We start from the raw sequence: 115,343 nt of genomic DNA, 5'->3' as shown, positions 1-115,343 counted from the left end.
ATTCAGCTGCGCCTCTTTTTTTTACGGATGTCTCTTTCGTATGGATGGTCACGTGCTGCTTATCAGGGGATGACTGCTGTGGGATCACCCGTATTCTTTATAAGTGGAGAGGCTCACCTTGTTGTGCTTCTTTTTCCGTCTCAGGATTCTTCTTTCAGCACGCGCCTTAAGATTTTACCTGCTCCTGTCTGAGGAAGAGACGTGCGGAATTCGACAAAACCCGGAACTTTATAGCGGGCCATATGGGCTTTTGCCCATTGAATCAGCTCTTCCTCCTCCAAGGGTGATTCCTCTTTCAGAACAATGAACGCTTTGACGACCTCCCCCTTTGATTCATCCGGCACACCGATGACAGCCGCCTGGGAGATGGCAGGATGTTCCTTCAATAATGCTTCGACATCTTCAGGGAAAATGCTGAATCCTGACGATTTGATCATTTCCTTCAGACGTCCCTGAAAGTATAAATAGCCGTCTTCGTCGAAATAACCGATATCACCCGTATGCATCCACCCGTCCGCCAGCACTTCCGCTGTCGCATCAGGCCTCCCCCAGTAGCCTTTGAACACACCGGGACTTTTCACAGCGATTTCCCCGGCCTCACCGGCAGGCTGGTCTTCTTTTGTTAGGGGATCGCGGACAGCCAGGGACGATCCAGGAACAGGGAGGCCGACAGATCCGAATTTCACACCGTCACCGGGCATATAGGTGTCCACGGTATGGGTCTCGCTCAGACCGTAAGCCGCTTCATACAACGAACTATCCGGCGCAAAAGAACGCCAGCGTTCTGCCAGGTCTTCTGTCACAGGCATACCGAAGCTCGTACATAAATTGAGTCGCAGAGCATCCGCTTTTTCCCCGTCTACCACGGATAACACAGCCTCATTCATCGGGGCGATGCTGTACCACACCGACACATCGTAAGCAGTCAGTGCTGTGACCACCTGCCGGGGATCAAACCTGACAAACAGCACACAGGGGGAACCGGTAAACGCCGGGATGTTCACGCCCATCACCATACCCGCAATATGACAGAGCGGCATCACCGCTAGCCACGTCTCTTCCTCTTCCACCCCATTCGCTTCCACAGCCGCTGCTGTTTTATACAAAGCATTTTCATACGTGAGCATCGCAGCTTTCGGTCTTCCGGTCGTTCCTGACGTGAAAGCAAGCAGCGCCGTATCATCCATATCGACATTTTCAGACGCTTTTTGCGGTTCCGCTTCGTTTACAGCATCGCTCCAATGGGTTTCCTTTTCCTTTAATGTTAGATCCGGAACCCTCAAGTCACCCGGCACTTCCCATTCGGTATGCTCAGGAATATAATCTTCGTAGGAAACGACAAGAACCGCATGAAGATCGCTGTCTGTTTTCCTCACCTCACTTAACAGTTCCCCGCCGGTAAATAGTCCTTTCATGCCGACTTCCTTCATTAAATAAGTTAACTCGCTCGCTTTGTACATCGGGTTCAACGGACAGACAATCCCACCAATTGACTGGATGGCATAGTGGGCAATGATATACTGCGGGCTGTTCTGCATATAGAGCCCGACCCGGTCCCCTTTTTCAAAGCCCTTCTGTGACAAAAATCCAGTCATCTTTTCAATACCATTCAAAAGTTCCGCCCACGTCAGGGTGTATCCATAATAAAAATAAGCAGCCTCATGCGGGCGTTTCTCTGCGTGGTGCTGGACGTATACGAGAAGCGGGTGTTTTCCAAGAGGGTACATGTTCTCTATTTGATGCCGTTTCATTTCGCTTTTCATTCGATTCCTCCTTATGTGGACATCGGCCAGTCTGCCAGCCGTCTTTCACTTTTATCCGACGCCGTTCGTAAAAACCGAAGCAGAAAATCCCGGCTCTGTTCCGGCTCGATGATTTCCTGAATCAAGAACTTACCCGCGGCTTTCGCTGGTGAGCTGTCGAAGCTCCACTGTTCCAAATAAGCCCCACGGGCTTCAGAAGGATTGTCCGCCTGTTTGATCTGTCTTCCATAAACAACATTCACACCAACGTCGGGGCCGGTAAAGTTAATTTCAGCCTCCGGCCAGGCAGCCACCACGTCCGCCCCCATGCCTGGCCCACCCATGTTTCCATACGCCGCTCCAATGCTTTTACGAATGACGATGGAGTACTTCGGAACAGTGGATTTAGCAAGCGCCGTATTCCAATTCATAATCTTTGAAGGCATTTTCCGCTTTTCTGCCTGACTGCTGATCCTGAACCCGGGAGTATCGTGAAGAAAAATCAAAGGAATATGATACGAATCACAGAGGCAGATGAAATCCACCGCCTTATCACACTCCTCCGGCCCTGGAGCCCCCGCCATATGAAGCGGCTGACTCGCCACCACTCCTGTGACCCGCCCGTCCATACGCGCAAGACCTGTAAGGAGTGCTTTTCCGTAAAAAGGTCGGAAAGCCATAAAGGATTCCAGATCGACAATCTCACGAATGAGTTTATTCATGTCATACGGACGTCTCATGTTCGAAGGAACAACAGCCGCTGCGTTTTCCCCTGAAGATGAGGACGAAGGCACAGATACTTTAAAAGGAGGCGTGTCTTCATATGAAGAAGGCAGATAGCTGAAAAACCGCTTCATAGCCGTTATCGCTTCTTCCTCTGTTTCAGCGACGTGATCAATCTGCCCTGTATATGCCGCATGCATATCAGGCCCCCCAAGGTCTTCGGCTGTAATCTCTTCTCCACTCGCCATCTCCAACATCCTCGGCCCGGCAACGGCCATTCCCGTTCCGCGCACCTGTGTGACAAAACCCGATGTCACGGCCATCCACGTCGGACCGCCGAAGCTGTCCCCAAGAATGGCGGTAAGGATCGGGGTTTCTCTGGAGTGATCCAGCAGACAGTTCGGAAAAAGCTTGTCACTGATTCCGTCTGAACCCATCCCATCCGGCATCCGCAGCCCACCACCTTCACACAAATTAAAAAGCGGCAGCTTCCTCTTTTTCGCATACTGATGAAAATACTCACTCTTCCGGAGATGAACCTCCCCTTCCGTTCCAGATAACACACTCACATCCATCGCCTGAACGATCGCTTCCCGGCCATCGACACGGATCAAACCGCCGATCAGCCCATCGGCAGGCGTCCGTTCTTCCATTCCCGGGACAGATGAATGGGCAGATTTTCCGAGTTCAAAAAAGGATCCGTCATCAGCAAGCAGGTGAATTCTTTCATGAGCGGTAAGCTTAACAGGCTTTTGTTCTGTAGAGGAATCGGTTTGTTTTTCGTTTGTGTTCATAAGAACCTCCTTCAGATACTGACTGGTTGGTATGTAGTGGTCAAAAAATACAGGGTTTATTTGTTAGTATAGGTTAATTAGTCTGAAAATTCAATTCTTTTAGAGTCTGTAAATAAAAGAAGGAGCAGCTATTCACTGCTCCTTCTGCCATTACAAACCAACTTGGTTCATCTCATAGACTGCATCTTCTGTACTGAATCCTTCGTAAGTCACTTGGTCAATTAGACCCGTTCTCGAAAACAAAAGATAGTCTATAGCCATTTTGAAAATGGACTATAATCTAAGTAATCCTGGGTCATGTAAACGGCCTGTTCTTGCGAAAGACACTCGCAGCATCTGTCCAATATCGGTATAGGACATCCCACATTGGTATTCTTTCATTTTTCCTCGCTCTCCCTCCAGCTTCGTGAACTAAATCTCCTCCCGCATGGATTCAATTTAATGATGAAGCTTGTCGAAATTTAAGGCAACGATTTTGTACATTTTTAGCCGGCTATATTGTCCATTTTAAATGTGACTCTTTCATCCTTACCAACTCCAATTTAAATTCCTTACTATACTTTGCCATAAAAAAACCCCCGGAAATTAGATTGTTAACTCTACTTCCGGGGGGCACCACCCTGCTGCTGCTTTTTCTTTTTATAAAATCTATAATATAGTTATGAGAATGCTACCCTGTAAAACATAACCAATTAAATATCGATTTCTAATGAACAATCTAGAAATGGATGTTGTCGGCGTCATAAGTGTTCGAATAAAAATTATTTTTAACTAAATCAAAGCAGAATGAATAGACCCTACCTTGAGTGAGGAATGCGATGTCAAATAATTCTTTCCACTTCGTTTTAGGGTAAATTGATATGCACCACAACAATAATCTTGTTATTGTGATAGGATCAATACACTTGCAATAAACAAAACAGAACAAGCCTTAAGCAGTCCACTCTATTCATACAAGAAAAATAGAAATAATAAGGGTAACAAATGTTCCCCAAAAACTAATTTTTATAACACTTTTCGGACTGTCGTTAAATTTAGCAGCTATCGAAACTGCCAATAAATAACTGATGGAAAGAACTATCTAACATGAACTGGTATATAGACGGAAAAAGATAAAAGTTATATCAAGTTATAATGAAACTTTGGTATGGTGAAGCAGAAGTAGATGCTGCTATAAAAAAATTTAATGTCGAGCATCATAATAATAACGCTTTCGATTGTCTCCTTGAAAATCTATCCTTCACTTCTGATAATCTTAACCTAACCAAAGCTCACTCAAATAATAAAAACCAACCTCAGTTGATTTCAAAGGCAGTTGTGAATATTTCAGAGACTAAGGTCACAGATCACTATTGAATTTACGTCTCACTATGCAATAAGCTTTGATAGTAAAACTATAAACCTAGACAGTTTACATCTACTCTACCAGGATGATTTTAGAATTGTGTAAACAGATGCAAAAAGGGTTGTTGGGAATTTGTTAAAACTAGGGGCGGTTAACTCAACTTAACTGAAAAGTGCTATCCAATATTGATTTCTGTATAAAAGAAGATGAGTAATCATTTTCCTCAAGAAGGAGGATCAATTACTGAATTTCAAAGTTAGACTGATGAAAACGGAATAAGTTATATTGTGGTTGCCAGGGATGCCAGTTACAAGATCGTATTTACATAAACCCCTTCTAGCAAAGATTACTACCAGAAACATCGAAAAGACAATTAAGAAAAGTTCTGCCCTAAATGGGCTTCTACCCCACTTACACCATTTAAACTTTTGGCTCTGTTAAAGTTTGTTGTTGATATTTATAGAAAAAATAGGACTACCTTATTAGGTAGTCCTATGCAGAATTATTGTCTTGTTAAAATAGCCCGCAGAGAGCGCTGATTATGGGATTGTATAATTCCCTAAAAAACCTTTAAGCTACGATTATAATGGAATAAGCAAAAACCAGGATGTTAATTGACATTAGCATTAACCTCTTCCAACCTCTTCCTCCTATGGCGATAATAAATCCCAGTAAAGGTAACACAAAGAGCCCTATGAACATCATTTCCCCTGGTATTGTAATGAAAGACTGATTAATAAAAACGGTTAATAAAATCAATCCATAGACAATAACGAAGAAGAAAGATATTTTGTGGTTGCTGCTATATAAATCACCAACCCACTGTTTAGCCACCTGAAGGTAAAAATCATCTTCATTACGATAATGACGCAGAGATTCAAATGCAGAAACTAAACTGTCAATAATTGAATACTTGGCTGTTTCAGGTCCTTTTGACAAGTCATCGTTCAAGTATCCTTTACTAACAAAACGCTCTCGGAACTTCTCTATTACTTTAATAGGTTCTTTGTACATCTTCCTTTTTAACATTAGTCTCATTAAGAAACGAAGAAACATTAGTTGTGTGACATCAAAAATACTTCGCATTATAAAAACCTTCCTTTGCATACTATTTCACTCTTTTTCTTATTTGATTATTCTGCTCCGTTAGTTCAAAAGAGCGGTATTATCTATACCTCGAACTTAGATAACCTAAGTGTATCATAGGTTTCTATACTTGGAATTAAATTCCCTTTTATTATCATATCATTCATCGTCACTTCATTCCTCTGATGATGGATACTCTCTAATACCTGGAACCAGGTCAAGTAATGATTGAGATACTTCGTTGCCACGCCGTTGAAGCGCTGTATCCACGCTTTCAGCCTTCGGTGGTAGTTATTGACGTTCTGGATGTGGTAAAGCCCCTTGGTGCGGATTTATAGCCCTTAACTATTACTTAAAGGCATTTATATTAAGTACCAGTGGTTTGCACAATGGATTTGATCATTTCAATCCAGAGCACATTTTCCCAGCTCCTCAAAGTAAACGATTAAATCAAGTAATTGAAATATTAAGCCTTCCAAAAGATGATTTAATAGAGAAGTTCGAACAGACCTGGAGTGAATTAAATCCTTCCCTGCCTCGTCATTTTTTAAGTGAATCTGCAGGCTTCGAATTGCTGCTGGTGCATTTGGAGGATGATAGAGAGAAGTTTGAATCACTTTTAAAGCAGTCATACAAAATGAATACCCCGAAAAAAGAAGCTAAGTCTATACCACCTGTGTTATCACATAAGGAAGTTTCACACGAAAAACCTCAACCAATAAAATCTCAGCAGATAAAGACCAATAATGATAAACCTCAACCAAAGAAGGATACAGTCAGGAAATTGCTTATTGATTTGCACCCTGATTTTATTTTTGTAGTTAATGGTGGTTTATATAACTCAAATGAACCGGATCAATTCTCTGCCATTACTCAAACAGGAATCTTTGCCTACTCTTTTCAAAAAGGGAAGCTGATGGAACTTGGACAGGTGGAATGGAAATCTGTTTCTCAAGCCTCCATTGACTTTAGAGCGATGAGTACTCTTTTAACCCTGAATGGTACAATTTTTAAAATTTTAAGTGATGAGAAGAGAGTCTTAAGTACTGCACAAGAAAGATGTAATATTGAAATAAAGAAAAAGGAAAGAAAATGGCATCAAAAAATTGTAGGGTTTCGTACCGGCAAGCTATGGAAGATGGTAACAGCTGCTCTCATTTATTTGCTAATTATTAGCTCAGGAGTGGGTGCCTTTTCCGATGATAATAGCTCTACATCTGAGGAACTAGAGGCTGAAACTCCTTCCGAAGAAGTGGTTAAAAACGAAAGCACAGATAACTCCTCAGGTAGTGATTCAGGAGAACCTGAGAATAAAGAAGTTGCTAGTGATGAACCTGAGGAAAAAGAGCAAGAAGCAGAGGCTGAAGCAGCTGCTAAAGAAAAGGCAGAGAAAGAAAAAGCTGAGGCCGAAGCAGCCGCTAAAGAGAAAGCTGAGAAGGAAAAGGCTGAGGAAGAAGCCAAAGCCAGGGCAGCAGCTGAAAAGAAGAAAAATGAAACCAACGCTACCGTTACCCGCGTAGTTGATGGAGATACTCTAGAAATAAGAATGGACGGTAAAACGGAAGACGTTCGCCTATTACTAGTAGACACTCCTGAGACGGTGCACCCGAACGAACCTGTTCAACCTTATGGACCTGAAGCGTCCAAGTATGTAAAAGAAACGCTCACTGGTAAGGACGTTAGAGTGAAGGTTGGTAAAGAAGAAAGAGATAGGTACGGACGCCTACTCGCCTACGTGTTTATCGATGGAGAAACCATTCAGGAAAAACTACTAAGAAAAGGTCTTGCTCGTACTGCTTATTTATATAACGACTTAACCATGCTTGATCAATTCCATAAGGTTCAGCAGATTGCCATTGATTCTGGCAAAGGTGTATGGTCTATTCCTGGATATGCTCACAAGGACCATGACCATGGTTATCACTATGAAGATGAAAAGGAAGAACCAGCCCCTGAGCCGGAACCAGAGCCTGAAGAACCAGCTAATAGTGGTCTAATGTACGACCCATTTGGTCCTGACCGTGACTGTGGTGATTTCAATGGGAAACATGCAGCTGCACAAGCTTTCTTTGAAGCAGCTGGCGGACCAGCTAGTGATCCTCATGATTTGAACAGAGATACTGACGGAATTGCTTGCGATAGCCTTCAATAAATGATTTATTCCTTTGATATTGAGAAGTGGAAGTCAATGAGCCCAGAACAAATCAAGGAACTGGAGAGCTATTTTCAATACTTAGTACAGAAATCTATAGAAATGGATATAAAATAACACGTCTGTGGACGTGTTATTTTTTGTAGAGGAAATAGAAAATCATATTTTACTAATGAGACATGTACTAAATTTGGGTGAAGTTAACAAGAAGGTAAGAATTTTATGCAAGAGGAACTGAATACCAATAGTTGATGGCTATTAAAGAAGGAAATCAACCATTTTTATAAAAATTAGGTAATTTGCTATGTATAAAGAATTCCTTAGCGAAGCTTTTTTAACAGTTAATAAGCTTGCTAATAACCCTCAAGGTTTGAGAGAAATACTGATTGCATAGTTAGTGATAGCCTTCAGGAAACATCTATATTTGGTAAATAGATTTTGAATACTCCAATATAATATAGTAAACAAAGCGATAAAAAATGTTTTTTCAGATATTTAATCCCGACTATTATCATATGCTTACTTGTATTTAAAGGGTTTTTATTACTTTCATCCCATGATAACCTAAATTTATACAAAATTAAGAAAGGATGTAATTATGAAGAATCTATTTAAACTATTCACAGTAACAGCGTTATTATTTGCCTTCAGCTTTAACGTTAATCTTGTTGAAGCAAGCCCTTCTACAAAAGAGGATAACGTAATGAGTGATGAGCGAAAAAATCAACGCAAACAAGCAAAGCAACAATTGAAAGAAAAGCTTAATAATAGCAACCTAAAAGATTTACCTTCGAAAGCTTCTGTTTCTATACAATATAATGGTGAAGAAAAAACAATTGATAATCCTCGCGGGGTAACTGTCAAACTTACTCAAAACAATAATTCAGATAAAACTAGATATGCTTCTATAATTCCGACTACAATAACTTTTGATAAAGAAGATTTGGAAGTATCTAATAGTAGTAAAAGTATAAACATTCAAAGGGAAAAACCAGATTTAACAACATCCATCAAAAACTTTTCTAAAAAGGTTAGTGCTTCACTAGGTAATGTCTTCTTCGGTCAAACTGTCCATGCAATTAAAGGTGGTGAATCATCTGATTACAGATTTGATGGAGATGTTCAGCAAAGAGTCTACGTCGAATATGCAGAATCTGGCGGAGATGTTAGTTTGGAATATGTAGAGACAAGTTGGTCTAGAGATTCTACTGCATATGAATTTAAAGATGCAGAAAACCATGGTGAATGTGCCTGGCGTGGAGGATCTTTTGAAGATACTTATAATATTGGTACAGTATCTTGGGATTCAACATACGACTCCTACCCATATGCTCAAGTGACCTCTTGCGATTATACAGATAAAGAAAGTCAAAAATTGCCACAAGTCGGGCATGCACAGGCAGATTTCTACAAGGATGGTACTCTTTATTACAACAACGTACGATCCAAAGTTGAACTTACTGAAGCAGGACTATAAAGATTTAAACACATTTAACCCCTTATAAGGGGTTAAATGTGTTTCTAAAAAAATATTGTTTCCTAATTTCAATTCTGATAGAATGGATGATATTTAAAACATCATTTTAGGATTCGTATTGGAGTGACATCATGAAGCACTTAAAAAATTTAATTACATTTACATTTTTTATATTTGTAATTACCCTTATTGGATGTAGTCAAGAAGAAGAATCCAATTCAAGTTATCTTGCAAAAGGTGAAAATGAATCTTGGATAGTGAATGTTTACCTAACTGAAAAAGATGACTCCACTTCATTAAAGGCTACTTTTTTGCCGAAGGAAGAGAAGCTGATTAAAGATCTCAATTGGGAAATTAATGCCAGGGAGTCTCTTCGGAGCATATACACTGGAAATGCAGATAGTATTAATTTTAGTGAAGAGAAAGAATTTTCAACCCCTGAATATGTTTCAGAGATTAATGATAAACCAGCCTCATTTTATAAAGAGATTTTAAACCATGTTGAAGTAACTATGAAATGGAAAGAAAATAAGAAAACTAAAGAAGATACAATTAAACTAAATTTTAAAAAAGAATATCCTCGCAGCAAGTAATGAACAGTCCTATAGGGACTGTTCTTTTTTCTTGAAAAAGAGAATGTGTGTTCGTATAATATCCTTAAGGAAGGTGGTTGTATGAATTTCCCTAATTACACTACAACAGAATTAGAAGACTGGGTATCCAATTGGTATATTAAGCACAAGCTCCAATATCCTGTGGATTTAAAAATAAGAAAAATAGCAATGCAATATGAAATTTTCATTCACTACAAACCTATGCAAAGTAGATACGTCCGATTTGGTCGGTACAAAGAAATTGTTCTCAATAATACACTTGATAATTTAGTTCAACGTGAACACTTCTTTCATGAACTCTGCCACGCTATTCGTCATGTTGGCAAGCAGTCCATGATGCCGGAAGCTTTTAGGGAGCTGCAAGAGCGCGATGCAAAGCATTTCACTCTTTATGCTGCTCTTCCCTTACATATGATTAAAAAGTACGACATAGGCGACCCAGAACTGTTAGAACGATGGGTAAATGATTTTGGTGTCTCTTATGATTTATGCAAAGAACGATTGAACCAAATAAAGAGACGTTCTTATTGTACCAGCTCTTTTTAGATCTTTAACTAAACTAGATACAGGGGTGATCTCATGGGAAGTATTGAGAAACGTGGTAAAGGTTCATTTAGACTGTCTATAGTAACTGGTTACGATAAAAAAGGAAAACCAATTCGAGAAAGAAAAAACGTAAAGGTTAAGAACAAAACACTCGCTAAACAAGAGCTTGCAAAATTTGAAGCAGAAGTTTTGAGTGGGGATTATTCTAAACCCAACTACACAAGACTCGAAGACTTTTATCAGGAATGGGTTAAGAAGTATGCGGGAGACAAACTTTCTCCTCGGACATTAAGAGAGTATATGAGTATAATTGAAAAAAGAATTCTACCAGGTTACGGCCATCTAAAGTTGTCTGATATTAACGCTATGCATGTAGTTAACTTTCTAGATGAATTAAAGGACTCTAAAAATAGATTAGATGGTAAAGATGAAGCATTATCTCCTTCAACTATCAGAAACTGTTACAAGGCTTTTAAAAGCATGTTAACAGCTGCAGATGAGTTTGACCTAATAAAAAATAATCCTGCAAGGAATATAAAGCCGCCTACTGTTAAACAGAAGAAACCTCTCTCCTATTCAAGAGATAAGATAGATCACCTCATCAAATGCATTAACCATGAACCTTTTGAGAAACAAGTAATGTTTTGGATTGCATTTGTAACTGGATGTAGAGAGGGCGAACTCGTTGCATTAGAGGAAAAACATATACTTAATGAAAAAAGCGCTATTCTTTTTGAATAGTCTCTTTCACAACAACAGAACGGAGAATTACTTATCAAAGAAATTAAAAACGGCATGGAGGGTACAGCTTCAATTCCTGGTAAGCTGTTGGAGATGGTTACTCAAATTAAAGCCAGGCGTAAGAAAGAATTTATCCGGACCAGGGATCGGCAATACGATCCCAATAGGGTTTTCCTTTTTGCTGACGAATTAGGCAAGCCCATGCGGCCGGATAGTGTCAGTCAATGGTGGGCACGGTTTAGGAAGCGTCATAATATCGAAGGTATTAGGTTCCATGATTTGAGGGACTACTCTGTCACTTATTTAATTAAGCAGAATGTCCCTACTAAGTCCATTAGTCAGAGAGTAAGGCACCGCAAGATTGGAACTACTATGGACATCTATGGACATCACATTGAAGAAGTCGATCAATTGGCTGCTGAACATTTTAATGTATTTTTCAAGAATGATTTTACGAAGTAATTTTAGGTGCATTAAATTACAAGTCTTTATCAATTATGATCCTCTAAAAAATCCTGCCCCATTTCTGCCCCAAATGGGGTTTTTCTATGTCCTCCACCAACCCATGCTCAATCAAATAAAAACGCTGAAACCCTTGTATACCAAAGGTTTCAGCGTTTTATTAGTTAGCGTCCCAGGAGAGATTCGAACTCCCGACCCACAGCTTAGAAGGCTGTTGCTCTATCCAGCTGAGCTACTGGGACAAATAAATATGTATGGAGCGGGTGAAGGGAATCGAACCCTCATCATCAGCTTGGAAGGCTGAGGTTTTACCACTAAACTACACCCGCATATGTAAATGTGTTTCAGCCGCGTTTATCTTTCGCAGCATGCCCCTTCCTCTGAAAACTTGTCATGGAAGTAAAGTCCGTCGGGGCAACTCGCAGTGGATTCGGCAGAAGTTCAGCTCGTGGCTGAGGTTTTACTACTAAATTACTCGCGCATGTAAAGCTATGTATGTGTGTTTCAAAGATATTTTTGAACGTCCTTTTGAAGCGGACAAGAATTATTATATTAGGGATTCGCTTATATGTCAACAGATTGCAGCAAAGAATTTAATTCTTTGCTGCTACTGCTGTTTCCATGTAGAGACCGTCGATTTTCTGCCCGTTCACATGGTAATACTGCAAGCGGACGTGATCGAGATCCTCCCACTCCAGAATGGCGTAGGTCGGTTCTTCGCGGTCACGCGGAAGCCTGGCGCTTCCCGGATTGATGAAGAGGGTGTCCTTCACCTTTTCCGCTCCTGCAATATGTGAATGTCCGAAGCAGGCGATCTGGGCTCCAGCCTCTTCCGCTCTGTAGGACAAGGGCATCAGGGTGGATTTCACTTGAAACAAATGCCCGTGCGTAACGAGGAAAGTGATGTCTCCGACAGAGAAAACCTGATCGTTTTCCATTTCGGGTTCGAAGTCACAGTTTCCTTTTGCATAATGAAAGCCTTCCAGCTCCTTCGATCCGTAGGAGAGCTCGGAATCGCCACAGTGGATCATAGCATCCACGGCGCTGTGGCGATTCTTCACTTCCATTACTTCGTCGGTTAGTCCGTGTGTGTCACTGATGATGAGTACTTTCGGCATCCTTCATCCCCACTTTCAGGATTGAGTTTTCAGCCAGTCTTCGATCTGCACGATGGCATGATGACGGTGGCTGATGGCGTTCTTTTCTTCGGACGTGTGTTCAGCCATCGTCCGGCTGGAGCCTTGCGGAATGAACACAGGATCATATCCGAACCCATGCTCTCCCTGCCGCTCCTCGGCAATCCGGCCTTCACACGTGCCACGCTTCGTAAACGTCGCTTCTCCCGGTCGTGCAACGGCTACGGCGCAGACGAAACGGGCGGTCCGTTCTTCTTCGGACACTCCGTTCAGCTCGTTCAGCAGTTTAGCTGTATTTTTTTCGTCATCTTTTTCTATTCCTGCATAGCGGGCGGAATAAACCCCCGGCTCCCCGTTCAGGGCATCGACCTCTAAACCGGAATCATCGGCTACAACAGGGATATTCAATGCGTTCATCATTGCTTCTGCTTTAATGACGGCATTCTCCTCAAACGTTGTACCGGTTTCTTCAATATCGATGGAAGGGTCATGATCAAGAAGAGAAACGACGGAGATGCCGTATTTGGAAAACATCTCGCGGAACTCTTTGATCTTCCCTTCGTTTTTTGTGGCGATTAAAAGCTCATTCATGCTTTTGCGGCTCCGGCTTTCGCACGAATGACGTCCGCCCATTCCCCAATCGCTTCTTCCTGAAGCTTGATCAGCTCCTGGACACCTTCATCGGCAAGAGAAAGCATTTTCTGAAGCTGCTGCATAGAGAAGGTTGCTTCTTCTCCTGTTCCCTGCAGTTCTACGAATTCGCCTTTGCCGGTCATGATGACGTTCATGTCTACTTCGGCACGGCTGTCCTCTTCGTAACAGAGGTCAAGAATCTCTTTACCGTCCGGCAGTACACCGACGGAAATCGCCGTCAAATAGTCGGTGATCGGCAGTTCTTTGATGGATTTTTTGTTCACAAGCTTTCCAAGGGCAAGCACAACAGCCACAAAGGCACCTGTAATGGAAGCGGTCCGCGTGCCACCATCGGCCTGGATGACGTCACAGTCGACCCAGATGGTACGTTCTCCGATTTTATCAAGATCGACGACCGCGCGTAGAGAGCGGCCGATCAGGCGCTGGATTTCCATCGTCCGGCCGGATACTTTCCCTTTAGAAGATTCACGGATGTTGCGTGATTCCGTGGCTCTTGGAAGCATGGCATATTCAGCTGTAATCCAGCCTTTGCCCTGACCACGTAAAAAAGGAGGCACTCGGTCCTCAATGCTGGCATTACAGATCACTTTTGTATCTCCAAAGCTGATGAGTACAGATCCCTCCGGGTGTTTCACATAATCGGTTTCTATTGTAACGGTTCTTAATTCATTGACTTCGCGTTGATCATTTCGCATCAATGATGACCTCCTTTTTCTTCATCATTATCCTTGCCCATCTTAACACAAATTACATACGTGCGGGTAGTTATTCATGAACGTAAAAAGCGCTTCAAAAGTGATTCACTTCTGAAGCGCCGGGTTTTACATTTCTTCAGCACCACTGATGTCGGTTCTTGAAACAGGTTCGGCGAGCGGCTCACCCGCTTCATTGATGACCTGCTCCGATCCTTCGACCTGAACTTCGACCGATTCCACATCCTCAAGATCCGTCATGCTCAACACAAGGCTGGCGAGGGCAGCATCAGACAGGGCCGGCTGATCTGATCCTGTCAGGATTTTTTCATTGAAGGAAAGGGCGAGGACGCCGTTCTCCAGCCGGGAGCTGACCATTTCTGCTCCTTCATGGAAGGGGTTGGTCAATGAGCTGCCGAGCTCAGGCCCTTCAAAAAGGGCCTCCACTCTTGCCGCATATTCATCACTGTCTTCAGCGACACGTGTGGTGACAGGAACGTGGTACACCTGCTCCCCGTTCTGGGCAGGGAAGTAGACGGTAACGGCCTTGCTGTTCAGCACATCGCGCTGCACGCCGACGTTATTATTAATCCCGTCCGCCCGGGAGACGCCCAGGGAGATCGGAGTGCCGTCTACAGGCATGACTTCCTGCTCGTGTCCGTTGATCCACAGCTTAATCCGCTTCACGTTGTCAAACTGAGTGAGTGTGTAGGTCATCGCCTGAAGGATTTTCTCTTCATCCTTGGCCTCGTAATTTTTAAAGTCCTCCGACACATCGACGACAAGCGTTCCATTTTCTTCCGTATTCAACCCAAGAATTTCTGTTCCTGCCGGCAGAACGGCTTCAAACCCGTTCGGCAGCAGATTCGTGACCGGCCCATCCTTCACAAGGTATTCCAACGCCTGGGAAGCGACTTCCTGAGAAGCCGGCAGTTCCACCGTCTGCGGGGCGATCATTCCATTGGCATCCATTAAATAAAGCTCACGAGGGACGGTTGCTGTGGATTCCTGTTCTGTCGAATCCTCTGCTTTCTCACCATCCTCCTCCGGTGCTGAACCATCCTCTTCCGCTTCCGGTGATGTTGTCACAGCTTCATCCGGAGCATCCATTTTCTCCAGCGACTGTTCTCCTTCAAACAGGCATCCGGCAAGCAGCCCCGTGCACATTAGAAGCACCAGGGCCGTCAAAAAGGATTTATAGCTGTATTTTCTCATTCTTTTCCCCCCTGAGATAGATTGTACTACCATGTATACGAGCCCTCGATTGGAATAGACCAGGGTAATTTGGAGGAGAACAGCATATGAAAAAGCTCCGCCTGTTTCAGGCGGAGCTTGATACGTGTTCCAGTTCTACCGATTTCAGGATCTGAATCGGCTCTTCAAACCAGCTGTTGGCGACGAGACGGAATTTCTCCATATCGCCGGTCGTGTAAAATTCATGCCTTGGTGTATGGTCATCGGTTTCCAGTGCTTTGTGATAGGCAAGAATCAGGCTCGCTTCACGGGCTGTTTCCTCACCGGAGCTGATGACCTGGATGTGATCCCCCATCTCGTTCTGGACCAGATCCTTGATGAGCGGATAATGGGTGCAGCCGAGGATCAATGTATCAATATGATTCATGTCCTTCAATGGCTGCAGCGTTCGGGAAACGATTCCTTCCGCTTTCGGACCGGATAATATCCCCTCTTCGACCATCGGGACAAACGGGGGACAGGCCAGGTCGTTCACCCGGATATCCTGATCAATGGAAGCAAGCGCCTGCGGATAGGCTTTGCTTTCAATAGTCCCTTCTGTACCAATGACGCCGATCCGTTTGTTCTGACTCACCTTGATGGCGGCACGTGCCCCCGGATCAATGACCCCGATAACCGGGATATCCAGTTCTTCCTGCAGCTCAGCCAGCGTATAAGCCGTCGCTGTGTTACACGCGACAACGAGCATTTTAATATTTTTCCCAAGCAGATAATTGACCATCTGCCATGTGAACGCCCGCACTTCTTCCTCTGAACGCGGACCGTACGGGCACCGCTTCGTGTCCCCAAGATAGATAAAGGTTTCCTTTGGTAACTGCCTCATCAACTCTCTCGCTACGGTCAGTCCCCCGACGCCAGAATCAATGACTCCGATTGCCTGTTTCACTCTGCATCCCTCTTTTATGGCTTAATGTTCTTCTTCATCGATTTCAATCATGTTCTCATGAAGGACGTGGAGCAGGCGGTTCAGCGTTTCCACATCTTCTTCCGGAACATTTCTCAACACGTTTTCCAGGTAGTTTTGTCGTTTTTCGATCACTTCGTGAATGATCTTCTGTCCTTTGCTCAGTACATGGATCCTGACGACCCGGCGGTCCTTCGGGTCCCTGACCCGCTCAACCAGCTCGTTTTTCTCCATACGGTCGACAAGGTCCGTTGTCGTACTGCAGGCCAGGTGTATATGATTGGAGAGTTCCCCGATCGTTAAGTCCCCTTTTTCCATCAGCCACTGCAGCGCTACAAACTGCGGAGCTGTAATCGAGTAATGATTCAGGATAACTCGTCCTCTTTGTTTAATGATCCCGGATATGTAACGAAGTTCCTTCTCTACATCTGCGATCATGGATGTCTGCTGGGTTTCAGCCACATTCAGCACTCCTAACGAAATGACTTGATAAGTATTATTGTGGTCGTTTCTCTCTGAAATTTCAAGGTGAATGTATCCGGTGATACAAAAAACCCTTTCAGGTATGATCATCACCGCGTGACAGACCCTACCTGAAAGGACTCCCTCCAATCCACAGACCAAAGCCTCTGCTGCATCATGGAATTAAAGTTCCAGTTCACCCATACGCAGCAGTTCAACCACTGCCTGGGAACGGCCTTTCACTCCTAGCTTCTGCATGGCATTTGAAATGTGGTTCCGCACAGTTTTCTCCGAAATGAAGAGCTCTTTTGCGATCTCCCTTGTCGTCTTATCCTGTACTAGAAGCTCGAAGACTTCTCGCTCCCGCTTGGTAAGAATTTGTGTTGGCCGATAGCCGTCCTCCTTCACAAGCGTACCCCTCCTTGTTGTTCCTGAGCTTTTCTTGAGGGGAATTATTTAGTCTTTGTATCGTATGAGGGGATTAGCCCCCGTGTGCTACGCATTCATGATTTAGACACAAGCCCGAGTTCCTGGGCTTTGAAAAGGGCTTCGGTCCTGGATCGGACGTTCAGCTTGTTGAAAATTCCGGTGAGCGTGTACTCCACGCTCCGCTGGGACATATGGAGCGTCTGGGCGATTTCCCTGTTGGTGAAACCCGATGCCACTTCCTTCAAAATCGACTGTTCCTTCTCATTCAGGGAAATGCCTTTATTCTCAGCTGATTCGATCGTTTCGGCCGTGCAGGCCTCGGTGCGGCGCAGCTGTTTGAAAAGGTGGAGTGGAATGATCACTTCATCTCTTAGAGCCGCCTTGATCGCTGTAACAAGCTGTTCACTGGCAGCAGTTTTGCTGACAAAGCCGTTGATGTCCGCTTCCACAATCATATTGAAGTGCGTGCTCAAATCAAACCCGGTATAGATCAGCATTTTAATATCCGGGAACGTTTTTCTTAGCCGTTTGGCCAGCTCAATGCCGTTCAGGCCGGGCATATATAAATCCAAAAGCAGCACATCGTAGGCTTTCTTTTCGAGGCAGCTTTCCAGATGATCGGTTTCGTGGATGACATCCACCTGCATATCCCCCTCCTGCTCGAGCATCGCTTTGGTGCCTGCTCCAACAGCGGGGTGGTCGTCGACTATTAATACGTGAATCATACGTGCTGGACCTCCTTGTGTGACGGATAGGGGAAAGTGATGGTCGTCCTGAATCCTTCCCCTGGTGCTGTGGTGATTTCCAGACTTCCATTTAAACCGTTGACCCTCTGCTCAATTCCCGAAAGCCCGATATGGGAAAACAGGTCCCGCTTCATGGAATAATCCATTCCTTTTCCATTATCTGAATAATAGAGAACCACCTGGTCCTTCTTATTGAAAAGAGAGAGTTTGACGATTTTTGCTTCGGAATGCTTCATGGCATTCGTCAACAGTTCCTGGACAATCCGGAAAATTCCGAGAATCCTTTCTTGATCCAGCTCTGATTCAAACCGTTCATGAGAAAAGTAAACGGTGAAATTGGAACGAAGCTGATACTGATGGATCAAATTCTTCAATGACTGCACGAGTCCAAGTTCTTCGATGAAGGCCGGCCGCAGCTCGTTACACGTTTCCCTCGTGAGGTGGATACTGTCCAGAAGAGATTCCTTATACATCTTCAACTCAGCATGAAGACTCGTGGATAAATCAGTCCGGTTGCGGATCAGGTCGTCCATTTTACGGTACAGATACAGCTGCTCCTGGAGCACCGTATCGTGGATATCGATCGACAGCTGCTTCCGCTGGTTCTCCGCAATCGTAAATAAGAGCCGGGACAGCCATGCCGGATACTTCTGCGTCTGATCGTTTCTTAACGTGCGTAGCTCCTTGACCAGATCCTCAATCAAATTCATATTCTCTATCGCAATGTTGGCATGATGGGAGATGGTTTGTAAATACGTTTTTTCATCCCGGTTTAAAGTGGTAAAGTCCTTTTTCCCTCTGCACCAGAGCATCGTCATCTTCTCAAGTGACAGCCCGACGACGACACCAAATCCTTTATCCGTTTCAATGATGGAGCCGATGTCATAAGGGTGATGGAACAGGTGGTCGTCAAAATGGTCGACAATCCCCTCGGGAATTTCATTGTAGACACAGTACATCTTCCGCTTATTGTGTTTGGAGAAAATGTAGATGTCGCGTACACTCATCACGTTTTTAATTTCATCCCTCACGACCTTCATCAAATCAACCGCATTGGACTGATCCTTCATGTCGCTGGCCAGCCGGTGCATACTTTCCTGGTAGCTGTACCGTGCTGAAAAGAGAAACCGCTGCATACGGACGTCAAGCCCTTCCTTTAAGGATAAGAAAGCAATCAACGCTGTGTGCATCAATAAATACAGCTGGATATAGGACACCATCGACAAGCCGGATACAATCCACCCGATAACAGCTGTCAGTACGAAAGACGGGAGGACAGAAAGGATAAAGTAATAGCGCAGGCGGTTCATGATGAAATTGATATCAATCAGCTGTTCCCGTGTAATCAAATACATGAATGTGGCTGGAATAGCAATCAGAAACATGGCACCGAACTCCAGCGACACAATGGTCACGCCGGAAACGAGGACAGGGATCAAGTAAAGAAGAATATAAGGGAAAAACGCAACGGTCATTCCGATCGCCATATACTTAAAGACCGGTCCGACAGCGGCATGCCGGTAAATATATACCCCCCTGTAGACGATCACAAAGGTAATGATATACAACCCAAGCAGACACGTGAGCGGCACCAGTTGAAAGTAGGACGGGTTTTGAAGAGTTACTAAATAATACGTATCCAGCAGGGAAACACCTGCCATGGCAGCGTATAAGAAATAGAGAATGTTCTTAGAGAACCAGACGACCTTCAATTCCTGAAAGTAATTGTGCAGGAAATGGAGAAGGATAACAGGAGCAATCAGGAATAAACTGGTATTCAAAACAAGACTATACAAGTCATCCCTCACGGCTCCACTGTTACTCAAATAAGCCGTAGCAATTGCCAGGAAATACAAAATCAGCTGTTCGGCCGAATACCGTTTAGGCACCCGTTTATGAACCAGATAAGAGATTCCTAGAATCGCCACAAAAAACAGCGCAGGAAGCAGAATATAAAACACCCAGTGGACCCGGCTGAACTGGTCGATGTCCCTGTACATCCGTACTTGTCCGGAAGATTCCACCCTGAAGGACTGGGCATTTTCCAGTTCATTGAACATAGAAAGAGAATGGTGAAGCCCCGGGTTCCCCCCATCCACAGAGAGAATAACAGATCCCGGGGGGACGTCCTGCCTGTCCGCCCAGCCCCCACTCTCTATGTCGGTTATGACCCAGCCGCTTTCCTGCTGTTCAGCATCAATCCCAAGATAAGGCTGGGTTACGGATAAGATTATTAAATAGCACGCTGATACAATAAAAAAGGTCAAAACAATCCATTGAGACCATTTGAAGTTTTTCATACTACGGCTCACCTTCTTACTTGAGCGAATTTCAGTCACATCTATTATACTATCCTTCTCAAGTCCTACAACCCCCTTATAGTCAGAAGAACTTGTAAGTTTTCTGTCCACCTCCTGACAATGACAGTAAAAAAAGGACCCCGGTCGGCTCCGGGGTCCTTCGCAGGGATTTATACCTGTTTATCACTGCCAAAGAAGCTCTTGAAAGATTCAACGGCGGTATCACGGTTCAGTGCCGCGATGGATGTCGTCAAAGGAATGCCTTTCGGACAGGACTGTACGCAGTTTTGTGCGTTCCCGCAGCCCATCAGACCTTCGCCATCCATAATCGTCTGCAGACGCTCGCTCTTGTTCATTTCTCCTGTCGGATGGGAGTTGAACAGGCGCACCTGGGACAATGGTGCAGGTCCGATAAAGTCGGACTTGCTGTTTACGTTCGGGCAGGCTTCCAGGCAGACACCGCATGTCATACATTTGGAAAGCTCATAGGCCCACTGACGCTTGCTTTCGGCCATACGTGGTCCAGGACCAAGATCGTATGTTCCATCGATCGGGATCCAGGCTTTGACCTTCTTCAAGGAATCAAACATCCGGCTCCGGTCAACCGCAAGGTCACGGTTGATCGGGAACGTGGACATCGGCTCCAGGCGGATCGGCTGTTCCAGCTGATCCACGAGCGCTGTACAGGATTGTCGTGGTGTTCCGTTGATCACCATAGAACAGGCCCCACATACTTCTTCCAGGCAGCCCATGTCCCAATAGACAGGTGTCGTCGCCTGCCCATCAGCATTGACAGGGTTACGGCGGATTTCCATAAGCGCAGAGATGACATTCATATTTTCACGATACGGAATCTCAAACTTCTCTTCATACGGAGACTGATCAGGATCGTCCTGTCGTTTGATGATCATCGTAATCATTTTATTTTCGCTCATGATCGTTACCTCCTTTATTTACTCTTCGAGTAGTCACGTTTACGAGGCTCGATTAAGGATGTATCGACATCGTCATAACGGAAAACCGGCTTGTTATTTTCTTTGTCGTAGCTTGCTACCGTTGTCTTCAGCCATTCTTCATCGTTACGATCCGGGAATTCAGGCTTATAATGGGCACCGCGGCTTTCATTACGGTTATAGGCCCCCTGTGTGATGACACGGGCCAGCTGCAGCATATTCCAAAGTTGGCGGGTAAACATCGCTCCCTGGTTGCTCCAGCGGGATGTATCGTTGATGTTAATGCGTTCATAACGTTCCATCAGCTCAACAATCTTCTTATCCGTCTCCAGCAGCTTGTCATTATCACGGACAACGGTCACGTTATCCGTCATCCATTCCCCAAGCTCTTTATGAATCTGGTAGGCGTTTTCGTCGCCGTCCATACTCATAATGTTCTCGAATTTGTCCTGCTCTTCTTTGATGGCTTTGTCAAACAGCGCTGAACTCATATCGTCTGCAAGGGTTTCAAGACCATCCAGATATTTCACAGCATTCGGACCTGCTTCCATACCGCCGTAAATGGAGGAAAGAAGCGAGTTGGCTCCGAGACGGTTGCCTCCGTGCTGTGTATAATCACATTCACCAGCGGCAAAAATTCCAGGAATGTTGGTCATCTGATCATAGTCGACCCACATGCCGCCCATCGAATAGTGTACGGCTGGGAAAATTTTCATCGGAACCTTCTTCGGATCTTCACCGACGAACTTCTCATAAATTTCTATGATGCCGCCAAGCTTAACATCCAGTTCCTTAGGATCTTTATGGGAGAGGTCAAGGTATACCATGTTTTCTCCGTTGATTCCCAGTTTCTGGTTAACACAAACGTCGAAAATTTCCCTCGTTGCGATATCACGCGGCACAAGGTTTCCGTATGCCGGATATTTTTCTTCAAGGAAATACCAAGGCTCCCCGTCTTTGTAAGTCCAGACACGTCCACCTTCTCCACGTGCCGACTCACTCATCAGGCGCAGTTTATCATCGCCAGGAATAGCAGTCGGATGGATCTGGATGAACTCCCCGTTGGCGTAGTTCACACCCTGCTGATACAAGGCTCCGGCAGCAGAGCCCGTGTTGATGACCGAGTTGGTGGACTTGCCAAAGATAATCCCGGGACCTCCGGTTGCCATAATGACGGCATCGGAAGGGAACGCTTTAATTTCATGGGTGCTCAAATTCTGTCCGATCACTCCACGGCCGACACCATCGTCGCCGATAATCGCGGAAAGGAACTCCCAGTTTTCGTATTTCGTTACAAGACCGTTCACCTCGTGGCGGCGGACCTGTTCATCAAGGGCGTACAGCAGCTGCTGCCCTGTCGTAGCTCCCGCATAGGCTGTCCGGTGGTGCTGCGTTCCACCGAAACGTCGGAAATCGAGAAGCCCTTCCGGCGTACGGTTGAACATGACTCCCATACGGTCCAGAAGGTGAATGATGCCGGGCGCTGCATCACACATCGCTTTGACCGGCGGCTGGTTGGCGAGGAAGTCGCCGCCGTAGACCGTATCATCAAAGTGCTCCCACGGGGAATCCCCTTCCCCTTTTGTATTGACGGCCCCGTTAATTCCGCCTTGGGCACATACAGAGTGAGAACGTTTAACGGGCACAATAGATAGAAGATCTACGTGAACCCCTTGTTCTGCTGCTTTAATTGTTGCCATCAAGCCGGCCAGGCCGCCGCCGACAACAACAATATTTTTATTTGTCATGATTGAAGCTCACTCCCTTAAGTACTGAAAATCTATAAAACTGCCATTGTTATGTTCATAGTTTAAATTCCGTAGGCAAACTGAATCAACGTGCGCACTCCCACATAGGAAATGGCAACGAAAACGATGATGCTTACGTAGGTCATGATCTTCTGAGAGCGTGGTGACACGGTGATGCCCCAGCTGACAAAGAAGGACCACAGTCCATTGGAAAAGTGGAAGGTTGTGGAAATTACACCAATTACATAGAACCAGAAGAAGAACGGCTCCGTTAAAATCCCTTCCATCAACTGATAGTTAAGATCCGCCCATCCAAAACCGATGGCGATCCGTGTCTCCCAGACGTGCCACGCAATAAAGATCAGCGTAACAATCCCTGTGATTCTTTGGAAAATGAACATCCAGTTACGGAAATAACTGAAATTAGACAAGTTGCTTTTGGCTGTAAAGGCAATATACACACCGTAAATTGCGTGAAACAACAGTGGTAGGAAAATGATAAAGGTTTCCAGCACATACCGGTAAGGCAGACTCTCCATGAAGTGTGCCGCATCATTGAATGCCTGTGGACCACGTGTTGCAAAATAGTTTACAGTCAAGTGCTGAATCAAAAAGATCCCGATTGGAATAACTCCCAGTAATGAATGTAGTCTTCGATTGACGTATCCGCGCGTTCCCGCCATATTTACCCCCCTCAAGATAGTAACAGATTGAATATGGACATTTTTCAGACAGTTAAGCGCTTTAATTCCGCTTAAAAAAATTATAGGAAAAGCCCCATTCCCTAAACTTGTCTGACGAATGTACAATTTGTGACATGTTTATTGTACTTCTATCCCGAATAAGCGTCAAGAAAGCGGGATTATAAAATGTTCAAAAATACACATTTATTTCCTTTTGATAAAATGAAAGAAATCATATTGCACCACTGAAGATTTCGAGTGATAATAAAGAGAGAAAGGAATGAGCGTTTTGAAAGAATCTACGAAACTAACAACAAGCAACATTTCATCGCTTGTGGGCACCGGAGCAGGGTTCGATTTAATGCGCTACTTCACCCTCCCTGACTTTCTCGGAAAAGATGCCCCTTATCTCCTTTATTACATGGGGAAAAACATGGCCCGTCAGACCAGTCTTGAAACTTTCGATGAGCTCTTTGAATTCTTCCAGTACATGGGCTGGGGAGAGCTCGTTAAAATAAAAGAAAAGAAGACCGAATACACCTTTCACCTGAAAGGGCACATGATCGAAAAACGCCTCCACCAAAAACTGCTGGACGTGGATTTTCGTTTGGAATGCGGATTTCTTTCCGAATCCATTACACAAATGACCGATGATACATATGAGTGCTTTGAAGAAGTAAACAAAAAAGACAATGTCGTGGAAATCAAAGCGATGAAAGCATAAGAAAGAACCAGCTGTTATTCCTCAGCTGGTTCTTCTTGTTCATCAGGATCGTCATGGTTGTCATTCAAATGAATGAGGATCGTGTTGGCTACAGGTTCCGGAATTCCGAGCTTCGTAATTGACTGAATATCTGCTTCCTTGATTTCTGTCACGGATTTAAAATGACGAAGCAGGAGGCGTCTCCGCTTTTGACCGACACCAGGAATTTCATCCAGCTCGGACTGGATGGCTCCTTTTCCGCGCAGCTGCCTGTGGAAGGAGATGGCGAATCGGTGGACTTCGTCCTGAATCCGCTGGACGAGGTAAAATTCCTGCGATTTTCTATCCAGATCCACCGGCGAAGGAGGATCTCCATACAGGAGTTCGCTCGTCTTGTGCTTATCGTCCTTGGCAAGGCCGCAGAGCGGAACATCTACCCCAAGCTCGTTCTCCAACACATCAAGGGCGGCGGACATCTGCCCTTTCCCTCCATCTACCACAATCAGATCCGGCAGCGGGAGGTCTTCTTTTAAGACACGCTGGTACCGCCTGCGAATCACTTCACGCATCGTTTCATAGTCATCCGGGCCTTTAACATCCCGGACTTTGTATTTTCTGTACTCTTTTTTATCGGCACGGCCGTCCGTAAAGACGACCATCGCTGAAACCGGATCCGCGCCCTGGATATTGGAGTTATCAAACGCCTCAATCCGGTGCGGGGTTTCGATATGAAGTTTTTCTCCCAGCGATTCCACGGCTTTGATCGTCCGCTCTTCATCACGCTCAATCAAGGCGAACTTCTCTTCAAGGGAAATCTTGGCGTTTTTCATGGCCAGTTCCACTAGTTCCTTCTTGCGCCCCCGCATCGGAATCATCACCTTCGTATCAATGGCGCCTTCCAGAACATCAACGTTCGTCGCCACAGGCACGAGCACCTGCTTTGGATACGGGTGGTTTTGATGCAGGTAAAACCTGGCGATGAAGCTGAGGAAGGTCTCTTCCGGATCATCAAAGAACGGGAACAGCGAGACGTCGCGTTCGATCAGCTTGCCCTGGCGGATGAAAAAGACCTGCACGCACATCCACCCTTTATCATAGCTGTATCCAAAAATATCCCGGTCCACTTGATCGTTCATGGTCATCTTCTGCTGCTCCATGACCGATTCAATGTGTTCAATCTGGTCTCTGAGCTCCTTGGCCCGCTCAAAATCCAGCTCCTCTGAGGCATCGAGCATCTTCTGCTTTAAGTCTTTTTTGATTTCCTTATGACCACCGTTCAGGAAGGATGTAATCTGCTGGACGATTTCATCATTCGTCTGTTTTGTAACCTTGAACTCACAGGGGCCGAGGCACTGGTGCATATGATAGTACAGGCACACACGGTCCGGCATCGTGTTGCACTTTCTCAGAGGGTACAGCCGGTCGAGCAGCTTCTTCGTCTCCCTTGCCGCAATGACGTTCGGATAGGGACCGAAGTATTTCCCCTTATCTTTCTTCACATTCCTCGTTACGATCAGCCGGGGATGACGTTCACCGGTCACTTTCAAATAAGGATAAGTCTTATCATCTTTCAATAGAACATTGTATTTCGGATCATACTTTTTGATCAGGTTCATCTCAAGAATCAGCGCCTCTATTTCAGAGGTGGTGACAATGTATTCAAAATCGACGATCTCCCGCACAAGACGCTGGGTCTTTCCGTCATGGGCTCCGGTAAAGTAGGAGCGCACGCGGTTTTTCAATACTTTGGATTTCCCCACATAAATAATTGTCCCGTGCTTATCTTTCATTAAATAACAGCCGGGCTGGTCTGGTAAAACGGCCAGTTTCTCCTTAATCGTTGAATTCATTGTTTTCACTCCATACTGTCAGAAGGATATATAATGAAAATACCACACGACCGGTACATTTATGCATGATAAAAGCCGCGCTGCATACAGCGCGGCTTTCTACGATCACCTTTTTACTCAGGCATGTTTCGTAATGATTTCAGTTAGCGCTTCTTTAGGCTGGAAGCCGATAACCTGGTCAACAACCTGGCCGTCTTTGAAAAGAAGCAGTGTCGGGATACTCATAACGCCGAATTTACCAGCTGTTTCCTGGTTTTCATCAACATCGAGTTTCACGATTTTTACTTGGTCGCTCATTTCCGCATCGATTTCTTCCAATACAGGAGCGATCATTTTACAAGGTCCGCACCAAGGTGCCCAGAAATCTGCAAGGACAAGTCCCTGGCCTGTTTCTTCTGTAAATGTTTGATCAGTCGCTTTTACAATTGCCATACTATAATTCCTCCTCGACCTTTTAGTCTGTAAAGAGTATATCACTATCTATTGTTAGTGACTAATATTTTGTTTATACCCTATTTAAACATGGAATAAAGCCGAAGCCAAATGATCGGCTCCGGCTTTTTCCTATGCGTTTACTTTCATCTGCTTGATTTCTTCGGTCAGTTTCGGGATGACATCGAACAAGTCACCGACGATGCCGTAATCAGCTACATTGAAAATATTCGCTTCCGGATCTTTATTGACGGCTACAATGACTTTGGAATTGGACATTCCCGCTAAGTGCTGAATCGCACCGGAAATCCCGCAGGCAATGTAGAGGTCCGGTGTAACGACCTTCCCTGTCTGACCGATCTGCAGGGAGTAGTCGCAGTAACCGGCATCACACGCACCACGGGAGGCCCCTACGGTTCCGCCGAGCGCTTCGGCCAGCTGTTCAAGCGGCTCGAATCCTTCTGCACTTTTCACCCCGCGTCCTCCGGCTACAATGACTTTGGCTTCGGATAAATCCACGCCATCGGAGGATTTTTTCAGGACCTCTTTGATGATTGTGCGGATGTTGGAGATTTGGACCTCTTTCTCTGATACCGCACCGGTCAAGGAATCATCACGATTCAGGGACGGGATGTTATTTGGACGAATGGTAGCAAAAATCAGTCCGTCTGTAATCTTTTTCTTTTCAAAAGCTTTACCAGAATAAATGGGACGGGTGAAGACGATATCTCCGCCTTCGACTACAACTTCCGTTGCATCTGAAATCAGCCCGGACTCCAGCCTGCTGGCAAGCTTCGGCGTCAAGTCCTTCCCGATGGCGGTATGCCCCATGATGATCCCTTCCGGAGACTCATCGTCAATCACCTGATGGACTGCCTGGGCATATCCATCGGATGTATACGTTTTCAATTCCGGGTTTGAAACAGTGATGACACGTGCGGCGCCGTAATACACCATTTCCTGTGCCATTTCCTTCAAATCCCCGTCTCCGCAGAGGACACCGACCACTTCGCCGCCATCACTGACGAGATTCGCTGCAGCAATTGCTTCAAAAGTGACGTTACGGAGAGATCCCTCTCTCGCTTCTCCAATGACCAATACTTTTTTGCTCATAACCCATTCTCCTTTCCCTTTGTCTATTTACAGGACTTTCGCTTCAGTTTTTAGTAAGGAAACCAGTTCTTTCACCTGATCGTCGACTTCCCCTTCAAGAACCTTGCCGGCTTCTTTCGCAGGTGGAAGGAAAATCTCCATGGTGGTTGTTTTCGCTTCTACATCATCTTCCTCTAAGTCCAGATCATCTATCTCCAGCTCTTCCAGCGGCTTTTTCTTCGCTTTCATGATTCCAGGAAGAGATGGATAGCGCGGCTCGTTCAACCCTTGCTGGCACGTAACGATCAAGGGCAGGGAAGTTTCCACCTTCTCTACATCCCCTTCCACGTCCCGCTCGATATTCACGGTGCTGCCATCGACTTCGATCTTCGTAATCGTCGTCACACAGGCCATATCCAGCCGTTCTGCCAGGCGTGGGCCGACCTGACCGCTGGCCTCGTCAATCGCGACATTACCAGCTAATATGATGTCGGCTTCCTTATCCTCGAAAAAGGCTTCCAAAATCTTGACGGTTGTAAACTGGTCACCTTCTTCAAGGTCATCCTCTGTATTAACCAAGACGGCTTTGTCCGCCCCCATCGCCAGGGCTGTACGAAGCTGTTTCTCAGCGTCCTCTTCGCCGATCGTCACGACCGTAACCTCACCGCCGTGGGCGTCACGGAGATTGATCGCTTCCTCCACGGCATATTCATCATAAGGGTTGATGATGTATTCAGCTCCGTCATCAGCAATCGCTCCACCATTGACCGCGATCTTTTCCTCTGTATCAAACGTTCTTTTAAGCAGTACATAAATGTTCATTGTCTATGACCTCCTAAAGCATTAATGTTTGAAATCAGGTTTCCTCTTCTCAATAAACGCCTGAATGCCTTCTTTGGCATCCTCTTTCCCAAAGACATCGCCGAAGGCTTCCGCCTCAGCGCGGTTCCCTTCCTCGAACTGAGGATTATGTGTCAGAGGAACGAGATTCATCACATGATGAATCGTCGGACCGCTCTTCTCCGCAATAGCAGCGGCCAGTTTTGCCGCCTCTCCATGCACTTCCTCAGCAGAAAAGCTCTTGTTGACCAGCCCGCTGGCCGCCGCTTCCTGCCCGGTGATTGGAACACCCGTCAAAATCATTTCATAAGCTCTAGCTGCTCCGACGTACCTTGGAAGCCGCTGGGTCCCTGCAAAGCCTGGTATAATTCCAAGGTTGATTTCCGGAAGTCCGAGTTTGGCATCTTCTGCGGCGTAGCGGATGTGACACGCCATCGCCAGTTCCAGGCCGCCTCCAAGGGCAGCTCCGTGTATGGATGCAATCACTGGGATATGGAAGTTTTCGATCCGCTGAAAAAGCTTCTGTCCCTTGGAGGACAGGGACTTGTAATCATCCGCGCCCTGCAGGGTCGTGAATTCCTTAATATCTGCCCCGGCCGAGAAAAATCTTCCTTCGCCTTTCAGAAGGATGGCCTTGACGGATGCGTCCTGCTCCACCTTATCCAGTTCTGCAGAGAGGTCCTTTAGAATATGGCTCGACAAAGCATTGGCCGGAGGACTCTGCAGGGTGATCTCTGCAACATGGTTTTGGATTTCCATCGTTAATGTTGACAACATTACCTCTCCTCTTCTTCACGATTCCGGGCTAATCCATAGATAATTAAGCTATGGACTTCACTTGCCTGGTCTACTATGTTATAACGCTGATCCTTCATGACCCAGTTGGTTACCGTCTCATCCATCATCCCGAAAATCATCTGACGTACGAGACGGCGGTCCAAGCCATATCGGAACAGCCCTTCCTCCACACCTTCCTCGACGATTTGGTCGATGACATTCAAATAGCGCTTTAAGACATTGTTGATTTTCTGTCTTAAGTCCTTGTTTGATTGTCTCAGCTCCAACTGGGTGACAATAGCCAGATGGTGATCGGCAGCCAGCTGCTCAAAGTGCGTATGGATCAGCGTATGGAGCTTTTCATCCGCTGACTGCCTGGAGGTGGTTTCCTGCTCAATCTTTTCTATGAACTGCCCCATTTTCTCCTGAAACAGTGAAACGAGGATATCTTCCTTGTTTTTGAAGTATAAATAAATCGTGCCGTCCGCCACTCCTGCTTTTTTAGCAATCTTTGATACCTGTGAGGAATGGTACCCATTTTCAGCAATGACCTCGACCGCTGCATCTATAATCTGTTTGAATTTCGGTTTGTTTTTTTTCATGTGGATATCTCCTTGATCTGTATACTGAAAATGAATGAATCATCATTCACTTATTATATTACATTCAAGGAAATATTCTGTCAACTTTCTTTTTTATGTTTATTGAATACTTTCGGATTCTTCATATTTCGCCTTCTCCTCCTCGACGAGCTGACGACGCAGAATCTTACCAACAGCCGTCTTCGGAAGCTCATCTCTGAATTCATATAACCTCGGTACTTTAAAGGCCGCCATATGCTTCCTGCAGAATTCATTCAGTTCGTCTTCCGTAATATCGCTGTCCTGCTTTCTAACGATGAAAGCTTTGACGGTTTCCCCGCGATACGGATCCGGTACTCCGACTACAACCGCTTCCTGCACTTCGGAGTGTTCATACAGCACTTCCTCCACTTCACGCGGGTAAATGTTGTACCCACCGGCGATGATCATATCCTTTTTACGGTCCACGATATAGAAATATCCATCTTCGTTCATATAGCCCATATCCCCGGTCCGGAACCAGCCATCTTCACTCAACACCTGAGCCGTTTCCTCCGGACGGTTCCAATATCCCTTCATGACTTGAGGTCCTTTGACGACAATCTCCCCGATTTCTCCATAATCCGCTTCCTCATCCGCATCCATCTTGAAAATTTTCGAGTCTGTGTCCGGCCATGGAATACCGATGCTTCCGCTGACCCGATGGCCCCAGATAAGGTTGGAATGCGTGGTCGGTGACGTTTCAGTCAAACCGTAGCCTTCCACGAGACGGCCCCCGGTGATTTTCTCAAACTGTTCCTGCACTTCAACCGGAAGAGGCGCAGAACCACTGATGCAGGCTTCAATCGAGGATAGATCATACTTCTTCAAGTTCGGATGGTTCAACAGCGCAATGTAAATGGTAGGTGCTCCAGGGAAAAGCGTCGGACGCTGTTTCTCGATGACTTTCAATACAGCTTCCGCATCGAATTTCGGCATAAGGATCATTTTGTTGCCCATCATAACCGACAAGTTCATCACCGAAGTCATGCCGTACACGTGGAAAAATGGCAGGATGGCAAGCACCCGCTCTTCTCCGTCCCTGCATTTATACAGCCATTTCTTCGCCATCTGTGTATTGACGATCAAATTGTAATGGGTCAGCATTACCCCTTTTGGAAATCCAGTCGTGCCGCCGGTATACTGCAGCAGCGCTAAATCCTCCAAAGGATCCACATCAACCGGCTTTACTTCCCGTGTGCTCTCCTTTAAGAGATGGGTCCAGAGGTGGGTGTCCGTCGATTGCTCGGGCTTAACGAGCACTTGATATTGACGCTTCTGTATAAAAGGATAAATCTTATTCTTAGGAAATGGAAGGTAATCCTTAATTCCCGTCACTATAATATGTTCCAGATCTGTTTCCGGCTTCACATTCGCCGCCTTCGGATACAGGATATCGAGACAAATGATGACCTTGGCCCCAGAGTCCTTCATCTGATACTCCAGTTCCCTCTCCATATACAGCGGGTTCGTCTGAACAACAATCCCACCGGCAAGAAGCACACCGTAATACGCAACGACCGACTGCGGACAGTTGGGAAGCATGATCGAAACACGATCCCCCTTCTCCACACCCAGCTGCTGCAGGTAACTGGCTGCAGCCAGGGATTGATCGTACACTTCCTTATAGGAAAGCTCCTTCCCCATGAAATAAAGCGCTTTCTTTTCTCCGTAAGCTTGAGCGGTATCGCGCAGGTAATCCTGCAGTGGACGTTGGTCGTACTCCATTTCCACCGGTACTTCCGGCGGGTAGTACTTGTGCCATGGACGCTGAAAGTCTGTCATACTCACATGCCCCCTTTTTTATCTTCTCTTCTATTATAACGACACTTCCCCAACATTTGAAATACAATTTAAAATTTTGAGAATATTTGACAAAAATCTACAGAAAATAAAAAAATTCACCGGAGTCCGTCTCCGATGAATTCAATCGTTCTCTTCTAGTACACGATACAGCTAAATGATGAAATACAAAATACCGACTATGAGAAATAGAGCGGCAACGACCATGAGGACTTTCGCTAAGGTTTCCAAACGACTCGCTCCCTAAATAATATTCGCCCCGATCACATAGGAAAGACCGACGGATATGATAAGGGAAATAAAACCGACAGCCCTGTTGTCCGCAGCAATTTCCTCGTCTATCTTGAACGAAGGCGTTAAAAATTCAAAGATGAAATACCCGCCAATCAGAAGACAGAAGCCGTAAAGGCCCCATCCCATCGTCTGGGTGAGGGCATCATTATGTTCAATGGAGAAGCGGAATATGTTAGCGATCCCGAATAATTTCCCGCCCGTAGCCATAGCTACGGCGAGATTGCCTTTTTTTATTTCCTCCCAGTTGTTATAGGAAGTCACAATTTCAAAAATCGCCATGAATACGACCAGACACAGGACGACAACACTGTAACTGGCGGCTGTTTCCACTAATGGATGTTCCCAAAAATCAGTCATACTCGCTCCCGCTCCCCTTTTCGTTGAACATTAGCGGAGTTCCAGTACGGTGACTCCACTTCCACCTTCATTCATACCCCCTGCACGGTGGGAGGCTATGCTCCGGTGGTTTTTCGCATAGTTCTGAACCGCTGTCCGCAGCGCTCCTGTACCTTTTCCGTGAATGATGGACACTTGCGGATATGCGGCAAGCAGTGCATCATCCACATACTTCTCCAACCGGTTCAGGGCATCTTCGTAACGCTCCCCGCGCAGGTCCAGTTCTGGTTTTACATGAAAACTTTTCCCTTTGACCGTCGCCATCGGCTTTTCTTTATAAGGCTCCTTAGCTTTTACGAATTCCAGTTCTTTTCGTTTCGCTTTTACTTTCATAACTCCAACTTGGACCTGATATTCGTTCTTTCCCGTCTGATCCACGATGGTGCCCTGCTGGTTCAGTGTAAGCAGCTTCACTTCGTCACCCGGCTTCAGTTCTTTTGTTTCTTTCTTTTTAGGTGTCGGAGCTTCCTTGGCTTTTTTCTTCGCCAGTTCTGGCTGCGCCTCGTCGAACATCTTCCGGGCTTCAATCCACTCGTGCTCTTTCATCTGCGACTGGGTTTTCATATTCCGGATTTCGCCGACAATGGTTTCTGCCTCTTCACGGGCCTGCTGGATCGCTTTTTCCGCTTTCTGCTCCGCTTTTTCATACAGCTTTTCCCGCTGATTCTCGAACTGGTTCCATTTTTCCTCCAGTTCACGCTTCAGCTTCTCTGCCTCGGCGAGCATCTCTTCGGCTTCTTCATAATCGCGTTCGGCTTCACGTTTAGATTCTTCGAGAGAGGCAATCATATTTTCCACACTCTGTGAATCGACACCGATATGGCTTTTCGCAGATTCAATCACGTTTTCCTTCAGACCAAGACGTCTGGATATCTCAAAAGCGTTACTGCGTCCCGGGACGCCGATCAACAGCCGGTATGTCGGCTTCAATGTCTGGATATCAAACTCCACAGACGCATTAATGACCCCGTCCCGGTTATATCCGTAGGCTTTCAGCTCAGGATAGTGAGTCGTTGCGATGACGCGGGCATCCCGTTGAACGACCTCATCCAGGATTGACATCGCAAGAGCAGCCCCCTCCTGCGGGTCTGTTCCTGCTCCCAACTCATCGAATAAGACGAGGGATTGATGGTCGACCTTATCTAAAATATCCACGATATTGGTCATATGGGAAGAGAACGTAGATAAGCTCTGTTCGATGGACTGCTCATCCCCTATATCCGCATAAACTTCTTTGAATACCGCAAGCTCACATCCATCAAGCGCGGGGACCTGCAGGCCGGACTGAGCCATAAGCGTACATAAGCCTACCAGCTTCAGGGTGACGGTTTTACCCCCGGTGTTCGGACCGGTGATGACAATGGATGTGTAATCCTCTCCGATCTCGATATCGTTCGGGACTACTTCCTCACCGTCAATCAAGGGGTGTCTCGCCTGTTTCATCTTAATACGGCCTTCATTATTCATGGCAGGCATGGAGGCTTTCATCTGCTGTCCGAGTTTGGCTCTGGCAAACATGAAGTCGATCTGTCCAAGAATCTGTACATTGTACGACAGGACCGCGTGTTCCTCCGCAATCGATTCAGATAGTTCTTTGAGAATCTTTTCAATCTCATTTCTTTCCTTCACGCGAGCTTCCTGCAGGTTATTGTTCAAATCCACGACGGTTTGAGGTTCGATAAACAAGGTGGCTCCTGAAGAAGACTGATCATGGACAATCCCTCCAATTGAGCCACGGTACTCTTGTTTGACCGGGAGGACGTAACGTTCGTTACGGATGGTCACAATGGAGTCTGAGAGCATTTTGGATTTTGATTTTGTAAAGGAATCCATTTTGTCCCTCACCCGGCTCTCATACGTACGGATGCTGGAGCGGATGGTGCGGAGTTTTTCAGAAGCCCCATCCATCACTGTTCCATGCTCGTCGATGCAGTTCCTGATTTCCTGCTCCAGTTCTTTTAATGGAACAAGACTGGCGGCCAGTTCTCTCAGAATCGGCATTTCCGGATCTTCCATATCATCTATGAAACGCTTCAGCTGACGGCCGCCGTAAATGGTGCTCGCTATATCCAGACACTCCAGCGGGCTCAGTGTTCCGCCGATGGTCGTGCGCTTGATGCTCGGCTTAATATCAAAAATCCCACCAAGAGGCACATGCCCTTTTAAACGGAGGACCTGCCCGGCTTCATCTGTTTCTTTCTGCAGCTGGATGACTTCATCAAGTTCTGATGACGGCTTGAGTGCTGCTGTTTTCTCTTTTCCCAAAGAAGAGGCTGCCTGCTCGTTCAGCTGTTCAATAATCTTTTTATATTCAAGTACATGAAGGATTCTTTGATTCATGCCTGACCGACTCCTTTTATTCCTACTTACGAATCTTACATTGGTCCATGAACCGCTCTTTCGTCCATGTGTTCACGACCGTTTCTTTTCTTAACCAGCCTTTACGGGCCGTGCCGACCCCGATTCTCATGTGCTCCAGCATAGCGTAGCTGTGAGCATCCGTGTTGATGGCGATATTCACACCAGCTTCCTGGGCCTTCATGAGCCACTCCCAGTTCAAATCAAGACGGTTGGGGTTGGCGTTCAGCTCAAGAATGGTACCTGTGCGTGCCGCTCCTTCAATCAACTGTTCCAGATTTACCGCGTAGCCTTCACGGCGTCCAATCAAACGTCCCGTAGGGTGGGCAATCATATGCACATGCGGGTTCTCAAGGGCATTCATCAATCGTTCCATAATCTGCTCCTCGGATTGTTGGAAGCTTGAGTGGATCGATGCGATTACGAAGTCCATCTCTTGAAGAAAGTCATCCTCAAAGTCGAGGCTTCCGTCTGGGAGGATGTCCATCTCTATGCCTGCAAATATATGAAAATCTTCCATCGTTTCATTGATTTCTTCAATTTCTTTCCGCTGCTCGCGCAATCGTTTTTCATTCAAACCGTTTGCCACTCTCAAATACTTGGAGTGGTCGGTAATGACGATGTAGTCATACCCTTTTTCCTTCGCTCTTTCCGCCATTTCCTTAATGGACTGGGCGCCGTCACTCCACGTCGAGTGCATATGAAGATCGGAGCGTATATCAGGAAGATCGACAAATTGGATCTTTTCCTTAAATTTTTCAACCTCTCCATAATTCTCACGGACCTCCGGAGGAATGAAATGGAGGTCAAAATGCTTAAAGAAGTCTTCCTCGGATTCAAAGGTTTTCACTTCACCCGTATGGATGTCTTCAATTCCGTACTCGCTGATTTTTTCATCCTGCTCTTTCGCCAGCTGTCTCATGGCCACGTTATGGTCTTTGGATCCGGTAAAATGATGAAGGGTGGTCGCAAATTCATGAGGCGCCACAATACGGAAGTCAATGCCGATGTCATAGCCCTCATGGACAACGATGGAAACCTTTGTTTCCCCGGAAGCGACGACTTCTTTCACGTCTGGATAAGCCAGAAGCTCATCTCTTGTTGCTGCCGGATTCTCCGACGCAATAATAAAATCAAGATCCTTGATCGTTTCTCTCATTCTCCGCAGACTTCCTGCGCGGGAAAAGCGCTCAAACGTCTCCGCCTGCTCCAAGTAAGCTTCCACCTTTTCTGCCAGCGGCAGCATGATGGCAATCGGCAGACGCTCCGGGCGGGAATTTGCCTCTTCAAGAGCTTTCAGCATTTTTTCGGCAGACTTTTTACCGAAACCTTCCAGTTCCTCCACCCTGCCGGACTCCAGTGCTTCCTTCAGCGTTTCTGCGTCCGTCACTTCAAGCTTTTGGTAGAGCTTGGCCAGCTTTTTGCCGCCCAGTCCCGGCAGGTCCAGAAGAGGAACGAGTCCTTCAGGCACTTCTGCCTGCAGCTGCTTCAGCGTATCTGATTCTTCGTTGGCGATATATTCGTCGATGACCGCCGCCGTTCCTTTCCCGATCCCATTCATCTTTGTAAAATCATCCATCTCACTCAGGGAGCGGTCATCCCGCTCCAACGCCTGGGCCGCTTTCCGGTAGGCGGATATTTTAAATGGATTTTCGCCTTTCAATTCCAAATAAACAGCGATTTGTTCCAGCAATTTAATGACCTGTTTCTTATCGACAGCCATTGTTCATCGTCTCCTTTTTATATGAGTGATGCAGATGCTCATGAAAAAACCGCCATGATTACTATCACAGCGGCTCAACCTTCATTCCAAAATCGTACCTGCTCAGCCCGCTACGTGTTCAATCCACAGATTTTCCAATTCATTGGAAAGCACCGGCGTATGTTCAATGATCAGCTGGGCTAACAGGGACCCGTCCAACGCACTCTGCACCCCGGCTACAGGTACCAGCGCGGCTATGTACAACACGACAAATAGAATGACATAGTTTTCGACGAAGCCCAGTATGCCACCCAGCAGGGTATTCAATGAATTCAAAATCGGCAGCTCCGATACGAAATCCAGCATGGAGGCTATAATATGAAGCACAATCTTCGCTCCGAAAAACAGGATGGCAAAAGCCACTGCGTTATAAAAAGCCTGTTCAAGCGGGAGGTTATCCAGAAATACAGCCCACGAGGCGTCTGCCGGCAGTTCGGGGTAGGGAACCCACAGGGTCAGCTTCGGGGAGAGATCGTCATAATAGATGACAGCTGCCACAAAGGCAACGATAAATCCGATTAAATGAAAGAGCTGAAGGATGAAACCTCTCTTCAACCCGGTAAGTATTCCGATAAACATAAGAAACAATAGCAGTAAATCAATCATTTTTTCTGTCGTCCTCTTTCTCCAGCTTTTCAATATAATTCATAAGTTCCGCACATTCGTCTTTTAATTTAATGTATTCATTCATTGTATTTACAGCGGTCAATACAGCGAGCATGGAAGTATCCAGACTAGGGTTCGCTTCATGGATTTCGCGCATTTTTTGATCCACCAGACTCGATACCATACGGATATGATGAGGCTCTTCATGACCAACTATCGTGTAAGATCGTTTATTGATCTCCACGGTGATTCTTTTTTTCTCTTGGTCTGACTGCGACACATTCATACCCCCTAGTTTCTCTCAATCCTAAACTTAATATTAACATGACTATTCTCCTTAGGGAAACCAATATGGATGTTTTTCGCAAATGTTCTCATTTTTACGCCGTTCTGCTATACTGTGGTTATTATTTTGGTACGAAAGAAAGGAACGAATTATGCCTCAAGTTGTCTTAACACTGCCCACCTCAACCTTAGAGAAAATGAAAACCTATTACGCATCCCAGAGCAAGCCGAATGTCCCTTCCAGTGCATTATTTGCTGCAAAAACAACGGCCTGCACCATTACCGCCTACCGCTCCGGGAAAGTCCTCTTCCAAGGAAAAAATCCTGAAGAAGAAGCCGACAAATGGGGGACCGGATCTTCTGCATCCGGTCAGAAGAAAAAGAGTTCCTCCCACCACCGCTATCATCCGTCAGAAAGCTTATTCACCAGCTCTCATATCGGGTCAGATGAAGCAGGAACCGGTGACTACTTCGGCCCCATCACTGTCGCTGCCGCTTATGTAACAGCGGAGCAGATTCCACAATTGAAGGCCATCGGTGTTAAGGACTCCAAAAATCTGTCAGATGCACAGATTACCGACCTGGCCAAGGACCTGGCTGCCTTAAAAATCCCATACAGTCTGCTGCGCCTGCCTAATAAAAAATACAACCAGCTGCAGAAAAAAGGATGGAGCCAGGGGAAAATGAAAACGATCCTTCACCACCAGGCCATCAACCGGCTTTTGGAAAAAATCGCCCCCGAAAAGCCGGAAGGAATTTTGATTGACCAGTTTTCCCAGCCGGATGTCTACCAAAAGCATCTGCGGTCTGAAAAACAGCAGCTTCAGGAAAACGTCTACTTCATGACGAAAGCGGAAAGCTATTCCATTGCCGTTGCAGCTGGATCGATCATTGCCCGGTCAGCTTTCGTCAAAGCGATGGACACGCTTGAATTCGATACGGGGCTGCCGATTCCAAAGGGCGCTTCAGGGAAAGTGGATAAGGCCGCTGCCGCCGTCATTAAAGCATACGGAGAAGACAAGCTCGATGAACTGGCGAAAGTCCACTTTGCCAACACCGATAAAGCGAAGAAATTTGTGAAATGACAGAGAAAACCCCCGCCGGGGCATCCCGGCGGGGGTTTTGCATTACCCGCGAAGTTCTGCTTCGTGCTTGTCTTTAACAGCAGCTAAGATTTGCTCATGGGCTTCTTCTACTTCCTGGTCTTTCAGAGTACGAACAGGATCAAGATAAAGCAGACGGAAGGCAAGGGACTTCTTGCCAGCTTCCAGATGCTCTCCCTGATAGACGTCGAACACTTGAACATCTTTCACAAGCGGCGCACCTGCTTCAGAAATCGTCGCTTCAATCGCACCTGCTGATACATCCTCGTCCACGACCAGCGCGATATCCCTTGAAACAGAAGGATGTCTCGGAATGACACGGAACGTCTCTTCTTTTTCATAAGACTGGAACAAGGCTTCAAGGTTTAGATCGAACACGTAAGTTTCTTTCAAGCCGAATTCTTTCTGCAGCTTCGGATGTACCTGACCAGCAAAGCCTGCGATACGGCCTTCATGACGGATGACAGCTGTACGGCCCGGGTGCATGGATGGCAGTTTCGCCTTTTCGTAAGTGAAGGAAAGGCCGAGCTGATCTCCAAGACCTTCGACAATGCCTTTGACGACAAAGAAGTCGACCGCTTTTTTCTCCTGCTGCCACAAATGAGATGTCCAGTCGCCGGTAAGGGCTCCTGAGGCACGCAGCATTTCGGACGGCTGTTTCGTCACTTCCTGCTCATCACTGATGAATACCGTACCTACTTCATAATAGGCCAGGTTCTCTTGTCGACGGGCAACGTTATAAGATAGGGATTCCAGCAATTCAGGCAGGATGCTCAACCTTAGATAGGCGTGATCCTCACTCATCGGCATAGCCAGACCTACAGGGCTCTCGGCTGCTTCCTCTACTTCCGGACTGACGAGCATAACGGCTTTATCTTTATGTGTCAGGGAGTACGTAATGGTTTCGTGAAGACCTGCACCTTCGAAGTATGCTTTCACGCGGCGTTTCAACTGTTGATTCACAGTGAGTCCGCCTGCCTGTGATTCTCCTTCCGGAAGGGTGAATGGCAGATTATCATAGCCGTAGATACGGGCAACTTCCTCAAGGATATCTTCAAAAATGGTGATATCGCCGCGGCGGGTTGGAATCGTTACATCAAACTGCCCGCCGTCCTGGTTGTATACAAACTGCAGACGACGGAAAATATCAGCCATTTCCTCGTTGGAAATCTCGGTACCGAGCCGGTCGTTGATCACACTCGTATGGACGGTTACCTGCTTTTCGGAACGGTCCAGCTTGTCGAAGGAAGCATTCCCTTCCAGCACACGGCCTCCGGCATACTTTTGAAGAAGCTCACAGGCACGCTTTCCGGCGCGTTCTACGCGGTTAGGGTCCACCCCTTTTTCAAAACGTGAGCTTGATTCACTGCGCAGCCCGTGGTCCTTGGAAGCTTCACGAACGACAGAAGGGGCAAAATACGCGGCTTCCAGGATGATCGTTGTCGTGTCTTCCTGGACTTCCGATTCCGCTCCGCCCATCACACCGGCGATCGCATGCGGTTTTTCCCCATTCGTTATGACCAGGTGACGGCTGTTCAATGTGCGCTCCTGGTCATCCAATGTGACGATTTTCTCCCCATCTTCCGCTCGACGTGTGCGGATGGTTTGAGAACCGAAGCGGTCATAGTCAAATGCGTGAAGGGGCTGGCCGTACTCCATTAACACGTAGTTGGTAATATCCACAACATTATTAATCGGACGGATTCCAGCAGCTGTCAGACGGTTGCGCATCCATAACGGTGATGGGCCGACCTGAACATCCTTGATGACGAAAGCGCCGTAATAAGGATTGGCCTCTGGGTCGTCTACTTCAACCGTAAGCAGATCAGATGCTTTCTCATCAATGGTTTCAACTTTTTCTTCAGCCAGTGTGTAGGCGCCGTCAATCGCAGCAGCCACTTCATAAGCCACTCCCGCCATACTCATCGCATCCGAACGGTTCGGAGTCAGTCCAAGCTCAATGATCAAATCATCAAGGTTCAGTTCAGAGACAGCGTCGGCACCGATTTCTGTATCCTCCGGGAATACGAATATCCCTTCTGCATATTCCTTAGGTACATCCTTTTCATCCACACCAAGCTCTTGAAGGGAACAGATCATCCCGTTGGAGGCTTCCCCGCGGAGCTTCGTTTTCTTAATTTTGAAGTTCCCCGGAAGGACAGCTCCCGGTACAGCGACTGCGACTTTCTGACCTTCGGCCACGTTTGGCGCGCCACATACGATCTGAAGCATTTCTTCACCAACGTCAACCTGACAGAGATTCAGTTTATCCGCATTCGGATGCTGCACACAGGATGTCACTTGTCCAACCACGACCCCCGTGACGCCCTCTGCTGCAGGCTCTACGCTTTCTACTTCAATCCCCGTTTTTGTAATGATTTCAGCCAGGTCCTCCGGAGAGTAGGCGCTGACATCAATGTATTCGTTCAACCAGTTTAAAGATACAAGCATTTTTCCATTCCTCCCTTAAGCTTTATGATACTGTTCCAAGAACCGGATATCGTTGGTATAGAAGTGACGGATATCGTCGACCCCGTATTTCAGCATGGCGATCCGTTCAGGTCCCATTCCGAAAGCAAAGCCGGAGTATTCGCTGGAATCGTAGCCGGCCATTTCCAATACGTTCGGGTGGACCATGCCCCCGCCGAGAATTTCAATCCAGCCCGTTCCCTTACAGACGGAACAGCCTTTACCACCGCACACTTTACAGGAAATATCCATCTCAACCGATGGTTCTGTGAACGGGAAGAAACTTGGACGAAGGCGGATTTCACGTTCCGCTCCGAACATCTGCTTCGCAAATGCATTCAGTACGCCTTTCAGATCACTCATGCGGACATGCTTATCTACAAGCAGACCTTCAATCTGGGTGAACTGGTGGGAGTGCGTGGCATCATCGGTGTCACGGCGGTACACTTTACCAGGACAGATCATTTTCACAGGTTCAGCACCGTTTCTTGTCCCCATCGTTCTTGCTTGTACAGGCGAGGTATGGGTACGCATCAACAACTCTTCTGTAACATAGAAGGAATCCTGCATATCACGGGCCGGGTGGCCTTTCGGCAGATTCAACGCCTCGAAGTTGTAATAATCGGTTTCTACCTCTGGTCCTTCCTTGATTTCAAAGCCCATACCGATGAATAAATCCTCAATTTCTTCTACAATGCTCGTCAACAGGTGCGGACCGCCTACGTGAACCGGACGGGCAGGAAGGGTTACATCAATGCTTTCCTCTTCCAGCTGTTTCTCAAGCGCCTCGTCCTCAAGACCTGTCTGTTTCGCTTCGATCGCTTCTGCAATGCTCTCACGCACGTCATTGGCGAGCTGTCCGATGACCGGGCGCTCTTCCTTCGATAATTTGCCCATGCCGCGGAGTACTTCCGTGATCGGTCCTTTCTTCCCTAGATACTCGACACGAATGTCTTTCAACCCTTGAATGGAATCAGCGTTCTCCACCTTCTGCAACGCTTCCTGTTTCAGCTGCTCTAAACGTTCCTTCATCAGTAATTCCTCCTTTAATGAAAATAAAAAAAGCCCCCTCCCTGTAAAAAGGGACGAGACTTGTATGGTTTGTTTCGCGGTACCACCCTTGTTGACACCTGTGGTGCCCACTTGTATGAAATAACGGACGTTCATCCGGGCCGAAACGGCCAGCTCCAGAGTGAAATTTCAACGAATGTCACGATGGCAGCACTCCCAGTCTATGGTGCTTCCTCCCTGAAACGATTCCCATTCATTTACTTTGCTCTATCTCAGCTATTGATCGATGTAATTATTAGAACTGCATTTATTATAGTCAAAGTTGCTGCTGGATGCAACCTCAGCTTTTCAAATGATACATAAGAACAGCACCCGCAATGGCAGCATTCAACGACTCCGCCTGTCCATATATCGGGATATACACATGCTGATCTGCCGCCTCGACAAGTTCTTGAGAGATGCCGCTGCCTTCATTTCCAACCACTAAAGCAACTTTCTCAGGAACCGCCAGCTCTTTATATGAGACGGCGTTCTCCAGCGCAGAGGCCCAGATTTCCACACCCTGATCCTTCAATTCGTGCACGTAAGCGCCGAGGTCTCCTGTTAAGACCGGTAAATGAAACAGAGATCCTTGAGAAGCACGGATCACTTTATCATTAAAAATATCCACAGAACCCGTACCGACAATGACCTGGTCGAAACCGGCAGCATCTGCTGTACGGATCAGTGTCCCGATATTTCCCGGATCCTGGACAGCATCCAGCATCAAAGTAAGACTTCCCGGCGTAAAAGTATAATCTTCTTTAGCGACAACCGCTGCAATTCCTTGAGGCGTTTCGGTTTCAGCAACAGCCGCAAAAACATCACGGCTGACAATCGTATAAGGAATATCATCCGGAAGTTCAATGTCCGTTTCTTCGCGGACGATCAATTCTTTAACGGTCCAGCCGCTTTTCATCACCTCTTCAAACAGATGAAACCCTTCTACAAGAAACGTACCTGTTTGATTTCTATACTTTCGTTTATGTAGTTTCTTCCAATCCTTCACTTTTGCATTTTGTAAGGAAGTGAGCATTATCGTCCCTCTTTTCCTGTTTATTTCTCATTCATCATACATAGCCGCACCACGGTTGGTCAAACTAATCATGAATAATTTTCGAATCCTATTACAAAGGAGGACTTGACGATGAATTTAAATCTGCGCGCAGCGATTCTGTCCAATGTCAGCAATCATAATGCCGAACAGCTTGAAGCCACTATTGATGATGCCCTGCAGAAGGGTGAGGAAAAAATGCTTCCCGGGCTTGGCGTATTCTTTGAAATGCTGTGGAAAGAATCCGATGAACAAGAACGCCAGGAAATTCTTGATACATTAGAACAAGGCTTAAAACAGAAATAAGCACGAAAAAAGCCAGCCCTTTACGGCTGGCTTTTTAGTATTACTGGAAGGTAATTTCTTTGACTGTATCCGCATCCAGGCCTTTAATAACTTCTACAATTAAGCGGACCGCATTTTCAAAATCATCACGGTGAAGCATAGCCGCATGAGAGTGAATATAACGCGTAGCAATCGTAATAGAAAGAGCTGGAACCCCGTCATGGCTTAAGTGGATGGCACCCGAGTCCGTTCCACCCCCGGCAAGGGAATCAAACTGATAAGGAATGTCGTTCGCATCCGCTGTATCCGTAACAAAATCACGAAGTCCTTTATGGGAAATCATAGAGGCATCGTACAGGATGATCTGCGGGCCGTCTCCCATTTTACTGGAAGCGTCTTTGTCCGATACACCCGGAGTATCCCCGGCAATACCGACATCGACACCAAAAGCAATATCCGGGTTGATCAGGTTGGCGGATGTGCGGGCACCGCGGAGACCGACCTCTTCCTGAACCGTTCCGACACCGTAAACCGTATTCGGGTGTTTTTCACCTTTCAACTGCTTCAGCACTTCAATCGCAATGGCACAGCCGATGCGGTTATCCCATGCTTTAGCCAGCAGCATTTTTTCATTTTTCATCTGTGTGAATTCAAAATATGGAACGACAGAATCTCCCGGCTTCACACCGAATTCCATTGCCTCTTCACGGCTGGAAGCGCCGATATCGATGAACATATCCTTGATTTCCACAGCCTTCTTACGCTGCTCCGCAGGCAGGATGTGCGGTGGTTTCGATCCGATCACACCGGTGAGGTCACCATTGCGTGTCATGATCGTGACACGCTGGGCGAGCATAACCTGACTCCACCATCCTCCCACGGTCTGGAAGTAAATATAGCCATGATCATCAATGCGGGTAACCATGAATCCTACCTCATCGAGGTGACCGGCAACCATAACACTCGGGCCCTTTTTATTTCCTACTTTCTTCGCAATCAGACTTCCAAGATTATCTGTGAAGACTTCATCCGCATAGGGAGTGATGTACTGCTTCATGACGTCACGGGCTTCCCTTTCGTTTCCCGGTACACCTTTCGCGTCCGTCAGATCTTTCAACATCTGCAGTGTTTCATCTTTTTTAGCCATATGTATTCAAATCCTCCTTTTTCTATCCAATGTTATTATAAACCTTTTGAAGCGATTTCACAAAAATTCTGCCATTTTGTGATCAATAGCCCTGGTCCTGTCTTTTAAAATTCACTTCATTTTTATTTATATACGCTTCTTTCAAATCCTCTGCCGTAATTCCGATGGTCCGCCCTAAGGATACGTAGGCACGAAACAGGTTTTCGTAGTTTCCCTTCGTCTGTTCATGACGAAACGTCTCCACACTGCTGTATACGTCCAAAAATGCTTCCGTCTCTGTCACAGAACGGCCCTCTTCTTCCTGGCTGGTATAGCGGAAGCCCAGATCCAAACCAAGGGACAACAGGAAATGAACCCCATCTACATACTCTTCCTGAATGACCGATGGAGCGCTCGGCCCTTTCGTACTCCAAAATTTAAAGCAGCGTGTTTCATTCGCCAGCTCCCCAAGCTCTATAAATAAGGCCAGGATTTTGGATTCGACATAAGCGCTTTTCTCCAAATTGTGCTGCTGTTCAATATAATGATCCAGTTTTTCCTGCATCTGATATAACGATTCCCAAAACATTGGTTGTCCCTCCTAAAAAAATCATCGATAATAATGTATCATTTTCTGAAACAAAAAGACATGCTGATACGTATAGGAGGCACGTACCTTCAAGGAAGGAGTCCGATGTTCATGATCATCCTTTTGTTCAGACTGCTGCTGCTTCTGGCGATAGCCTTTATTATGTACACCGCTTATAAATTCATCGTCAATCCAAGGAGAAAGCTGGATCTTGCCCGGGATAAAAAAGAATTTTACTTTCATGATAACCAGGAAGATACGAAAGAGAATTTCCTGATGACTTTGAAAGGTCATGTGTTTGAAGGGGAAAAATATTTAGGGACAACCGAAGATGCCTTTGAGGTCGTTACGATCAATGTAAGCGCCCACGACCCGAACAAGCTTCAAGGGCTCGAACGGGAGGATATATACTTTATGGAACAAGAAATCCTCCTCCGTTATCCGCATGCTTCCATCGAATGGAAGTACCCGATCAACCGGCTGATTATCCATCCCTTGAAAAATAACGATGACTTCCATTAAAACAACCCTCTGCCCTTTGCTGCAGAGGGTTGTTCTTTTATGGATTCGTCTGGAAGAAATCGTTCCATAGAAACACTTCACTTTTCTTCCGGATCATGAAACTTACACCAACAAGCGCGCCTGAAAAAGCGACCATCATCGGCAGCGAAAAAAGCGTGACCCACTGACCGACAGAGGTGTAAATAAAGGCAAGCGGAAAATTAGCAAATAAAGATGATTTCGCATAATCCTTAAAATCTGCGCTGCTCTCAATAAGACAATACGACAACAGGTGAAAGTGAATAAAAGGAACAAGACGCAGCACAGCTACCTGCTTGACGGACAGGGATGCCTGTTTTTTCATCCATCGTTCCTTGATTCCCGCCATCCTTTTCATCACCCAAGGCACCATACGGATCGTCCGGTAAAACAACAGGCTGGATATCATCGTTCCAATCACCGAGTACGCGGTACCCGCAATCGGTCCGAACAACACGCCTCCGGTTATGCAGACAAGCATGACCGGGAGAAACAAAAAAGGCCGAAGCAGATGAATTCCGATAAACAAGAGCGGCGCCCAGGCTTCCTGATGTTCCAACCATGCCAGCACTGCTGTCGTTGTCCCGCCCACGTCAATCCCCTCCCTGCCTACATCTTATGACAGGATACTCAGGTATAGAACCGCACGTACAAACACCCGGTCAACACGACATGCGCGGCTATGAGGAATGGGAAACCGACGGCAAACGATTTATGCTTCGTCTTATGACGAAACACCTTCATCCCGAGTACTCCTCCTAATGCGCCTCCCAGCAAAGCTGCCATCCATAACCGCTTTTCAGGCACTCTCCACTTCTGTTCTCCAGCCCTCTTTTTGTCCACCCCCATCAGGATAAACAGCCAGATATTCACTCCGAAGTAATACAATCCTGCATACATCATCACCTTCACGCTCCCCTTATGTATTCGAACAGGGTATAAAAAAAGAGCCATTTCCAACCGGACGGAAATGGCTCTTTCTCATAAAATTACTTAAGAGCAGATTTTGCTTGCTCTGCAAGACTTGCGAAACCTTGGGCGTCGTTGACAGCAAGGTCAGCAAGCATCTTACGGTTCACTTCGATACCCGCAAGTTTAAGACCGTGCATAAGACGGCTGTAGGAAATGTCGTTCAAACGCGCTGCAGCGTTGATACGAGCGATCCAAAGCTTACGGAAATCGCGCTTTTTCTGACGACGGTCGCGGTAAGCGTACTGTCCTGATTTCATTACCTGCTGTTTAGCAGTTTTAAATAGTGCATGTTTTGAACCATAATAACCTTTTGCTAGTTTAAGGACACGGTTACGACGTTGACGTGTCACTGTTCCACCTTTAACTCGTGGCATGGTAATCCCTCCTAATTAAATCAGTCTTTATTAGTCTTTCGGAAGCATATGCTTGATACGGCGGTAGTCTCCTGCAGAAACCAGTGCCTCTTTACGAAGCTTACGCTTTTGCTTAGTTGATTTGTTCGCGAACAAGTGGCTTGTGAAAGCGTGGGAACGTTTCACTTTACCTGTCCCAGTTTTTTTGAAGCGTTTTTGAGAACCTTTATGGGTCTTCATTTTTGGCATGTGAATTTCCTCCTTTAAACTTGATACTTTGTCTTACTTCTCACCGAGAGGAGCAAGCATTAAGAACATGCTGCGACCTTCCATTTTAGGCTTGGTCTCAACTTGGGCGACATCTTTGCACTCTTCAGCCAGGCGTTCGAGTACTTTCTGCCCTAGTTCTTTGTGGGTGATGGCACGTCCGCGGAAACGGACAGATGCTTTCACTTTGTCACCTTTAGACAAGAACTTGCGTGCGTTACGAAGTTTTGTGTTGAAGTCGTGGTCTTCAATCCCTGGACTGAGACGCACTTCCTTCACTTTGATGACGGTTTGTTTCTTACGAGCTTCTTTTTCTTTCTTCTGCTGCTCGAAACGATATTTTCCGTAGTCCATCACTCGGCAAACCGGAGGCTTCGCATTTGGGGCCACCATAACAAGATCAAGATTTGCATTTGCTGCAATATCAAGCGCTTCGTTACGGGATTTAACTCCAAGCTGCTCACCATTCACGTCGATCAGACGGACTTCACGGGCACGGATTTTTTCATTAACGTTCATGTTATCCTTGCTAATATCGAGCCACCTCCAAATAGTTTTAGAAAACTTATATGAGATCTGTCATCGACAAGATTCCTGCTGAAAATAAAAAAAGTGTCGGTACATATTCTGCACCCACACGTATCCTAACATTTAAGGAATTAGTGACCTGCCAACTGCTTTATCAGCGTCGATCAGGTGAGAAGCGGGTGCTCCTACTTGTCTCTAGATCCGTTCATTCAGTTACCTAAACAATAATAGCATGCCTGATGATGCATGTCAACAATCAAATGTTGTTTATCTGACTACCTAATCAAGGATAATCGAAATCAAGATAAAAATCAATCCCTTTCCTGCAAACCAATACCTGGAGAAGAAAGAAGCGGCCTCTGCCCGTGGATAACCAGCGTGAAAACAAAGCGAGATAAAATGATAAAAACCCATACCAGGATGAGAACTCACCTTGGTATAGGTTTACAAAAACGTCTCCGCTTCATCTGATTACTTTCTCAGAAGCTTCTGCTCAATTTCATTTTTGATTTCAGACTTGAATGTGTCTACAGATTTTGTAGCAGAGTCCTGTTCTCCGTATCGGCGGACGTTTACCGCATGGTCTTCGATTTCCTTATCTCCAACGACAAGCTGGAACGGGATTTTCTGCATTTGTGCTTCACGGATTTTATAGCCGATCTTTTCATTCCGCTCATCCACTTCGACACGCACACCGGCTTCCCGAAGTTCATCTTCCAGTTTTTTCGCATAATCCAGATGGACGTCGGCAGATACAGGAATGATTTTCGCCTGGACAGGGGCCAGCCATGTCGGGAAGACGCCTTTGTATTCTTCAATAAGGAAGGCAACAAAACGTTCCATCGTCGACACGACACCACGGTGAATAACGACCGGACGGTGATCGGCTCCATCCTCCCCGACATATGTCAGATCAAAGCGTTCCGGAAGGTGGAAGTCCAGCTGGACCGTCGAAAGCGTTTCGTCCTTACCAAGCGCTGTTTTCACTTGAACATCCAGTTTCGGACCGTAGAAAGCAGCTTCCCCTTCGGCTTCCACATACTCCAGTTTCATGTCTTCCATCGTTTCTTTCAGCATCCCCTGCGCTTTATCCCACATCGCATCATTGTCGATGTACTTCTCCTTATCCTCCGGGTCACGGTAGGACAGACGGAAGTAGTAATCGTTGATACCGAAATCACGGTAGACTTCCTGAACGAGACGGACTACACGCTTGAATTCATCTTTCAGCTGATCCGGGCGGGCAAAAATATGCGCATCATTCAATGTCATGGCACGCACACGCTGCAGGCCGGCAAGAGCTCCGGACATTTCATAACGGTGCATCGTACCCAGCTCAGCAATACGGACAGGCAGGTTCCGGTAGCTGTGCATCTGATTTTTATAAACCATCATATGGTGCGGGCAGTTCATCGGTCGAAGAACAAGGTCTTCGTTGTCCATTTCCATTGTCGGGAACATATCATCCTGATAGTGATCCCAGTGTCCGCTTGTTTTGTACAGGTCAACACTTCCCAGAACAGGTGTATACACGTGATCATATCCCAGGCGCTCTTCTGTATCTACGATGTAACGCTCAATCGTGCGACGAATGGTTGAGCCTTTTGGCAGCCACATTGGAAGTCCCTGACCGACCTTCTGATTGATCGTAAAGATCTCCAGTTCCTTACCGAGCTTACGGTGATCGCGTTCCTTCGCTTCTTCAAGCATCTGCAGGTATTCATCCAGATGGGCTTTTTTCTCAAAGGCCGTTCCGTAAATACGTTGAAGCATTTGGTTGTCGCTGTCCCCTCTCCAGTAGGCACCGGAAATGCTCAACAGCTTGAAGACCTTGATTTTACTTGTCTGTGGAACGTGAACGCCGCGGCAGAGATCAAAGAATTCCCCCTGCTGATAAATCGTCACCTGTTCGCCTTCAGGGATAGCTTCGATCAGTTCAAGCTTCAGCTCATCGCCGATTTCCTTATACTTTTCGATCGCTTCCTCTCTTGAAAGCTCTATGCGTTCGATTTCGTGGTTTTCATCTACAATCTTCTGCATTTCCTTTTCGATCTTCGGAAGATCTTCCGGTGTCAGGGATTCCTCCATATCGATATCATAATAAAACCCATTCTCAATGACCGGACCAACGCCAAGTTTGACGTTTCCATAAAGGCGTTTAACGGCCTGTGCCATCAGGTGGGCTGTAGAGTGGCGCACCACTTCCAAGCCTTCTGGATTTTTATAGGTAAGAATCTCAATTTCCCCATCCTGTTCAATCGGACGTCGCAGGTCGTAGGGTTCGCCGTCCAGCTTTACGGCCAGGGCCTGCTTTTTCAAGCCTGAAGAAATCGATTTAGCGATGTCTTCACCTGTCGTCCCTCTCTCAAACTCCTTGATGTTTCCGTCTGGGAACTTGATTTGAATCGCATCCGCCATGTGTAACACTCCTTTTCTAAATAAATATAAAAAAACGCCCATCCCTCAGCATAGTGCTAAGGGACGAGCGTTGTCTCTCGTGGTTCCACCCAGGTTCCCGCATCCTCGCAAGGCTGCGGCTTCATTATCCTTAACGCGGATCAGTCGCTGTCCATTACTCTGAATCATTTCACAGACAGGGCTCCAAGGTGGTAAACGATAAGCCGTTAAGAAGGAGCTTCCAGCCGATGACTCCCCTCTCTGATCATACGCCACTTTCCGTTCGTATCCTTATCAAAGCCATTGATTTAATATGTACGTATTATATCCATTTGCGAAAAGGAAATCAAGGGCTTTAAAAAGGAAATTGCGATTTGGGCTTCCAGACAGCCTTTTCCTCAAAGATATTCATCAGCAGTTCCAAATTGGAATTCTCCGCCTGATCGGAGTAAATAATGATTTCCTCTGGAGCATGGACGAGCGCCGGCGTGACCGGCCATTCAAGAGGAAGATCAGACACGGCTTCATCCGGGTACTGCTTTTGGTAGAGACGCGTCTCCGAATCACTCAGCGGATTGCCTTCATCATGGAAGTAAGTCAGTCCACGGTCATCGAGAATATGAAGAAGCTGCACCCCCGTATCCTGATGATGAACACGGTGACGCCACGAATCGACCAGCAGCTGATACGATTCCTCCTGCTTATACTCATCAATGACCTTGCCTGTGTAATCCGTCAGGCACCTGTGGACATGTGCCAGACAGCCGGCACTCAAGTCATCAAACAGGACGGTATCCCTTACATGCACGTACTCCTGTATATAGGACTTGATGTAGTGGTGAATAGGCGGAAGCCGCAGACCCGCAGGAGGATGGGAGTCAAAGTCCTGCTCAATCTCAAGAATGCGCTGAATTTCATCGGCATCCTCGAAATGATAGGAGAACCGGAGGACCCCTTCCATCCAGGCAGGAATTTTCCTTTTCCTGACAACATGATGCAGCGCACGCACGACATCCACATAGGCCGACTCCCTTGAGGAAGCATGCATCAATGTGACAGAAAAATGTTTCCCGTTCTCCTCATAAACCCACAGCTTCTGCTCGGAAACGATGGCATTATAAAACGTTTCGGCTTCCAGACGCTTGGAAAAAGATAAGTCAAACACCAGAATTCCCCCCTCATCCCGACTTTCCATCCTATGTCTATCATCAATGCTTCCCGGAAGCATAGAAAATATCATCAAGACCGGCTCGTCTTTTCTTTGTTATATTTATGAGAGGGATGGGTAAATCATGTCACTGACCTTCCTGTTCGCAAAGATTTATGAACGTCTGTTCTGACCGCCGACATAAACCGGTTCACTCAGCTGTTTGATCCGTTCGGTAATCCGCTTGGCTTTCACTTGTTCCACATCGCCGCGGCTGCTTGTCATCAACACTTTTTCAAGTTCGTTCAGCGTATAGTTGGACGTAAAAAAGACGGGCAGACGCTCCATCATCCGATAGTGCAGGATACTGCCTAATATCTCATCCCTGAACCAGGCCGACTGGGATTCTGCTCCGATATCGTCCAGCATTAACACCGGCGTTTCCTTAAAGGCGGTAATTTTATCATTGAGGGAATCATCTTTGATGGATGATTTCATTTCCCTTACAAATTCAGGCATATAAATGATCATCGATGGGATCTGCTTGTCACTGAGAGCATTGGCAATGGCCCCGAGGAAATACGTTTTCCCTACACCGAACGGTCCATGGAAATACAGGCCTTTTGCAGGAAGCTCATCCCCGAGCGTTTCAATGTACTGGACGGTTTGCGCTACCGCCCCTCCGCGGTCGGGGTCTTCCAGATCCATTCGTTCCAGCGATGCTTCCAGGATTTCTCTCGGCATATGCAGGCTGCTTACCAATGATTTCTGATACGACTGCTGTTCCTGTGAACGCTGGCGTCTGCATTTATCATAAATCAGTTTGATGTCGGTTCCCTCCACCTCCAACGATGGAACGTATCCGGGCAGGATGTTGATACACCCCTCCCTCGACGGACATTTTTCGCAGTTTTTCGATTGGGTCTGGTATTCATAAAGCTTGATCAAATGCTTCTCCACCGCTTTTTCATCCAGGCCTTCATTTTCATGCATCAGACGCTGGACTTCAGCAGAGCCCAGGACTTCCGCTTTCATTTGATTGTAGCGCTGCTGAAACTGCTTGTTATCTTTCATCCATTTTTTCAACGATTGCTGAATGGGCTCCATTCCATTCACCCCTTACTCTAGTTTCCTCTATTGGTCAGCCTCGCGATTCTGGCTGCGATATCTTCTTTATCGACCTGAGGCTCAGCAGACGCGGCGGCAGGCTGCTTCTCTTCCTGTTTATTAAACCAGACAGGAATAACTTCGTCTTTTTGGGAAGTCCGCTTCTGTGTTTTCTGACGGCCCCACTGCTGATATTTCTGATGTTCTGCCTTGGCCAGATTCATGGCCTGGCGCACAGTGGTCACGTTTTTACGCGCCCAATGACTGGCGATTTTTTCCATGTAGGATTTCGACAGTTTCATATCCGTTTTCAACATCACATAATGGACAAGCACGTTCATAACCCCGGCTGTGATGCCTTGTTCGGTCATAACATCCCGGATCAGCTTCAAATCCTGTTCCGATGCACGGTTGCCATTGGACAAATCCTCAAGGAGCTCCCTCGGAGAAATCTGCTCGAGCATTTCAACAAACTGGTCTTCCTTGGATCCTGTCGTCTCTTTTTCCATGGAGGCCCATTTCTCACGATCATCGACAGAGGCGGGCTGTACATTTTTTTCTTCTTTCATAAAATCGTGACAGGCAGCCTTAAACTCTTCCTCGACCAAGCAGTGATTTTCATCTATAGCCCATGTCACCGCTTTTTCCAATTCCACGTTGGACAAATCATACAACGTCGCCAGCTGAATGATCAGTTTCTTATTCCGCCCCGTCAAAATCCGTTCACTTGGATACATTCTCTTCTGAAGGGCTTGGCGGAGCCAGGTGAAATCGACGCGGCTTTCCGAGGTTCGTGGACCGCGGTATTCCTGAAAACGCTTCTGCTCCGCAATCACTTCGGTTTCCCTCTGCACAGACTCTATCATTTTATGATGAAACACTTCGTCGAAAGAAGCCGTGATTTCTTCATATCCTTCCACCGAAGGCTCGGGCTTAACAAATCGGCTTTTTACCTGTTCATACTTCTCCTGACCCAACTCATGGGTCAGGAGAAGCGCGAGCATGTCATCCTGGAAAAATTCCTCCGGCGTAAAAGGGGGATGGACCGCATATATATAGACGGTCTGATCGCTCTCTTCGTTCGACCGAAACGTTCTCAGCAATCCAAGAGCCTCCAGCCTCCCCCTGGCTTCATAAATTTTATCCAGAGGAGCGGAAAGGTAAGCCATCAATGAATGGTGGGTCTGAATCGCATCCTGATCCGCAAGATCCGCTTCAGAAAGCAGTATATGGTAGAGAGATACAGCCAGACGTCCAACAATCGGTTGGTATAGATGGGATAACGAACGATGAAAATTTCGAGGCATTTCTCCGCCGTTCCTGATTTTAAAACCGTCTACAGGCAGCAGTCTGCCAATGGAATGATTCATCGTCTACACCTCCTTCGTTCATCCAAATCTATGAAAAAGAAAATGAGCCGGCTCAGGCTCATTCGTCATGATCATCTTTAATTAATTCCTTCAATTCGTCAATAAATACGTTTATATCCTTAAACTGCCGGTAAACGGACGCAAACCGGACGTAGGCCACTTCATCAACTTCGGAGAGACGGCCCATGACCATTTCACCGATATCCTCACTCAGCACTTCTGAAACGCCGCGGTTCCTCAGTTCCTTTTCAATATCAAGCGTAACGGCTTCAAGCTTTTCCACTTCAACCGGACGCTTTTCACAGGCTCTGATCAACCCACGCATCAACTTTTCCCTGCTGAATTCCTCCCGCGTTCCCTCTTTTTTCACGACAATCAGAGGGACCTCTTCAATCCGCTCAAACGTTGTAAAACGAAAGCCGCACTGTTCACACTCTCTCCGTCTTCTGATTGTCTGACCTTCCTCTATTGGTCTTGAATCGAGCACTTTCGTGCTTTTGTAGTGACAGTTTGGACACTTCACCTTTGATCAACTCCACATCGTCTTCGTTTCATCATCTGATCATCCGGGATCCACAGCTGTAAACTGCCGGTCCAGCTGTTCATAGAACTGCACGATCAGATTACGGCTGTAGCCGAAATCCACAGGGCCTCCTGAATCAGTGGTGACCGAAAAGTCCACGGCCGTGCGGAACGGACGGACCATAATAATTGTTGCGACAACAAACGCCCGCCGCTTTCCTTTATAAGTGATCGTCAGTTCTCCGCGCTCCCTGGAGACGGCTTTGATCTCAGATGGTGAAGGGAACATTTCTTCCACGGCGCGGAAAACCTCATCATGCTTGGCTTTGTAATAGTGTGTGATAAGGGCCGTGTCCTTATGCTGTTCACTGGTTTCGGAATGAGTGCTGAGATACCTGGAAATAAATGCTTTCACTAATCTGACTCCTTCAGTCCATTCGACATAATCTTAATTTATTTTAACATGACTTTAAAAAATTAGAAACGGTTTTACAGAAGGAGAGGGCAGACAGCCTGATCCAATAGGTAAGCAGAAAAAAAAGCCATGCAGAACCTTCTGCATGACTTTCTCGTTTTGTGCGTTTACAGAGCACGGGCTTCCTTGACTTCTACAGGACCCATTCCTCTTGGTACTTCAACCGTTTCATTCCGGCCGGCTTCCAAAGCTTCCACAATGTAGTGCGCAGCTACATTCGGATCGATCCGGTCTCCACACGTATACACGTCAATGCTTGCATATCCGTGCTCCGGGAAGCTGTGTATCGTCAGATGTGACTCTGAAATGATAACAACTCCACTAACACCGTGAGGGGCAAACTTGTGAAAAGCCACCTCTCTCACTTCTGCACCGGCTTTCAGTGCAGCATCAACAAAAACCTGTTCTATATACGACATATCGTTCAATTTTGATTCATTGCAATCCCATAGTTCAGCAATTACGTGTCTTCCCATTGTATCCATAACGGATCCCCCTTTGTACATTAACTTCTTCCCCTCTGAAATTGCGGCCATGTACTACCACGGGGGAAAGTTAGTCCTGAGAGGTCCTAACCCTTTGAGTAGACATGAAGATTTTTGAAATTCAGAAGTTCAAAAGAAAGTATAAAGGGTTTATCCCGTTTTTGCAAGATATATTTAAGAAGCCTGAAAAGGGCCGTGAAGAGTCTTCACCTGGAATCAGAGGCGTCCTTTAAGACACTCTCGCCGTCCTTTCCTGTTTCAATAATTTTCCCACATATTTGGCCAGATCAACAACGCGGCAGGAGTAGCCCCACTCATTATCATACCAGGCAAGCACTTTCACTTTTGAGCCTTCCATCACCTGTGTGGACAGCCCATCAATGATGGCGGAAGACGGAGAGGTCGTGTAATCAATGGATACCAGAGGTTCATCGCTGTACTCCAGAATGCCTTTCATGTCCCTCTGTGAGGCAGATGCGAACGCTTCATTCAACTCTTCCTTCGTAACCGCTTTCTTTAGATCGACGACTAAGTCCACTAAAGAGACGTTCGGTGTCGGTACACGTAAAGCCATTCCATTCAACTTTCCCTTCATACTTGGAATGACATCTCCCAGGGCTTTGGCTGCTCCTGTGGAGGTCGGTATGATCGACTGTGTACACCCTCGGGCTCTCCGCAGATCCTTGTGAGGGTTATCCAGGTTCTTCTGATCATTGGTAAAAGAATGAACCGTCGTCATCAAGCCGTTTTCAATACCGAATTCATCTTCCAGCACTTTGACTACCGGCGCCAGACAGTTGGTCGTGCAGGAAGCATTGGAAATAACATCATGCGTTTCAGGGGAATAGGAATCCTCATTGACCCCCATCACAATGGTCGCATCGACTTCCTTACCCGGAGCTGTAATGATGACTTTTTTTGCGCCTGCATCCAGATGGAGAGCAGCCTCATCCTTCGTACGGAACTTCCCGGTAGCTTCGATTACGATGTCCACACCAAGCTCTTTCCAAGGGAGCTCAGCCGGGTTTCTCGTAGAACAGAGCTTGATTTTCTTCCCATTTACCATTAACCCTTCAGGAATCGTACGTACTTCTCCGTCGAATCGTCCATGAACACTGTCATATTTCACCATGTGAGCGATCGTTTCAGCAGGATAGCTGGCATTGACAGCCACAAGCTCCACGGTATCATCTACTGCCGCCTGTCTGAATACCATACGTCCGATTCTTCCCAAGCCATTAATGGCGATCTTTGTTTTCCCCATGATGTTCCAGCCCCCTATATATGATATACTTTTTGGATCATTTCTAGGAATAGTATAACATATTGTAAGCGCTTTTGAAGTGGGTTCAATAATTTTACACAAAAATAACACGTCTTTCTCAGACGTGTTATTATACGAGGTCCCACCGGTGAAGTATGTCTCTTAATTGGAGAAAGCTTTCCTCTTTTGTTCCATTATTATCGATCACCGCATCCGCCATTTCCGCTTTGCGGGTGACAGGAATCTGCGAAGCGATCCGCTCCTGCGCATCTTCCCTCGATGAGGCATCCCGTTCCATCAGCCTTTGGAGCTGCGTTTCCTCATCGACCGCAACGACAAGCACCTTTTCTACATAATCCGTCAGTCCACTCTCATATAGAAGGGGAATATCCAGGACGACAGCATCGGCTTCTTTTGTTTTATAAGATTCCCGCCGCCGGATCATTTCTTCCCGGACACGAGGGTGAACGATGCCGTTCAGTTCTTTCCTTCGTTCTTCACTGCTGAAGATCACCTTCCCGAGCTTTTTCCGGTCCAGTGTTCCATCATCAAAAAGGACGTCTTTCCCAAAAACCCGTACGATGTCCTCGTAGGCGGGCTCACCGGGGCGGACGACATCCCTTGATATTTGATCCGCATCGATGACAGGAATCTCCCACTCATCAAACATGCGAGATACGGTACTTTTTCCACTTGCGATACTACCGGTTAAACCAATGACCAGTGTCATAAAACCCTTCCTTTACGATAGCTTGATCAAGCCGATGATTATTAATAGAACCCCCGGGAGAATGGAGATGCTTTCCACCCTGTTCGTCAGTTTTGCACCGGCCATCATCCCAGTTCCAAGCATGAGAAACGTGGATGAAGCGATAAGCCCACCCGTCAATAGAACGGGAAGACCGATCAGCGCTCCGCTGATGCCCGCCCCTATAGTATCAAGGGAGAGGGCGGTTCCAAGCAGCCACACTTCTTTTCCTTGAATCCCTCCGGACCTATCCACATCAGCGGTCACCGGATCATTCAAAACTTTTGCAGGGTTCAGCCAGGGGTCCTGCTGATCCTCAGTATGTTTTTTAAAAAACTGTCTTAAAAAATAAATGCCGATGGCAATTAAGGCCACCGCTCCAGCCTTTTCCGCCATCTCCGGTTTGACAACATGAACGAGCAGCTGACCAAAGTAGGAGGAAAGAAGAAAAACCATACCTGAAACAGAGGCAATCACCACAATGCCCCAGAATGCGAGTTTTACTTTTTTCAACCCGAGCACACAGCCAATCCCGAAGCTGTCGACACTCACGGCTGTCACAAATAAAAAAATGAACATCCCGATGCCCATACCGCCCACTCCTTTAACATGGAAGTGGGATAGTATATGGCTGTTTATTCAGATACGTGAAGCGGCTGGCAGACTGGACAGACGTGCGTGCCCCTGCCGCCGACTTTCGTTTTAACAATCGGTGTCCCACAGTTCAGGCACTCCATATCCTGCTTTCCATACACACGGAGCTGCTGTTGGAACATTCCGATTTCACCCTGGCTGTTTAAGTAGGAGCGTATCGTCGTGCCTCCCTGCTCAATCGCCTCCAGAATGACAGTGATGCTCGCTTCCCGGATGCTTTCGGCCTCTTCTCTCGTCAATGTATTGGCAATTCTCTCTGGGTGAAGTCCGGCTCGGAACAGCGCTTCGTCTACATAGATATTGCCAAGACCGGCAACAATGGACTGATCAAGGAGCACCGCCTTCATGTTGCGGCTCGTTTTCAGCAGCCTCTGATGAAAATAATCGAGGGTGAAAGCTTCGTCAAATGGATCGGGACCGAGCTGGACCAGTGGTTTATTCAAGGCTTCCTCGCCCTTTTTAAACGCATGCATCGTCCCGAACTTCCGGACATCGTTGTAGCGGAGCTCTGTTCCATCTGTAAAGTGAAAAATCACATGGGTATGCTTCGGTTTCTCAAGTGTTCCATCATAAACGCCGAATTTCCCCTCCATCCGCAGATGGGAAACGAGGGCAATGTCATCAAGGTGGAAAATGAGAAACTTCCCCTTACGATCGATATCGATGATGGACTGTCCTCTAAGCAGGTCACCGAAGGCATTGGGATCCTTCGGCTGTTTAATGATGTTCCCCCAGAAAATGGAGACATCCTTTATTTCTTTTCCTACGGTTAAATGCTTTAAAGTTTTTCTTACAGTTTCCACTTCTGGTAATTCCGGCATCTTTCATTCTCCTTACTTATTTCGCATCGTACCATGTATTTCCATAAGAGGAATCCACTTTCAATGGTACATCAAGCTCTACGGTGTTTTCCATAACGTCTGCGACGAGCGTTTCCAGCTTTTTAACTTCGGCTTCCGGCGCTTCAATGATGAGTTCATCGTGCACCTGCAGGAGAACTCTTGCTTCCATCTTTTCTTCCTGGAGCTTTTCTTCCAGATCGATCATGGCTTTTTTAATGACATCGGCCGCACTTCCCTGGATCGGGGTATTCATTGCCGTCCGTTCAGCAAAGCTGCGCTTATTGAAATTCCGGCTTGTAATATCCGGAAGATAACGCCGGCGGTTCATGAACGTCCGCACATAGCCCGTTTCCTTCGCTTCACGGACAGACTCCTCCATGTAGGTTTTGACTCCCGGATAACTTTCCAAATATTTATCAATGAACGCCTGCGCTTCTTTTCTCGGAATACCGAGACTCTGAGACAAACCATAATCGCTGATTCCATAGACAATGCCGAAGTTGACGGCTTTCGCCTGTCTGCGCATGTTACCCGTAACGTCCGGAGCCGGCACGCCGAAGACTTCCGAGGCGGTCTGCGTGTGAATGTCCTTATCCGCCCGGAATGCTTCAATCAGCTTCTCATCCCCTGCAATGTGAGCCAGCACACGCAGTTCAATCTGGGAATAGTCACTGGCAAACATGACCCAGCCTTCTCTGGACGGAATGAACGCCTGGCGGATTTTCCGTCCTTCCTCAAGCCGGATCGGAATGTTCTGCAGGTTCGGATCCGTGGAACTCAACCGTCCTGTCTGGGTAAGCGCCTGATTGAAACGGGTGTGGATCTTACCGGTATCTTCATGAACGACCTTCAGCAGTCCTTCGATATAGGTGGATTTCAACTTGGACAACTGACGGTTCAACAGAATTTTAGAAATGATTTCGTGTTGATCCTCCAGCTGTTCCAATACATCTGCGGAGGTGGAATAGCCTGTTTTCGTTTTCTTAATGACAGGAAGGCCGAGTTTTTCGAACAAAATCGGTCCAAGCTGTTTTGGAGAATTCAAATTGAACTCTTCGCCCGCCAGCTCATAGACTTCCTGTTCTACTTTATTCAAACGCTCTTCAAGCTCTGCCCCCATTTCCTGCAGACGGCCGACATCCACTGAGACGCCCCGGTGCTCCATACGTCCGAGAATAACAGCCAGAGGCATTTCCAGCTCAACGAGAAGCTCAAACTGTTCATTAGCCTTCAGCTGTTCCTCCATATTCCCTTTCAGCTTATACAGGGTGGCAGCCTTCCTTGCAATATGCTCGTAGACGACCTGATCGTCGTCCGGTCGCTTCATTTTCGCTCCTTTTCCGTAGACCTCTTCATCATATTGGACCGCGGTCTCCCCCATTCGATGGGCGATGGCGGGAATATCATGATTATTTTCAGAAGGGTTCAGCAGGTAGGAAGCAAGAAGCAGATCAAAGCTGATCCCTTTGATGTCCACGTCATGTCTCATGAGAGCTACAGCGGTCTGTTTTGCATCGAAGACCCATTTTTCCTTGGACGCATCCTCCGCCCAGGAGACGAATGCTTCTGATTTCACCGCATTCTCCATGGAAACGACGACTTTGGAATCGTCATTGACGATGGCAATCCCTTCAACTGGAGCGGTATGATAATTTTCATAAAGCATTTCCACGACAAGGGCTTCTGCACCAGTGAATAAATCAGAAGTAACCTCTTCTACAACCTCAACATCGATCTCCGGCAGCGCCTCTGCGACAGACTTTCCTTCTCCCCCTTCCTGGATCCTCGGAAGGAGTGACTGGAAGCCGAGTTCTTTGAAGAAACCGCTCACCTGCTGCGTTTGATATCCTTCAAAGCCAATCGTATCGACGCTGACTTCAATCGGGGCATTTCTCTCGATGGTTACGAGCTGCTGACTCATGAAAGCATTGCCGCGGTTTGTCTCCAGCTTTTCTTTCAGCTTTTTACCACTGACCTCGTCCAGGTTCTCATACAGGTTTTCCAACGTATCAAACTGCTTCAGCAGCTTAACGGCCGTTTTCTCTCCAACACCGGGAACACCCGGGATGTTATCGGAGTTATCTCCCATAAGGGCTTTCAAGTCGATAATCTGATCTGCCCGCACCTCCATTTTTTCCATCAGGAAAGAAGGGGTATATGTATCGACGTTCGTAATCCCTTTCTTCGTAAGGCTGACCGTGATCTGATCATTAACCAGCTGTAGAAGATCCTTGTCTCCGGAGATGACCTTCACCTCATGACCTTTCTCTCCAGCCTGGGTTGCCAGCGTACCGATAATATCATCTGCCTCAAAGTTCGGAAGCTGATAATATTTCACTCCAAACGCATTGAGCAGTTCCTTAAGTACAGGAAACTGTTCGGACAGCTCAGATGGTGTTTTCTGCCTTCCACCTTTGTATTCCTGGTACGTTTCATGACGAAAAGTCGTTTTCCCGGCATCAAATGCGACAAGAAGATGATCGGGCTGGTCTTCCTCCAGTATTTTAAGCAGCATTGTCGTAAAACCATAGACGGCGTTCGTGTATACACCTTTATCATTATTCAGCAGCGGCAGGGCAAAAAAGGCCCGGTAAGCAATACTGTTTCCATCAATCAATACAACTTTCTCAGCCATAAACTCACTCCTTAACTGGAAATGCCTTTCTCTCCTGTAAAGAGGAGCGTCTGCATTTTCCAGCGTAATTATTCCAGTGTTCCCTTAAAGAAAACGCCTTTTCCTTCATTCTACCATGATTCATGGAGAGAAGGAAAAGGCGCACCCCGCCGTTATTCGTAGTAGCCGAGAAGCAGGTCGGCGTATGGTGATCCCTGAGGCAGAATAATCGTTGTTTCACCGTCAATGGTTTTCTTGTATGACTCCAGCGTCCGGTACAATTGATAAAATTCAGGATCCTCAGAGAAGGAATTGTTATAAATCTGCGCAGCCTCCTGTTCACCTTCCGCCCGGATCTTTTCCGCATCGGCCCTGGCTGTAGACAGCATCTCTTTGACTTCTCTATCCACAGAAGCCCGGATCCGGCTTTTTTCCGCTTCCCCTTCCGACAAATACGTCTGGGCAATTTTCTCCCTGTCCGTGATCATCTGATTGAACACGGCCTCCTCGTTCGCCTGAGGAAGATCCGAACGCTTAATACGGACGTCATCCACGACTATACCGTAATTATCACGATCCAGGTATTCATTCACCCGCTTGGCAATTTCTTCGTTCAATGTTCCCCGTGAACTTTCTTCCTCATTGATGATTTCAGAAAAATTCATTTTCCCAAGTTCCGCCCGGACGATCGAAAAGATGAATTCTCCCATCCGCGCTTCCGCACTCATCATTGTTCTCGCATTGGAAATCATTTTCTCAGGGTCAGAGATACTCCAGACAGCATAGTTATCAATGATCATCCTTTTTTTATCAAGCGTGGTGATTTCCTTCTCATCCACGTCATACACCATTTTCTTTTGAGAAAGCGTGGATACCTCCTGAATCATCGGTATCTTGAATTTCAAGCCGGGACTTTCGTGGATTTTAATGACATCACCGAACTGCCTTACTACCTTATATTCCCCTTCTTTGACAATCACTACAGAACTAAGGGCGATCAATATCAAGCCGGCAGCAGCTACTAAAGCAAGGCCGCCTTTGATGAATTTCCGAAAATCCTTCTGCTGCTTTTCATTGATATCCTGAATTCGATCGTCGGTCATGATTGCTCCTCCTCTTCTTGTTCTGTTTCCTCGCCATCTTCCTGTGCAGGTGCGGCAGGCTGATTCTGCTGCTGAAGAGGAAGGTACTTCATCGTATCTCCATCATCGTTCATCACATACACATCTGCTTCAGGCAGGACTTCCTCGAGCGTTTCCATGACAAGACGCTCTCTTGTTACACTTTCGTTACCTTGATATTCACTTAGCAGTGCATCAAATTTGGACACCGCTCCTTCCGCTGTGCGGACCCTGTCCACCTTGTCCCCTTCTGCTCTTTGTATAATGGCATCTTTTTCACCTTTGGCTTCCTCCCGCATCTGGTTGGCATACTTTTCAGCTTCGTTCACTTTGCTTTGTTTTTGTTCACGCGCATCCGTCACCTTTGTAAAGGCACTGCGGACGTCTTCGTTGGGCAGGTCCACCTCCTGCAGACGGACGTCTATGATGGATATCCCAATCTCATAGCCTTCAATCAGACGGACAAGGTCTTCTCTTACTTCGTTTTCGATTTCAGCCTTTCCTGATGTTAGCGCCTCGTCAATTTCACTGCTGCCTATGACCCCTCTCAGTGTGGATGAGGTGGCGTTAAACAGCACCTGCTCAGGGTTCTCCGATGCAAATAAGTAACCGGACGGATCTGTGATTTTCCATTGAACGACAAGGTCCGCCTGCACGATCATGTCGTCTCCTGTAATCATCGTCACTTTATCAGCCTCTTCTCCCTCTTCATCAAAACCAAAATCAAGGCTGAATGTTTCCTTGGACATTTTCTCTACTTCCTGCACAGGCCACGGCATCTTAAAATGAAGACCGGGCTCTGTAATGCCATCCTCCGCTTCTCCGAACGTAAGCACGACCGCCTGCTCGGACTCATCAACGGTGTACCATGTGGTCATGAATACGACAAGCAGGACCGCCGCCCCGGCAATTAAGCCGGCCCACTTATATATCTGTTTCAGACTCATGTCGATTTCCCCTTTATATGTAGATTACTAATATTTACGAAACTGTAACAAAAAGGTTTCAAAACCTCGTTTTTTGACATAAAAAAAGACAGAAGCGAGGGAAGCTTCTGCCAATAAGAGAAAACACCTTGGATGAAAGGGTTTCAAAGATATTTTATCGAAACATTGTTAATGCCAATTTAATGAAATATTAATTTTCCGTAAACTTCTTCGGAATTTCAACATGGAAGGTCGTCCCTTGATCTACTACACTCTCCACGTGGATGTTTCCGTGATGGGCTTCTACGATATGCTTGACGATAGCCAGACCGAGCCCTGTACCACCAGAATTCCGGCTTCTTGCCTTATCCACACGATAAAAGCGTTCGAAAATCCTCGGAACCTCGTCTTCCGGAATACCTACACCATTGTCAGACACGGAAATCATCACCGTTTCTTCTTTTTCTCTAAATGTTAATGAAACCCCTCCATCATCACGACTATAGTTAATCGCATTGGCCAGTAAGTTCATAAACACCTGTTTTAAACGACTGGAATCTCCGCGGATAATGGTTTCCCCTTCCACAAATGCCTGAAGGTGCACGCCTTTTTGCTCAGCATGCTGCCCGACAATGGGTAAAAGATCGTGTAGAAGACGCTGGACATCGACTTTCTCAATATTGAGAAGAAAATCTTCCCTCTCCAGTTTGGACAGCTCCAGGAGATCCTGAATAAGAGATTGAAGACGACCGCTTTCCTTCAATATAATCTGAAGAAACTGCTCCAGCATCTGCTCATCCTTCATTGCGCCGTCCAGAAGCGTTTCTGAAAACCCGCGGATGGAGGTGATCGGTGTTTTCAGCTCATGGGAGACGTTAGCCACAAAGTCCTTTCTCATCTGCTCCAAATGCTTCAATTCTGAAATATCATGAAAGACCAGCACAACGCCTTTCCATTTCCGGCCTTCACTGAAAATAGGGGCTCCTGTGACCTCAAGGTGTTTCCGATCGATATTGACCGGGAGCACAAATGTTTCACTGATGGTTTCTTCAAACATATAAATCTTTTTAACCGTCTCATGAATGGTCGTATATGGAATGGCATCGTGGTAAAGATATCCGATGTAATCCTTCTGCTCCCCGCCGAAAGTCTCCATAAAGGCACGGTTGGTCAAAAGGATGTACCCTTTTTCATCGATCAGCATCAGACCGTTACCCATATTGTTAATAACTGCTTCCAGCTGGTTCTCCTGCATCCCCTTCGTACTGGTCATTTCCTGAAGGTTGCGCGCAAGGATATTAATCGACTGACTAAGCTGACCAGCTTCACCGAAGTGCCCTTCATACGTGCGCGCCTTATAATTCCCTTCTGCCAGTTCATTCGCTACATCAGCTGCCGAACGGATCGGACGGATGTATTTTGAAAAGACATTGTAGCCAAGAACGAAGATTATCACCAGTCCGATTAACAGTGTACATCCGATCAACAGCCAGATGTTCTTTGTAATGTTGGTTAAAGAATTGACCGGCGAGAGGAGAATGAGCGTCCCGTCGACATCGTTGACCTGGTTATCAACCGAATAATAAAAGATATTGTCGATCAAGTACCCTTCATTATCTTCAATCTGTTCGGCCTTCACTCTAGTCAGGATATGCTGTTTTTCACTATTACTGATAATGGGAACAGCCTCCACAGTATCCAGCAGTGTATCACCATCATCTGAAATGAAGACCATTCCGGTATTCAGCTGATCACTGAATTCTAAAAGTTCATCCTGACTGACATCCTCTTCATCCGTGAATCTCTCCAGGTAGGTGACGAAATACCGGCTTTCAAGCTCCACCCGCTCTTCAAAAATGTTTATGAAATACCCGCGCGTCAGCTGGGCAAGAATGACACCAAGACCAAGCATGACGATGACGACGAGTACGGAGTATGTCATGAGTGGTCTTGTATTGGAGGAAGCCATTTATTTCGGCTCCTCCATCTTATAGCCCAGGCCGCGGATCGTCTTGATATACACCGGTTTTTTCGTGTCCGGTTCAATTTTCTCCCGCAGATGACTGACGTGGACATCAACAATACGGGTATCTCCAGCAAAATCATAATTCCAGACCGCGCTCAGCAGCTGGTCCCTGGATAAGACACGTCCGAGGTTCTGCCCTAAATAGAGAAGCAGTTCAAACTCCTTTGGTGTGAATGTCAGAGGCTTGTCTTTAATGGATGCCTCATACTGCTCCGGATAAATCACCAAATCGGCCACTTGAATCATTTTCATTTCCGGACCGGCCGGTTCGCGTACCATCCTTCTTAAGATCGCTTTAATCCGAGCGACAACTTCTCTTGGACTGAAAGGTTTCGTCAGGTAGTCGTCCGCCCCAAGCTCCAGGCCGAGCACCTTATCGAATTCATCATCCTTGGCTGTTAACATCAAAATCGGCGTGGACACCTGCATCTGACGGAGCTGTTTACACACTTCCATGCCATCCATCCCTGGAAGCATAACGTCCAGAACGATGAGGTCGAACGTGGATTTTGATGCTTTTTCAAGCGCATCCGTTCCGGAATAGGCTACTTCCGTTTCAAATCCTGCCTGGTCTATATTGTATTTCAACAATGTTACGATGGATTCTTCATCATCGACAATTAGTATTCTTTGTTGTTCCAATCCCATCACCTCAACTGCAAAGTTAATCTCATCATACAATGAAGTTTACATTTTGAATACGGATCTTTATGATTTTTACTTAATTTTAATATAGTCCCAATTCCTGTCTTCATACGTGAAGACTCTATTTCTACACCCATTAAAGAAACAGGCCTGCGGGATAAAACCCCGCAGGCCTGTTTGAGAGAGCTTGTCCATAAGACGAGAGAATGACTCAATAAAAGTTTTCGAGAGAAACGGCATTCATAGAGGCCGGCTCATATGGCGGAATAACCGTCAGTTGTCCCTTGATGACTTCTTTTCCTTCCTCGTCATATCCGTGCATATCCACAACGACGTAATGTTCCTGATGATTAATATCCGTTATTTCAGCATGAAACCGGACTTCTGCATAGTGGTAAAGAGGGTGGGGATAACTTAACTGCTGATGTATGATATGACTCCCCGGTCCCGGAAGATGCATGGACACGATGGATGATGCCATACCACACAGCATAACGCTGGGTACGATCGGCTGTTTGAAGGGGGTCTGGGATGCATAATCATGTTGAATATAAAGCGGATTTGCATCATCGGTCAGCCCAAGGTAGATAAGCAGATCCCGGTCTTCTACTCTCGATGTGGTTGTAAAAGTATCGCCTACTTTCAAAGCCTGTATTTTTCTGCCGAGTTTTCTTTTCTTCCCAATCATGGCAGCCACTCCTTTTTTGAAAGCGTTTGCTTATTTGGTGTAAAAAAGGGGTCCGAGATATCCCCGAACCCCTTCTCTTCTTTATTTTAATACATGGAGGACATTTTTAACAGAGTCAGCTGATTGATCCAGCTGTTGTTTTTCTTCCTCTGTCAATTCGAGCTCAATGACTTCCTCAATACCGTTACCACCAAGGATGGTAGGCACACCGAGGTAAATACCGTCATACCCGTACTCACCTTCCAGGTAGGCGATGGCTGGGATAATACGACGCTGATCCTTCAAGATCGCCTCGGCCATTTGAACAAGAGAAGCGGCAGGAGCGTAATAGGCGCTGCCGTTTCCAAGCAGACCTACAATTTCTCCTCCCCCTTTTCTCGTGCGTTCGACAATCGCCTCGAGACGCTCTTTTGAAATCAGGCGTTCAAGCGGAATACCTCCCGCAAAGGAATAACGAAGCATTGGTACCATATCGTCCCCGTGGCCGCCGAGCACAAAGCCTGTGACGTCCTTCACGGAAATGTTCAATTCCTCTGCCACGAACGTACGGAACCTGGCTGTATCCAAAACACCGGACTGACCTATGACCCGGTTTTTAGGAAGACCGGCTTCCTGGAAGACGGAGTAGGTCATCGCATCGACAGGGTTCGTCAATACAACGATGAAACAGTCCGGGGAGTTTTTCACAATCTCTTTCGTTACGCTCTTCATTATCTTGGAGTTGGTGCTGACAAGATCATCACGGCTCATCCCGGGTTTCCGGGCAATACCGGCGGTAATGATCACCAGGTCGGAACCTTCCGTATCCGCATAGTCCGAAGTTCCCTGGATTTTCGCGTCAAACCCCTGGACAGGGCTGGCTTCCAGCATATCCAGTGCCTTCCCTTTCGTCGGATCTTCCATATCCGGAACATCTACAAGGACGACATCCCCAAGTTCCTTCTGAGCAAGCATTAATGCCGTCGTTGCACCAGTAAATCCGGCACCGATGACAGAGATTTTCCTTCTTTGAATACTCATCGTTCCTCTCCTTCCACTTGCCATTAGTCCATGTTCTTAATCAGTTCGTCACCAAACTCTGAACATTTCACTTCTGTTGCCCCTTCCATCATACGGGCGAAGTCGTAAGTAACGACCTTGCTTCCAATGGTTTTATCCATGGATTGAGCAATAAGATCAGCCGCTTCTCTCCAGCCAAGGTGTTCAAGCATAAGGACACCGGACAGGATGACAGATGATGGATTCACTTTATCAAGCCCGGCATATTTAGGAGCGGTACCGTGAGTCGCTTCAAAAATAGCATGGCCGGTTTCGAAGTTAATATTTGCTCCAGGAGCAATTCCGATCCCGCCGACTTGAGCAGCAAGAGCATCAGAAATATAATCTCCGTTCAAGTTCATCGTAGCAACGACGTCGAATTCTTTCGGACGTGTCAGGATCTGTTGAAGGAAAATGTCAGCTATCGCATCTTTGACGATGATTTTGCCTTCCGCTTCCGCCTCATCCTGAGCTTTGTTGGCTGCATCCTTGCCTTCTTTCTCAACGATGCGGTCATATTCAGCCCATGTAAAGACTTTGCCTGCATACTCTTCTTCCGCTACTTCGTAACCCCATGTCTTGAAGGCACCTTCTGTGAACTTCATGATGTTTCCTTTGTGGACAAGCGTTACGTTCCTGCGTCCTTCGTTGATCGCATAATCAATCGCCGCACGGACCAGACGTTTCGTACCCTCTTCAGATACTGGTTTGATACCGATACCGGAAGTTTCAGGGAAACGAACGTTATGTACACCCATTTCGTTCTGCAGAAAATCGATGACTTTTTTGACTTCCGGAGTGCCCTTCTGCCACTCAATACCTGCATAAATATCTTCAGTATTCTCACGGAAGATTGCCATATCCGTATCTTCAGGACGTTTTACCGGAGAAGGGACGCCTTTGAAGTAGCGGACCGGACGAAGACATGTGAATAGATCCAATTCCTGACGCAGCGCTACGTTCAAGGAACGGATTCCACCACCGATTGGAGTCGTCAGAGGTCCTTTGATTGCAATCTTATAATCGCGGATCGTATCCAGTGTAGCTTCCGGAAGCCATTCCCCTGTCTGATCATAAGCTTTCTGACCAGCAAGGACTTCTTTCCACTCAATCGATTTCTGACCATTATAGGCTTTATCTACAGCTGCTTCAATGACGCGGCTGGCTGCTGCCCAGATGTCAGGACCGATACCATCACCTTCAATATATGGGATCACCGGACGATCAGGTACGTTTAATGTTCCGTTTTGTTCTACTGCGATTTTTTGTGCTTGTGTCAAAATAAACCCTCCTAAATTTTCTGTAATCATGGATGATTCATCCTATTCTATCATACGTTAAAATAGGATGAATAAAAAGCCGGTACAACTTCACAGCCGGTTATTAACGGTCTTCAATCGGCGTGTACGTCTGGCCTTTAGGCCCTGCATACTCCGCACGAGGACGGATCAGGCGGTTGTTGGAATATTGTTCAAGGATATGAGCAAGCCATCCAGACACACGGCTGACGGCGAATATCGGCGTGAACAAATCGTGATCGATTCCAAGACTGTGATAGACAGAAGCAGAATAGAAGTCCACGTTTGCCGGCAGTCCTTTGTTTTCCTTGATATAATCTTCAATCTTAATAGACATTTCATAGTATTTGGAGTGGCCGGTCAGCTTTGTGAGCTCACGGGACATCTCTTTCAAATGCTTGGCGCGTGGATCACCGGAACGATAGACACGGTGGCCCATCCCCATGATTTTCTCTTTGTTTTCAAGTTTCTTCTCAATGGCCGGTACGGCATCTTCCACACTATCAATTTCCGTAAGCATCTTCATCACACGCTCATTGGCACCACCATGAAGCGGTCCTTTCAGTGCCCCGATAGCCGCTGTTACACCGGAATATACGTCGGATAAAGTGGCAACACAAACACGGGCTGTGAATGTAGATGCGTTCAATTCATGGTCTGCGTGCAGGACAAGCGCTTTGTTGAAGGCTTCAACTTCAAGATCTTCCGGGTCTTTTCCATTTAGCATGTAAAGGAAATTCGCTGCAAAGCTGAGTTCTTTTTTAGGTGAGACAGGCTCCTTCCCTTTACGGATCCGGGCAAAAGCCGTGACCACAGTAGGAATTTTCGCCTGCAGACGAAGCGCCTTGCGGTTGTTCGCTTCCTCTTCCATCACATCGGATTCAGAATCGTACAGACCGAGCATTGAAACGGCTGTACGCAGGGCAGCCATTGGATGAACGGTCGTTAAATCATAGGATTTAAGATGATCAATGACCTCTTTTGGAATGTCCATATTGGAAATTAAATCTTCTTTGAACTCTTTCAATTCCTGTGAATTAGGAAGCTTTAAGTTCCAAAGAAGGTAGATCACTTCTTCAAAGCTTGAGTTATCAGCTAAATCATCGATATCGTACCCAACATACGTAAGCTTATCGTCTATGATGGAACTGATGGATGATTCCGTTGCTGTAATCCCTTCAAGACCTTTAGTTGATGATGACATACAATCTCTCCCTTTCGAAAAGTTCCAAACGAATGCTTGTCCGTTTGACAAGAAAACGCTTTACATTTAACAGAATTCCTTAATAGGAAAATGACCCCACAAACAATTATAAAGTATTCTGAAGAGAATGTGAATTGAAACCGTTTAATTTTGATGGAATTTATCGAACCTTTTTCCTTTTATTCCCTTAGTGAACAGGGTGCAAACAGGGCAGAAGTCTTACAATCCACATCGAAAAAAGAGGGTGCCGGAGTTGACCAACCACCTTATTTCCATCATTTTAAGGTCCGTTCTGCTTCTTGGAGGCTTAACGGCAGCAGCTATGCTTTTCCTGTTCCTATGGAATTATTTACATCCTTTTCTGAGTGCCTACCTTTTTGCAGCACTTCTTCGTCCTTTCATCCTTCTGATATCCCGCAGGCTTCATCTGCCCCGTTTCCTTTCTATTCTACTTGTTCTCGGGATGTTCACCCTGCTTGCACTCAGCATCTTCGCCCTTGTGGTAGCTGAGCTGATCAAGGGATTTCAGCACTATTCCACAGACCTCCCTGCTCAGGCAGCTGCTTTATCAGTGTTTATAATGAATCAAGGAAGAGAATGGGCGGAACCGTTGACGTTAAGACTGCAGTCCTCTCTGGAGCACTCCGGAATCGTGACCTCTTCCATTGATGAATACCTGCAGGCGGTGCAGAGTCAGGCGGGACGGGTAAGTATGGATTTGTTAAGCGGGGTGTTCGAAGGTATCCGGTATATCGCAGGGATGATTCCGACTTCTTTAGCTTACACAGGTATCGTTATGATCGGTACTTTTTTCTTCAGTAAGGATTGGGAAGCGATTCACCGGCCTTTCCGGAGGATTATTCCAGCTGTTGTCCTGGACCGTGCCGAACAGGTGCGTGTTGAAATCGGAAAGACATTCAAAGGACTGATCAGAGCTCAATGTATGCTTGTAAGCATCAGCACCCTCATTATAGGCAGCGGACTCTATCTGCTTGATGCTCCCCACGCTCTCACGGTAACGGCTGCCGCCTGTCTGGTCGACTTCATTCCTTATGTAGGGACAGGGGTGATTTTCATTCCATGGATGCTGTTCCAGTTTTTTTCTGGAGATTTCCCAATGACGATTGGGCTTGCTGTTCTATATGCTGTCGCCGTTACGACAAGGCAGCTTCTGGAGCCCAAGCTGATGGCCGATCAATTCGGTGTCCCCCCCATTGTCCTGCTGCTTACCTTTGCGGCGGGCTTTCAACTTCTCGGCGTCTATGGAATCATGCTCAGTCCGCTTTTGCTGATGGTCATTCAGACATTAAAGAGGACTGGAGCTTTTAAAGAACTCTTTCATTTTATTACAGCAAAATAAAGCTCCATTTCCAGAACGGAAATGGAGTCTTTTTATTTTCTGTAAATGGTCACGGTTCCTTTATCCATTGCTTTCTGAATCGCCCGTTTCACAAGTCCTTTTAACGGCGTTCTCGTCATGGGCAGGAGAAGGATGAATCCTGCGGCGTCTGTAATGAACCCAGGCGTTAACAGGACAGCTCCTCCTACAAGGATACAAGCCCCGTCCAATAAAGCATCCTGAGGCATACGCCCCTGCTGCATAGAGAGCTGGACATTCTGGATCGTTTCCATCCCTTGTTTCTTGGCAAGCCAGGCTCCCAGGGCCCCCGTACTGATGATCAGAAGGATGACCCACCATGGACCGATGACATTTCCGGCCCCGATCAGCAGACCGATTTCCAATGCGGGTATGATCAATATGAGGATGAATAACCAGCGAAACATAGCATCTTCCCTTCTTTTCCTTTCCTCCATTATACCTTTTTAAAGCTGTAAGGTAAAAAATAAAAGGCAGGGATCTCATCCCTGCCTTTCCTTCTATCTATTACAGGACGCTTGCATGTCCTTCGTAAATGTCACCACGGGAACTGTCGATGGTAAGATCGGAACCATCCTTGATCAGTTCAAGAGCATTTGGTACGCCCACGATAACCGGGATACCAAGGCTTAGTCCGACAACGGCTGCGTGGGAAGTCAGACCGCCTTCAAGTGTAACGATTCCTGCCGCTTTTTCAATGGCAGGCATCATGTCACGGTCTGTTCCGTGAGTCACGATGATATCACCGTCTTCTACACGGTTGATGGCATCCTGAGCATCTTTAGCGATGATGGCACGACCATACGCGCTCTTCTGGCCGACACCCTGGCCTTTGACCAAAACATCACCGATAACGTGAACTTTCATCAGGTTGGTTGTACCGCTCTCTCCAACAGGTACACCACCCGTAATGATGACACGATCCCCGCGGTCAGCTAGGCCGGAAGCAAGGCTGCGTTCAACCGCAACGTCTAGCATGTCATCCGTAGAGTACGCGCGCGGCCCCATGACTGCATACACTCCCCATACAAGTGAAAGCTTACGGTTGACCTCTTCGTCAGACGTAATCGCTACGATCGGAGCTTTTGGACGATACTTGGAGATCATGCGGGCGGTATGTCCACTTTCAGTCGGCGTAACAATGGCGGCTGCATCCAGGTTGATCGCTGTGTGCGTAACAGACTGGCTGATGGCATCTGTAATCGTCATATCACTGTGCTTGGAGCGGTCCTGCAACAGGGATACGTGGTTCAAGCCTGTTTCTGTTTTGGAAGCAATATTATGCATCGTTTGGACGGCTTCCACCGGATAGTCACCAGCAGCTGTTTCGCCGGAAAGCATGATCGCATCGGTGCCGTCAAAAATGGCATTGGCTACGTCAGAAGCTTCCGCACGCGTTGGACGTGGGTTGCGCTGCATGGAATCTAGCATTTGTGTGGCCGTAATAACCGGCTTGCCGGCTTTATTGCATTTGCGGATCAACTGCTTCTGCACAAGAGGTACATCTTCTGCTGGAATTTCAACACCAAGGTCACCACGGGCAACCATCAATCCATCACTGACTTCAAGAATTTCGTCGATGTTGTCGACACCTTCCTGGTTCTCGATTTTTGGAATGATTTGAATGTGGTTGGCGTTATGCTTCTCAAGAAGTTCTTTGATTTCAAGAACATCAGACGCACGGCGTACGAAAGATGCAGCGATGAAGTCAACACCCTGCTCAATACCGAACTCGATATCCTTGGCATCTTTTTCTGTAATACCAGGCAGGTTGACGCTAACGTTTGGAACGTTGACGCCTTTTTTGTTTTTCAATGGTCCATTGTTAAGGACCGTTGTCTTGATTTCTTCATTTTCCTTGTCCACTTCTTCCACCTGAAGTTCCACAAGACCGTCATCAAGAAGAATTTTGGATCCAGGGTGTACGTCGTTGATGAGACCGGAATAAGTTACAGAGAAACGCCCTGCATCCCCTTCGATATCCTTCATGGATACGTACGTTGTGGATCCTTTTTCAAGGTAGCACTCTCCACCTTTTAGAGAACCGGTACGAATTTCCGGACCTTTGGTATCCAGAAGAATCGCTACAGTCTTCCCTACGGCTTTTGAAGCTTCACGAATGTTTGTGATACGTGCACCATGTTCGTCGAAATCTCCATGTGAAAAGTTCAGACGGGCAACATTCATCCCTGATTCGATAAGCTGTGTCAACTTTTCTACAGATTCAGACGCTGGTCCAATCGTGCTGACGATTTTTGTTTTTCTAAACATATTATTTCCTCCTCTAGTGCCTCTTACGTTTATATAGATAGTTCTTTGGAAAGACGATACATATCAAGGTCAACCGTATGCTTGGCGTTCAAAATCTCCACAATGTCATGGTCCACCAATTTGTTCGCTTGGATACCGACCATGCGGCCTGCTTTACCTTCGAGAAGCAGATCGACGGCATAAGCGCCTAAGCGGCTTGCAAGAACTCTATCTGCAGCGCTCGGGGATCCTCCGCGCTGGGTATGCCCCAGTACAGTGACACGGGATTCCAAGCCGGCAGCTTCATCAATGCGGCGGGCAAGCTCGCCTCCGGTGCAGACGCCTTCGGCAACGATGATAATGCTGTGTTTCTTGCCACGTTCATGTCCTCTTCGAAGACGATCGATAATATCTCCCAGCTCATCTTCCGCTTCCGGAATCATGATACTTTCCGCACCATCTGCAAGTCCAGCCCAAAGGGCAAGGTCCCCTGCATCGCGGCCCATGACTTCTATGATGAACGTCCGCTCATGGGACGTAGCTGTATCACGAATTTTGTCGATGGCATCAATAATGGTATTCAATGCTGTATCAAACCCGATTGTGAAATCAGTTCCAGGTATGTCGTTATCAATCGTTCCTGGTACACCGATACATGGGTAGCCTTTTTCCGTAAGTTTCTTAGCCCCCATAAAGGTACCATCACCACCGACAGCTATCAAGCCTTCAATGCCATGTTTTTTTAATTGTTCAATCCCTTTCAACTGACCCTCTTCGGTTTTGAACTCTTCACAACGGGCAGAATAAAGCTTGGTTCCTCCACGCTGAATGATGTCACCCACGGATCCAAGTTCCATTTTTTCGATATCACCGTCGATCAAACCCTGGTAACCGTACTTGATCCCGTACACTTCAATGTCATGATAGATCGCTTTCCTGACAACTGAACGGATGGCCGCGTTCATACCCGGGGCGTCTCCACCACTCGTAAGTACTCCAATTTTTTTCATTCTCATCACCTCAAAAGTAATCTATTTATGTTGTTTCCAACTAAAGATGAATTGAAACCTCAGTCCCCCTGATCTCTAGGACTCCCTTTACAGTCTACCCTTTTCTGCACAGCTGGACCATTCTTTTTCCCGTGATAACGTTACCATCCTGTAAAGATGCGAAAAGCCGCACGAAATGTGCGACCTTCCAATAACGGACCTTTATATTTCAACCCTATCATTATAAATCAAGATATGAGTAATCGCCAATGTTTTTATATTTTTTGAAACGATTCTCCAACAGTTGATCATGATTCAAGGTGTGAAGTTCATTCAGGGAATCGGTCAGGACCTGCTTAATTTCCTGCGCCTGTGTCTCGACATCGCGGTGGGCTCCACCCCTCACTTCCGGGATGACACCGTCAATGACGTTTAATTTCTTCAAGTCGTAGGAAGTAATCTTCATCGATTCGGCAGCTTCCTGAGCAAGACCTGCATCCTTCCATAAAATGGACGATGCTCCTTCTGGAGAAATAACGGAATACGTGGAGTTTTCCAGCATGAAAATTTTATCTCCGATGCCGAGTCCGAGAGCTCCACCACTTCCTCCTTCACCAATGACAATACAGATGATGGGCACAGTCAAGCCGGCCATTTCCATCAAATTGCGGGCAATCGCTTCACTCTGCCCGCGTTCTTCTGCTGCTTTCCCTGGATAAGCGCCTTTCGTATCGATGAACGTAATGATCGGGCGCTTGAACTTCTCTGCCTGTTTCATTAAACGAAGCGCTTTACGATAGCCTTCCGGATGAGGCATCCCGAAGTTACGCCGGATGTTTTCTTTCGTATCCTTCCCCCGCTGATGACCAATGACTGTGACGGGCTGTTCATTGAATCTGGCAATTCCGGAAACGATTGCCGCATCATCACCGAATGTACGATCCCCGTGAAGCTCCAGGAAATCTGTAAATAAGTGCTCAATATAATCAAGAGTCGTGGGCCGTTCCGGATGGCGGGCCATTTGGACTCTGTCCCATGGTGCCATCCGATCATAAACGTCCGTTTCCAGTTTTTCCAGACGTTTTTCCAGCTTGGCGATTTCATCGCTTAAATCCATTTCACTGCTGTCTGTGAGCTGTTTCAAATCTACAATTTTTTCTCTTAGTTCGATGACTGGTTTTTCAAATTCTAACACGTGTTTCATAACCGGCTTCCTCCTACTGCGTGAAGATCCAGAACAGTGGTCAGTGTCTCTCTCAGCTCATGGCGGTGGACAACCCGGTCCAGCTGGCCATGCTCCAACAGAAATTCAGCCGTCTGAAAATCATCCGGCAGTTTTTCCCGGATGGTCTGTTCAATAATTCTTCGTCCCGCAAAACCAATCAAAGCTCCAGGTTCTGCAAAGTTATAATCACCAAGGGAAGCAAAACTGGCGGATACACCGCCTGTAGTCGGGTGAGTCATGACAGAAATAAACAAACCTCCATCTGCATGAAGGCGCTGCAGCGCTACAGAAGTTTTTCCCATCTGCATGAGACTGAGGACTCCTTCCTGCATACGTGCGCCCCCGGATGCCGTAAAGATGATAAATGGAATTCCTTCTTCGCGGGCCTTTTCAATGGCGTTCGTTATTTTTTCACCGACCACGGACCCCATACTTCCCATTCTGAACCGGGCATCCATGACAGCTACAGCCGCCTCAAGGCCGTTCATCCGAGCTTTCCCAGTGACTACAGCTTCATTGAGGTCGGATTTCAACCGGTCTTTTTCCAATTTCTCTTCGTAATCTGGAAAGCCGAGCGGGTTACTTGAAATCATATGTTTATCCCACTCTGTAAACGTCCCCTCATCGAATAGGTGCTCAATCCGTTCATAGGCATTGAGGCGGTGATGATGATCACAATATGGGCAGACATTCATATTCCGATTTAATTCTTTACGATAGAAGATTTTTTGACAGTTGGGGCATTTCTGCATTAAACCTTCCGGTACATCCTGTTTGGCTTCCTGGCTTGGTATGGATGCATACCTTTTTTTCTTGCTGAAAAAGTCTCTAAGCAAGGTGATTCCTCCTTTGGGACAAAGCTTCCTTTCTATTCAATATACAAAAAGTACTTTGCGTAATACCACTGAATTTGTCGTTATGGTTTCGACATCATTTTCAACGATAGAGCTGTATGATATCCATTGTACTGCCCTTCTGCAGGGTTTCCACCACAGCATCATACCAGCTTTTATCATAGTGCACATGATGTACGGTATTGGTAAATCCGGCTATAAACTGCCACATGGAAAAAAGCAGCTCCTGCCCACATGTAGAAAAAAGGTAGTCAAACACATGGTGATGCCTTTCCTTACCAACATGTCCTTCTATGATATCTTTTAGACGGTACAGCTGTTCGCTGGTCAGTTTATGCTGCAGAATCGTCAATACTTCTTTTTCGATCATCTGCATAGCTGTCAATAGTTCCTCTTTTGTCCTCTTTTCCGTCAACAGGAAGTTCGACAGCAGTTCAACCATATGATACGGGCGGTAGGATCTCATATAGGTACCTTCTCCGCGGCGGGTTTCAATCAGACCGAGCAGTTCCATGGCGCGGAACGCCTCGCGGATCGATGACCTTCCTACACCGAGCTGTTCGCTTAGTTCGCGTTCAGAAGGCAGCTTATCGCCAGGGCTCAATTGATTCTCCTCAATGTAGGCTTTCAATTGATACAAAACCCCTTCATATACCTTCCCTTGTGGTTTAGTCAACGTACCCGAACACCTCTTTCCCGCTTTTATCCTATGGCCATATGTAAGGGGAAAGATCTCTTTCCCCTTTTCCGGCACTTATTCTTCATCAATTAAAGTGAGCTGTCTCGTCTTTTCTGCCACCTCTTCAGGGTCTACATGATGACGGGCTACGCCTGATTCCATCGCAGCCTTTGCAACGCTTGCTGCCACAGCTGGAGCTACACGCGGGTCAAAGGGAGCAGGAATAACATAGTCCTCATTCAAGTCTTCATCACTTACAAGGGAAGCAATCGCCTCCGCAGCTGCGATTTTCATTTTTTCATTGATTCGAGTCGCGCGTACATCAAGAGCCCCTCGGAAGATTCCTGGAAAAGCCAGAACGTTGTTCACCTGGTTAGGAAAATCGGATCGTCCTGTACCGATGACACGAGCCCCTGCTTCCTTCGCATCGTCCGGCATGATTTCCGGTTCCGGGTTGGCCATGGCAAAAATGATGGAGTCATCCTTCATACGGGAGACCGTTTCCTTGGACAACAAACCACCAACAGATACACCGATGAAGACGTCAGCATCTTCCATGACTTCCTCAAGAGCGCCTTCGACACGGTCTTTATTCGTAATTTTAGCAATTTCATCTTTGACATCATTCATTCCGTAGTCGCGGCCTTCAAAGATAGCGCCTTTGGAATCACACATAATAATATCACGTACACCGAAATGATAAAGTAATTTGATAATAGCAATTCCTGCGGCCCCTGCCCCGTTGGCCACCACTTTAATATCCGACCATGATTTTCCTGTGAGCTTCAAAGCGTTCATCAGACCTGCGACCGTCACGATAGCCGTTCCGTGCTGATCATCATGGAAGATAGGGATGTTCGTTTCCTTCTTCAACCGCTCTTCAATAATGAAGCAGTTTGGTGCAGCGATATCCTCCAGGTTTACGCCGCCAAACGTGGGCTCCATCAACTTCACCGTCTGCACAATCTGATCGATCTCTCTCGTGTTCAGGCAGATAGGAAAAGCATCAACACCGGCAAAGCTTTTGAACAATGCGGCTTTCCCCTCCATGACTGGAAGAGCAGCTTCAGGACCGATATTTCCAAGTCCAAGCACGGCAGAACCGTCACTGACCACGGCCACCATGTTCCCCTTCATCGTATAATCGTAGACCGTTTCTTTATGGTCGTAGATTTCCTTACATGGCTCAGCCACTCCAGGGGAGTAGGCAAGACTTAGATCCTTAGCATTCCGTACAGGTACTTTTGAATGTGTTTCCAGCTTCCCCTTGTTCACCCGGTGTATATGCAATGCTTCATCTCGCAGATTTGACACAACAACACGCTCCTTTAAATGAATGATAGAACCGACCCAGGTGGTCTGACCACCAGTAACTCCTTAATTATAACAGATGATAAGGTCGTGTAAAGATTTTCAAAAATATGGACTTAGTTTTTAATTTTCCGCCTTCTTTTTGTTACTTCTTAATGCGACATTTTTCTCCCCAAAAAATGCGTGCAACTGATCAAGACAGTCTCTGGTGGGCTGAAGGCCATAACTTTCGTCAAGGCGGTAGGTCTTCCGATCTTCTGACCGGAAAAGAAAAACTGGTGTATTCCCCGGGAAATATTGTGCCGTTTCTTTTAACTGTTGAAGGGCTTCATTTTCGTTTTCATCCGTTACTTTAACGAACAGCCGTCTTTCTCCCTGAGCTGACTCATGGGATGGTTCATCCAGTTCAAAAGGCTGAAGGGACTGAATAATAAGCTGCTTCCTTCCGTTTCTTTCCTCTACTTTCCCCGACGTTGTCACAAGCATCTGTTCTTTCAGCCACACTTTGACGTCCCGGTACGTATCCGGAAAGATGACAGCATCCACTTCAGCACTTTCATCACTCATGGATAAAAAGGCCATCGGGTCCCCGCGCTTTGTACGAATTTCCCGAATGCTGTCAACGACCGCAGCCGTATCGACTTTTTTATTCATTTTCATCCTGAATAGCTGAGCAAGAGCAAGGATGCCTCTTCTCCGGAGAGATTTCCGCTGACTCTCAAGGGGATGATCAGATAAATAAGTGCCGAGGACTTCTTTTTCCATCGCCAGATTCTTCAAAAGCGGAAAAGGTTCCACATCCACCATATCCATGACCATTTCCTGATCGAAGAAACCGGGCTGGTCCTGGAATTCCTTGAACAATTCCCCCTGCTCAAGAGCCTGATCGATGGTGGCCAGAGCACTTGCACGGTTGGAGTGCAGTTCATCAAAAGCCCCGGCAATAATGAGCCCTTCAATCACTTTCCGCGATACAATTTTCGTATCCACACGCAGACAGAAGTCGTTCAAATGGCGGAAAGGCTGTTGTCCACGCCCTTCTACAATCGCTTTAGCCGCCTGATACCCTACGCCTTTGATGGAAAGAAAACCCATAGTGATTTCCCTACGCTGCCCCTGAGCAGTCGCCCCGCTTTTATTTATGGAAGGAGCCTTCACCCGTACGTGCATCTCCCGCGCTTCCCGAATGTATGCGGCCAGTTTGTCCCGGTCTCCCAGATTCGCGTTGATAAGCTCGGCCATGAATGCAGACGGATGATGAGCTTTCATAAAGGCCAGCTGGTAGGAAATTAAGCTGTAGGCAACAGCGTGGCTCCGGTTGAATCCATAATTGGAAAATTTGACAATCCAGTCAAACAGCTGCTCAGCCACCTGCTCGGAATATCCATTTTCCAATGCTCCTGATACAAATGCTTTCCTCTCACTCTCCAAAACCCCGGCCTGCTTCTTGCTGACCGCTCTCCGAAGCATGTCCGCCTGTCCGAGCGAATAGCCCGCAGCAAGTCCCGCCACCTGCATAATCTGCTCCTGATAGACGAGCACGCCATAAGTCGGGCTTAAAACACTTTCCAGATCCTCGTGTGGAAGTTCGATCGCTGCTTTCTTGTTCTTTCTTTCAATGTAAGTATCGATATATTCCATCGGACCCGGCCGGTAGAGGGCGTTAACGGCGACCACATCTTCAAAATGAGTGGGCTTCAGCTTTGTGAGTACCTGCTTCATGCCCTGCGACTCCAATTGGAAGACACCATTGGTTTTTCCTTCCGAGAGCAGGGAGAAGGTTGCAGCATCATTCAATGGAATCTGATCCAGAGAAAAGGACCGGTTTCCCGCCCTTTGAATCTTCCGTTCCAGATTTTCCATAAAGGTCAAGTTCCTCAGTCCCAGAAAATCAATTTTCAAAAGACCAATTTTTTCCAAATCCCCCATAGTAAGCTGTGTTACATACACCTCTCCCTGGCTTTTCATTAAAGGTGTATATTCCATCAGCGGTTTTTCTGAAAGCACGACCCCTGCCGCATGTGTGGAAATATGGCGGGGAAGGCCCTCCAGCTTGGCTGCAATTTTGAACAGATGCTTCAGTTTTTCCGAGTTTCTAATATAATCTTTCAATTCTTCCGACTGACGGACGATTTCTACAAGAGGTTGAGCCGCCTGCTTCGGCAGCTGATGAAGGATAAAAGACGCATCGCTCTCCTCAATATGGAGAACCTTGAACAATTCCCTCAGCACACTTTTTGCAGCGAATGTACCGAACGTGCTGATTTGAGCTGCATGCTGCCTTCCATACTTTTCAGCTACATAGGAAATGACCTCCTCCCTGCGCTGGTCAGGAAAATCGATGTCGATATCCGGCATCGTAATACGTTCCGGATTTAAGAACCGTTCAAAGAGCAGTTGATATTCGAGCGGATCCACCTTCGTGATGTCGAGAAGATAAGCGACAATCGACCCAGCCGCCGATCCCCTCCCAGGTCCGGCATTGATCCCCTTTGCGCGGGCAAAATCGATAAAGTCCCAGACAATTAAAAAGTAATCACTGAAACCCATGGATTCAATGACACTTAATTCATGGTCCAGCCGCTCGACAGCCTCTGCCTTGCCGGCATATTTTTTCTTCAGGGCACGCTCGCAGAGTTCACGCAGATAGTCCGCTCCGCTTTTCCCTTCCGGTGCCGGATATGTAGGAAGAAGCTGCTGGTTCAGATCCATGTCCCATTGACAGCGGCGCGCGATGTGGTCTGCTGTTTCAAGGACTTCCGGCCACCATTCCCCAAAGAAGGATTCCATCTCTTCCGCACTTTTTAAGTAGAAGGGGCCGTGAGCACTCTTCGGTGTATAACGCGTACCTTCATCCACAGCCCGTAAGCATTGATAGGCGTCGGCTTCCTCTTTTTTTATGTAACGCACATCCCCGACAGCCGTTACCTGCAGCCCTTTTTCATCCGCCCATTCCCGCAGAGGGGTGTGCAGCTGCCGTTCAGAATGAAGATCCACATCTTGAATACTTAAGTAAAAGTCCTCTTTCTTCACTGCGTGCATCCATCGGTTCAACCCGTCCTCCATATGCTCGAACATCCGGTCGGATAAGGGTTCTCCCCATTGAGAGGCAGAGGTCATATGAATGACGATCAGCCCCTGACTCACGTCGGCGAACGTTTCCAGATTCAACGGATGATCTTTTGTATTGGCCCACGTAGCTATTTTCATCAGGTTTTTATACCCGGTCTGATTCGTCGCGAGAAGCCGAACGGGATGGAGAAGGGAACGGTCCTCGATGGTCGTCGTTAAACCGATTACCGGCTTGATCCCCTGTGCCCGGCATTCCTCATAAAATGCCAGCGCCCCGCTCAACGTGTTCTCATCCGTCAAAGCGATGGATTCAAACCCAAGGGCCTTCGCCTCATGGACCAAATCGTTAATCTTCACCGTACTCTTCATAAGACTATAGCCGCTGCGGACATTTAAATGGGTGAAAGTCATTTCGCACACCTTCTTTCATGTGTAAATTATAGCTACTATTGGATAGGGAATAAAGCCCTCTGCATAAAACCACAGGAAAAAGAATATTCGTTTAAATAGAAACACATTTTCCAGGCGGAAAGAGGGACAAGATGGAAGACCGTTTAATCGTATCCATGATCCAATGCTTCTTTATCGCTTTTGGAGTTATTGTAGGTGGAACACTGATTGGAAGTATCGGCAGTTACTTAACAGGGGAAGCTCCGCTGACCGCCATGTTCCGCATCGCCAAAAGTTTAAGAATCTGGGCTGTTGTTGCAGCCATCGGGGGAACCTTCGATGCCATCAGCAACTTTGAAAAAGGCATTCTCGACGGATCCACTTTCGATATGTTCAAGCAGATCGTCATAATCGTTGCAGCTATGGGCGGGGTGAAGGCAGCACTTCTGTTGTTTGAGTGGCTGCTTGGAGAAGAGGTGACCTGATGCATTTCCCTCCTTACCATAAAAGCAGGGAATGGAGGCGTTTTTTCGCCGGTGTGCTGCTGGGCACCCTGGCCGGCTGGCTCTTTTTTCTTTATACTCATGGGCAGCTTCAGCAAAAATACACGGAAGAACACATCGCCTTGACTACAGAGCTGCATGAACTGGAAGTGAAGTATGAGGGACTGCTGAACAATAAAAACCAGGATTCTGAATCCGCACCACTGACGGTGGGCGAAATGGACGTATCCTACACCAATGCCAAAAAGCTGGAAGTCGACCTGCTTACGCAGCACCAGCTGACGACGATGGTCAAGGATCAGCTTTCTTCCCTGCCAGGGAAGCCTGTAAAAGTGGTAGCTGATCAGGCGGATCTGATCTTAACCGCCCTTGAAAACAAAAACTATGTGGTGGATGACTTCACTTACCAATTGAAAGTGAACCGGCTGATCATTTCAGAAGTCATTACGTTAAGACTTGAAATAAAGCTGGTACGTTAAAAACGAGCAGGCCATCTTATGCCTGCTCGTTTCGATATGCTTTACAAACCTCTTCCAATTCCCGGGCAATGTCCTCGGTTTCTGCCCAGTCGGAAGCAGAAGCCCCGGAGGCCATCGGATGTCCACCACCATGATGAGCAGCGGCGACTCCGTTAATCACCGGACCTTTGGAACGCAGGCGGACGCGGATATTATCTTCTTCTTCCACGAAGAACGCCCACGCAAGAATGCCCTCAATATCTCCGAGAAGGCCGACCAGCTGGCTCGTTTCGGTCGCTGTCACACCAAATCGCTCCAGTGTATCCTTATCAAGACGAATGGTGGAATAGCCGGCCGGGTGAAGCGTGAAGTTCTCAAGAACATAGCCTTTTAACCTGGCTACGTGGACAGGAGTCTTATACATTTCGTTAAACAGGGAAGATCGATCAAAATCGTAATGCACTAAATCCGCAGCATAGGAGAGCGTTTTTTTCGTAGTGCTTGGAAAAAGAAAGCGCCCGGTATCCCCTACAATTCCTGCATACAGAAGCCTTGCAGAACGTTCATTCATTTTCAGCCCGGCCTCGATTCCTTCCATATATAAATGATAGATCATTTCGGAGGTGGAGCTGGATGTCGTATCCACCCATTGAATATCTCCATACTGATCGATGTCAGGGTGATGATCAATTTTCACGAGCTGTTTTCCTGTTCCAAATCTCTGGTCGTCAATACGGGCCTGATTGGCTGTGTCACAGACGATGACTAAAGCTTCCTTAAAAGTATCATCAGCAATATCATCCATTTCGGCAAGAAATGCCAGTGACGGCTCCCCTTCGCCTGCAAGGTACACCTGCTTTTCTGGAAAGCTCGCACGAATCATTTCGGCAAGACCGGCCTGGGAACCATAGGCATCGGGATCCGGCCGGACATGGCGGTGGATAATGATAGTCGAATAAGATTTAATGGACTGAATGATGGCTTGTGTAGACATGAAATAAAGCCTCCTTTTAATTTTTTCCTGACAACCGCCTGCAGAATTCCCGGCCCAGGTAGCCTTTTCCAACAAAACAAGCTACAATGAAAAGGAATTCTTAACGATCAGGAGTCGATTCACCTTGATTATTTTTCCGATTCTCATCTTAGTTTCCCTTGTTCTTTACATTTACTACAAAGTGATGGTCATCCGGGCCCGGGATCCACTTACACAGGAATACTTGAACAGCAGATCGAAGATTTTCCTCGGCGGATTCTTGTTTTTCTTTGCGATTAACCAGTATGTATTTTATCAAACAAGGCTTTCCTTGTTTGTCGGGCTGGTTTTCCTTATCCTCGGAGCTGCACAGGCTCGGCTCGGCTTTAAGGCGAGCCGCCATTACCAGCAGGAATATAAAAAGCAGGAAGCCCGTTCACAGACCTGAATGCTTCACAAAGCCGCTGCCCGGACAGCGGCTTTTTTTATCGATCGATCAACTGAGCCATAAGAAGAGCTTTTCCGACAATCGATTTTCCGTGATGAACTTCAATGTCCACCTTGGCAAATTTGCGGCCGACTTCTAAAATCTGTGGAATAATTTCAATATCACTTTCAATTTGAACCGGCTTGATAAAATAGACGGAAATATTTTCGACGACCAGATCCCCTTTTTTGTACTTCCGGAGCATCCGGCTGGAGGCCTCTGTAATCAAGGACACAAAAACGCCGTACGACATCGTGCCAAGCTGGTTGGTCATCTGCGGAGTCACCGTCGTGCTCCAGCGCTGCGGGCTCTGATCGCTCTCCACCATCACCATCCGGTTTGTAGCCAGATCATCGATGGTTTCTCCAACTTGAGGCTGCCGTTGAATGTGCTGCAGCGCCTTCAGTACATCCTGCCGGGAGATAATCCCCTGGAATTTATGGCTGGTGTCAACGACCGGCATCAGTTCGATTCCTTCCCACACCATCACATGCGCCGCATTAGCCAGGGATGTCGTCGTGTGAGCCGTCATCGGATTACGGGTCATCACCTTATCGATCCTGACCGTTTTCTCCTGCCCGATGACATCTTTAGAAGTGACAATTCCAACCACACGGTTCTGCTCATCCACCACCGGATAGCGGCTGTGCTTCGTTTCATCATTCAGGTCATGCCAGCGCTGGACAGTATCCCTTGTGGAAAGATACCTGGAATCTTCAAAAGAAGTGTAGATATCATCCACCAGCACGATTTCCTTTTTGATGAGCTGATCGTAAATGGCTCTATTAATCATTGTCGCTACAGTAAATGTATCATAACTTGTAGAAATAACAGGGAGCTTCTTTTCGTCGGCCAGTTTTTTCACGGTATCTGTCGTATCAAATCCACCCGTTACTAACACAGCCGCCCCCTCCTTCACTGCAAGTTCATGGGCATTCGTCCGGTTTCCGACAATGAGGAGGGAACCCGCTTCAGTATAACGCATCATCGCTTCCAGTTTCATAGCTCCGATAACAAACTTCCCAAGGGTTTTATAAAGGCCTTCTCTGCCGCCCAGAACCTGCCCATCAACGACGTTGACAATTTCAGCGAACGTCAGACGCTCAATATTCTCTTTCTTCTTCTTCTCAATCCGGATGGTCCCCACACGCTCCATCGTACTGACAAGATGCTGGTTTTCCGCTTCCTTAATGGCACGATAGGCCGTTCCTTCACTGACATTCAGCGCTTTTGCAATTCCGCGTACGGATATTTTACTTCCTACCGATAAGGACTCGATGTGCTCCAGGATCTGTTCATGTTTTGTAGCCATTCACCCACCAAACTTTCTATCTGTACTAGTCATTTCTCACTTTATTGTTATTATACAACTGATACAGATGTTCTGCAATTTCTTCCAGAAATCAGGGGGCATGGTTTCGAGGATTAAACCGGTATTGGATAAAAAAAAGCGGCAGAGCCACAATGACCCGCCGCTTTTCAACTCTCTACAATTCTATGACTTCTCCAGGCTGAAGCGCACGTCCTGTTCCAGGCTTCACCTGTGAAGCAAATCCTTCTCCATCCTGATTGATGAGATCGAAGGTGTTATAGTGAACTGGAACGACCTGTTTCGCCTGCAGCCATTCTGCTGCGGTTAAAGCATCCTCGGGTCCCATCGTGAAATTATCCCCGATCGGAAGAAAAGCCAGATCAATATCATTGCGTTCCCCGATCAGTTTCATATCAGAAAACAACCCGGTATCCCCGGCGTGGAAAATGGTTTTGCCATCGATAGTCAGCAGGATCCCCGTCGGCATGCCTGTATAGACAATCGTGCCATCCTCTTCTGTATAAGCTGAACCATGAAAAGCCTGGGTGAACTTCACATGTCCGAAATCAAATTCATGCCCCCCGCCGATATGCATCGGGTGGGCATTTAACCCTTTGTTCCCAAGATAGGTAGCCAGTTCAAACGGAGCAACAATCTGCGCATTGGTCCGTTCGGCAATCTCGAACGTGTCCCCTACGTGATCGTTATGTCCATGAGTCAGCAGAATGACATCCGGTTCCACCTGATCGGCATCCAAATCCGTGTTCCCGTTATCGGATATGAATGGGTCAAACAAAATCGTTTTTCCATTGGCTTCCACTTTGACTACGGCATGTCCATGATAAGAAACTTTCATCCTTCCACTCCTTCTCACAAAAGTAATGTATACGGCCGGATGCATTTATCCAGCGCTTTCCATTTCCTTCTACACTTTTTTTCATTTCCCTGTCTTTCTACTCCTAAAACACAGGCGGACTTTTTCAGAGGAAGTCCTTGATCTCCACCGCTATCCGCTAAGAAAGGACGTGTCTGACCTATCCCGAAGCAGAGCTGTGCCAGAGGTATTCATACATACGAAAACCCCCGGAAGCCGGGGGTCTCACCGTTACTCTTTATTCATTTTACGCTTCAGCGCCTGCAGTTCATCATCCACATCATCTTTTTTGTCCATTTCCTCGAATTCATCATCAATGGAGCGGGCTTCTGATGAAAGATCATCACTCGTATCCGCCTCCGCTTCATACTGCATGACCTTTTCTTCCATACGCTCAAAACCTTGACGGGATTCATCCCCGCCGATGCTGGACATGGTCCGGTTCATCTTCGTACGGGTTTTCGCTGATTCCGCACGGGCTTTCAAGGAATCTTTCTTCAGTTTCATTTCCTGGTATTCTTTCTTCATTTCATCGAGCTTTTCACGGAGATTGGAAGCGTCTGTCTGCGCTTGTTCCCAGGACGCTTTCAACTGCTCGGCCTGTTCCTGATGATTTTTCTTATCTTCCAGGGCGCGGCGGGCAAGATCTTCATTACCCGCTTCAATGGCTTTTTCCGCCTGCTGCATCCGCTTATCCGCAAGAGCCTGGGCATCATCGTACTTGCGCTTCAGCATTTTCTCATTGGCGATCTGCTTAGCAACAGCGCTCTCTGCTTCACGAATGTCATTTTCCATGTCCCTCATAAATTGGTCGAGCATTTTCACTGGATCTTCAGCTTTATCGAGCATCGCATTCATTTCAGAACCTACGACCGTCTTCACACGTTTGAAAAATTTGAACATGTAAATTCCTCCTTATTATTTAGAACCTGCTATAATTTTCAATTCATACGCTTCGATGTCTGACCCGATACTGACTTCAACTTCCGTCCCCCAGGCTTCCACACTCAGGTATGTTTCTTCATCTTCAGATATATAGTCCGCATAGTTGACGGTCCGGCCGTTCACGTTCGCACTGCGGCCTTCCCCTGTCACCTGGGCTTCCCCTTCTTCATCCTTCGTGTAGGTCACACCTTCGTATTCAAGAGAAGCGGGGTACGGCCTGCTCACGGGCAGATTGACCTTCTCATACATCCCAAGCTCCAGCTCGTCATCCATTTCAGCAGCGAGCCATTTGGTTCGATTCCCTTCCAGCAGCTGATAGGCATACCATTCATAAGAACCGTCCCGGTAGGTGATTTTCCCTACTACTTCGTAATCGGCGAGGTCGTAGGTCACGATATCTCCTACTTCAATCGTCAGCGGCGTCCGTTCTTTCACCTCGGGCACCTGCTGGTCTTTCTTTTGAAACAATCGAGAGAAAAAACCCAATCCTTCACTTCCCTTCTGCTTTGCCCTGTGTACCTTATGTACGGAAAGCCACGGGCAGAGGTTTCACTTTTTCAAAAATATTCACCTTTCTCCCTTAACGATGGCGGTGGATGACATCAAGACCGCCGGTGACTTCGTATATTGTGCCTGTAATCATATCCGAGCGTTCATCACAGAGAAAATCGATGGTCCGTGCGATATCCTCTCCTGTCCCGGGTCTTCCTATCGGTGTCTCCTCATCCGTCGTATTCCGGCTTTGATCGATGGATGACTCCTTCCATTCACCTACAATATTCCCGGGGCAGATCATATTTGAGGTGATGCCGTGCTCGGCTTCCTCATAGGCAATCGTTTTGGTCAGGGAAACGAGCCCGACTTTCGCTGCAGCGAAGGCTGATCGGTAAATCCATCCGGATGCCGCATGAGCTCCTTGAAATCCATAATTGATGATCCGGCCGAAATGCTGTCTGCGCATATATGGAATGGTCAGCTTAAGCAGGTAAAAGACGGCATCCAGATTCCCACGGATCATTTGATTCCATTCTTCTTTAGAATAGTCCATCAGCTTTTTCCGTTCAAATATATAAGGCCCTGCATTATTAATTAAGAAGTCGATGCGGCCGTAGCGGTCCACCGCCTCCGCGACCACACGTTCCAAATCCTGTTCCACTGTGACATCCGCCTTCACGAGCTGAATACGCCCGCGCGCGGAAGCAAAGTCATTCAGGAGTGTCTGCGCCTTCTGCTCGTCGTTAAAATAGGTCACCGTTACGGAATACCCCTGAGCAAGCATGTGTTCCGTAACTTTTCTGCCGAGGCCTTTTGTGCCGGCTGTTATGATGGCATGGCGCATCTAAACCCCTCCTTTTATCAATCCGTCTCTATTTTCAAACAGTTGTATTGTTTACTTCTTCTGCCCCGTTCTGTACAATGAGCTCGTCAGAAAGGACGTGACAATCATGAGAGCTGCTGCAGGCAGTAAGTCTGTTGTGGAGAGGTACGGACTTGAAGCCGTCCCTGCCCATCAGAAAAATACGCCCTGGTACCGTTTCGCTTTTATCCAGATGGCCGTTGCGGCCAATGCCGGAAACTTCCTCGTTCCCGCTCTTGCTGTCATGGAAGGCGGGCTTTCCTTTTGGAGCGCTGTTCTCTGCACCTGTGCAGGCGCCTGGCTTGGGTTTCTATTTGTATCCTATTTATCTTTACCCGGGGCAAGGCTCGGCATCCCAGCCCAGTATGCGATCCGCACGATGCTTGGTGTCCGGGGCGCCCAGTTTCTATCATCTCCTGTAAGGAGCTTGACTTCTCTGTACTGGTTTGCGGTCCAGACCATCGGAGGAACGTACGTCATTCAAGAACTGGTATCCAGAATTACCGGAGCTGCGCTTCCCTTCTGGATTGTTTCCCTACCGTTATCTCTGTTGATGGTCCTATTAGCTATCCTCGGTTTTAACGCCGTTAAGAAAGCGACTAGTTATTTCCTTCCGCTCCTGCTTTTTGGAGAGGGGACTATGCTCTATGTATACTTTACTACAAACAATGAATCCGGTGCATCCTTAACGCTTGCTATGGATGGCTGGAGCGGCTCTATCCCGATGATGCTGTTCTTCTCAAGTCTAGCCTTCGTCCAGTATGTTTCTGGAGTGAGCGCATCAGCTGATATGACGAGATATGCGCAGACACCGGCCCAAGGTTTCTGGGGACTGCTTACAGGCAACGCCGCCGGGTTTCTTTTAACAGCAGTGATTGGATGTGCCTCAGCTACTCTTTATGGAAGTCTCAACCCTTACGTATCCTCTTCAAACCAGACGGCATCCCCCGTGATCATCGCGGTGATTACATTGACAGCTGTGATTTCCATGATCAGCATCAACGTCAGCAATGCCTATACCGGCGGTTTCAGTCTTCTCAACATTTTCCCTAAGCTTTCCAGGGTGCAGAGTGCCGTGCTTTTTGGCAGCGCAGGCGTTATTCTGAGTGGATTTCCAGACCTCGTGAATGAAGCGGAGTCATTTATCTCTCTTCTCGGCGGCTTGATCATTCCGATTTCTGCCGTTATTGTCAGTGATTTCCTTGTGGTGAAACGCAGTCGTCTGACCAACGAGGATTTGAACCTGCTTGCTTCTGCCCCGGCTGTCAATCGGGCAGCGATGGGGGCAGTGACCATCGGGACACTGTTGTACTTTATCTTTCCGGACGATTGGTCCCCCGGGTTTCTTACCTTTGTAGTGATTGCAGTGATATACCCGCTCACCCAGAGATACGCTGAAGAGCACAAGGAATCATAAGTTACGAAAAATCCCCCGCTTTTTTTCTGGCGGGGGACTTCTTATTTATCGACGTTTTTGACGACGGTCACCGGACTGGTAGCTCTCATTCAATGCACTCACGATCCGGCGTTGATCCATGCTTTCTTTTTCAAGAGGGTTCATTGGCTTCTTCATTGCTATCACCTCTGTCTTATTGTTCACACAATTCTCCCGATTATGTATGGAACAGCCGTCTACAACAGCGGATCGCATGATATAATAAAAGTAATTAAATGGGAGGGGGTAATTGGGATGACTTATGAATATAAAGATATCGTCGTTGCCGTGGATGGTTCCGTTACAGCAGAGGAGGCTTTTTCAAAAGCGATCGACATAGCCAACCGAAACGGGGCAAAACTGATTCTTGCTCACGTCGTGGATACAAGAGCTTTTGCTACTGTGGAAGCGTATGACCGTTCCTTAGCGATACGGGCAGAGCAGTACGCCACGGAGCTGTTGAACGACTATCAAAAGAAAGCGGAACAAGCCGGCGTCACCAACGTCGTGATTGATATTGAGTATGGGTCACCGAAAGTGAAAATCGCTAAAGATATTGCGCCTAAACACCACGCTGATTTAATTATCTGCGGTGCGACCGGTCTGAATGCAATGGAACGCTTCTTTATCGGAAGTGTTTCCGAGCACATTACCCGCTATTCCCCATGTGACGTTCTCGTTGTCCGGGCCGGTGCCGATAAACAAGAGAAGTAAAGAGCCCTTTAAAGGGCTCCTTCAGGCTGTCGAGACTTTCTCGACAGCCTTGTTTTTTTCGATTTTAAGCACTCCCAAGGGGCTTTCGCTCCTGGCGGTAGGAAAGAAAAAGCTTGTAAAGAAACAGAGGTTTCTCTACAAGCTGAAGGAGCCTCTCCAAGGGCTCCTTTTTCATTGATCTTTTCTTAATTCACGGACAACATGGCGAAGTTCCGGTAAAATCAGCTTTTCCATAGCCAGTTTCACCGCTCCTGTTGAACCAGGCGTTGCAAAGACCGCTTTTCCACCTGCCACCCCCGCCGCTGCCCTGGATAGGATAGCGGCAGATCCAATGTCTTCGGTGTAGCTGAGCATACGGAAAATCTCTCCAAAGCCCGGCATTTCCTTTTCAAAAACACGTTCCACTGCTTCAATCGTGACATCCCTGGCAGCGATTCCTGTGCCGCCATTCAGTAAAATGACGTCCATAGAGGGATGAGCCATGTACTCGCGAAGTTCTTGGAGAATGGACGCTTTCTCATCAGGCACAATCGAAGAGCGGAGGATTTCATGATTGTGCTCCAGCAGTTTTTCCTTCATCAGTCTGCCGCTCTTATCCGTATCCACTGTCCTTGTATCACTAACGGTAATGATCCCGCAGCGGACAGGCCCTTTTACTGCTTGCTTATGTTCATCAACAGACACGTTCAGCCTCCTTCCTCACTCGTGATGTGACGATACTGGTAAAATTTCATAGCGAATTCCGTCACCCGCTTCGTTAAATGGTAGTTCGAATATGCGCCGATGGCTATGCTTATAAAGGGAAGACCCTGCACCAGTTTTTTTCTGAACATCAAAATGAACAGGGACTTGAAGCAGTGCTTCAGCGGCTGCTCGAGCCATCCTTCATCCGTCAGGCGGTCATCACCGGCAACAATGAAGTTATGTTCTTTTTTCTCGACTTCCTGAATCAAATCTTCCCAGGCCTGCGCTTTCAAACGCTTGGGTAGTGTCGCCGCATGAAACACCTTCAAGGAAATCATCATTTCGTAAGGATGATTCATTTCATGGCCAAAGGTAAGTCCGATCAATTGAATGGCCCGGATGTTCATAAGCATCATCATCGGATAGTCGACACCGAGAAACAACCATCCTCCAGCCCCCGTCAATCCACCCTGAGCAAAAGAATACAGACGCCCACGAGCCATCTGCTGCTCAGCAATGTAAGTCAATTGATCAGTGGTTAACTCTTTTTCCATATCCTGAATGTGATGGATGTTGGAAGAAAAGATCCTGCCGGCGGTCAAAATCCGCTCACGCGCCTCATATTGATAGGACGTCCCTTGGAGAAACGCATGGGTGTGGAAGAACCACGCATCCAGCTTGGAAAAGAATTTATCTCTGACTCCAGGGTCCAGGTTCTGAAAATTTTGATGCATCCATTGATCATACATGTTTTCAAAATCATTCGGCTGGTACTGCCGGAACTGCTGAAGCCATACCTCAAGTTCTCTACGGATTCGATCATCAGCCAATCCATTCTCCCCCTTATAAGGCAGCCTTTTCCTCTATTGTAGCCTTAACAACGAAAAAAAAGCAATGAACCCGGAGAACCGGATTCACTGCTTTGACCTTTCTTATAAACCTTTTTCCACAGTATCGCGGGCAATCATGACTTCCTCGTTGGTAGGAATGACCATAACTTTGACCGGAGAGTGCGGGTAGTTCACAAACGCTTCTTTTCCACGGACTTTGTTCAAGGATGGATCCCAGTAAACACCCATGAACTCCAATCCTTTAAGGACACGTTCACGCATTGTGATACTGTTTTCACCAACACCTGCTGTGAAGATGATGCCATCGATTCCGTGCATGCGGGCGGCGTAGGAACCAATATATTTGTGGATACGGGCTGCGAACACTTCGAGAGCAAGCTCTGCACGTTCGTCCCCTTCATTCGCCTGCACTTCGATGTCTCTCAGATCGCTGGAGAAACCGGAAAGAGCCAGCATTCCACTTTCTTTATTCAATACATTCATAACCTCTGACGCTGTCTTACCCGTCTTTTCCATAATGAATGGAATAAGGGCAGGGTCAATGTTCCCGGAACGGGTTCCCATTGTTACCCCGGCAAGCGGTGTGAAGCCCATGGATGTATCAATGGATTTTCCACCTTCAATCGCTGCAATACTTGCTCCATTACCAAGGTGGCAGGAAAGCAGACGAAGCTCCTCAACCGGACGGCCGAGCATTTCCGCTGCACGCTCGGAAACATACTTATGAGACGTACCGTGGAAACCATATTTACGAATGCCGTACTCTTCATAGTACTCATATGGCAGGCTGTACAAGTAAGACTGCTCAGGCATGGACTGGTGGAAGGCTGTATCGAAAACGGCCACGTGCGGAACGTTCGGCAGCACTTCACGGAAAGCATTGATTCCTGTCAGGTTGGCAGGGTTATGCAGCGGTGCAAGGTCCGATACCTCTTCGATTTCTTCAATCACTTCGTCTGTAATCAATACAGATTCACTGAAGCGCTCGCCTCCGTGGACGACACGGTGGCCGACACCGTTAATTTCATCCAGAGAGTTGATGATGCCGTTGGCTGTCAGCTTATCCAAAAGCATTTTTACCGCTTCGGCATGATCAGGAATTTCTGTTACCGCTTTATCTTCTTCATCATTAAATTCAATGGTGAACACAGCGTCATCCAGACCGATCCGCTCGACGAGGCCTTTTGTAACGACTGTTTCCTCAGGCATTTCGATCAGTTGGAATTTCAACGATGAACTGCCGGCATTGATAGCAAGAATGTTATTACTCAACGATGCTCATCCCCTTAACTATAGGTTCGTAACTTTCTACCATTACTATTTAATCACCCGCACCCTTTGATTTCAAGGCAGTTCGGTGATGTTAACGTTTACTTGTTATATTCATTATTTTCTCACAATTACCGGCTTTTATATTCATCAAACCAGGCGTTCATTTGACTGAGGATATCCGCCATACCATTTGGATTTTTAAAGGACGGCAGTTTCACAAGAAGGGCCTGTTTCGGCGCTTTTGTATCCTTCCCTTTCTTCTGCAGGATTAGTATGCTCTTGCCATGCTTCTCATCCTTAAAGAGAGAATCAGAAAGCTGAAGCATTCCTACAATATGGGCGTGTTCACGCAGGTAGGCATTCAAAGCTTTGGACTGATCGCTTTCAAACAGGAAGTTCGGCACGATGAACATCAGGTACCCGCCTTCTTTCGTGTAGTTCAGTCCCTGTTCAATGAATAAGTGATGAGCGTAGGAAAGGCCTTCTTCTGCTTTCAACTCATACTTCGCTGCCTGCGCGTCATCCGGATAGTAACCCACCGGAAGATCTCCCATAACAAAATCAACAGGCTCCATTAAAAACGGGGCCAGGCTGTCCTGGTGGAAGAACTCAATCTTGTTTTTCTGCAGGTTGGCGTTGGTGACTGCCAGCTGGATCAATGTAGGATCCACTTCACTGGCATAAGCGTTCACCGGCATGTCAAGCTGGTTCATCACCGACGTAATCAAGTTGGCACTTCCCGCAGCCGGATCGAAGATTTTCAATTCCTCCTCGCCTTCAAACAAGCGGGAGGCGAGATACCCCATAAACATCGCGACAGAATCCGGAGTGATCAAGTGCTGCTGCTGTGTGGCTCCTTTCATCCCTTTCAGAATCGCCAGCTGAACAGCTTTCCGGATTTCTTCCTTCTCATGATTGTCCTTATTCACTTTCGTCAATTCATTTGTCAAATACGTTTGAAGGTTTTCACTCATGTCATCAAACGGCTGACCGTTGAATAATACATCCATTGTTTCCGCAATGGATTCGAGGTAGGTAATATTCATATCCTCTGAAATCGTTGTTGCTGTATCATCAATCCATTGAAATAGTTGTTCTACATGTTCCTGCTTCATAACTATTAGACTCCTTCTCCGTAAAATTCCAAAGAAATGACGCACGTTGTCAATAACAAAATGCGCCCGTTTACGTACTTGTTCCATTATGGTCTAAACTAACCATAACGAAAACCATGCCGTAATTCAACAATGTGAAACTTTCCCGATTTATTTGAAAACTGTGTGCGCTTACACTTTTGAAATGATATGATATGGCTGAAGCTGTACAACTTAAAGGAGGAGTCATGATGACAGATCAACGTAGAAACCTATACTTTTATTATCATCAAAAAAGCGAACTTCAGGATAAATTAGAGGCGCTCTTCCAACTGGCAAGAGACAATGACTTCCAGATTGTCGAAGAATCTAATGACGCCAATATCATTATTGCTGTCGGAGGAGACGGGGCCTTTCTTCAAGCTGTCAGAAAAACGGGATTCCGGCAGGACTGCCTGTATGTAGGGATCCGCAGTGAGAATGAAGCCGGCCTGTACTGTGACTTTGATATTGATGATCACGATGAAATGATCGAAGCCATGAAAAATGCAGAAGTAGAGGTACGGCGCTTCCCTGTTATCGATACCACCATCAACGATGAATCCACCTTCTCCTGCCTGAATGAATGCAGTGTACGGTCGACATTGATTAAATCCATTGTCATTGATGTGTATATTGATGATCTTCATTTTGAAACGTTCCGGGGAGACGGATTGATCATCGCCACTCCAACTGGAAGTACAGCCTACAACAAATCCATCAATGGAGCCGTTGTCGATCCAAAACTCCCGTGCTTCCAAATCAGTGAGCTTGCCTCCTTGAATAACAACCGTTACCGGACCCTCGGTTCATCCTTCATCCTCAGTGGAGAAAGAACCTTGAACCTTAAAGTCAGACAAGATGGAAACGACTACCCGATTATCGGCATGGACAATGAAGCGTTCTCCATCCGAAACATCCATGACGTTACAGTAAACCTCAGTGAAAAAGTGATCAAAACGGTCAAGCTTAAAAATAATACGTACTGGGATCGTGTGAAACGCACATTCCTATAACCATCACAAAAGGCCTCCGCGGAAAATATCCGTGGAGGCCTTTGATATCAGGAGCGCTGATAGACAATATCTTCGTCGACCACTGTCATCGTCACTTTTGCATCTGCAAGTTCATGCGATTTCAGTGCAAAGAGGTCTCTGTCCAGCACTGTAAAGTCAGCGGTGAATCCAGGCTGGATCATCCCCTGCTCTCCCTCTTTATGAATCGCTTCTGCACTTCCTTTCGTATACAGACTGACGGCTTCATAAACGCTCAGCTTTTCTTCTGCCTGGTACACTTCATGATCATAGGAAGCTCGGCGGTCCACCGCAGCCCGGATTCCAAGAAGCGGATTAATTTCTTCAATTGGAGCATCCGATCCACCGGCACACGTAAGGCCGGCATCCAGAAGCGTTTTCCACGAATACGAGTTTTTCAGACGCATGTTCCCAAGCCTTTCCATCACCCACGGAAAGTCAGAAGCTACGAAGGTCGGCTGAATATCCAGAACGACGTTCAAATGCTGAAGCTTATGAATCAATTCACTGCTTAAAATCTGGGCGTGAATGATACGGTCACGCTCGCCTGTCTTGAGAGGATTTCTGGCTACTGCATCTGCTACAGCTTCCACCGCTCCGTCTCCGATAGCATGAACGGCCACAGGCATGTTCCGCTTCCGTGCTTCGCCGACGAGGGTGTCCAGTTCCTCCTGCGTATGGATGGCTACCCCATAATTGTCCGGATCATCCGCATAAGGTTGTTTCAACCAGGCTGTCCGTCCTCCAAGAGCTCCATCAGAAAAAATTTTCAACGCTCCCAGTTCTACAAAGTCCGTTCCCTGTTTGAATCCAAGCCCATACGCATCCACCTGCTCGATTACACCGTGATGAATGAGCAGGTGGGCCCTGAACTTTGTTGTTTTCCCGTCAATCACATCCAAAAAGGCGTCATAGGTTCTTTTGAATCCTCCGTAATAGTTCAAATCCTCACTGTGACCACCGACAAGTCCGAAGGCATGCATATCCTTGACCGCAAGATCTGCTGCTTTCCTTAAATATTCCGGTGTAACCTCAGGCATGGCTGATTTGATCAGATCCTGAGCTTTATCATGGAAATATCCGGTCACACGTCCGGACTCATCTTTAACGACCACCCCTCCCTGAGGATCGGGAGTAAGATCTGTAACCTTCGCAAGCTCCATGGCTTTTGTATTGGCAAGCAGAGCATGACGACAGACCCGCGTAAGCATCATGGGATGATCTCTGGAGATTTCGTCCAGTTCGCCCTTATGTATGATCCGCTTTTCCTCCCACTGGTTCTCATTCCAGCCATCCCCGATAATCCATTCACCTTCAGGAAGCTGTTCCGCGTGCAGCTGAAGGGCCTGCTTGACTTCCTCGGCCGATTTCATAAAAGATAAATCCAGACGCATCAGCCGTTCGCCGTGACCGAGGATGTGCAGGTGACTGTCTGTAAAACCAGGGTACATCACCGCGCCCTTCAGATCGATTTCTTCCTTAATATCATCTTTATAGGATTCAAACAAATCCTGAGTATCCCCTACAGCTTTTATGCGCCCGCCTTCGGTCACAACAGATTCCACCCAGGCGTCTTCAGCTGTCAGGGTATAAATTTTTCCACCATACCAAAGCTTCATGCCAACACTTCCTCTCTTTTCATTTACTACTATCTATAACATATTCAGGAAAAAAAGAGAACTGTAAACAAAACCCTGACCTAGGATAGGTCAGGGTTTCAAGAGCTTATAAGAGATCATCAAAAGCGTCTTCCTGCTGGTCCGTACTTCCCTGCGCATCGACTTCGATGGTGTAGGATTCACGGACCGCCTTCTCAAGATCTTCCGAAAAGTCGGTATTGGATTCGTAGTAATTTGCATTCGCTCTTGTCGGTTTTGTTTTCGGCGCTTTTGGTACGAAGACCGTACAGCAGTCTTCAAATGGACGGATCGAAATATCATACGTTCCTATTTTCCGGGAAATATCAATGATTTCAAGCTTATCCATCGCTGCAAGTGGACGGATCACAGGGTAATTGGTTACTTCATTGATGGTGTTCATACTCTCCATCGTCTGGCTGGCCACCTGACCAAGACTTTCGCCTGTCGTTATGGACAGAATTCCCTGCTGCTCCGCGATTTTCTCACTTATTCTCATCATCATCCGTCTCGTAATCGTCATGCTGTACCCGGACGGCATTTCACGGTGAATCTTCTGCTGAACAGCTGTGAACGGGATGACATGGATTTTCACCTTGCTTCCGAACTTAGCCAGTTCCTGGGCAAGATCAATCACTTTCTGTTTCGCACGTTCACTCGTATAAGGCGGAGAATGGAAGTGGACCGCTTCAAGTTCCACCCCGCGCTTCATCGTCAAATAACCGGCCACAGGACTGTCGATTCCTCCGGAAAGCATCAGCAGACTCTTTCCTGTCGTACCCGCCGGAAGACCGCCGGCTCCCGGATAATCACGTGCCGTGATGAGGACACCTTCGTGGCGGACCTCCACTTTGATCTCTACGTCAGGATGGTGGACATCGACCGTGACACCGTCTGTGTTCCTAAGGATATGCCCGCCAAGCATCGGGTTGATTTCCTGGGATGGAAGCGGGAATGATTTGTCCGTTCGCTTGGAAGAGATTTTAAAGGTCCGGGCTCCCTCAGCATCACGAAAAGCCAGCAGAACAGCATCTTTCATCGCTTCCTCTGTCTGCTCAACCTTCACAGCAAAGCTCAGGCTGTGAATCCCAAATACCTTCTGGCACGCTTCCATAACCTTCTGAGGATGCTCTCCATTTAAGTGTACATACATACGCCCCTGGGTCTTTTCAATCGTCGTTTCAGGGAACTCCTTGAGTTTACCCGACAAATTGTACTTCAGCTTCTGTTCAAATAACTTTTTATTTTTTCCTTTTAACGCCATTTCACCATAACGGATCATAATACGATCGAATTTCATTGATTGCTCACCTCATTGCAGCTTGTAAGTGATGGACAGCTTCATCCAGTGCATCTACAAATTGTTTAATATCCTCTTCCGTATTCTGTGAAGAAAAACTGACTCTTAACGCTGATGTGGTACGGTCATAATCAAAATTACAAGCCTTCAGGACAGCACTCACATCCGGCTGCTTGGAGGAGCAGGCGGACTTGGTCGAAATATAAATTTCTTTCTCCCCTAATGCGTGGATGACCACTTCAGGTTTCAAGCCGGGGATAGAAAAATTCGTAATGTGGGAAACGCCATCCTCTGGAGAGTTCAACACACAATAGGACCGTTTCCTTAAGGCTTCCCTCAGCCGGGATCTCAACTTCCATAAATGGTCCCGGTGGTGGTGCTCTTTTTCCTTCAGGATGCGGAGGGCTTTAACAAAGGCTACCGTTCCAGGGAGGTTCTCGGTACCCGCTCTCAATTCAGCTTCCTGGCTTCCCCCATGAAGCATTGGGAATAAGGAAACACGCTTCCGGACAAGAAGGGCTCCGGTCCCTTTCACACCATGAATTTTATGACCCGAAATGGTACACAAATCAATGCCCCATTCATTCATGGGAAGATCGATTTTACCAAGTCCCTGGACATGGTCTACATGAAAGTGAATTTTCGGATGTGCTTTCAGTTTCTGTCCGATGTCCTTAATGGGCTGAATGGAACCCAGCTCGTTATTTACAGACATCACACTGACTAAAATGGTATCCGGCCTGACGGCATTCATAACAGCTCCAGCATCTACAAGGCCGTTTCGATTTACATCTATATAGGTAACTTCAAAGCCCAATGACTCCAAGGCTCGAAAAGCTTCCATGACAGATGGGTGCTCAATAGAAGTTGTAATCAGATGTTTTCCTCTATTTTGATGCTGCAGAGCCACCCCTTTCACCGCCATATTGTTCCCCTCTGTACCACCAGAGGTAAAGATCACCTCATTCGGGTCCACATGCAGCAGACTGGCTGCCTGCTTTCGGGAACGATCAAGCAGCCGCTCCACTTCACTTCCCAGACTGTGAATGGAGGAAGGATTGGCGAAATACTGCTCTGCGGCTTTCTGGAAACTTGCCAGCACTTCCGGATAAGGCTGGGTCGTCGCGCTGTTATCCAAGTATATCATTGGCTTTGACTCCTTTTTTTCAAATTGCAGTCCATAATTCTACCACACCAACGGCAGAAATGAAACAGCCGGCCCCCGCCGCAGCCCCGCAAAAAAAGGCATCTGCAGGACTGCAGATGCCTTTTTCACCGGAAGACGGCTTATTCCATTGAATCCAAATGTTCCAGGATCGTATCTATACTCAGCTTTCCATCTTCCGTCACATCATCCACCCAGGACTGCGTGTATTCCATGCTTCCCAAAATATCTTCAGGCTGACCTGATAGGATGACGGACGGGTTCTCACTATCCGTCTGCTTCATCAGCTTTTCCTCCACTCCGTCGTCCAGCCGGCTGTAGCTGTGTTCCGATGCGGGAAGACGTCCGCTGTCACCAGGCAGGAGGAGAAAAACAAGTACTGTTGTCCATAGGAGGACGACACCTGCGGATAAGCCTATTAGCAGTTTTTTTCTCATGCATCCACGTCCTAGACAAGCATTTCTTCTTCTGCTTCCATTTTCTCAAGCGCTCCGGGGTCTACTTCTTTTACCGCTTCAGCCGCCAGAGTTAAAGCTTCGTCATACTGATAGGAGCGGAATTTCTCTTCAGCTTCAAGCAGCTTAGCCGCCAGCAGTGGATGCTTGCTCCGATATCGATTCCCATGTTGGATGAGGCGCTCTGATAAATGAGCTTTATCCATTACCTTTTCAGCATCGTTTCTCAGTTTTTCCACCAGTTCAACCGCTTCGTCTAAAGATGCGTGAACATCATTCATATCCAGGGGCTGTTTCTCCAGGTTTTGAAAAACTTCATCCACTTTTTCACTCGCTGCTTTCATATCTTCAAAGATAAAAACAGGAATTCCCGGGATATTACTCCTCTTGAGACGACGGTGGGTTTCCATCAACAGCTCTTCCATTTTTCTCAACTGCTGCTTCGCCTCGCGTTCGTCTTTCCTCAGGTTTTCCACCCGCTCCTGGAAGAATGCATGTTTCTCCTGGAGGTCAGCGGTCTGTTTCTGCAGCTGTTCCAGATCATCACGCAGTTCGGAATAGGCGGTTTCCCCATCCTGGCGCTTGAATTCGAGACTGATCATTTTCTTTCTCAGCTGATTGAACCAGTTTTTCAATCCTTGGTGGGATTCCACATCATCTTCTTCGAGCTGATAGGTTACAAGCAGCTCATTCAGTTCTTGTTCTGTCACACTCAACATGCTTTCCAGCTCATCCAGCTTCGCTTTAAGAGGTTCAAACTGTTTTTCTACATATTGATGAGCAACGGCTTCGCCTTCCAGCACCTGATACATCTCCTGGATCCTGGACTCAATGGCTTCTACAGCTTCCTGAACATCGGATTGATCCCCTTGCTCCAGCTTTTCAAAAGCTTCAGTCAGTGTGCGCTCATGTTTATGTATTTCCGGCAGAAATTCGAAATGGGTAATCCGATAGCCTTCTGCTTTCATTTCCTCGATTCCGCTTTTCAACTCCCTCAGCTGTTCCGGAAGTTCAACTTTCACTTTACGGTACCGTTCGGGGAAAGCTTCTACATCCTCCTGAAGCAGGACGGTCTCTTCCTTAACGGTCTGCACCAGTTTATTGGCCTCCAGGTAATCCCCCTGCTCTGTCAGCTGTTCAAACTGGGACAGCTTTTCTTTCTGTGCATCCACCCTTTTTTCAAAAAAACTGACGGCTTTCCCGTACTGGTGACGGTTCTGGATCAGACGTTTCGTCAATTCTTTCAATTCAGGAGCGATGGATTCAATTTCCACACGGCTCTCTTTTTCAGAGTTCAGAAGATATTCCAATTCTGTCAGCATCGTTTTTATATCTTCTTCAATCGATTCCAGTTTCTTTTCAGTATTTTCAATCACGGACCTGACTTTCTTCAGCCGGTATTTGTCGGCCGCTTCCTCTGCGTCAAAAAGGTATTCTTCCAGTTCGGGCAGTTCTTTTGTAAGGATTTGATCCCAACGTTCACGCCATGTTTCGAACTTTTCTTGTGTCTCGCCGGAAAGGTTCAGGTTTTTTACTTTGGATAATTCCTCCGTTACGCGCCGGTTCATAATATCCATTTTCCAACCTTCCAGACGATCCACTTCATCATAGACCTTTTTACGCCAAATCAGCCCGATGATGAACATTGCAATAAGTAGTAATATAGCCCCTATGACGTACTTCATAAATAGCCTCCTTACAATAAACATGTCCTACGGATGAATTACGTTCCGATATGTGATTTAGTTGTTTATAATGATACCATGTAAAACAGCCTTTTGGCTAAATTATTTCAAAATTATTAGTGTACTGACAAAAAATTCTATTAAAGGAGGACGGCCGGATGAAAGATGGTCACATCCATACTCCCTACTGCCCTCACGGGTCGAAGGATTCGCTTGAAAGTTATATAGAAAATGCCATAAAAGCAGGATATTCGGCGTTGACGTTCACCGAACACGCTCCTCTTCCTGATTCCTTTACAGATCCCGCACCAGCTAAAGACAGCAGCATGACAATCGAAGACCTGGAAAACTACCTGGCGGATCTGGCCGGGCTGCAGAAACAATACAAAAAGGACCTCACGATTTTGAAAGGACTCGAAGTGGATTATATCGAAGGGTACGAGAAGGAAATCTCATCGTTTCTTGACACCTATGGTCCGGAACTGGACGACAGCATCCTCTCCGTCCATTTTCTCAAAGGGAACAGGGCGTGGTACTGTATCGATTACAGTCCGGATATGTTCGAAGAGGCAGCGGCAGACTTCGGAAGCATAGAGGCTCTCTACCACGCCTATTACAAAGCCCTTGCCCAATCCGTTCGAACCCCCTTAGGCTCTCATAAACCAAAACGGATCGGCCACATGACTTTAGTAAGGAAGTTTCAGAAGCTTTATCCCGGTCCGGAAGAATGGCCGGCCAGTGCTTCCCGCTTTTTGGCCCTGGTCAGGGAACATGGCTTTGAACTCGATTATAACGGGGCAGGAATGAAAAAAAACCACTGTAAAGAAACCTACCCGCCGCTTGCCATCGCCCGGGAGGCTTCTTCCATGGGAATTCCATTGATTTATGGATCGGATGCCCATACCGCTTCTGCTTTGAAGCAGGGCTGGGACGCTGTTGATCATTCCTTGATCAAACCCTGGCCGCGATAAGCTGTACTGATTGATGTTCATTCATTAAGTCGCTGTATACCTCAACAAAATGGTCAATGGAGGCTTCTGTAATAAACGGATCTTTAAATTCATGAGGCATCGTGAAGGGGGCATTCAAGAGCCCCTTCAGCTGTAAAAGGCAGAGCTTCTCTTTGAAGGTCACTTCAATGTGGGAATGTTTATCAAATAAAATCTGCGTGAACAAATGATTTTCCTTAGCCAGATAGGTGACGAGCATTTCCCTGGCGAAAACGGTATTCAGGGAAAGCTCCCGGTTTAAGAGACAGGATAGTTGATAATGAGTCTGTTTATAATGTAGAATTTGCTTCACTAACGAATGAAGACGGCTGCCATCCTCAGAGGGCTGCTCACTTTCAAGCATTTCAAGATAGGGTTCAAAGTAACTGACAGCGAGCGATTCAAAAAGGCCCTGCTTGCTTTTGAAGTAGTAATGGATCAATGAAACATTCACATTGGCTGCCTTAGCAATATCTCTGACCGATGTTCCATTAAACCCCTGGCTGTAGAATAGGCGGCAGGCTACGTCCAACACTTTGTTGCGTGTTCCATTCGGTCGATTCATTATTTTTTCCCCCTCGGGATAGGATTCTCTATAATCTTGGGAAATCCTGCTTAGAATCGCCCTGCAAATCCCGACAAATCTCCCATGTTTTGTCGAATAAAAATGATTAGGAGGTCTATGATGTTCCAATCCATGACTTATTCAGGTACAAAAGAGCAGCAGTATGATCTGCTTAATAAGCAGTTGAAAGCCTTGATCGAGGATGAAAAAGATGCTGTGGCCAACCTTTCCAACGCATCGTCTCTGCTCAACCAGTTCCTCGATGATGTAAACTGGGTCGGCTTTTATGTATGGAAAGAAGACGAGCTTGTGCTCGGACCATTCCAGGGTATGCCCGCCTGTGTACGCATCCCCTCTGGAAGAGGCGTATGCGGGACAGCCGTCGCTGAAAGAAAAGTTCAGCGCGTAGAAGATGTCCACGCTTTCCCGGGCCATATTGCCTGCGATGCAGCCAGTCAGTCCGAAATTGTCGTTCCCATTGTTAAAAACGGAGACATTTACGGCGTTCTGGATATCGACAGTCCTTCTAAAGGCCGCTTCGATGAAGTGGACGAGCAGAAGCTGGTCGAGTTCGTGGAAACTCTACAACACTATATTTAATAGACAAAAAAGTCCCGTTCTATAAAAGAACGGGACTTGTTATATCTATCTCTCCTTTGAACTCGCTGATACCAAGAACATATAGGTTAAATATCTGGATCATTTTTTTTAGTGCAGTTCCGTCCTGCTTTTTTTGCTTGATAGAGGGCGCGGTCGGCTTGAAGGATAAGCGCTTTCCTTTCCGGTCTGCCATGTATCGCTTTCCAGGAGGCAAACCCGCAGGATACGGTGACCCCTGGATGGGTCTCTGAAGCGATTCGCTCACGGATACTTTCCGTGATTTGAAAGGCCTCTCCTGCACTGGTCGAAGGGAAATACACGGCCAGCTCCTCCCCACCCCAGCGCGCGGCCAGGCCGGAAGAACCAGCCATTTCCTCCTGGATCACCGCCGCAGCCTGGCAGATGACTTCGTCTCCTGTCTGATGTCCATACGTGTCATTCACCGCTTTGAAATGATCGATATCTACCAATATTAAATGCCCCTGCTCATCTTCCTTGATGTGCTTATCCAAACGATCATCCAGATAAATCCTGGAATGAAGTTTTGTTAAGTAATCGGTGATCACTGTTCGTTCCAGTTCCTCTTGAAGGATGGAATTGGCAAAGGCTAGAGCCGAATGTTGAACAAGGGACTGCAGAAGCTTAAAGGAATCAAAGGAGAAAAAAGACGGTTTCTTATGCAGGACGACCGCAAACCCGGTTTGTTGTTGATGATCCTTCATGGGAACCGCCATCAGTGATCGGTAAGGATGAAGGACATCCGCACTCTCCCCATGAAGATCACTGATAAAAACCGGACCGCCGCCCTCCCTTTCGAACAGCGATTGGATAGCTGAAACTTCTTCAAGATTGAAAACCGACGCGAAGTAGTTGGAACTGCCTTCCAGGACGCTCGCTCCCCCTTCCCCTGCATAGGTAAGAAAGCCTGCCTCGTCTGCTTGAAAAACTTCCTGGATCTGTTCTACCATAAATGCCGCCTTTTCCGACAGTTTGGTATAGGAATTCAAACGCCGGGAGGCTGCGGTAATAATTTGGAGGTCATTATTCTGTTTCCGGGCCTGCTCATATAAACGTGCATTCTCAAATGCCTTTCCCGCCGTACCGGCAATTTGTATGAAGAACTCCACCTCTTTCCCCCTGATAGGAAGGGTATAGGGAATAGTAATCTGAAGCACGCCATACACGCCCTGCCTCCCTTTAAGCGGTGCATATAATAAGAACTCCTGCCCATTCGGATTTTCAATGATTCGAAATTCCCCTGTGATAAAAGCCTGAAGACCCGGATTGCTGCTGAAGCTTTCATTATAGGAGAGGACGTACACAGGCAGGTCAGCCATTTCCTCAAACTCCTGAGAAAGGTGAAGATGGTATTGAAAGGATGGGTACACTTCAGAAAGCGTCGCAATGATCTCCTTTAACACGGTTTGTATATCAATAGAGGAATGAAAGTGAGCGGTCACATTCAAAAGACTCTCAAACATTCTCTTCTCTTCCTTCATCGTATAAAAGGCATCCGCTTTTTCTATAATCTTCTCCAAGCTTTCAGCTGCAGCTTTCAGATCGGAGGAAGGCATCAGAGAAGAAGCTTTAGTTCTGTAAGTGAAAGCCAGATACCCGACGACTTCTCCCATTTTTTTCAAAGGAAGGACAATCACCTGATCATCATGACCAGGTTGTGTCAGCATATGCCGCTTTATAGAAGGAGCAGGCATCTCCTCTTCCGGACCGGGTGCAGCAGCCATGGCAAAGGATTGATGAAAATAGACGGGTGTATCGTCTTGTCTGTAAAGCTGATACACGCCTCTCCATTGATGAAACATGTAGCAGGCTGTGCCCTCTGCGTGCATAAAATCCTTCATTTCCTTCATCAGCCTGATGAGGAATGGTTCAAACGCAGGGGGCGTCTCAGTCATCATCCATTCAAAGAGACGACTGTTCAAGCGGTTAAACTTCATTTCCATAGAGCATGGGACACTCATCCGATTCACCTGTCTTCCCGCACACACTTTTAAGTATATTGTACCATCTCTTTATACCCAAAAACAGATATGTATATGTAAAAAATGACAATCCATTGTGCTGTGACAGCAGACACGCGGTATACGTTGAAAATCTTTAATAAAAAAGCAGAGAACACCTTGACTTCCTCTATTATTCTTTATATAATATTCGTTGTGTAAAATAAATGGCAGCCTATGTGAGCCGCCGTTGTTATCATTTTGTTCCTCTAAGGAGGTGCATCGTGTAACCCTCTGCTGCTGGGGCGATGGTGCATGAAAACATAATGAGCAATGGAAGCAGGACACACTGTTTTTATTTTATGCGAAATAAAATAAAAAGGAGGAAATTCCTATGGCACGATATACAGGTCCAACTTGGAAAAAATCACGTCGCTATGGTATTTCTTTAAGCGGAACAGGTAAGGAGCTTGAAAAGCGCCCTTACGCACCAGGACAACACGGTCCTAACCAACGTAAAAAACTTTCTGAATTCGGTCTTCAGCTTCAAGAGAAGCAGAAGCTTCGTTTCATGTACGGCTTGACTGAGCGTCAATTCCGCCGCATGTTCGAAGAAGCCGGAAATATGAAAGGTATCCACGGTGAGAACTTCATGATTCTTCTTGAATCTCGTCTGGATAACCTTGTGTACCGTCTCGGTCTTGCACGTACACGCAGCCAGGCGCGTCAGCTTGTTACACACGGTCACGTTACTGTTAATGGCGGCCGCGTTGACATTCCATCCTACCGCGTAGCTCCTGGTCAAGTGATCAGCCTTCGCGAAAAATCTCAAAAGCTTAACGTCGTAGAAGAAGCGATCGAAGTGAACAACTTCGTTCCAGAATACCTTACTTTCGACGAAGACAAGCGTGAGGGTACGTACACTCGTTTCCCTGAGCGTTCTGAGCTTCCATCTGAAATCAACGAAGCTCTTATCGTTGAATTCTACTCTCGTTAATAGCTTTTCAAAAAAACCGCCTTTCCGGCGGTTTTTTTATTTATCCTTGATGCTTAAAGATTTCTTGAAGAAAACACGGGCGTCATCCCTTCCTACTTCCTCCCATCCCATGGTTGTATAGAACGCTGCATTTTCTGTCAGGAGTACATGCGTGGCCAGGCGCATTTCCACACACCCATGATCAAGCGCCTGCTGCTCTGCAAAATCCAAAAGCTTCCGACCTAACCCCTGTCCTTGATAATCCGGATCAACAGCAATGTTGGCGACCTGTGTGCAGGAGAAATCAAACGTAAGAATAACAGCACCTATGATTTCCCCTTCCCTTTCTATTACCCATACGGGATAGGAGGCGATCTCTTCTTCATAATCTACTTCCATTGGTGGAAGTCTTTTTCCTTTCATCCGTTCTTCATAAACCCTGTATGCTTTTTGCATACAAGTTTTCAACTGCGGCGCATCTCCTGCTGCAGCTTCTCTTATCAACCCTTGGTTTTCACCCATCGATTCATCGTGCCTCCCGGTTTCATTATAGAAAAAAGCAGGGGGATCCCTGCTTTTTTAGTGATATTAGTAACGGATAAGGAAATACTTCTTCTTCCCTCTACGAATGATTGTAAAGCGGTCTTCCATCCGTTCTTCCTGCTGGATGGTATGTTTCAAATCCTGGTTCCGCTCCCCATTGATGTAAATTGCACCGTTGCTGATATCTTCCCGCGCCTGGCGCTTGGACGATGAGATCCCGGCATCTACCAACAAATCAAGCAGCTGAGGGTCTTTGGATTCAGACGTAAAGGACGGGACATCTTTAAAGCCTTGTTCAATTTCTTCCCCTGTGAGAGCTTTGATATCGCCGCTGAATAAAGCTTCTGAAATACGCTCCGCCTGCTGAAGTGCTTTTTCATCATGGACAAGCTTCGTCATTTCCTCTGCAAGTCGGCGCTGCGCCAAACGTTTTTCCGGACGCTCCTGAAGCTCTTTTTCAAGTGCTGAAATTTCATCCATGCCCATGAATGTAAAGACCTTCAAGTAACGGATCACATCACGGTCATCTGCATTGATCCAGAACTGGTAAAACTCGTATGGAGAAGTTTTTTCAGGATCAAGCCAAACCGCTCCACCCGCAGTTTTTCCGAATTTGGATCCATCTGCTTTCGTAATAAGAGGAACAGTCAGTCCGTAAGCTTCTACTTCTTCCTCCCCCGCTGTAGAACGGCGCAGAAGTTCAAGACCCGCTGTAATGTTTCCCCACTGATCACTGCCGCCGATCTGCAGCGTACAGTTTTCTTTCTGATACAGCTGTTGGAAGTCCAGGGACTGTAGAATCATGTAGCTGAATTCTGTGAAGCTGATCCCCTGTTCAATCCGGGATTCCACGGAATCCTTTGCCAGCATGTAATTGACGCCAAAGTGCTTCCCTGTATCCCGCAGAAAGTCGATGATTGACATTTGAGAAAGCCAGTCGTGGTTATTGCGTGCGACAGCAGCATTTTCCCCATCATCAAAGTTAAGGATCTTAGCAAGCTGATCCTTGATACGGTCGCTGTATCCTTTTACAACATCAGCACTGTTCAATTGACGTTCTGATGACCGTCCGCTTGGGTCTCCGATCATCCCTGTTCCACCACCGACAAGAGCAATCGGACGGTGACCCGCTACTTGGAACCTTTTCAACATCAGTACAGGAAGCAGGTGGCCGATATGCAGGCTGTCAGCCGTTGGGTCAAACCCACAGTACAATGTCACCTGATTGTTCTCCAAATGCTTTTGCAGGCCTTCTTCATCCGTCATTTGATTGACCAGTCCCCGCTGATGCAGATCCTCTAATAAATTCATTACAAACACTCCTCTACTTGTCATAACTTCCATTAAGCTGTGGTTTCAGATTCGGAACACAAAAAAGACCCCATCCCTGAAAAAGGGACGAGGTCTTCGCGGTACCACCCTTGTTGCACATAAAACGTGCCACTTCTATCGATAACGGTTTCCACCGTCTTCTGATTCCTACCAGAAGATGCTCCGGGTCGTAATTCGAAATCCAATATGTACTGACTCGCACCAACCGTCAGCTCTCTGCAACAGGGATCTTCATTCTACTTCAATCCATCCACGCACACTTATGAAACTATGTACTATATTTAACACATCCCAGAAAAAAATGCAACAAAATCCCCAAGTCCCGTCGTGTCTTAATACAGAGGGGTATGTTATAATATTGTTGGATTTTTTAGGAGGTTTTATTCATGTCTAATAACCAGAAGAACGGTCGAAATAAGATAGATTTCCGCTCTTTATGGGAGCAGGGGCGTATACAGAAAAACACTCGGATCACATACGATGTCGTTTGGAACGTCATCTTATTTTTTATCATTATCGGTGTGATCGGTTTGTTTTTCGCCGGCGGTGTCGGAGCTGGATACTTTGCCTCCCTCGTAAAGGATGAGCCGGTACGGAGCCAGGCGGATATGGAAGATGATATTTACAATTATTCGCAGACGTCGACGATGTTATTCACGGACGAAACAGAAATTGGAGATGTCAGTTCCGACCTGTACCGGGAGGTCGTTGAGCTCGATCAAGTCAGTGATTATTTAAGAAATGCCGTGATCGCTACGGAAGACGAGTATTTCAAAGAGCACCAGGGTGTTGTCCCGAAAGCCGTCATGCGTGCGGTCGTTCAGGAAGTGACGAACTCCTCCGTGAAAACCGGTGGAAGTACACTGACTCAGCAGCTCGTTAAAAACCAGATTTTAACGAACGAAGTATCATTTGAGCGGAAGGCCAAGGAAATGCTCATTGCCCTCCGGATCGAGCGTTTCTTTGAAAAAGAAGAAATACTCGAAGCTTACTTGAACATCGTCCCGTTCGGGCGGAATGCGAACGGGCAGAACGTAGCGGGTGTACAGACAGCTGCCCAGGGCATCTTCGGCGTAAATGCCGGTGAACTCTCCTTGGCCCAATCGGCTTTTATTGCCGGCCTGCCACAATCCCCCTTCGGTTATACCCCTTTCAACAATGATGGGACGATTAAGGACGAAGAAGGACTGGAACCCGGCATAGACCGGATGCACGAAGTGCTCGAACGTATGCTGGAAGCGGAATACATTACAAAAGCGGAATACGACGAGGCGATGACTTTCTCGTTGAACGATGAAACGCTGGCTGATGCTAAACCAACAGCAATCAGCCAATACCCCGCCATCAACCAGGAAGTACAGAGTCGTGCTAGAGGTCTCATTAAAGATTACTTAATGAAAGAAAACGGTCATACTCAGGAAGACCTGGACGATGATGAAGAACTGGCCCGGGAGTACGATGAACTGGCGGAGCGGGAAATGTCCTCCGGCGGTTATCAAATCCATACAACACTGGATAAAGAAGTTTATGATGCGATGCAGGATGTAAAAGACTCCTATTCATCCAACTGGCCAGTGAAAACCGTTCCCATCCGTGATGAAAACGGAGATCCTACAGGGGATACCAAAAATATTTCCCTCCAGCTTGGCAGCGTAATAATAGAAAACTCCACAGGGAAAATTCACGGGTTTATTGGCGGACATGACTTTGATGAGACAAACCTTAACCATGCCACACAGGCCTACCGTTCCAACGGTAGTACGATGAAGCCGCTGCTCGTCTATGGTCCGAGCTTTGACATGGGGGCTGCCCAGCCGGGGTCCGTTATTGCCGATGTCCCTTATTATTACGGCAGCGGTACAGAGGTAAGGAACTTCTCCAGAAGCCATAAAGGCTTTGTCAGTGCCCGATATGCGCTGGCCCAGTCCTATAATGTGCCGGCTGTTAAACAGTACAATGAGATTAAGAGCGATAACCCAGTCAAAAGTTATTTAGAGAAAATGGGGATGAAGGATCGATTACACAAGGATGACTATACGAATGAATCCATGGCCCTCGGCGCATTAACCTACGGCATATCCGTCGAGCAGAATGTGAATGCATTTGCTACTTTTGCCAACATGGGTAAATTCGTCGATGCGTATATGATTGAAAAAATTGAAACGAAAGACGGGGAGACCGTCTATCAGCATGAAGCGGAAGAAACAGAGGTGTTCAGTCCGCAGGCCTCCTACCTTACCCTGGATGTCATGAAAGATGTACTCGATTACGGGACAGGCTCCCGTGTACGCGGGCTGCTCGCTAACCGCGGTGTCGAGTGGGCGGGTAAAACCGGGACATCACAGGCAACGAAAGATTCCTGGTTTGTTGCTACGAACCCGAATGTCTCTGTCGGAATGTGGACAGGGTTTGATGAAGGCAACATGCAGAACATGAACTACAACCAGCGGACACAGGGGCTGTGGGCCGATGTAGTCAATGCAGTCACGGAATTACGTCCGGAACTGATGGCTCCAAGCAATGATTTCGAGAACCCGGGCGGGCTTGTAACGAGTTCCTACTGTGCGACATCAGGAATGCTGCCTTCTGACTTATGCTCGTCCGCAGGCCTTGTAGACAGTGACATTTTTGATGCCGACTATGCTCCATCAAAAGTCGATGACAGCCTGATCGGCGGCGACTTCGTACGCGTGAAAGATAAATTGGTTATCGCTGGACCGGATACTCCGCGTGAATTCGTCAAAGACGGCGGCGGTGTCACATTGAGTCCTGAATGGCTGGAAGAGGAAGGGTTGACTTCCTCTGAAGAATTAAGTGAATTAATTCCTAATTCATCTCGATGGAGCAATGTAGCTCTGCCTTCCTCTTCTTCCATCGGATCAACCGTGTCGTCTATTGATAATGATGGCAATGCGCCCTCCGCTCCGGGATCGGTTTCTGCCAGCGGGTCAACCATCAGCTGGAATGCATCCGGAAGCAGCGATGTCGTCGGGTACCGGGTCTACCGCGCTTCTGAGCCGGGTGGCAGCTATTCCCTGCTTGGCAGCACAGTGAACACGTCGTACAGCCTTTCAGGCGAAGGTGTCTACGCGGTTCGATCGGTGGATTATTTCGGTCAATCATCCAGTCTTTCCTCTTCCGTGACGGTCGGAAATCCAGGGGCGCCGGAGCCTGAACCGGAGCCGGACCCTGAGCCGGAACCGGAACCAGAGCCGGAACCGGAACCAGAGCCGGAACCAGAAGAGGATACGAATGATTCCAGTAGTGAAAACAGCAGCGAAGGTAACAATGGCAACAACGATGAAAACACGAACGACTCCAATGCAGACGAGTCAAATGAAAGTACAGAAGAGAATAATGATTCCGCTAATGACAATAATCAAAGCGGCGAATCCGATGACTCAGAAGGTAATTCCGATGATGGTTCAAGCGATACACCACCGGAAGAAGACGCAGATAACGAAAACAGCGACGAGTCCAGCGGAGATGAAACAACGGAAAATCAAGAATAAATGAATCAAACCAGCCCATCATGGGCTGGTTTTCTTTTTGGAGAACAATTAACAATCCCATATTTTGTTGTATAATAGAAGCAATCGCTCTATGAATCTCTTTTTCAGGTGGTGACTGAATGAATCATGAAAAAACTTATTACAGCGAATCCTTCAGCTCTGAGCATGGGCCGATTATTGTTGAAGGACCGCTGACATCAGAAGAATTATCACATTTTACGTTTAACGAAGGCCTTGTCGCTTTCCGACCGCCGGAAAAACAATTTGAAGCTGTAAAGAGCATCGCGGATTTCGAAGAAGGCCGGATCATCATTGCAAGAAACAGCGAAGAGATCATCGGCTATGTGACCTACCTGCATCCAGACCCCCTGGAACGGTGGTCGGAAGGAAACATGGAAGATTTGATTGAACTGGGCGCCATTGAAGTCAGCCCGAAGTTTCGCGGGTACCGGATTGGCTCACGTCTCTTGAAACTTTCCATGATGGATGACTATATGGAAAATTACATTATCATTTCCACTGAATATTACTGGCATTGGGACTTGAAAGGGACAGGGCTGAACATATGGGATTATCGAAAGGTCATGGAAAAGATGATGGCTGCAGGCGGATTGACCCCTTCCCCCACCGATGATCCTGAAATCATATCCCACCCAGCCAACTGCCTTATGGTCAGAGTAGGCAGCCGGGTTCCTGAATCATCAGTAGAGACATTTGATCAACTGCGCTTTTTAACGAGGCACCGAAATCGCCAGCTGAGGAGGTAGCGGAATTGTTAGTAGAAGAAATCATGAAGGACCAGGTGATTACACTTACTCCGGATGAAACGATTGAAACAGCGTTGAAACTTCTCCATGAACACCATATCCGGCATATCCCTATTATAGACGAGGACCGGGCTGTCATAGGTATTGTTTCTGACCGTGATGTCAGAGATGCCAGTCCATCGATTTTGGAAGAAGACACCGGACAGGAGGAACTGCAGTATCCGATCCGCTCCATCATGACTTATCCGGTGACGACCGTACACCCTCTTGATTTTGTCGAAGAAACAGCTTCCATCTTTTATGAACAGGAAATTGCCTGTGTTCCTGTCACCAGAGACGGAAAACTGGTCGGAATTGTAACGGAAAAAGACATGCTCTATACGTTGATTCAATTAACGGGCACCCACGTCCAGAGTTCCCAGATTGAAGTGAAAGTCATGAACAAACCAGGGATTCTTCCTCAAGTGACGCAAGTATTCGGAAAACGCAAAGTGAATATCAGCTCCATCCTCATTTATCCTTACAAGCCGGATGCCAAGTACAAAGTCGTCGTGGTCCGGATTCAGACGATGAACCCACTTCCCACCGTTGAAGATCTGGAGGAAGCAGGCTATGAAGTTTTGTGGCCTAAGAAGCCGGAGAGTCCCTATGACTTGTAAAGCAGGATTTGTATACTCCAACGATTTCACTTCCTATCGGTTCCGGGATGACCATCCTTTCAATCAGATGAGAGTCGTCCTGGCAAAGGAACTTCTGGATGCAGCAGGCATGCTTGAGGAAAATCACTTGATCACTCCCAGAATGGCAACAGAGGAAGAACTCCGTCTTGCCCACAGTCCAGCATATATCCAGGCGGTGAAAAAAGCATCAGAAGGTAAATTGTCGGAAGAGGAAGGGCTTGAATACGGAATAGGAACAGAAGATACCCCAATGTTTGAAGGCATGCATGAAGCTTCACAGCTGCTTGTAGGCAGTACATTGTCTGCTATTGATGCGGTTCTTGACGGTGATGTCACACACGCCCTTAATCTGGGAGGCGGCCTTCATCATGGATTTGAACGCAAAGCCTCAGGCTTCTGTATTTACAATGACGGAGCCGTAGGTATTAAATACATCCGCCGGAAATACGATTACAAGGTCCTTTATGTTGATACAGACGCTCATCACGGGGATGGCGTACAGTGGGCCTTTTACGATGATCCCAACGTCTGTACACTGTCCATCCACGAAACAGGGCGGTACCTGTTTCCCGGTACAGGACATGTGAATGAACGAGGATTGAAAGAAGGATACGGATATTCTTTTAACCTG

The 115,343-nt window shown here is 46.9% G+C and carries 107 protein-coding genes, 2 tRNA genes, 2 pseudogenes and 2 other annotated features (1 of these 113 only partly in view); of the genes and pseudogenes, 24 read left to right on the top strand and 87 right to left on the bottom strand.

Going from position 1 to position 115,343, the window contains the following annotated elements:
* Nucleotides 1-140: 140 nt before the first annotated feature.
* The 4 genes and pseudogenes from ACXADP_RS07315 to ACXADP_RS07300 form a co-directional block, all read right to left on the bottom strand.
* Nucleotides 141-1,763, bottom strand: coding sequence for a class I adenylate-forming enzyme family protein (locus ACXADP_RS07315; protein WP_474971177.1), 1,623 nt, complete (start codon nt 1,761-1,763; stop codon nt 141-143).
* Nucleotides 1,764-1,774: 11 nt separating this feature from the next.
* Nucleotides 1,775-3,259 (bottom strand): acyl-CoA carboxylase subunit beta, encoded by a 1,485-nt coding sequence (locus ACXADP_RS07310; RefSeq protein ID WP_474971176.1) that lies wholly within the window; start codon nt 3,257-3,259, stop codon nt 1,775-1,777.
* Nucleotides 3,260-5,174: 1,915 nt separating this feature from the next.
* On the bottom strand, nt 5,175-5,618 hold the full coding sequence (locus tag ACXADP_RS07305) for a hypothetical protein (protein ID WP_474971175.1): 444 nt from the start codon (nt 5,616-5,618) through the stop codon (nt 5,175-5,177).
* 155 nt (nt 5,619-5,773) lie between these two features.
* Nucleotides 5,774-6,022 (bottom strand): annotated as a pseudogene (locus tag ACXADP_RS07300) (IS1595 family transposase); the annotation flags it as partial.
* A 50-nt stretch (nt 6,023-6,072) separates the two neighbouring features.
* Between ACXADP_RS07300 and ACXADP_RS07295 the strand changes: the two are divergent.
* The 6 genes and pseudogenes from ACXADP_RS07295 to ACXADP_RS07270 all read left to right on the top strand — a co-directional run.
* Nucleotides 6,073-7,842: a thermonuclease family protein gene (locus ACXADP_RS07295; RefSeq protein WP_474971174.1), complete on the top strand. Its 1,770-nt coding sequence runs from the start codon at nt 6,073-6,075 to the stop codon at nt 7,840-7,842.
* 598 nt (nt 7,843-8,440) lie between these two features.
* Nucleotides 8,441-9,319 carry a hypothetical protein gene (locus tag ACXADP_RS07290; RefSeq protein ID WP_474971173.1) on the top strand — a complete coding sequence of 293 codons (879 nt, stop codon included), beginning with the start codon at nt 8,441-8,443 and terminating at the stop codon, nt 9,317-9,319.
* 131 nt (nt 9,320-9,450) lie between these two features.
* Complete coding sequence (locus tag ACXADP_RS07285) at nt 9,451-9,912, top strand: hypothetical protein (protein WP_474971172.1); 462 nt, start codon at nt 9,451-9,453, stop codon at nt 9,910-9,912.
* 81 nt (nt 9,913-9,993) lie between these two features.
* Nucleotides 9,994-10,479 carry an ImmA/IrrE family metallo-endopeptidase gene (locus ACXADP_RS07280; protein WP_474971171.1) on the top strand — a complete coding sequence of 162 codons (486 nt, stop codon included), beginning with the start codon at nt 9,994-9,996 and terminating at the stop codon, nt 10,477-10,479.
* A 33-nt stretch (nt 10,480-10,512) separates the two neighbouring features.
* A complete protein-coding gene (locus ACXADP_RS07275; RefSeq protein WP_474971170.1) occupies nt 10,513-11,220 on the top strand; it encodes a tyrosine-type recombinase/integrase in 708 nt (235 codons plus the stop codon).
* Nucleotides 11,221-11,247: 27 nt separating this feature from the next.
* A pseudogene (locus ACXADP_RS07270) lies at nt 11,248-11,682 on the top strand (tyrosine-type recombinase/integrase); the annotation flags it as partial.
* A gap of 168 nt (nt 11,683-11,850) precedes the next feature.
* On the opposite strand, the gene ACXADP_RS07265 reads toward ACXADP_RS07270, so the two are convergent.
* The 14 genes from ACXADP_RS07265 to ACXADP_RS07200 form a co-directional block, all read right to left on the bottom strand.
* A tRNA-Arg gene (locus ACXADP_RS07265) sits at nt 11,851-11,924 on the bottom strand.
* A gap of 13 nt (nt 11,925-11,937) precedes the next feature.
* Nucleotides 11,938-12,011 (bottom strand) — tRNA-Gly (locus tag ACXADP_RS07260).
* A 264-nt stretch (nt 12,012-12,275) separates the two neighbouring features.
* Nucleotides 12,276-12,800 carry a metallophosphoesterase gene (locus ACXADP_RS07255; protein WP_474971169.1) on the bottom strand — a complete coding sequence of 175 codons (525 nt, stop codon included), beginning with the start codon at nt 12,798-12,800 and terminating at the stop codon, nt 12,276-12,278.
* A 15-nt stretch (nt 12,801-12,815) separates the two neighbouring features.
* Entirely contained in the window at nt 12,816-13,409 is a 594-nt protein-coding gene (locus ACXADP_RS07250; protein ID WP_474971168.1) for an XTP/dITP diphosphatase, read from the bottom strand.
* A complete protein-coding gene (gene rph / locus ACXADP_RS07245) occupies nt 13,406-14,167 on the bottom strand; it encodes a ribonuclease PH (protein ID WP_160840747.1) in 762 nt (253 codons plus the stop codon). The genes ACXADP_RS07250 and rph overlap by 4 nt, the downstream gene beginning before the upstream one ends.
* Before the next feature lie 126 nt (nt 14,168-14,293).
* Entirely contained in the window at nt 14,294-15,379 is a 1,086-nt protein-coding gene (locus ACXADP_RS07240) for a GerMN domain-containing protein (protein ID WP_474971167.1), read from the bottom strand.
* Between the two features lie 106 nt (nt 15,380-15,485).
* Nucleotides 15,486-16,304: a glutamate racemase gene (racE, locus tag ACXADP_RS07235; protein WP_027955213.1), complete on the bottom strand. Its 819-nt coding sequence runs from the start codon at nt 16,302-16,304 to the stop codon at nt 15,486-15,488.
* Between the two features lie 21 nt (nt 16,305-16,325).
* Nucleotides 16,326-16,760 (bottom strand): MarR family winged helix-turn-helix transcriptional regulator, encoded by a 435-nt coding sequence (locus ACXADP_RS07230; RefSeq protein ID WP_474972295.1) that lies wholly within the window; start codon nt 16,758-16,760, stop codon nt 16,326-16,328.
* 207 nt (nt 16,761-16,967) lie between these two features.
* Complete coding sequence (locus tag ACXADP_RS07225) at nt 16,968-17,192, bottom strand: helix-turn-helix domain-containing protein (protein ID WP_008635211.1); 225 nt, start codon at nt 17,190-17,192, stop codon at nt 16,968-16,970.
* Between the two features lie 95 nt (nt 17,193-17,287).
* Nucleotides 17,288-17,938, bottom strand: coding sequence for a response regulator transcription factor (locus ACXADP_RS07220; protein ID WP_027955211.1), 651 nt, complete (start codon nt 17,936-17,938; stop codon nt 17,288-17,290).
* Entirely contained in the window at nt 17,935-20,259 is a 2,325-nt protein-coding gene (locus ACXADP_RS07215; RefSeq protein ID WP_474971166.1) for a sensor histidine kinase, read from the bottom strand. Before ACXADP_RS07215 ends, ACXADP_RS07220 begins: the two co-directional genes overlap by 4 nt.
* A gap of 170 nt (nt 20,260-20,429) precedes the next feature.
* On the bottom strand, nt 20,430-21,194 hold the full coding sequence (gene sdhB / locus ACXADP_RS07210; RefSeq protein ID WP_027955209.1) for a succinate dehydrogenase iron-sulfur subunit: 765 nt from the start codon (nt 21,192-21,194) through the stop codon (nt 20,430-20,432).
* Between the two features lie 14 nt (nt 21,195-21,208).
* Nucleotides 21,209-22,960: a succinate dehydrogenase flavoprotein subunit gene (gene sdhA, locus ACXADP_RS07205; RefSeq protein WP_474971165.1), complete on the bottom strand. Its 1,752-nt coding sequence runs from the start codon at nt 22,958-22,960 to the stop codon at nt 21,209-21,211.
* 62 nt (nt 22,961-23,022) lie between these two features.
* Nucleotides 23,023-23,643, bottom strand: a complete 621-nt coding sequence (locus ACXADP_RS07200) for a succinate dehydrogenase cytochrome b558 subunit (RefSeq protein WP_474969145.1) — start codon at nt 23,641-23,643, stop codon at nt 23,023-23,025.
* A gap of 280 nt (nt 23,644-23,923) precedes the next feature.
* Here ACXADP_RS07200 and ACXADP_RS07195 point away from each other — a divergent pair, with 280 nt between their 5' ends.
* A complete protein-coding gene (locus ACXADP_RS07195) occupies nt 23,924-24,367 on the top strand; it encodes a YslB family protein (protein ID WP_474969146.1) in 444 nt (147 codons plus the stop codon).
* A 14-nt stretch (nt 24,368-24,381) separates the two neighbouring features.
* Here ACXADP_RS07195 and uvrC read toward each other — a convergent pair whose 3' ends face one another.
* The 12 genes from uvrC to zapA form a co-directional block, all read right to left on the bottom strand.
* On the bottom strand, nt 24,382-26,196 hold the full coding sequence (gene uvrC / locus ACXADP_RS07190) for an excinuclease ABC subunit UvrC (RefSeq protein WP_474971164.1): 1,815 nt from the start codon (nt 26,194-26,196) through the stop codon (nt 24,382-24,384).
* Nucleotides 26,197-26,313: 117 nt separating this feature from the next.
* The gene (trxA, locus tag ACXADP_RS07185; RefSeq protein WP_280513303.1) at nt 26,314-26,670 is read right to left on the bottom strand and encodes a thioredoxin; all 357 of its coding nucleotides are present in this window, start codon (nt 26,668-26,670) and stop codon (nt 26,314-26,316) included.
* A 90-nt stretch (nt 26,671-26,760) separates the two neighbouring features.
* On the bottom strand, nt 26,761-27,741 hold the full coding sequence (locus tag ACXADP_RS07180; protein WP_474969148.1) for an electron transfer flavoprotein subunit alpha/FixB family protein: 981 nt from the start codon (nt 27,739-27,741) through the stop codon (nt 26,761-26,763).
* A 27-nt stretch (nt 27,742-27,768) separates the two neighbouring features.
* Nucleotides 27,769-28,542 (bottom strand): electron transfer flavoprotein subunit beta/FixA family protein, encoded by a 774-nt coding sequence (locus ACXADP_RS07175; RefSeq protein ID WP_474971163.1) that lies wholly within the window; start codon nt 28,540-28,542, stop codon nt 27,769-27,771.
* A 21-nt stretch (nt 28,543-28,563) separates the two neighbouring features.
* Complete coding sequence (locus tag ACXADP_RS07170) at nt 28,564-29,337, bottom strand: enoyl-CoA hydratase (RefSeq protein ID WP_474971162.1); 774 nt, start codon at nt 29,335-29,337, stop codon at nt 28,564-28,566.
* Entirely contained in the window at nt 29,337-29,939 is a 603-nt protein-coding gene (locus ACXADP_RS07165) for a TetR/AcrR family transcriptional regulator (protein ID WP_474971161.1), read from the bottom strand. Before ACXADP_RS07165 ends, ACXADP_RS07170 begins: the two co-directional genes overlap by 1 nt.
* Nucleotides 29,940-30,038: 99 nt before the next feature.
* The gene (locus ACXADP_RS07160; RefSeq protein ID WP_474969151.1) at nt 30,039-31,742 is read right to left on the bottom strand and encodes a long-chain-fatty-acid--CoA ligase; all 1,704 of its coding nucleotides are present in this window, start codon (nt 31,740-31,742) and stop codon (nt 30,039-30,041) included.
* Nucleotides 31,743-32,003: 261 nt separating this feature from the next.
* Nucleotides 32,004-32,411 carry a DUF350 domain-containing protein gene (locus ACXADP_RS07155; RefSeq protein ID WP_474969152.1) on the bottom strand — a complete coding sequence of 136 codons (408 nt, stop codon included), beginning with the start codon at nt 32,409-32,411 and terminating at the stop codon, nt 32,004-32,006.
* Between the two features lie 30 nt (nt 32,412-32,441).
* Complete coding sequence (locus tag ACXADP_RS07150; RefSeq protein WP_474971160.1) at nt 32,442-34,790, bottom strand: endonuclease MutS2; 2,349 nt, start codon at nt 34,788-34,790, stop codon at nt 32,442-32,444.
* A gap of 22 nt (nt 34,791-34,812) precedes the next feature.
* A complete protein-coding gene (polX, locus tag ACXADP_RS07145; protein ID WP_474971159.1) occupies nt 34,813-36,531 on the bottom strand; it encodes a DNA polymerase/3'-5' exonuclease PolX in 1,719 nt (572 codons plus the stop codon).
* Between the two features lie 102 nt (nt 36,532-36,633).
* On the bottom strand, nt 36,634-37,176 hold the full coding sequence (locus tag ACXADP_RS07140) for a CvpA family protein (RefSeq protein WP_474969155.1): 543 nt from the start codon (nt 37,174-37,176) through the stop codon (nt 36,634-36,636).
* Nucleotides 37,169-37,462: a cell division protein ZapA gene (zapA, locus tag ACXADP_RS07135; protein ID WP_474969156.1), complete on the bottom strand. Its 294-nt coding sequence runs from the start codon at nt 37,460-37,462 to the stop codon at nt 37,169-37,171. Before zapA ends, ACXADP_RS07140 begins: the two co-directional genes overlap by 8 nt.
* 151 nt (nt 37,463-37,613) lie before the next feature.
* On the opposite strand from zapA, the gene rnhC reads away from it, so the two are divergent.
* Nucleotides 37,614-38,546, top strand: a complete 933-nt coding sequence (gene rnhC / locus ACXADP_RS07130; protein WP_474969157.1) for a ribonuclease HIII — start codon at nt 37,614-37,616, stop codon at nt 38,544-38,546.
* A 42-nt stretch (nt 38,547-38,588) separates the two neighbouring features.
* On the opposite strand, the gene pheT is transcribed toward rnhC, so the two are convergent.
* From pheT to ACXADP_RS07115, 3 genes are all read right to left on the bottom strand, one after another.
* On the bottom strand, nt 38,589-41,015 hold the full coding sequence (gene pheT / locus ACXADP_RS07125; RefSeq protein WP_474969158.1) for a phenylalanine--tRNA ligase subunit beta: 2,427 nt from the start codon (nt 41,013-41,015) through the stop codon (nt 38,589-38,591).
* A 15-nt stretch (nt 41,016-41,030) separates the two neighbouring features.
* Nucleotides 41,031-42,065, bottom strand: a complete 1,035-nt coding sequence (pheS, locus tag ACXADP_RS07120) for a phenylalanine--tRNA ligase subunit alpha (RefSeq protein ID WP_474969160.1) — start codon at nt 42,063-42,065, stop codon at nt 41,031-41,033.
* 319 nt (nt 42,066-42,384) lie between these two features.
* Nucleotides 42,385-43,119: a TrmH family RNA methyltransferase gene (locus ACXADP_RS07115; protein ID WP_474971158.1), complete on the bottom strand. Its 735-nt coding sequence runs from the start codon at nt 43,117-43,119 to the stop codon at nt 42,385-42,387.
* Nucleotides 43,120-43,230: 111 nt separating this feature from the next.
* On the opposite strand from ACXADP_RS07115, the gene sspI reads away from it, so the two are divergent.
* On the top strand, nt 43,231-43,443 hold the full coding sequence (gene sspI, locus ACXADP_RS07110) for a small acid-soluble spore protein SspI (protein ID WP_474969163.1): 213 nt from the start codon (nt 43,231-43,233) through the stop codon (nt 43,441-43,443).
* 40 nt (nt 43,444-43,483) lie between these two features.
* Here the strand turns inward: sspI and ACXADP_RS07105 are convergent, their stop codons facing one another.
* Together ACXADP_RS07105 and ACXADP_RS07100 are read right to left on the bottom strand one after the other, a co-directional pair.
* Nucleotides 43,484-44,569 carry a M42 family metallopeptidase gene (locus tag ACXADP_RS07105; protein ID WP_027955188.1) on the bottom strand — a complete coding sequence of 362 codons (1,086 nt, stop codon included), beginning with the start codon at nt 44,567-44,569 and terminating at the stop codon, nt 43,484-43,486.
* A gap of 82 nt (nt 44,570-44,651) precedes the next feature.
* Nucleotides 44,652-45,137, bottom strand: a complete 486-nt coding sequence (locus tag ACXADP_RS07100; RefSeq protein ID WP_474971157.1) for a dUTP diphosphatase — start codon at nt 45,135-45,137, stop codon at nt 44,652-44,654.
* A gap of 111 nt (nt 45,138-45,248) precedes the next feature.
* Here ACXADP_RS07100 and ACXADP_RS07095 point away from each other — a divergent pair, with 111 nt between their 5' ends.
* Complete coding sequence (locus ACXADP_RS07095) at nt 45,249-45,659, top strand: sigma-w pathway protein ysdB (RefSeq protein ID WP_474970425.1); 411 nt, start codon at nt 45,249-45,251, stop codon at nt 45,657-45,659.
* A gap of 37 nt (nt 45,660-45,696) precedes the next feature.
* On the opposite strand, the gene ACXADP_RS07090 is transcribed toward ACXADP_RS07095, so the two are convergent.
* From ACXADP_RS07090 to citZ, 25 genes are all read right to left on the bottom strand, one after another.
* On the bottom strand, nt 45,697-46,269 hold the full coding sequence (locus ACXADP_RS07090) for a TVP38/TMEM64 family protein (protein ID WP_051254684.1): 573 nt from the start codon (nt 46,267-46,269) through the stop codon (nt 45,697-45,699).
* 38 nt (nt 46,270-46,307) lie between these two features.
* A complete protein-coding gene (locus tag ACXADP_RS07085; RefSeq protein WP_474972294.1) occupies nt 46,308-46,580 on the bottom strand; it encodes a DUF1294 domain-containing protein in 273 nt (90 codons plus the stop codon).
* Nucleotides 46,581-46,666: 86 nt separating this feature from the next.
* Complete coding sequence (gene rplT / locus ACXADP_RS07080) at nt 46,667-47,023, bottom strand: 50S ribosomal protein L20 (RefSeq protein WP_160836316.1); 357 nt, start codon at nt 47,021-47,023, stop codon at nt 46,667-46,669.
* Nucleotides 47,024-47,053: 30 nt separating this feature from the next.
* On the bottom strand, nt 47,054-47,251 hold the full coding sequence (gene rpmI / locus ACXADP_RS07075; RefSeq protein WP_027955182.1) for a 50S ribosomal protein L35: 198 nt from the start codon (nt 47,249-47,251) through the stop codon (nt 47,054-47,056).
* A gap of 33 nt (nt 47,252-47,284) precedes the next feature.
* Nucleotides 47,285-47,788 carry a translation initiation factor IF-3 gene (gene infC / locus ACXADP_RS07070; protein WP_160836317.1) on the bottom strand — a complete coding sequence of 168 codons (504 nt, stop codon included), beginning with the start codon at nt 47,786-47,788 and terminating at the stop codon, nt 47,285-47,287.
* 81 nt (nt 47,789-47,869) lie between these two features.
* Nucleotides 47,870-47,994 (bottom strand) — a sequence feature (ribosomal protein L20 leader region).
* 274 nt (nt 47,995-48,268) lie between these two features.
* Nucleotides 48,269-50,215 carry a threonine--tRNA ligase gene (gene thrS / locus ACXADP_RS07065; RefSeq protein ID WP_474969165.1) on the bottom strand — a complete coding sequence of 649 codons (1,947 nt, stop codon included), beginning with the start codon at nt 50,213-50,215 and terminating at the stop codon, nt 48,269-48,271.
* A 334-nt stretch (nt 50,216-50,549) separates the two neighbouring features.
* A complete protein-coding gene (ytxC, locus tag ACXADP_RS07060) occupies nt 50,550-51,359 on the bottom strand; it encodes a sporulation protein YtxC (protein ID WP_474969166.1) in 810 nt (269 codons plus the stop codon).
* Between the two features lie 156 nt (nt 51,360-51,515).
* Complete coding sequence (gene dnaI, locus ACXADP_RS07055; RefSeq protein ID WP_474971156.1) at nt 51,516-52,448, bottom strand: primosomal protein DnaI; 933 nt, start codon at nt 52,446-52,448, stop codon at nt 51,516-51,518.
* Nucleotides 52,449-52,465: 17 nt separating this feature from the next.
* On the bottom strand, nt 52,466-53,818 hold the full coding sequence (locus ACXADP_RS07050; RefSeq protein WP_474971155.1) for a replication initiation and membrane attachment family protein: 1,353 nt from the start codon (nt 53,816-53,818) through the stop codon (nt 52,466-52,468).
* Nucleotides 53,819-53,876: 58 nt separating this feature from the next.
* Nucleotides 53,877-54,341, bottom strand: coding sequence for a transcriptional regulator NrdR (nrdR, locus tag ACXADP_RS07045; protein ID WP_027955176.1), 465 nt, complete (start codon nt 54,339-54,341; stop codon nt 53,877-53,879).
* A 39-nt stretch (nt 54,342-54,380) separates the two neighbouring features.
* On the bottom strand, nt 54,381-54,755 hold the full coding sequence (locus ACXADP_RS07040) for a cytosolic protein (RefSeq protein ID WP_206935525.1): 375 nt from the start codon (nt 54,753-54,755) through the stop codon (nt 54,381-54,383).
* Nucleotides 54,756-54,922: 167 nt separating this feature from the next.
* Nucleotides 54,923-55,300 (bottom strand): adenosylmethionine decarboxylase, encoded by a 378-nt coding sequence (speD, locus tag ACXADP_RS07035; RefSeq protein WP_027955174.1) that lies wholly within the window; start codon nt 55,298-55,300, stop codon nt 54,923-54,925.
* 229 nt (nt 55,301-55,529) lie between these two features.
* Nucleotides 55,530-56,564, bottom strand: coding sequence for a glyceraldehyde-3-phosphate dehydrogenase (locus tag ACXADP_RS07030; RefSeq protein WP_027955173.1), 1,035 nt, complete (start codon nt 56,562-56,564; stop codon nt 55,530-55,532).
* A gap of 130 nt (nt 56,565-56,694) precedes the next feature.
* On the bottom strand, nt 56,695-57,294 hold the full coding sequence (coaE, locus tag ACXADP_RS07025) for a dephospho-CoA kinase (RefSeq protein ID WP_474971154.1): 600 nt from the start codon (nt 57,292-57,294) through the stop codon (nt 56,695-56,697).
* Nucleotides 57,295-57,306: 12 nt separating this feature from the next.
* Nucleotides 57,307-57,903 carry a manganese efflux pump gene (locus ACXADP_RS07020; RefSeq protein ID WP_474969171.1) on the bottom strand — a complete coding sequence of 199 codons (597 nt, stop codon included), beginning with the start codon at nt 57,901-57,903 and terminating at the stop codon, nt 57,307-57,309.
* 44 nt (nt 57,904-57,947) lie between these two features.
* Nucleotides 57,948-58,787, bottom strand: a complete 840-nt coding sequence (gene mutM, locus ACXADP_RS07015) for a DNA-formamidopyrimidine glycosylase (RefSeq protein WP_474971153.1) — start codon at nt 58,785-58,787, stop codon at nt 57,948-57,950.
* A gap of 16 nt (nt 58,788-58,803) precedes the next feature.
* On the bottom strand, nt 58,804-61,443 hold the full coding sequence (gene polA, locus ACXADP_RS07010; RefSeq protein ID WP_474971152.1) for a DNA polymerase I: 2,640 nt from the start codon (nt 61,441-61,443) through the stop codon (nt 58,804-58,806).
* Between the two features lie 152 nt (nt 61,444-61,595).
* Nucleotides 61,596-62,525, bottom strand: a complete 930-nt coding sequence (gene hflC, locus ACXADP_RS07005) for a protease modulator HflC (protein ID WP_474969174.1) — start codon at nt 62,523-62,525, stop codon at nt 61,596-61,598.
* Nucleotides 62,522-63,490, bottom strand: a complete 969-nt coding sequence (gene hflK / locus ACXADP_RS07000; protein WP_474969175.1) for an FtsH protease activity modulator HflK — start codon at nt 63,488-63,490, stop codon at nt 62,522-62,524. The genes hflC and hflK overlap by 4 nt, the downstream gene beginning before the upstream one ends.
* A gap of 190 nt (nt 63,491-63,680) precedes the next feature.
* Nucleotides 63,681-65,438: a two-component system histidine kinase PnpS gene (gene pnpS / locus ACXADP_RS06995; RefSeq protein ID WP_474971151.1), complete on the bottom strand. Its 1,758-nt coding sequence runs from the start codon at nt 65,436-65,438 to the stop codon at nt 63,681-63,683.
* The gene (locus tag ACXADP_RS06990; RefSeq protein WP_422875648.1) at nt 65,439-66,137 is read right to left on the bottom strand and encodes a response regulator transcription factor; all 699 of its coding nucleotides are present in this window, start codon (nt 66,135-66,137) and stop codon (nt 65,439-65,441) included.
* 214 nt (nt 66,138-66,351) lie between these two features.
* Nucleotides 66,352-66,828, bottom strand: a complete 477-nt coding sequence (locus ACXADP_RS06985) for a MaoC family dehydratase (RefSeq protein WP_474969177.1) — start codon at nt 66,826-66,828, stop codon at nt 66,352-66,354.
* An 81-nt stretch (nt 66,829-66,909) separates the two neighbouring features.
* Nucleotides 66,910-67,848 (bottom strand): malate dehydrogenase, encoded by a 939-nt coding sequence (gene mdh / locus ACXADP_RS06980; protein ID WP_027955163.1) that lies wholly within the window; start codon nt 67,846-67,848, stop codon nt 66,910-66,912.
* Between the two features lie 23 nt (nt 67,849-67,871).
* Nucleotides 67,872-69,146, bottom strand: coding sequence for an NADP-dependent isocitrate dehydrogenase (gene icd / locus ACXADP_RS06975; protein WP_474969179.1), 1,275 nt, complete (start codon nt 69,144-69,146; stop codon nt 67,872-67,874).
* Between the two features lie 103 nt (nt 69,147-69,249).
* Nucleotides 69,250-70,368: a citrate synthase gene (citZ, locus tag ACXADP_RS06970; protein ID WP_474969180.1), complete on the bottom strand. Its 1,119-nt coding sequence runs from the start codon at nt 70,366-70,368 to the stop codon at nt 69,250-69,252.
* Between the two features lie 253 nt (nt 70,369-70,621).
* Here citZ and ytvI point away from each other — a divergent pair, with 253 nt between their 5' ends.
* Nucleotides 70,622-71,728 (top strand): sporulation integral membrane protein YtvI, encoded by a 1,107-nt coding sequence (gene ytvI, locus ACXADP_RS06965; protein WP_474971150.1) that lies wholly within the window; start codon nt 70,622-70,624, stop codon nt 71,726-71,728.
* Nucleotides 71,729-71,760: 32 nt separating this feature from the next.
* On the opposite strand, the gene ACXADP_RS06960 is transcribed toward ytvI, so the two are convergent.
* The 8 genes from ACXADP_RS06960 to dnaE form a co-directional block, all read right to left on the bottom strand.
* The gene (locus ACXADP_RS06960) at nt 71,761-72,153 is read right to left on the bottom strand and encodes an FxsA family protein (protein WP_474969182.1); all 393 of its coding nucleotides are present in this window, start codon (nt 72,151-72,153) and stop codon (nt 71,761-71,763) included.
* Nucleotides 72,154-72,253: 100 nt separating this feature from the next.
* On the bottom strand, nt 72,254-74,017 hold the full coding sequence (pyk, locus tag ACXADP_RS06955) for a pyruvate kinase (protein WP_474971149.1): 1,764 nt from the start codon (nt 74,015-74,017) through the stop codon (nt 72,254-72,256).
* Nucleotides 74,018-74,046: 29 nt separating this feature from the next.
* Nucleotides 74,047-75,006 carry a 6-phosphofructokinase gene (pfkA, locus tag ACXADP_RS06950; protein ID WP_474969183.1) on the bottom strand — a complete coding sequence of 320 codons (960 nt, stop codon included), beginning with the start codon at nt 75,004-75,006 and terminating at the stop codon, nt 74,047-74,049.
* Nucleotides 75,007-75,226: 220 nt separating this feature from the next.
* Nucleotides 75,227-76,189, bottom strand: coding sequence for an acetyl-CoA carboxylase carboxyltransferase subunit alpha (locus tag ACXADP_RS06945; protein ID WP_474969184.1), 963 nt, complete (start codon nt 76,187-76,189; stop codon nt 75,227-75,229).
* Nucleotides 76,186-77,046 carry an acetyl-CoA carboxylase, carboxyltransferase subunit beta gene (accD, locus tag ACXADP_RS06940; RefSeq protein ID WP_474971148.1) on the bottom strand — a complete coding sequence of 287 codons (861 nt, stop codon included), beginning with the start codon at nt 77,044-77,046 and terminating at the stop codon, nt 76,186-76,188. Before accD ends, ACXADP_RS06945 begins: the two co-directional genes overlap by 4 nt.
* A 100-nt stretch (nt 77,047-77,146) precedes the next feature.
* On the bottom strand, nt 77,147-77,740 hold the full coding sequence (locus tag ACXADP_RS06935) for a FadR/GntR family transcriptional regulator (protein ID WP_474969186.1): 594 nt from the start codon (nt 77,738-77,740) through the stop codon (nt 77,147-77,149).
* Between the two features lie 78 nt (nt 77,741-77,818).
* Nucleotides 77,819-79,057, bottom strand: coding sequence for an NADP-dependent malic enzyme (gene ystJ / locus ACXADP_RS06930; protein ID WP_474969187.1), 1,239 nt, complete (start codon nt 79,055-79,057; stop codon nt 77,819-77,821).
* A 120-nt stretch (nt 79,058-79,177) separates the two neighbouring features.
* Complete coding sequence (dnaE, locus tag ACXADP_RS06925) at nt 79,178-82,537, bottom strand: DNA polymerase III subunit alpha (RefSeq protein WP_474971147.1); 3,360 nt, start codon at nt 82,535-82,537, stop codon at nt 79,178-79,180.
* A 131-nt stretch (nt 82,538-82,668) separates the two neighbouring features.
* Here dnaE and ytrH point away from each other — a divergent pair, with 131 nt between their 5' ends.
* Nucleotides 82,669-83,001: a sporulation membrane protein YtrH gene (ytrH, locus tag ACXADP_RS06920; RefSeq protein ID WP_027955151.1), complete on the top strand. Its 333-nt coding sequence runs from the start codon at nt 82,669-82,671 to the stop codon at nt 82,999-83,001.
* The gene (ytrI, locus tag ACXADP_RS06915; RefSeq protein WP_474969189.1) at nt 83,001-83,498 is read left to right on the top strand and encodes a sporulation membrane protein YtrI; all 498 of its coding nucleotides are present in this window, start codon (nt 83,001-83,003) and stop codon (nt 83,496-83,498) included. The genes ytrH and ytrI overlap by 1 nt, the downstream gene beginning before the upstream one ends.
* Before the next feature lie 16 nt (nt 83,499-83,514).
* Here ytrI and ACXADP_RS06910 read toward each other — a convergent pair whose 3' ends face one another.
* The gene (locus tag ACXADP_RS06910; RefSeq protein WP_474969190.1) at nt 83,515-84,471 is read right to left on the bottom strand and encodes a DHH family phosphoesterase; all 957 of its coding nucleotides are present in this window, start codon (nt 84,469-84,471) and stop codon (nt 83,515-83,517) included.
* Nucleotides 84,472-84,595: 124 nt separating this feature from the next.
* Here ACXADP_RS06910 and ACXADP_RS06905 point away from each other — a divergent pair, with 124 nt between their 5' ends.
* A complete protein-coding gene (locus tag ACXADP_RS06905) occupies nt 84,596-84,898 on the top strand; it encodes a YtpI family protein (protein WP_027955148.1) in 303 nt (100 codons plus the stop codon).
* Between the two features lie 37 nt (nt 84,899-84,935).
* On the opposite strand, the gene ACXADP_RS06900 is transcribed toward ACXADP_RS06905, so the two are convergent.
* The 5 genes from ACXADP_RS06900 to ACXADP_RS06880 all read right to left on the bottom strand — a co-directional run bounded on the left by ACXADP_RS06900 (nt 84,936) and on the right by ACXADP_RS06880 (nt 89,407).
* Nucleotides 84,936-86,249, bottom strand: coding sequence for a DRTGG domain-containing protein (locus ACXADP_RS06900; protein ID WP_474969191.1), 1,314 nt, complete (start codon nt 86,247-86,249; stop codon nt 84,936-84,938).
* 175 nt (nt 86,250-86,424) lie between these two features.
* Entirely contained in the window at nt 86,425-87,105 is a 681-nt protein-coding gene (locus tag ACXADP_RS06895; protein ID WP_474971146.1) for a metal-dependent hydrolase, read from the bottom strand.
* A gap of 249 nt (nt 87,106-87,354) precedes the next feature.
* Complete coding sequence (locus ACXADP_RS06890) at nt 87,355-88,026, bottom strand: PspA/IM30 family protein (RefSeq protein ID WP_474969193.1); 672 nt, start codon at nt 88,024-88,026, stop codon at nt 87,355-87,357.
* Nucleotides 88,027-88,041: 15 nt separating this feature from the next.
* Complete coding sequence (locus ACXADP_RS06885; protein WP_474971145.1) at nt 88,042-88,554, bottom strand: DUF4178 domain-containing protein; 513 nt, start codon at nt 88,552-88,554, stop codon at nt 88,042-88,044.
* Nucleotides 88,555-88,648: 94 nt separating this feature from the next.
* Nucleotides 88,649-89,407, bottom strand: coding sequence for an SDR family oxidoreductase (locus ACXADP_RS06880; RefSeq protein WP_474969195.1), 759 nt, complete (start codon nt 89,405-89,407; stop codon nt 88,649-88,651).
* 106 nt (nt 89,408-89,513) lie between these two features.
* Here ACXADP_RS06880 and ACXADP_RS06875 point away from each other — a divergent pair, with 106 nt between their 5' ends.
* Both ACXADP_RS06875 and ACXADP_RS06870 read left to right on the top strand, forming a co-directional pair.
* A complete protein-coding gene (locus ACXADP_RS06875) occupies nt 89,514-90,842 on the top strand; it encodes a purine-cytosine permease family protein (RefSeq protein WP_474969196.1) in 1,329 nt (442 codons plus the stop codon).
* Between the two features lie 273 nt (nt 90,843-91,115).
* Nucleotides 91,116-91,574 carry a universal stress protein gene (locus tag ACXADP_RS06870; RefSeq protein ID WP_160836355.1) on the top strand — a complete coding sequence of 153 codons (459 nt, stop codon included), beginning with the start codon at nt 91,116-91,118 and terminating at the stop codon, nt 91,572-91,574.
* 171 nt (nt 91,575-91,745) lie between these two features.
* On the opposite strand, the gene ACXADP_RS06865 is transcribed toward ACXADP_RS06870, so the two are convergent.
* From ACXADP_RS06865 to ACXADP_RS06850, 4 genes are all read right to left on the bottom strand, one after another.
* Complete coding sequence (locus ACXADP_RS06865) at nt 91,746-92,258, bottom strand: MogA/MoaB family molybdenum cofactor biosynthesis protein (RefSeq protein ID WP_474971144.1); 513 nt, start codon at nt 92,256-92,258, stop codon at nt 91,746-91,748.
* Between the two features lie 2 nt (nt 92,259-92,260).
* Nucleotides 92,261-93,088, bottom strand: coding sequence for an EcsC family protein (locus tag ACXADP_RS06860; RefSeq protein ID WP_474969198.1), 828 nt, complete (start codon nt 93,086-93,088; stop codon nt 92,261-92,263).
* Between the two features lie 102 nt (nt 93,089-93,190).
* Nucleotides 93,191-94,381, bottom strand: coding sequence for an acetate kinase (locus ACXADP_RS06855; protein WP_474969199.1), 1,191 nt, complete (start codon nt 94,379-94,381; stop codon nt 93,191-93,193).
* Between the two features lie 128 nt (nt 94,382-94,509).
* On the bottom strand, nt 94,510-95,496 hold the full coding sequence (locus ACXADP_RS06850; protein WP_474969200.1) for a class I SAM-dependent methyltransferase: 987 nt from the start codon (nt 95,494-95,496) through the stop codon (nt 94,510-94,512).
* Nucleotides 95,497-95,726: 230 nt separating this feature from the next.
* On the opposite strand from ACXADP_RS06850, the gene ACXADP_RS06845 reads away from it, so the two are divergent.
* Nucleotides 95,727-96,530: an NAD kinase gene (locus ACXADP_RS06845; RefSeq protein ID WP_474971143.1), complete on the top strand. Its 804-nt coding sequence runs from the start codon at nt 95,727-95,729 to the stop codon at nt 96,528-96,530.
* Between the two features lie 47 nt (nt 96,531-96,577).
* Here the strand turns inward: ACXADP_RS06845 and ACXADP_RS06840 are convergent, their stop codons facing one another.
* The 5 genes from ACXADP_RS06840 to ezrA all read right to left on the bottom strand — a co-directional run bounded on the left by ACXADP_RS06840 (nt 96,578) and on the right by ezrA (nt 102,790).
* Nucleotides 96,578-98,167, bottom strand: a complete 1,590-nt coding sequence (locus ACXADP_RS06840; protein WP_474971142.1) for an amidohydrolase — start codon at nt 98,165-98,167, stop codon at nt 96,578-96,580.
* Between the two features lie 106 nt (nt 98,168-98,273).
* The gene (gene thiI / locus ACXADP_RS06835) at nt 98,274-99,485 is read right to left on the bottom strand and encodes a tRNA uracil 4-sulfurtransferase ThiI (protein WP_474971141.1); all 1,212 of its coding nucleotides are present in this window, start codon (nt 99,483-99,485) and stop codon (nt 98,274-98,276) included.
* Between the two features lie 7 nt (nt 99,486-99,492).
* On the bottom strand, nt 99,493-100,632 hold the full coding sequence (locus tag ACXADP_RS06830) for a cysteine desulfurase family protein (protein ID WP_474971140.1): 1,140 nt from the start codon (nt 100,630-100,632) through the stop codon (nt 99,493-99,495).
* 140 nt (nt 100,633-100,772) lie between these two features.
* Nucleotides 100,773-101,087 carry a hypothetical protein gene (locus ACXADP_RS06825; protein WP_474969205.1) on the bottom strand — a complete coding sequence of 105 codons (315 nt, stop codon included), beginning with the start codon at nt 101,085-101,087 and terminating at the stop codon, nt 100,773-100,775.
* A gap of 11 nt (nt 101,088-101,098) precedes the next feature.
* A complete protein-coding gene (gene ezrA / locus ACXADP_RS06820; RefSeq protein ID WP_474969206.1) occupies nt 101,099-102,790 on the bottom strand; it encodes a septation ring formation regulator EzrA in 1,692 nt (563 codons plus the stop codon).
* A gap of 158 nt (nt 102,791-102,948) precedes the next feature.
* Between ezrA and hisJ the strand changes: the two genes are divergently transcribed.
* Complete coding sequence (hisJ, locus tag ACXADP_RS06815) at nt 102,949-103,761, top strand: histidinol-phosphatase HisJ (protein ID WP_474969207.1); 813 nt, start codon at nt 102,949-102,951, stop codon at nt 103,759-103,761.
* On the opposite strand, the gene refZ is transcribed toward hisJ, so the two are convergent.
* The gene (gene refZ, locus ACXADP_RS06810) at nt 103,742-104,344 is read right to left on the bottom strand and encodes a forespore capture DNA-binding protein RefZ (RefSeq protein WP_474969208.1); all 603 of its coding nucleotides are present in this window, start codon (nt 104,342-104,344) and stop codon (nt 103,742-103,744) included. The genes hisJ and refZ overlap by 20 nt on opposite strands.
* Before the next feature lie 120 nt (nt 104,345-104,464).
* On the opposite strand from refZ, the gene ACXADP_RS06805 reads away from it, so the two are divergent.
* The gene (locus tag ACXADP_RS06805) at nt 104,465-104,944 is read left to right on the top strand and encodes a GAF domain-containing protein (protein WP_474969209.1); all 480 of its coding nucleotides are present in this window, start codon (nt 104,465-104,467) and stop codon (nt 104,942-104,944) included.
* A gap of 86 nt (nt 104,945-105,030) precedes the next feature.
* Here the strand turns inward: ACXADP_RS06805 and ACXADP_RS06800 are convergent, their stop codons facing one another.
* A complete protein-coding gene (locus ACXADP_RS06800) occupies nt 105,031-106,905 on the bottom strand; it encodes a sensor domain-containing diguanylate cyclase (RefSeq protein ID WP_474971139.1) in 1,875 nt (624 codons plus the stop codon).
* 391 nt (nt 106,906-107,296) lie between these two features.
* Between ACXADP_RS06800 and rpsD the strand changes: the two genes are divergently transcribed.
* Nucleotides 107,297-107,899 (top strand): 30S ribosomal protein S4, encoded by a 603-nt coding sequence (gene rpsD / locus ACXADP_RS06795; protein ID WP_027955125.1) that lies wholly within the window; start codon nt 107,297-107,299, stop codon nt 107,897-107,899.
* 36 nt (nt 107,900-107,935) lie between these two features.
* Here rpsD and ACXADP_RS06790 read toward each other — a convergent pair whose 3' ends face one another.
* Together ACXADP_RS06790 and tyrS are read right to left on the bottom strand one after the other, a co-directional pair.
* Nucleotides 107,936-108,400 (bottom strand): GNAT family N-acetyltransferase, encoded by a 465-nt coding sequence (locus tag ACXADP_RS06790; protein ID WP_474971138.1) that lies wholly within the window; start codon nt 108,398-108,400, stop codon nt 107,936-107,938.
* Nucleotides 108,401-108,466: 66 nt separating this feature from the next.
* On the bottom strand, nt 108,467-109,732 hold the full coding sequence (gene tyrS, locus ACXADP_RS06785; RefSeq protein ID WP_474971137.1) for a tyrosine--tRNA ligase: 1,266 nt from the start codon (nt 109,730-109,732) through the stop codon (nt 108,467-108,469).
* 80 nt (nt 109,733-109,812) lie between these two features.
* Nucleotides 109,813-110,015: a binding site (T-box leader), on the bottom strand.
* Between the two features lie 124 nt (nt 110,016-110,139).
* On the opposite strand from tyrS, the gene ACXADP_RS06780 reads away from it, so the two are divergent.
* The 4 genes from ACXADP_RS06780 to ACXADP_RS06765 all read left to right on the top strand — a co-directional run.
* On the top strand, nt 110,140-113,265 hold the full coding sequence (locus ACXADP_RS06780; RefSeq protein WP_474971136.1) for a transglycosylase domain-containing protein: 3,126 nt from the start codon (nt 110,140-110,142) through the stop codon (nt 113,263-113,265).
* Nucleotides 113,266-113,384: 119 nt separating this feature from the next.
* The gene (locus ACXADP_RS06775) at nt 113,385-114,032 is read left to right on the top strand and encodes a GNAT family N-acetyltransferase (protein ID WP_474969214.1); all 648 of its coding nucleotides are present in this window, start codon (nt 113,385-113,387) and stop codon (nt 114,030-114,032) included.
* Between the two features lie 5 nt (nt 114,033-114,037).
* On the top strand, nt 114,038-114,691 hold the full coding sequence (locus ACXADP_RS06770) for an acetoin utilization AcuB family protein (RefSeq protein WP_474969215.1): 654 nt from the start codon (nt 114,038-114,040) through the stop codon (nt 114,689-114,691).
* Nucleotides 114,681-115,343, top strand: partial view of an acetoin utilization protein AcuC gene (locus ACXADP_RS06765; RefSeq protein ID WP_474971135.1) — the 5' portion only. Its footprint extends 510 nt past the window's final position; the window shows 663 of its 1,173 coding nt (coding positions 1-663); the start codon lies at nt 114,681-114,683; the stop codon falls past the right edge of the window. The genes ACXADP_RS06770 and ACXADP_RS06765 overlap by 11 nt, the downstream gene beginning before the upstream one ends.

The sequence above is a fragment of the Halobacillus sp. AWH4_228 genome (genome assembly GCF_056158365.1).
This window is presented reverse-complemented; position numbering and strand designations above follow the sequence as displayed.

Excerpts from the sequence above, each read along its gene's own strand:
- ACXADP_RS07315 (WP_474971177.1), bottom strand. The coding sequence starts at position 1,763 with ATGAAAAGCGAAATGAAACGGCATCAAATAGAGAACATGTACCCTCTT.
- ACXADP_RS07310 (WP_474971176.1), bottom strand. The coding sequence starts at position 3,259 with ATGAACACAAACGAAAAACAAACCGATTCCTCTACAGAACAAAAGCCT.
- ACXADP_RS07305 (WP_474971175.1), bottom strand. The coding sequence starts at position 5,618 with ATGTACAAAGAACCTATTAAAGTAATAGAGAAGTTCCGAGAGCGTTTT.
- ACXADP_RS07290 (WP_474971173.1), top strand. The coding sequence starts at position 8,441 with ATGAAGAATCTATTTAAACTATTCACAGTAACAGCGTTATTATTTGCC.
- ACXADP_RS07285 (WP_474971172.1), top strand. The coding sequence starts at position 9,451 with ATGAAGCACTTAAAAAATTTAATTACATTTACATTTTTTATATTTGTA.
- ACXADP_RS07280 (WP_474971171.1), top strand. The coding sequence starts at position 9,994 with ATGAATTTCCCTAATTACACTACAACAGAATTAGAAGACTGGGTATCC.
- ACXADP_RS07275 (WP_474971170.1), top strand. The coding sequence starts at position 10,513 with ATGGGAAGTATTGAGAAACGTGGTAAAGGTTCATTTAGACTGTCTATA.
- ACXADP_RS07255 (WP_474971169.1), bottom strand. The coding sequence starts at position 12,800 with ATGCCGAAAGTACTCATCATCAGTGACACACACGGACTAACCGACGAA.
- ACXADP_RS07250 (WP_474971168.1), bottom strand. The coding sequence starts at position 13,409 with ATGAATGAGCTTTTAATCGCCACAAAAAACGAAGGGAAGATCAAAGAG.
- rph (WP_160840747.1), bottom strand. The coding sequence starts at position 14,167 with ATGCGAAATGATCAACGCGAAGTCAATGAATTAAGAACCGTTACAATA.
- ACXADP_RS07240 (WP_474971167.1), bottom strand. The coding sequence starts at position 15,379 with ATGAGAAAATACAGCTATAAATCCTTTTTGACGGCCCTGGTGCTTCTA.
- ACXADP_RS07230 (WP_474972295.1), bottom strand. The coding sequence starts at position 16,760 with ATGATCGCAGATGTAGAGAAGGAACTTCGTTACATATCCGGGATCATT.
- ACXADP_RS07220 (WP_027955211.1), bottom strand. The coding sequence starts at position 17,938 with ATGATTCACGTATTAATAGTCGACGACCACCCCGCTGTTGGAGCAGGC.
- ACXADP_RS07215 (WP_474971166.1), bottom strand. The coding sequence starts at position 20,259 with ATGAAAAACTTCAAATGGTCTCAATGGATTGTTTTGACCTTTTTTATT.
- sdhB (WP_027955209.1), bottom strand. The coding sequence starts at position 21,194 with ATGAGCGAAAATAAAATGATTACGATGATCATCAAACGACAGGACGAT.
- sdhA (WP_474971165.1), bottom strand. The coding sequence starts at position 22,960 with ATGACAAATAAAAATATTGTTGTTGTCGGCGGCGGCCTGGCCGGCTTG.
- ACXADP_RS07200 (WP_474969145.1), bottom strand. The coding sequence starts at position 23,643 with ATGGCGGGAACGCGCGGATACGTCAATCGAAGACTACATTCATTACTG.
- ACXADP_RS07195 (WP_474969146.1), top strand. The coding sequence starts at position 23,924 with ATGAGCGTTTTGAAAGAATCTACGAAACTAACAACAAGCAACATTTCA.
- uvrC (WP_474971164.1), bottom strand. The coding sequence starts at position 26,196 with ATGAATTCAACGATTAAGGAGAAACTGGCCGTTTTACCAGACCAGCCC.
- ACXADP_RS07180 (WP_474969148.1), bottom strand. The coding sequence starts at position 27,741 with ATGAGCAAAAAAGTATTGGTCATTGGAGAAGCGAGAGAGGGATCTCTC.
- ACXADP_RS07175 (WP_474971163.1), bottom strand. The coding sequence starts at position 28,542 with ATGAACATTTATGTACTGCTTAAAAGAACGTTTGATACAGAGGAAAAG.
- ACXADP_RS07170 (WP_474971162.1), bottom strand. The coding sequence starts at position 29,337 with ATGTTGTCAACATTAACGATGGAAATCCAAAACCATGTTGCAGAGATC.
- ACXADP_RS07165 (WP_474971161.1), bottom strand. The coding sequence starts at position 29,939 with ATGAAAAAAAACAAACCGAAATTCAAACAGATTATAGATGCAGCGGTC.
- ACXADP_RS07160 (WP_474969151.1), bottom strand. The coding sequence starts at position 31,742 with ATGACAGACTTTCAGCGTCCATGGCACAAGTACTACCCGCCGGAAGTA.
- ACXADP_RS07155 (WP_474969152.1), bottom strand. The coding sequence starts at position 32,411 with ATGACTGATTTTTGGGAACATCCATTAGTGGAAACAGCCGCCAGTTAC.
- ACXADP_RS07150 (WP_474971160.1), bottom strand. The coding sequence starts at position 34,790 with ATGAATCAAAGAATCCTTCATGTACTTGAATATAAAAAGATTATTGAA.
- polX (WP_474971159.1), bottom strand. The coding sequence starts at position 36,531 with ATGGCTGTCGATAAGAAACAGGTCATTAAATTGCTGGAACAAATCGCT.
- ACXADP_RS07140 (WP_474969155.1), bottom strand. The coding sequence starts at position 37,176 with ATGATTGATTTACTGCTATTGTTTCTTATGTTTATCGGAATACTTACC.
- zapA (WP_474969156.1), bottom strand. The coding sequence starts at position 37,462 with ATGAATGTGTCGCAGTCAGACCAAGAGAAAAAAAGAATCACCGTGGAG.
- rnhC (WP_474969157.1), top strand. The coding sequence starts at position 37,614 with ATGCCTCAAGTTGTCTTAACACTGCCCACCTCAACCTTAGAGAAAATG.
- pheT (WP_474969158.1), bottom strand. The coding sequence starts at position 41,015 with ATGCTTGTATCTTTAAACTGGTTGAACGAATACATTGATGTCAGCGCC.
- pheS (WP_474969160.1), bottom strand. The coding sequence starts at position 42,065 with ATGAAGGAACGTTTAGAGCAGCTGAAACAGGAAGCGTTGCAGAAGGTG.
- ACXADP_RS07115 (WP_474971158.1), bottom strand. The coding sequence starts at position 43,119 with ATGCTCACTTCCTTACAAAATGCAAAAGTGAAGGATTGGAAGAAACTA.
- sspI (WP_474969163.1), top strand. The coding sequence starts at position 43,231 with ATGAATTTAAATCTGCGCGCAGCGATTCTGTCCAATGTCAGCAATCAT.
- ACXADP_RS07105 (WP_027955188.1), bottom strand. The coding sequence starts at position 44,569 with ATGGCTAAAAAAGATGAAACACTGCAGATGTTGAAAGATCTGACGGAC.
- ACXADP_RS07100 (WP_474971157.1), bottom strand. The coding sequence starts at position 45,137 with ATGTTTTGGGAATCGTTATATCAGATGCAGGAAAAACTGGATCATTAT.
- ACXADP_RS07095 (WP_474970425.1), top strand. The coding sequence starts at position 45,249 with ATGATCATCCTTTTGTTCAGACTGCTGCTGCTTCTGGCGATAGCCTTT.
- ACXADP_RS07085 (WP_474972294.1), bottom strand. The coding sequence starts at position 46,580 with ATGATGTATGCAGGATTGTATTACTTCGGAGTGAATATCTGGCTGTTT.
- rplT (WP_160836316.1), bottom strand. The coding sequence starts at position 47,023 with ATGCCACGAGTTAAAGGTGGAACAGTGACACGTCAACGTCGTAACCGT.
- rpmI (WP_027955182.1), bottom strand. The coding sequence starts at position 47,251 with ATGCCAAAAATGAAGACCCATAAAGGTTCTCAAAAACGCTTCAAAAAA.
- infC (WP_160836317.1), bottom strand. The coding sequence starts at position 47,788 with ATGAACGTTAATGAAAAAATCCGTGCCCGTGAAGTCCGTCTGATCGAC.
- thrS (WP_474969165.1), bottom strand. The coding sequence starts at position 50,215 with ATGGCGGATGCGATTCAAATCAAGTTCCCAGACGGAAACATCAAGGAG.
- dnaI (WP_474971156.1), bottom strand. The coding sequence starts at position 52,448 with ATGGAGCCCATTCAGCAATCGTTGAAAAAATGGATGAAAGATAACAAG.
- ACXADP_RS07050 (WP_474971155.1), bottom strand. The coding sequence starts at position 53,818 with ATGAATCATTCCATTGGCAGACTGCTGCCTGTAGACGGTTTTAAAATC.
- speD (WP_027955174.1), bottom strand. The coding sequence starts at position 55,300 with ATGGATACAATGGGAAGACACGTAATTGCTGAACTATGGGATTGCAAT.
- ACXADP_RS07030 (WP_027955173.1), bottom strand. The coding sequence starts at position 56,564 with ATGGGGAAAACAAAGATCGCCATTAATGGCTTGGGAAGAATCGGACGT.
- coaE (WP_474971154.1), bottom strand. The coding sequence starts at position 57,294 with ATGACACTGGTCATTGGTTTAACCGGTAGTATCGCAAGTGGAAAAAGT.
- ACXADP_RS07020 (WP_474969171.1), bottom strand. The coding sequence starts at position 57,903 with ATGGGCATCGGGATGTTCATTTTTTTATTTGTGACAGCCGTGAGTGTC.
- mutM (WP_474971153.1), bottom strand. The coding sequence starts at position 58,787 with ATGCCGGAATTACCAGAAGTGGAAACTGTAAGAAAAACTTTAAAGCAT.
- polA (WP_474971152.1), bottom strand. The coding sequence starts at position 61,443 with ATGGCTGAGAAAGTTGTATTGATTGATGGAAACAGTATTGCTTACCGG.
- hflC (WP_474969174.1), bottom strand. The coding sequence starts at position 62,525 with ATGACCGACGATCGAATTCAGGATATCAATGAAAAGCAGCAGAAGGAT.
- hflK (WP_474969175.1), bottom strand. The coding sequence starts at position 63,490 with ATGAGTCTGAAACAGATATATAAGTGGGCCGGCTTAATTGCCGGGGCG.
- pnpS (WP_474971151.1), bottom strand. The coding sequence starts at position 65,438 with ATGGCTTCCTCCAATACAAGACCACTCATGACATACTCCGTACTCGTC.
- ACXADP_RS06985 (WP_474969177.1), bottom strand. The coding sequence starts at position 66,828 with ATGATTGGGAAGAAAAGAAAACTCGGCAGAAAAATACAGGCTTTGAAA.
- mdh (WP_027955163.1), bottom strand. The coding sequence starts at position 67,848 with ATGAGTATTCAAAGAAGGAAAATCTCTGTCATCGGTGCCGGATTTACT.
- citZ (WP_474969180.1), bottom strand. The coding sequence starts at position 70,368 with ATGTCATCATCAACTAAAGGTCTTGAAGGGATTACAGCAACGGAATCA.
- ACXADP_RS06960 (WP_474969182.1), bottom strand. The coding sequence starts at position 72,153 with ATGTTTCGCTGGTTATTCATCCTCATATTGATCATACCCGCATTGGAA.
- pyk (WP_474971149.1), bottom strand. The coding sequence starts at position 74,017 with ATGTTTAGAAAAACAAAAATCGTCAGCACGATTGGACCAGCGTCTGAA.
- pfkA (WP_474969183.1), bottom strand. The coding sequence starts at position 75,006 with ATGAAAAAAATTGGAGTACTTACGAGTGGTGGAGACGCCCCGGGTATG.
- ACXADP_RS06945 (WP_474969184.1), bottom strand. The coding sequence starts at position 76,189 with ATGAAACACGTGTTAGAATTTGAAAAACCAGTCATCGAACTAAGAGAA.
- dnaE (WP_474971147.1), bottom strand. The coding sequence starts at position 82,537 with ATGACTTTCACCCATTTAAATGTCCGCAGCGGCTATAGTCTTATGAAG.
- ytrH (WP_027955151.1), top strand. The coding sequence starts at position 82,669 with ATGGAAGACCGTTTAATCGTATCCATGATCCAATGCTTCTTTATCGCT.
- ytrI (WP_474969189.1), top strand. The coding sequence starts at position 83,001 with ATGCATTTCCCTCCTTACCATAAAAGCAGGGAATGGAGGCGTTTTTTC.
- ACXADP_RS06910 (WP_474969190.1), bottom strand. The coding sequence starts at position 84,471 with ATGTCTACACAAGCCATCATTCAGTCCATTAAATCTTATTCGACTATC.
- ACXADP_RS06900 (WP_474969191.1), bottom strand. The coding sequence starts at position 86,249 with ATGGCTACAAAACATGAACAGATCCTGGAGCACATCGAGTCCTTATCG.
- ACXADP_RS06895 (WP_474971146.1), bottom strand. The coding sequence starts at position 87,105 with ATGAAAGTTTCTTATCATGGACATGCCGTAGTCAAAGTGGAAGCCAAT.
- ACXADP_RS06890 (WP_474969193.1), bottom strand. The coding sequence starts at position 88,026 with ATGTTCAAATTTTTCAAACGTGTGAAGACGGTCGTAGGTTCTGAAATG.
- ACXADP_RS06880 (WP_474969195.1), bottom strand. The coding sequence starts at position 89,407 with ATGCGCCATGCCATCATAACAGCCGGCACAAAAGGCCTCGGCAGAAAA.
- ACXADP_RS06875 (WP_474969196.1), top strand. The coding sequence starts at position 89,514 with ATGAGAGCTGCTGCAGGCAGTAAGTCTGTTGTGGAGAGGTACGGACTT.
- ACXADP_RS06870 (WP_160836355.1), top strand. The coding sequence starts at position 91,116 with ATGACTTATGAATATAAAGATATCGTCGTTGCCGTGGATGGTTCCGTT.
- ACXADP_RS06850 (WP_474969200.1), bottom strand. The coding sequence starts at position 95,496 with ATGAAGCAGGAACATGTAGAACAACTATTTCAATGGATTGATGATACA.
- ACXADP_RS06845 (WP_474971143.1), top strand. The coding sequence starts at position 95,727 with ATGACAGATCAACGTAGAAACCTATACTTTTATTATCATCAAAAAAGC.
- ACXADP_RS06840 (WP_474971142.1), bottom strand. The coding sequence starts at position 98,167 with ATGAAGCTTTGGTATGGTGGAAAAATTTATACCCTGACAGCTGAAGAC.
- thiI (WP_474971141.1), bottom strand. The coding sequence starts at position 99,485 with ATGAAATTCGATCGTATTATGATCCGTTATGGTGAAATGGCGTTAAAA.
- ACXADP_RS06830 (WP_474971140.1), bottom strand. The coding sequence starts at position 100,632 with ATGATATACTTGGATAACAGCGCGACGACCCAGCCTTATCCGGAAGTG.
- ACXADP_RS06825 (WP_474969205.1), bottom strand. The coding sequence starts at position 101,087 with ATGAGAAAAAAACTGCTAATAGGCTTATCCGCAGGTGTCGTCCTCCTA.
- ezrA (WP_474969206.1), bottom strand. The coding sequence starts at position 102,790 with ATGAAGTACGTCATAGGGGCTATATTACTACTTATTGCAATGTTCATC.
- hisJ (WP_474969207.1), top strand. The coding sequence starts at position 102,949 with ATGAAAGATGGTCACATCCATACTCCCTACTGCCCTCACGGGTCGAAG.
- refZ (WP_474969208.1), bottom strand. The coding sequence starts at position 104,344 with ATGAATCGACCGAATGGAACACGCAACAAAGTGTTGGACGTAGCCTGC.
- ACXADP_RS06805 (WP_474969209.1), top strand. The coding sequence starts at position 104,465 with ATGTTCCAATCCATGACTTATTCAGGTACAAAAGAGCAGCAGTATGAT.
- ACXADP_RS06800 (WP_474971139.1), bottom strand. The coding sequence starts at position 106,905 with ATGGAAATGAAGTTTAACCGCTTGAACAGTCGTCTCTTTGAATGGATG.
- rpsD (WP_027955125.1), top strand. The coding sequence starts at position 107,297 with ATGGCACGATATACAGGTCCAACTTGGAAAAAATCACGTCGCTATGGT.
- ACXADP_RS06790 (WP_474971138.1), bottom strand. The coding sequence starts at position 108,400 with ATGGGTGAAAACCAAGGGTTGATAAGAGAAGCTGCAGCAGGAGATGCG.
- tyrS (WP_474971137.1), bottom strand. The coding sequence starts at position 109,732 with ATGAATTTATTAGAGGATCTGCATCAGCGGGGACTGGTCAATCAAATG.
- ACXADP_RS06780 (WP_474971136.1), top strand. The coding sequence starts at position 110,140 with ATGTCTAATAACCAGAAGAACGGTCGAAATAAGATAGATTTCCGCTCT.
- ACXADP_RS06775 (WP_474969214.1), top strand. The coding sequence starts at position 113,385 with ATGAATCATGAAAAAACTTATTACAGCGAATCCTTCAGCTCTGAGCAT.